General features: G+C 51.3%; 69 protein-coding genes (1 of these 69 only partly in view). 45 read left to right on the forward strand and 24 right to left on the reverse strand.

The genetic code is table 11. The features are described from left to right. The 7 genes from V2P20_RS13450 to V2P20_RS13480 all read left to right on the forward strand — a co-directional run. A protein-coding gene (locus tag V2P20_RS13450; protein WP_331819133.1) for a TolC family outer membrane protein crosses the window boundary here: on the forward strand, positions 1 to 541 show its 3' end. Its footprint begins 773 nt before the window's first position; only the last 541 of its 1,314 coding nucleotides appear in the window; its start codon lies beyond the left edge, outside the window; its stop codon occupies positions 539 to 541. Between the two features lie 166 nt (positions 542 to 707). After that, complete coding sequence (locus V2P20_RS13455) at positions 708 to 974, forward strand: hypothetical protein (RefSeq protein ID WP_331819135.1); 267 nt, start codon at positions 708 to 710, stop codon at positions 972 to 974. Positions 975 to 1,188: 214 nt separating this feature from the next. Next, positions 1,189 to 2,250 carry a L,D-transpeptidase family protein gene (locus tag V2P20_RS13460; protein ID WP_331819137.1) on the forward strand — a complete coding sequence of 354 codons (1,062 nt, stop codon included), beginning with the start codon at positions 1,189 to 1,191 and terminating at the stop codon, positions 2,248 to 2,250. Between the two features lie 791 nt (positions 2,251 to 3,041). Then, entirely contained in the window at positions 3,042 to 4,079 is a 1,038-nt protein-coding gene (gnd, locus tag V2P20_RS13465) for a phosphogluconate dehydrogenase (NAD(+)-dependent, decarboxylating) (RefSeq protein ID WP_331819139.1), read from the forward strand. Between the two features lie 337 nt (positions 4,080 to 4,416). After that, a complete protein-coding gene (locus V2P20_RS13470) occupies positions 4,417 to 4,812 on the forward strand; it encodes a hypothetical protein (RefSeq protein WP_331819141.1) in 396 nt (131 codons plus the stop codon). A 378-nt stretch (positions 4,813 to 5,190) separates the two neighbouring features. Further along, complete coding sequence (locus tag V2P20_RS13475; RefSeq protein ID WP_331819143.1) at positions 5,191 to 5,604, forward strand: hypothetical protein; 414 nt, start codon at positions 5,191 to 5,193, stop codon at positions 5,602 to 5,604. Positions 5,605 to 5,893: 289 nt separating this feature from the next. Further along, a complete protein-coding gene (locus tag V2P20_RS13480; RefSeq protein WP_331819145.1) occupies positions 5,894 to 6,592 on the forward strand; it encodes a M23 family metallopeptidase in 699 nt (232 codons plus the stop codon). 570 nt (positions 6,593 to 7,162) lie between these two features. Here V2P20_RS13480 and V2P20_RS13485 read toward each other — a convergent pair. From V2P20_RS13485 to V2P20_RS13505, 5 genes are all read right to left on the reverse strand, one after another. Then, positions 7,163 to 7,474 carry a hypothetical protein gene (locus V2P20_RS13485; protein ID WP_331819147.1) on the reverse strand — a complete coding sequence of 104 codons (312 nt, stop codon included), beginning with the start codon at positions 7,472 to 7,474 and terminating at the stop codon, positions 7,163 to 7,165. Positions 7,475 to 7,513: 39 nt separating this feature from the next. Then, positions 7,514 to 7,828 carry a hypothetical protein gene (locus V2P20_RS13490; RefSeq protein ID WP_331819149.1) on the reverse strand — a complete coding sequence of 105 codons (315 nt, stop codon included), beginning with the start codon at positions 7,826 to 7,828 and terminating at the stop codon, positions 7,514 to 7,516. Beyond that, a complete protein-coding gene (locus V2P20_RS13495; protein WP_331819151.1) occupies positions 7,819 to 8,493 on the reverse strand; it encodes an NrdJb in 675 nt (224 codons plus the stop codon). The genes V2P20_RS13490 and V2P20_RS13495 overlap by 10 nt, the downstream gene beginning before the upstream one ends. Before the next feature lie 14 nt (positions 8,494 to 8,507). Continuing rightward, the gene (locus V2P20_RS13500; protein ID WP_331819152.1) at positions 8,508 to 10,661 is read right to left on the reverse strand and encodes an adenosylcobalamin-dependent ribonucleoside-diphosphate reductase; all 2,154 of its coding nucleotides are present in this window, start codon (positions 10,659 to 10,661) and stop codon (positions 8,508 to 8,510) included. Between the two features lie 336 nt (positions 10,662 to 10,997). Continuing rightward, positions 10,998 to 12,407 (reverse strand): amino acid permease, encoded by a 1,410-nt coding sequence (locus V2P20_RS13505; protein ID WP_331819154.1) that lies wholly within the window; start codon positions 12,405 to 12,407, stop codon positions 10,998 to 11,000. A 320-nt stretch (positions 12,408 to 12,727) separates the two neighbouring features. Here V2P20_RS13505 and V2P20_RS13510 point away from each other — a divergent pair, with 320 nt between their 5' ends. Both V2P20_RS13510 and V2P20_RS13515 read left to right on the forward strand, forming a co-directional pair. After that, complete coding sequence (locus V2P20_RS13510; protein WP_331819156.1) at positions 12,728 to 13,900, forward strand: zinc-dependent alcohol dehydrogenase; 1,173 nt, start codon at positions 12,728 to 12,730, stop codon at positions 13,898 to 13,900. Between the two features lie 11 nt (positions 13,901 to 13,911). Further along, complete coding sequence (locus V2P20_RS13515) at positions 13,912 to 14,448, forward strand: YetF domain-containing protein (RefSeq protein ID WP_331819158.1); 537 nt, start codon at positions 13,912 to 13,914, stop codon at positions 14,446 to 14,448. Positions 14,449 to 14,607: 159 nt separating this feature from the next. Here V2P20_RS13515 and V2P20_RS13520 read toward each other — a convergent pair whose 3' ends face one another. From V2P20_RS13520 to V2P20_RS13530, 3 genes are all read right to left on the reverse strand, one after another. Further along, on the reverse strand, positions 14,608 to 14,874 hold the full coding sequence (locus tag V2P20_RS13520) for an RNA-binding protein (RefSeq protein WP_331819160.1): 267 nt from the start codon (positions 14,872 to 14,874) through the stop codon (positions 14,608 to 14,610). A gap of 102 nt (positions 14,875 to 14,976) precedes the next feature. After that, a complete protein-coding gene (locus V2P20_RS13525) occupies positions 14,977 to 15,180 on the reverse strand; it encodes a cold-shock protein (RefSeq protein WP_331819255.1) in 204 nt (67 codons plus the stop codon). A 207-nt stretch (positions 15,181 to 15,387) separates the two neighbouring features. Continuing rightward, positions 15,388 to 16,941: a LysM peptidoglycan-binding domain-containing protein gene (locus V2P20_RS13530; protein WP_331819162.1), complete on the reverse strand. Its 1,554-nt coding sequence runs from the start codon at positions 16,939 to 16,941 to the stop codon at positions 15,388 to 15,390. A gap of 197 nt (positions 16,942 to 17,138) precedes the next feature. On the opposite strand from V2P20_RS13530, the gene V2P20_RS13535 reads away from it, so the two are divergent. Both V2P20_RS13535 and rnhA read left to right on the forward strand, forming a co-directional pair. Beyond that, positions 17,139 to 17,855 (forward strand): methyltransferase domain-containing protein, encoded by a 717-nt coding sequence (locus V2P20_RS13535; protein WP_331819164.1) that lies wholly within the window; start codon positions 17,139 to 17,141, stop codon positions 17,853 to 17,855. Beyond that, a complete protein-coding gene (rnhA, locus tag V2P20_RS13540; RefSeq protein WP_331819166.1) occupies positions 17,848 to 18,315 on the forward strand; it encodes a ribonuclease HI in 468 nt (155 codons plus the stop codon). The genes V2P20_RS13535 and rnhA overlap by 8 nt, the downstream gene beginning before the upstream one ends. A 14-nt stretch (positions 18,316 to 18,329) precedes the next feature. Here rnhA and V2P20_RS13545 read toward each other — a convergent pair whose 3' ends face one another. After that, the gene (locus V2P20_RS13545; protein ID WP_331819168.1) at positions 18,330 to 18,710 is read right to left on the reverse strand and encodes a YajD family HNH nuclease; all 381 of its coding nucleotides are present in this window, start codon (positions 18,708 to 18,710) and stop codon (positions 18,330 to 18,332) included. Positions 18,711 to 18,957: 247 nt separating this feature from the next. On the opposite strand from V2P20_RS13545, the gene V2P20_RS13550 reads away from it, so the two are divergent. The 5 genes from V2P20_RS13550 (at position 18,958) to V2P20_RS13570 (ending at position 26,026) form a co-directional block, all read left to right on the forward strand. Continuing rightward, on the forward strand, positions 18,958 to 20,802 hold the full coding sequence (locus V2P20_RS13550) for a hypothetical protein (RefSeq protein WP_331819170.1): 1,845 nt from the start codon (positions 18,958 to 18,960) through the stop codon (positions 20,800 to 20,802). Between the two features lie 413 nt (positions 20,803 to 21,215). Next, positions 21,216 to 22,727, forward strand: coding sequence for a cytochrome c oxidase subunit II (coxB, locus tag V2P20_RS13555; protein WP_331819172.1), 1,512 nt, complete (start codon positions 21,216 to 21,218; stop codon positions 22,725 to 22,727). 54 nt (positions 22,728 to 22,781) lie between these two features. Beyond that, positions 22,782 to 24,395: a cytochrome c oxidase subunit I gene (ctaD, locus tag V2P20_RS13560; RefSeq protein ID WP_331819174.1), complete on the forward strand. Its 1,614-nt coding sequence runs from the start codon at positions 22,782 to 22,784 to the stop codon at positions 24,393 to 24,395. A gap of 209 nt (positions 24,396 to 24,604) precedes the next feature. Beyond that, a complete protein-coding gene (locus tag V2P20_RS13565) occupies positions 24,605 to 25,150 on the forward strand; it encodes a cytochrome c oxidase assembly protein (protein WP_331819176.1) in 546 nt (181 codons plus the stop codon). Positions 25,151 to 25,162: 12 nt separating this feature from the next. Continuing rightward, the gene (locus V2P20_RS13570; protein ID WP_331819178.1) at positions 25,163 to 26,026 is read left to right on the forward strand and encodes a cytochrome c oxidase subunit 3; all 864 of its coding nucleotides are present in this window, start codon (positions 25,163 to 25,165) and stop codon (positions 26,024 to 26,026) included. A 73-nt stretch (positions 26,027 to 26,099) separates the two neighbouring features. Here V2P20_RS13570 and V2P20_RS13575 read toward each other — a convergent pair whose 3' ends face one another. Continuing rightward, entirely contained in the window at positions 26,100 to 26,351 is a 252-nt protein-coding gene (locus V2P20_RS13575) for a twin transmembrane helix small protein (RefSeq protein ID WP_194969562.1), read from the reverse strand. A gap of 80 nt (positions 26,352 to 26,431) precedes the next feature. Here V2P20_RS13575 and V2P20_RS13580 point away from each other — a divergent pair, with 80 nt between their 5' ends. The 6 genes from V2P20_RS13580 (at position 26,432) to rpoH (ending at position 32,463) form a co-directional block, all read left to right on the forward strand. Next, positions 26,432 to 27,172, forward strand: a complete 741-nt coding sequence (locus V2P20_RS13580; protein ID WP_331819180.1) for an SURF1 family protein — start codon at positions 26,432 to 26,434, stop codon at positions 27,170 to 27,172. After that, positions 27,165 to 27,761: a hypothetical protein gene (locus tag V2P20_RS13585; RefSeq protein WP_331819182.1), complete on the forward strand. Its 597-nt coding sequence runs from the start codon at positions 27,165 to 27,167 to the stop codon at positions 27,759 to 27,761. Before V2P20_RS13580 ends, V2P20_RS13585 begins: the two co-directional genes overlap by 8 nt. A gap of 14 nt (positions 27,762 to 27,775) precedes the next feature. Beyond that, positions 27,776 to 29,752, forward strand: a complete 1,977-nt coding sequence (gene ftsY, locus V2P20_RS13590; protein ID WP_331819184.1) for a signal recognition particle-docking protein FtsY — start codon at positions 27,776 to 27,778, stop codon at positions 29,750 to 29,752. Positions 29,753 to 29,760: 8 nt separating this feature from the next. Next, positions 29,761 to 30,417 (forward strand): cell division ATP-binding protein FtsE, encoded by a 657-nt coding sequence (ftsE, locus tag V2P20_RS13595; protein ID WP_027157159.1) that lies wholly within the window; start codon positions 29,761 to 29,763, stop codon positions 30,415 to 30,417. Then, a complete protein-coding gene (ftsX, locus tag V2P20_RS13600) occupies positions 30,395 to 31,522 on the forward strand; it encodes a permease-like cell division protein FtsX (RefSeq protein WP_331819187.1) in 1,128 nt (375 codons plus the stop codon). Before ftsE ends, ftsX begins: the two co-directional genes overlap by 23 nt. An 83-nt stretch (positions 31,523 to 31,605) precedes the next feature. Beyond that, positions 31,606 to 32,463, forward strand: coding sequence for an RNA polymerase sigma factor RpoH (rpoH, locus tag V2P20_RS13605; protein WP_331819189.1), 858 nt, complete (start codon positions 31,606 to 31,608; stop codon positions 32,461 to 32,463). Positions 32,464 to 32,585: 122 nt separating this feature from the next. On the opposite strand, the gene V2P20_RS13610 is transcribed toward rpoH, so the two are convergent. The 3 genes from V2P20_RS13610 to V2P20_RS13620 form a co-directional block, all read right to left on the reverse strand. Next, positions 32,586 to 32,822 (reverse strand): TIGR02647 family protein, encoded by a 237-nt coding sequence (locus V2P20_RS13610; RefSeq protein WP_194969567.1) that lies wholly within the window; start codon positions 32,820 to 32,822, stop codon positions 32,586 to 32,588. A gap of 80 nt (positions 32,823 to 32,902) precedes the next feature. Then, entirely contained in the window at positions 32,903 to 33,520 is a 618-nt protein-coding gene (locus tag V2P20_RS13615) for a DUF3313 domain-containing protein (protein WP_331819191.1), read from the reverse strand. A gap of 168 nt (positions 33,521 to 33,688) precedes the next feature. Next, positions 33,689 to 34,042 (reverse strand): hypothetical protein, encoded by a 354-nt coding sequence (locus V2P20_RS13620; protein WP_331819193.1) that lies wholly within the window; start codon positions 34,040 to 34,042, stop codon positions 33,689 to 33,691. A gap of 381 nt (positions 34,043 to 34,423) precedes the next feature. On the opposite strand from V2P20_RS13620, the gene rapA reads away from it, so the two are divergent. The 5 genes from rapA (at position 34,424) to V2P20_RS13645 (ending at position 43,966) form a co-directional block, all read left to right on the forward strand. Beyond that, positions 34,424 to 37,195 carry an RNA polymerase-associated protein RapA gene (rapA, locus tag V2P20_RS13625; RefSeq protein ID WP_331819195.1) on the forward strand — a complete coding sequence of 924 codons (2,772 nt, stop codon included), beginning with the start codon at positions 34,424 to 34,426 and terminating at the stop codon, positions 37,193 to 37,195. A gap of 114 nt (positions 37,196 to 37,309) precedes the next feature. After that, the gene (locus tag V2P20_RS13630; protein ID WP_331819197.1) at positions 37,310 to 38,137 is read left to right on the forward strand and encodes a S1-like domain-containing RNA-binding protein; all 828 of its coding nucleotides are present in this window, start codon (positions 37,310 to 37,312) and stop codon (positions 38,135 to 38,137) included. Between the two features lie 330 nt (positions 38,138 to 38,467). Further along, the gene (locus V2P20_RS13635) at positions 38,468 to 41,053 is read left to right on the forward strand and encodes a PAS domain S-box protein (protein ID WP_331819199.1); all 2,586 of its coding nucleotides are present in this window, start codon (positions 38,468 to 38,470) and stop codon (positions 41,051 to 41,053) included. Next, positions 41,050 to 41,487, forward strand: coding sequence for a response regulator (locus V2P20_RS13640; protein ID WP_331819201.1), 438 nt, complete (start codon positions 41,050 to 41,052; stop codon positions 41,485 to 41,487). Before V2P20_RS13635 ends, V2P20_RS13640 begins: the two co-directional genes overlap by 4 nt. A 25-nt stretch (positions 41,488 to 41,512) precedes the next feature. Further along, positions 41,513 to 43,966, forward strand: a complete 2,454-nt coding sequence (locus V2P20_RS13645) for an EAL domain-containing protein (RefSeq protein ID WP_331819203.1) — start codon at positions 41,513 to 41,515, stop codon at positions 43,964 to 43,966. 694 nt (positions 43,967 to 44,660) lie between these two features. On the opposite strand, the gene V2P20_RS13650 is transcribed toward V2P20_RS13645, so the two are convergent. From V2P20_RS13650 to V2P20_RS13675, 6 genes are all read right to left on the reverse strand, one after another. Then, the gene (locus V2P20_RS13650; RefSeq protein WP_331819205.1) at positions 44,661 to 45,617 is read right to left on the reverse strand and encodes a GTP-binding protein; all 957 of its coding nucleotides are present in this window, start codon (positions 45,615 to 45,617) and stop codon (positions 44,661 to 44,663) included. Positions 45,618 to 45,939: 322 nt separating this feature from the next. Beyond that, positions 45,940 to 47,976, reverse strand: a complete 2,037-nt coding sequence (locus V2P20_RS13655; protein ID WP_331819256.1) for a TonB-dependent receptor — start codon at positions 47,974 to 47,976, stop codon at positions 45,940 to 45,942. 80 nt (positions 47,977 to 48,056) lie between these two features. Beyond that, the gene (locus V2P20_RS13660) at positions 48,057 to 48,539 is read right to left on the reverse strand and encodes a transcriptional repressor (protein ID WP_331819207.1); all 483 of its coding nucleotides are present in this window, start codon (positions 48,537 to 48,539) and stop codon (positions 48,057 to 48,059) included. 212 nt (positions 48,540 to 48,751) lie between these two features. Beyond that, positions 48,752 to 49,375 carry a response regulator gene (locus V2P20_RS13665; protein WP_331819209.1) on the reverse strand — a complete coding sequence of 208 codons (624 nt, stop codon included), beginning with the start codon at positions 49,373 to 49,375 and terminating at the stop codon, positions 48,752 to 48,754. Beyond that, the gene (locus tag V2P20_RS13670; protein WP_331819211.1) at positions 49,365 to 51,218 is read right to left on the reverse strand and encodes a PAS domain S-box protein; all 1,854 of its coding nucleotides are present in this window, start codon (positions 51,216 to 51,218) and stop codon (positions 49,365 to 49,367) included. The genes V2P20_RS13665 and V2P20_RS13670 overlap by 11 nt, the downstream gene beginning before the upstream one ends. Positions 51,219 to 51,335: 117 nt before the next feature. Next, positions 51,336 to 54,314, reverse strand: a complete 2,979-nt coding sequence (locus V2P20_RS13675; RefSeq protein WP_331819213.1) for a CheR family methyltransferase — start codon at positions 54,312 to 54,314, stop codon at positions 51,336 to 51,338. A 558-nt stretch (positions 54,315 to 54,872) separates the two neighbouring features. Between V2P20_RS13675 and V2P20_RS13680 the strand changes: the two genes are divergently transcribed. The 7 genes from V2P20_RS13680 to V2P20_RS13710 all read left to right on the forward strand — a co-directional run bounded on the left by V2P20_RS13680 (position 54,873) and on the right by V2P20_RS13710 (position 64,307). Next, a complete protein-coding gene (locus V2P20_RS13680; protein WP_194970721.1) occupies positions 54,873 to 55,046 on the forward strand; it encodes a hypothetical protein in 174 nt (57 codons plus the stop codon). A gap of 386 nt (positions 55,047 to 55,432) precedes the next feature. After that, a complete protein-coding gene (locus tag V2P20_RS13685) occupies positions 55,433 to 57,580 on the forward strand; it encodes an EAL domain-containing protein (protein ID WP_331819215.1) in 2,148 nt (715 codons plus the stop codon). 171 nt (positions 57,581 to 57,751) lie between these two features. Continuing rightward, positions 57,752 to 57,952 (forward strand): DUF2934 domain-containing protein, encoded by a 201-nt coding sequence (locus V2P20_RS13690; RefSeq protein ID WP_331819217.1) that lies wholly within the window; start codon positions 57,752 to 57,754, stop codon positions 57,950 to 57,952. 95 nt (positions 57,953 to 58,047) lie between these two features. Beyond that, the gene (locus tag V2P20_RS13695; RefSeq protein ID WP_331819220.1) at positions 58,048 to 58,788 is read left to right on the forward strand and encodes a hypothetical protein; all 741 of its coding nucleotides are present in this window, start codon (positions 58,048 to 58,050) and stop codon (positions 58,786 to 58,788) included. 228 nt (positions 58,789 to 59,016) lie between these two features. Further along, on the forward strand, positions 59,017 to 60,966 hold the full coding sequence (gene ftsH / locus V2P20_RS13700) for an ATP-dependent zinc metalloprotease FtsH (protein ID WP_331819222.1): 1,950 nt from the start codon (positions 59,017 to 59,019) through the stop codon (positions 60,964 to 60,966). Then, the gene (locus tag V2P20_RS13705) at positions 60,963 to 61,943 is read left to right on the forward strand and encodes a zinc metalloprotease HtpX (RefSeq protein WP_331819224.1); all 981 of its coding nucleotides are present in this window, start codon (positions 60,963 to 60,965) and stop codon (positions 61,941 to 61,943) included. Before ftsH ends, V2P20_RS13705 begins: the two co-directional genes overlap by 4 nt. A 618-nt stretch (positions 61,944 to 62,561) precedes the next feature. Next, positions 62,562 to 64,307, forward strand: coding sequence for a multicopper oxidase domain-containing protein (locus V2P20_RS13710; protein WP_331819226.1), 1,746 nt, complete (start codon positions 62,562 to 62,564; stop codon positions 64,305 to 64,307). A gap of 93 nt (positions 64,308 to 64,400) precedes the next feature. Here V2P20_RS13710 and V2P20_RS13715 read toward each other — a convergent pair whose 3' ends face one another. Then, complete coding sequence (locus V2P20_RS13715) at positions 64,401 to 68,672, reverse strand: DEAD/DEAH box helicase (protein ID WP_331819228.1); 4,272 nt, start codon at positions 68,670 to 68,672, stop codon at positions 64,401 to 64,403. Positions 68,673 to 69,129: 457 nt separating this feature from the next. On the opposite strand from V2P20_RS13715, the gene V2P20_RS13720 reads away from it, so the two are divergent. The 3 genes from V2P20_RS13720 (at position 69,130) to egtD (ending at position 72,541) form a co-directional block, all read left to right on the forward strand. Continuing rightward, entirely contained in the window at positions 69,130 to 70,182 is a 1,053-nt protein-coding gene (locus tag V2P20_RS13720; protein WP_331819230.1) for a lysophospholipase, read from the forward strand. An 84-nt stretch (positions 70,183 to 70,266) separates the two neighbouring features. Then, positions 70,267 to 71,574, forward strand: a complete 1,308-nt coding sequence (egtB, locus tag V2P20_RS13725; protein ID WP_331819232.1) for an ergothioneine biosynthesis protein EgtB — start codon at positions 70,267 to 70,269, stop codon at positions 71,572 to 71,574. Next, on the forward strand, positions 71,564 to 72,541 hold the full coding sequence (gene egtD, locus V2P20_RS13730) for an L-histidine N(alpha)-methyltransferase (RefSeq protein ID WP_331819234.1): 978 nt from the start codon (positions 71,564 to 71,566) through the stop codon (positions 72,539 to 72,541). Before egtB ends, egtD begins: the two co-directional genes overlap by 11 nt. A gap of 202 nt (positions 72,542 to 72,743) precedes the next feature. Here egtD and V2P20_RS13735 read toward each other — a convergent pair whose 3' ends face one another. Then, positions 72,744 to 74,498 (reverse strand): ABC transporter ATP-binding protein, encoded by a 1,755-nt coding sequence (locus V2P20_RS13735; protein ID WP_331819236.1) that lies wholly within the window; start codon positions 74,496 to 74,498, stop codon positions 72,744 to 72,746. A gap of 385 nt (positions 74,499 to 74,883) precedes the next feature. Between V2P20_RS13735 and V2P20_RS13740 the strand changes: the two genes are divergently transcribed. The 8 genes from V2P20_RS13740 to V2P20_RS13775 all read left to right on the forward strand — a co-directional run bounded on the left by V2P20_RS13740 (position 74,884) and on the right by V2P20_RS13775 (position 88,737). Then, complete coding sequence (locus tag V2P20_RS13740; RefSeq protein WP_331819238.1) at positions 74,884 to 76,152, forward strand: hypothetical protein; 1,269 nt, start codon at positions 74,884 to 74,886, stop codon at positions 76,150 to 76,152. Next, a complete protein-coding gene (locus V2P20_RS13745; RefSeq protein ID WP_331819240.1) occupies positions 76,145 to 77,518 on the forward strand; it encodes a hypothetical protein in 1,374 nt (457 codons plus the stop codon). Before V2P20_RS13740 ends, V2P20_RS13745 begins: the two co-directional genes overlap by 8 nt. A gap of 566 nt (positions 77,519 to 78,084) precedes the next feature. After that, positions 78,085 to 79,395 (forward strand): hypothetical protein, encoded by a 1,311-nt coding sequence (locus tag V2P20_RS13750; protein ID WP_331819241.1) that lies wholly within the window; start codon positions 78,085 to 78,087, stop codon positions 79,393 to 79,395. Positions 79,396 to 79,460: 65 nt separating this feature from the next. Continuing rightward, on the forward strand, positions 79,461 to 81,881 hold the full coding sequence (locus V2P20_RS13755; RefSeq protein ID WP_331819243.1) for a cadherin-like domain-containing protein: 2,421 nt from the start codon (positions 79,461 to 79,463) through the stop codon (positions 81,879 to 81,881). A gap of 630 nt (positions 81,882 to 82,511) precedes the next feature. After that, the gene (locus V2P20_RS13760) at positions 82,512 to 84,806 is read left to right on the forward strand and encodes a hypothetical protein (RefSeq protein ID WP_331819245.1); all 2,295 of its coding nucleotides are present in this window, start codon (positions 82,512 to 82,514) and stop codon (positions 84,804 to 84,806) included. A gap of 159 nt (positions 84,807 to 84,965) precedes the next feature. Then, positions 84,966 to 86,894 carry a multicopper oxidase domain-containing protein gene (locus tag V2P20_RS13765; protein WP_331819247.1) on the forward strand — a complete coding sequence of 643 codons (1,929 nt, stop codon included), beginning with the start codon at positions 84,966 to 84,968 and terminating at the stop codon, positions 86,892 to 86,894. A 23-nt stretch (positions 86,895 to 86,917) separates the two neighbouring features. Beyond that, the gene (locus V2P20_RS13770; RefSeq protein ID WP_331819248.1) at positions 86,918 to 87,574 is read left to right on the forward strand and encodes an SCO family protein; all 657 of its coding nucleotides are present in this window, start codon (positions 86,918 to 86,920) and stop codon (positions 87,572 to 87,574) included. A 455-nt stretch (positions 87,575 to 88,029) separates the two neighbouring features. After that, on the forward strand, positions 88,030 to 88,737 hold the full coding sequence (locus tag V2P20_RS13775) for a response regulator transcription factor (protein ID WP_331819250.1): 708 nt from the start codon (positions 88,030 to 88,032) through the stop codon (positions 88,735 to 88,737). Here V2P20_RS13775 and V2P20_RS13780 read toward each other — a convergent pair. The 3 genes from V2P20_RS13780 to V2P20_RS13790 form a co-directional block, all read right to left on the reverse strand. Continuing rightward, positions 88,734 to 90,293, reverse strand: a complete 1,560-nt coding sequence (locus V2P20_RS13780) for an ABC transporter substrate-binding protein (RefSeq protein WP_331819251.1) — start codon at positions 90,291 to 90,293, stop codon at positions 88,734 to 88,736. The two genes, V2P20_RS13775 and V2P20_RS13780, sit on opposite strands and share 4 nt — an antisense overlap. Positions 90,294 to 90,628: 335 nt before the next feature. Continuing rightward, the gene (locus tag V2P20_RS13785; protein WP_331819252.1) at positions 90,629 to 92,968 is read right to left on the reverse strand and encodes a multicopper oxidase; all 2,340 of its coding nucleotides are present in this window, start codon (positions 92,966 to 92,968) and stop codon (positions 90,629 to 90,631) included. A gap of 677 nt (positions 92,969 to 93,645) precedes the next feature. After that, positions 93,646 to 94,410, reverse strand: coding sequence for a hypothetical protein (locus tag V2P20_RS13790; RefSeq protein ID WP_331819253.1), 765 nt, complete (start codon positions 94,408 to 94,410; stop codon positions 93,646 to 93,648). Positions 94,411 to 94,601 lie beyond the last annotated feature (191 nt).

A 94,601-nucleotide genomic window follows, 5' to 3' on the forward strand; every position in this document is an offset into this window, starting at 1 on the left:
TCGTAAATCGGTGGACCTGCAGCGCAGCGGCCACTTGCCGCAGCTGGATCTGGTCGCTTCTTACGGCGTTTCGGACGTAAACAGCAGCTTCGGCTTCCGCGGCGATACGCAAAGTGTCGGCGTGCAATTAAATGTGCCGTTGTTTGAAGGCGGCGCGGTCAATTCGCGCACCCGTCAGGCCAGCTATGACTATGAAGCCGCCAAGGAACGGCTGATCGCCACCAAGCGCGCGGTCAAACGGCAGGTCAAGGATGCGTTCCGGGGCGTCATGTCCAGCATCGGCCAGGTCGAGGCGTTGAAAACGACGGTCGTCTCGGCCGAAAGCGCGCTGGAAGCGACGGAAGCCGGCCATGAAGTCGGCACCCGCACCATGGTGGAGGTCTTGAGCGAGCAGCGGAATTTATACCGGGTGAAACGGGATTACGCGCGCAGCCGCTATGACTACCTGATCAACAGCATCCGGTTAAAGCAGGCCGCAAGCACGCTGACCATAGATGATCTCGAGCAGATCAATCTTTTGTTGATGGCGAATGCCAGATAATACATGCGCTGGTTAATCATTCCTTGCCTGAGGCGCGTCCCGGCTTTAGTTCAGGTTGAAGGAATGTATTGCTTAAAGTAGTTGGGAAATTTACCGTTCTTTCATCGCAAAACAATAGACAGAATTGTCATAGGGTCATAGTGTATTGACATAGGTTGAAAATTCCATGAGTACGGGCCCATTAACAGTTCATGTGGAGTGTTATGCCGGTTACAAGGGAGAGGAAACGCCGCGACGTTTTTTTATGGGTGATAAATCCATCGAAATTGAAGAAATAATCGACCGCTGGCTGGCTCCTGAGTACCGTTATTTTAAAGTGCGCGGAGGCCAAAACGATATTTACATCCTGCGGCATGATGAATTAGCGCAACGATGGGAGCTGACGCTCTTTCAAAGCGGGAAGTATGGCGGCAGCCCATTGTCTTCAACTTAAAAATGCAGGCGCTTATATTGTAAAAAACTCTGCATTTGGGCTGGCAGTTTCAAGCATTAGTTTGGATTTAAGAAGATTATATTGGTTATGTTAGTCGATACAAGCCATGAGATTGAACTCTGTTTGACTATTATTCCTACCTGCTTATGCGTTAAGCCTAGAATTGAAAAAGTGATGTTATACTTGGCTTTGTGATTGATAAAATTATTATATTATGAAATTACGTATATTATTTGCCTTGCCGATTGTAATATTAGCCATCAGTGGCAAAGCCAATGCCACGACTTATAACTGGCCGGAAAATCCCAATGACACTGTCATCACCGAATATCCTGATGGTGTGCCTTTAGTCAAGGCAGAGCAAGAAGAGACCTTGCTGGATGTGGCCAGGCAGTTTAATCTGGGGCAAACTGAAATAGTGCGCCTGAATCCGGATGTGGATCGCTGGCATGTCAAAAAGGATGAGATTATCCGTATCGCCAACAGACGCGTTCTGCCGGATACACCGCACAAAGGCATTACGCTGAATATCTCCGAATACCGTATGTATTATTATCCGCCGGAAGTAAAAGGCGTACCCCGACAGGTGATGTCTTATGCGCATGGTGTTGGCAGGCAGGACTGGAAAACGCCGCTGGGCGAAACTAAAGTTTCACAGAAGGTTAAAAATCCATCTTGGTATCCGCCTGAATCAATTCGACGCGAGCATGCGGCCAACGGTGATCCTCTGCCGGCGGTCGTACCGCCAGGTCCGCATAATCCGCTGGGATTATATTCACTGCATCTGGCGCTGCCCGGCGAATATCGCATACATGGCACCGATATCGACAAGATCTACGGCATAGGCATGCAGATTACGCACGGTTGTGTGCGCACCTATCCTGAAGATATAGAGCAGCTCTATAACATGGTGCCGGTAGGGACGCCGGTTTTCATCGTCAAACAGCCCATCAAGGTGGGATGGCTGGATAACAAGCTTTACATAGAGGCGCACCCTGATTTGGAAGGCGAAGAAATGACGCGGGATCAGCGTTTTGATCTGGCTCTGAATCTTATTCAAAAAGCCAGTAACGGCGAAATACCCGATTTTGATCAGCAAACGCTGAACGAAGCCCTGACCAAGCTGGACGGCGATCCGGTGTCGATCTATGAAAGAAAACCACTTTTGCCAGAGGAAGAGGCTGTAGCCGTACGGCAAGAACCGATTCAAACGTCTGTCAAAAGCCCGACTTTGACCAAGTATTATCGCGGTCCTCAAAAAGCGCCTGTCTATTAGCTGTTCTTTACACCGGCTCTAGCTATTCGTTGCATTACGATCGCGCGTCGAATAGCTTTGCCCATCATTACATCGGACTTGTAAGAAAAAGCCGTGTCGACCATTAATTCAGACGCTGCCTCTTCCTTGAGATATCTGAATGGCCGGAATGCGTTGAACTGAGGCTGTTAATGTCTGATGCAGTAAAAACTAATTGTTTAGTCCCATATTTAAGTGGCGTGTCACCCTAATCAGCAAGCGCAAAAATACAAGCATCTAAAGCGCTTAGCAGGTTGGCGGAGCAATAACACATCAATCCTAAACCGGCCCGGAAATGGAAACAAACCCGTCCTACTCAAGATTGACAAGCAACTCAAAAAAATAACAGAGCCTTGCAGTAAAGGCAGTTGGCATCATAAGCCTTCGGCTTTCAAACAGCATTTCCTTATATTTAAAAGTTTGGCAGGGTGTTTTTTTACACTCGGCATTCTTAAATGCGCACCTATCCTGAAGAATAATGTCCAATCAAATCGATAAATCTCAATGGCCATAATGCGTATGTGTCCCATGGATAACGTTAATATTCTGAAAAAATGAGAACAGGTATTTAAAAAATGCAGATATGACCCTTTCTGCACGAGAGCTAGCCATTGAGGCGGAAATAAGACCAGGCAGGAATGGTCGCGGTTCATGTGTTGAGAGCCTTTTATTGCCGTTATCCTGCGGAAAAAGCGGATGAAATGCATAGGAAGCAGATGTAAATAATTTAAGCAACTGGCAGCGGTTTCTACACAAATTTAGGAGAAACGCTAATGAACAAACAAACAACGATGCAACTCGGTATGATCGGATTGGGCCGGATGGGTGCCAATATGGTACGCCGCCTGTTGAGAGATGGTCATCAGTGCGTGGTATATGACCAGTCGCAGCCTGCCGTCATCGCAATGGTTCAGGAGCAGGCAGTAGGTTGCAGTTCGCTGCAGGACCTGATATCAAAGCTGGAAAAGCCTCGGGCAATTTGGGTGATGGTGCCGGCGGCGGTGACCAACCAGGCCATTGCCGATCTTCTGTCGTATCTGGAGGCCGGCGATATTATCATTGACGGCGGCAATTCCTATTACGCGGATGATATCCGCCGGGCACACGAACTCGCCGCCAAAGGCATCCACTATGTAGATGTCGGAACCAGCGGCGGCGTCTGGGGCTTGGAACGCGGCTATTGCATGATGATCGGCGGCGAGCCAGAGGTAGTCGAGCACCTTGATCCTATCTTCAGGACGCTAGCGCCGGGAGCGGGCAGCATTCCGCGTACTCACGGGCGCGAGCAGAGCGAAGGAACCGCGGAGCTGGGCTATCTGCACTGCGGCCCGAGCGGGGCAGGGCACTTCGTAAAGATGGTCCACAATGGCATCGAGTACGGCCTCATGGCGGCCTATGCCGAAGGAATGGGCATCCTGAAAGCCGCCAATATCGGCAAGCTTCAGCATTCCAAAGATGCCGAGACCACGCCATTACGAGATCCCGAGCGCTATCAATATGATTTTAATCTGGACGAGATTGCCGAGGTTTGGCGGCGCGGCAGCGTCATTGCGTCATGGTTGCTGGATCTGACAGCCGCCTCTTTAGTTGAAGATCCCGAACTGTCAAAATTCGAGGGACGGGTTTCGGATTCAGGGGAAGGGCGGTGGACCATCAAGGCCGCCATAGATGAGGCCGTGCCGGTGCCTGTTCTCTCTACTGCGCTTTATCAGCGCTTTAGCTCGCGCGGCGAATCGGATTTTCAGGACAAACTGCTCTCGGCGATGCGATATCAATTCGGCGGGCACATGGAAAAATCGGGCAATAAATAACCATATGACCGTTTAAGAGGTTCTGTTGCAAATATATAGATGCATGGAGCAATACAACGTTATTCTGTTAAAGCCGCTAACTGCTGATAAGCCGGTTTGCTCCTGTCAGGAAGCCGGCCCTTGCGCATCCTGTGCGCTGCGGCCGTGGCCAAAGCGTGGATAACTCTGCACATGCGTATTAACCGAGTACACCAGATTGTGCAGGCAAGTGAACCAAACCTCGAAAGGTATGGGATGCGTATCCTGCAGGGCCAAGGCTTGTAATATTTTTTCGCAACAATCAAACAGACATTGATTAAAATGATTCGTTTTACCTTAAGTTAGCGAATGAGAGAAAATGAGTATTAAATCCAGTCTATTGAAAATATTGATAAAGCTGACGCCCAACGTATTAATTATCTGGGTCTCAAATATAATTCTGAAGGGCATCGCGGAATTGATAAAATTTAATTTCGATGTCGATTCACGGAAAGTTTACGTGCAGACCAGGCTTTATGGTGAAGAGGGCACGATTGATGTTCATCTGGAGGATTTTTCCGTTTTTCACGACGGGGAAGCCTATAGATTTATTATTCACCATGCCCAATCAGACCGTCCCTGGCTGAACAATTTATTGGCCCGATTCGTCGGAAAAGCCTGGAAAATTCCTGCGCTGCCTCAATTCTCGTCTCAAATTGAGCTTTTGGCCGAGCTATTCAAAGCCAATCCTCCTGCACTGGAAAAGATTGATTGAGAGTGTTCGGCGTAATTGGCATGTTAGTAGAGGATGCGCCGCGTAAGCAGGCGCATCAATTGCAATCGATGTGTTAAAGGCGGCATGATGCGTTTCACGCCTATTTATTACTCCTGCATCCATGCAATTGTCAGCATTTTATGGCTTGCCACAAGTTCTTCTCATTTGAAGAAAACGGTGTTCCCATCAAATTGGCAATGACTGGTTTTATAGCGCTTCAGCAGGTTGCATAAGCCATCGTACGAATAGTCATTACCTTTCAGACAATGTAAATATTTTCAATTACAGAACTGTCTTTTATCTGTTTCATTCCACAAGCTTGTTTCTCTCCCGGCATTGTTAAATGCCGATCAGCGGTTTCACTCAGGAGAACAGTCTATGAAAAACATACTTTTTATGGCCGTTGTGTTGTTTATGCTCGGGACCTCACTGATCAGTCGGGCAGGAGGAGCTGGCAGTGAGTTTGTTGGCTTATGGGAGGCGGTTGATCCTGAGGACGGATCCCATCTGATACTTTCGATTACGAACAATAATGGCGGTACAGTCAAGCTGCTCGTTTATGATACAATCTGGAGTCGATGTAATGGCAGCAGCAGAGGAATTGCTCAAGGCACGGGAGAAGTTTCAGCAGAGCAGTCTTTAAAAGTGGATGATTACACTGTCACTTGTTTTGAAACCGGCGATACCGTGAAAGTGCCCATCACTCTTACCAGAAACCCAGACGGCACGTTATCACGAACCGGCGCCGCGCCATTGGTTCCGCTGATAATTTATCATCAGGCCAGCAAATAAAGGCAGCTACAACCGGATTGCCGGCAAGCAGTTGCCGCATGCGGATGGGGCTGTGCTCAGCATTTCCGTGACGGAGAAGCGTAGGGCGGTTTCGCGCAGCAAACCGCCATTTCCAGCGGCCAGTAGCATCGTGGCGCATTACGTTTTTTAAGGCTTCGGTTGTTGGCGGATTGCCAAGGCAAATCCACTCTACAATTCATCCGCCATACGGCCATGCCCAACGGTTGTGCCGTTGGGTGTCCCTCACACTACGCGCTCCGGCGCCCGGTTACCTCCAATGTTAAACGTTATGAGAGCAGAGCCAGAACCAGTCATTGTGGATTTCCCGCTGCGTGGGGAATGGGTGGCTGCGTATACCCCGGCAGAACAGATACCGAGCCATGGTAGCGATCAGCTCGGCCAACGGTTCGCATACGACTTCGTGCGAATCCAAAGAGATGAGAAGGGCTGGAAATTCTTCCGTCCCCCAATCATTGCCTATGCCCTGTTTGGGGTCAGGCTCCAAGATTGCTATGGTTGGGGCGAACCGATCTATGCACCTTTCGATGGCGTGGTGGTCTCCGCCAACGACGGATGGCCCGAAAGGAAACGATTGCATTTCCTGCGGGATACGGCAGTGGTCCTCAAGAATGGGCTGTTTTTCAACCTGGAGAAGCCCGGCGATCTCAGGTCGGTTGTTGGCAACCACGTAGTTCTCAAAATGAAGGGCAGGGAGGTTTACGCTTTCTTCGCCCATGCGCGGCTTGATTCTGTACGGGTTCATGAAGGCGATCACGTGAAATGCGGCCACTATCTCGCAGATGTGGGGCACTCAGGCAACTCCACAGCGCCGCATCTCCACTTCCAGCTCATGGACAGGGCCAACATCCTCGAAGCACAAGGCGTGCCGTGTGGATTCCGAGCATACCAGGCACTGATCGATGGCGTATGGACGGAGGTTAAAGAGGGAATTCCGGGCAAGAGGGAATTCATCAGATATGGCGAATAACATGTCGCTGAACCGGATGCCGCGCCGCGACGCGGCTCCGTGCCGATTGCCTCAGCGTTGAGCGAACAATTTGCGGCCCATAGCAGCTGTCCAAAAATACACAACGCCGACAGAAATTGGCCAGATTCCGCTAGCCAATCGACAACCAAAAATCGACTCTAAGCCGGACGGTCAGGTAGTGCAAAATGTTTTGAACATTAATATTGCTGGTGGCAAATTGCTTGTGCAAGAGAGTATAGAAGCGTAGGGCGGTTTCGCGCAGCAAACCGCCATTTTTCCAACAGGCCTGTAACATTATGGCGTATTGCGGTTTTAAGGCTCCGGTTGCCGGTGGATTGCCAAGGCAAATCCACCTTACGATTCATCCGCCATACGGTCATATTAGATTTCCAAACGCTACTCTGGCGGAACGGGGTTTGCAACCCCGTTCCTGACGGTTCTGTGATGTCTGAGCCAAGCGCCTACATTTAATCAATGTAAAACGTTTCGGACGGGGCAACATGCCCCGTCCGGCTGTAATTTTTTCGGTGAATTAAACCTCAAAAGGTACGCGGTGCGTACCCTACAGGGCTACAGGGCTTTTGGCCGCGCTACCAAATGCAGACTTTTGATTTGGTTGTTGAGATCTTCTAATGATCTCGTTAGCGCTGAAAAAACTTCGCTTTCAGGCTTATCGGATTCTAATGCCACTGTTACACTGTCTGAATTAAGCTCAGTTACTGAGGACGTAACTATAATCCCACAGGGGTTCAGGCGTATGGAAAGAAAGTCTGGCAATGTATCGTACTCCATCACCTTTTGAGCTTCGGATAAAGGATGAATTACCTGATCAAGCCGTAGTTTGCCTTTTTCATCGTGATTGATTTGATATCGATATTGCATAGCAATTCCTATTTCAATTATGAATTGTGGGATTAAAAATTAATTCTTTAATAAGTATCCGATAATGGTAAAACTCCCTCCGATAATAGCGCCAAGTAGTATATTCTTCCGGTTAATTTTTGCTTGATCATCAGCAAGCCTCCTTTTGTACTCACGTTCAACAACAAAGAACTTTGGAGAGCCGTTTATACTCGATGAAAGTAACTCAGCTAATTTAATAGCTGGCATTTTTTTTAATTCTGTACCGGTTGGGATTCCGTATAAACCTTCATAAAAATCTCTTTCAAAAGCATCCTGCAAATCTTCGTTTGGAGCTAATAGGTGTGCGAATGAGCTTTTTATCTTCAGCCACATTTAGACTCCCCACAATTCAAACAAGTCATACACCCATCCATCAACACCATAGCCTTGGTGCTGCATTTGGTGCAGAGCACGGCTTTTTCAGGAAACGCCTGTCCTTCCGACGAACCATGCTGAGCTTCAAACTCGCGGCGTTTTTCTTCCAGGAACTGTTTCTGATGGTCGCTCATCACTTCCGACTTGATCATGCCGATGTGTTTCAGATGCGACTCAATGGCATAGCCGATTTCAGCCACCAGTGACGGCATGAACACGCCGCCTTTTTTGAAGTAGCCGCCGCGCGGGTCGAATACGGCTTTCAACTCTTCGACCAGGAAGCAGGCGTCGCCGCCTTTTCTGAATACGGCCGAGATAACGCGCGTCAACGCCAGCACCCACTGGAAATGCTCCATGTTCTTGGAGTTGATGAAGATTTCGTAGGGACGGCGCTCTTCATGTTCCGTGCCCTGGTTCAGGATGATGTCATTGATCGTGATGTACAGGGCATGTTCCGACTGCGGCGTTTTGATCTTGTAGGTGGAGCCTACCAGCACTTCAGGACGTTCGACGTTTTCATGCATGCGCTCCAGCGCCTGCTGTTCTTCCTGCTTGGCGGCTTCGGCAGTTTCTTTGGTTACGACTTTGTAGCCGACGATTTTTTTGTTTATTTTCAGTATCATGTCTGTCATCTCGATTAAAACTTGCCGTAGTAGCCTTCTTTCAGGGCGTCAAACAGGTTGGCGGCGGTGTGGGTTTCGCCGTCGTATTCCACTTCTTCGTTGCCTTTCAGCTCGATCACATGGCCGTCTTCGAGCGTGAATTGGTAGGTGGTGTTTTCCAGATCCGATTCCTTGACCAGTACGCCCTGGAACACTTCCGGGTTAAAGCGGAACGTCGTGCAGCCTTTCAGTCCCTTCTCATAGGCGTATTCATAAATCGACTTGAAGTCTTCATACGGATAATCGGTCGGCACGTTGGCGGTTTTGGAGATTGACGAATCGATCCATTTCTGCGCGGCGGCCTGGATGTCGACGTGCTGTTTGGGCGTGATATCGTCGGCGGCGATGAAATAGTCCGGCAGTTGCTGGTCCGGTTCCTGGCTGTACGGCATCGCATTCGGGTTGACCAGTGCGCGATAGGCCAGCAGTTCGAAGGAATAGACATCGACTTTTTCTTTGGTTTTCTTGCCGGCGCGGATGACGTTGCGCGAATAGTGGTGCGCAAAGCTCGGCTCGATGCCGTTGCTGGCGTTGTTGGCCAGCGACAACGAGATGGTGCCGGTGGGCGCGATCGAACTGTGGTGTGTAAAGCGCGCGCCGGTCTCGATTAGTTGCGCGACCAGTTCGGGCTCGATCTGCGCCAGTTGCTGCATGTAGCGGCTGTACTTGGAGTGCAGCAGTTTGCCCGGCACCTGATCGCCGACTTTGTAGCCGTCGGTGACCATTTCGGGGCGTTTGTGCAGCATTTCGCCGGTGACGGTAAACATCTGTTCCATGATCGGGGCGGAGCCTTTTTCCTTGGCCAGCGCGAGGCCTTCCTTCCAGCCTTCCACGGCCAGGGTTTTGGTCACTTCTTCGGTAAATTGCAGCGAGCGCTCGTCACCGTATTTCATGCCCAGCATGGTGACGGTGGAGCCTAGGCCCAGATAGCCCATGCCGTGACGGCGCTTGCTGAGGATTTCGTGTTGTTGCTGCGGCAGGGGCAGGCCGTTGATTTCGACGACGTTGTCGAGCATGCGCGTGAAAATGCGGACGGCTTTGCGGTAAGTGTCCCAGTCGAAATGCGCTTCACTGGTAAACGGTTTCTTGACGAAACGGGTCAGGTTGATGGAGCCCAGCAGGCAGCTGCCGTAAGGGGGCAGCGGTTGTTCGCCGCAAGGGTTGGTCGCGCGGATTTTTTCGCAGAACCAGTTGTTGTTCATTTCGTTGACTTTGTCGATCAGAATGAATCCGGGCTCGGCGTAATCATAGGTGGAGCTCATGATGATGTCCCACAGACGGCGCGCCGGGATCGTTTTAGTGATGCGGCAGGCGAGCAGGCCGTCTTCGTTGACGATATAGCCTTCGTCTTTGCCGGGCAGGTCGCGCCAGATGATCTGCTCGGGGTTATTCAGGTCGAGCTTGTCCAGCTGGAGTTCTTTTTCGGTGATAGGGAATGACAGCGGCCATGGTTTGTCGTTTTTAACGGCTTCGATAAACTCCGAGGTGATCAGCAGCGACAGGTTGAACTGGCGCAGGCGGCCGTCTTCGCGTTTGGCGCGGATGAATTCGACGACGTCGGGATGACCGATATCGAACGTGGCCATTTGCGCGCCGCGCCGGCCGCCGGCTGAGGAGACGGTGAAGCACATCTTGTCGTAGATGTCCATGAACGACAGCGGACCGGAGGTGTAGGCGCCAGCGCCGGATACATAGGCGTTTTTTGGCCGGAGGGTCGAGAATTCATAGCCGATCCCGCAGCCGGCTTTCAGGGTCAACCCGGCTTCGTGCACTTTGTGCAGGATATCGTCCATCGAATCGGCGATCGTGCCGGAAACGGTGCAATTGATCGTCGATGTAGCCGGTTTGTGTTCCAGCGCGCCGGCATTGGAGATAATGCGGCCTGCCGGGATGACGCCCTGACGCAGCGCCCATAGGAATTCCTTGTAGTACTGTTCTTGTTTGGCTTTGCCTTTTTCCGCTTCAGATAGCGCTTTGGCCACTCTTTGGTACGTTTCGTCCATTGTGGCGTCAATAGCGACGCCTTCTTTGGTCTTTAAACGATATTTCGTATCCCAGATGTCAATCGAAGCATCTTGGAACGGTATTTCGGTCACGGCATTGGCGACGACATGGAGTTTGGCTGTCATTGATAAGTCCCTGTGATTGTTGTGTAAGGGGATAAAAACAAGCCGTTGCTTTTGCGGGCAATTTATGCTTGTTAATCGATATGTAGTGATTTATAAATAGGATAACACAATATATAGTGGTTATCGAGAAAATAATGAATCCTCGTATGGTTAAAAAATGCTTGCAGGAAGACGATTTTTTAATGTAGGGATTCTGTTTTTCATCAATTTTAGATTCAAAAACGCCTGGCAAAGTTTAGCGGGATTGCGCCAGGGCAGCGTGCGGAATATCGATTGTGGCGGCGGGTGAGATCATCGTCTGCCTTTTGCAAAGCAGACGATGACAAGCAGAGTCGTTTAGGCGGATTTTGCCAGTTTGCTGTGGCGCATCGAATAGGCGAAGTAAATGATCAGGCCAAGAACCAGCCAGATAATGAAGCGCAACCAGGTGAGGGCAGGCAGGAAAGCCATTAGCGCGCTGCAAGACAGCATGCCGAGTACCGGGAACAATGGGTGGAACGGCGCGCGGAACGGACGGGGCATGTCCGGTTTGACGATGCGCAGTATGAGCACGCCCAGGCAGACCAGCACGAATGCGGCCAGAGTGCCGATATTGACCAGTTCCGCCAGATCGCCCAGCGGCATGAAGCCGGCAGTCAGCGATATGATGATGCCGCAAAGCACAATCACGCGCACCGGCGTTTGTGTTTTAGGGTTGAGCTCGGAAAAGAAAGGCGACAGCAGGCCGTCGCGCGACATAGCGAAGATGATGCGCGTCAGGGCATAATAAAGCACCAGCATTACCGTCGTAAGCCCTGCGATGACGCCGGTTGCGATCAGCGCCGATGCCCAGTTAATGCCGATCAGGCTAAGGGCATGCGCCACGGGCGAGGAGACATTCAGGTCGGTATAAGGCACGACGCCGGTCAGCAGGCCGGATACGACAATATAAACGATGGTGCAGAAGATCAGCGAGACGACAATGCCGAAGGGCAGGTCGCGCTGGGGATTTTTGGCTTCTTCCGCGGCGGTCGAAACGGCATCAAAACCGACATAGGCAAAAAACACCAGCGATGCGCCGGCCAGAACGCCGGTCGTCTTGCCGTCGGGCAAGGTTTCAAACCAGCCGTAAGGCATGAATGGACTCCAGTTGTCCGGATTGACGTTGAACATGGCGACGGCGATGAACACGGTTATGGTGATCAGCTTTATGAACACCATGGCATTGTTGGTTTTGGCGCTGTGCTTGACGCCTATGATCAGCAAACCCATCAGGAGCAGAATGATGGCCGAGGCCGGCAGGTTGATCAAGCCTCCCAGTTTGGGCGCTTTGGTCAACATTTCCGGCAGCGGCAGCCCGATGGCCGTCAAGGCGTTGTTGAAATAGCCGGACCAGCCGTTGGCAACAGCCGCCACCGAAATGCCGTATTCGAGCAGCAAATCCCAGCCGATAATCCAGGCGAACAGCTCGCCGAATGCCACATAACTGTAGCCATAAGCGCTGCCGCATCCTCCGATGGCGGCGGACAGTTCTGCATAAGCCAGCGCGGCAAATGCGCAGGCCAGCCCCGCTATGACGAACGATAGTATGACGGCGGGCCCGGACATCGTTGCGGCGGCTATGCCGGTCAGGACGAAAATGCCAGTGCCAATGATGGCGCCAATGCCCAGAAAGGCAAGATCCCATGCCGATAAGCAGCGATGAAGGCCGGTGCCGGAATGGTCGTCCGGCTTAAGTTGTTTGGTGCGAAAAATTTGCAGTGACATATGATCCCTGAGCGTTTATTAAAGTTGTTTATTAAGGAATTGGACATTGGCAGAAGCGTCATCATCATCTGCTGAGTGAGCCTAATTATAGTGTAGGAAGACAGTATAACGATAAATCTAATGCCATTTTTTGCTTACTTTCAGCGATTAAATGCAGGTTTTCAGTGATTAAGGGCAAGATGATGGCAAAGGCATTGCTCAGCCGGCGTGGTTTCAATCTTGTGTACGCCATCGTACCGACAGAAACGCTGAATGGAACTAAGGTTACAGTCATTTCCGAGGCGAATCGCCTCGTAATCCGTTTCTTCAGGAGCAAAGCTATGAGAGCACTTTGTTGGCATGGTAAATCCGATGTACGTGTTGATACTGTTCCCGATCCCGTTATTGTCGATCCTACGGATGCTATCGTAAAAATAACGTCTACCGCGATCTGTGGCTCCGATCTCCATCTTTACGACGGCTATATGCCGACCATGGAGTCAGGCGACATTTTGGGTCATGAGTCTATGGGAGAGGTTGTTGAGATCGGTGCTGAGGTGAGTACTTTGAATATAGGCGACCGCGTCGTTATTCCTTTCACGATTTCGTGCGGGCACTGCTTCTTCTGCGAAAAAACGCTTTACGCCTGTTGCGATACCACTAACCCGAATGCCGAAATGGCGCGCAAGGTGATGGGGCATTCGCCGGCCGGCATTTTCGGTTATTCCCATTTGTTGGGCGGTTTTTCGGGCGGCCAGGCGGAGTATCTGCGCGTGCCCTATGCCGATGTCGGGCCGATCAAGATTAAATCCGGGCTGCCCGATGAAAGAGTGCTCTTTCTGTCCGATATTTTTCCTACCGGCTATATGGCTGCCGAAAATGCCCATATTGAGGCAGGGGATACGGTGGCAGTATGGGGCTGTGGACCGGTAGGGCAGTTCGTTATTCAGAGTTGCTGGATGATGGGCGCCAGCCGCGTCATTGCTATCGACCGTGTGCCGGAACGCCTGAGCATGGCGCAAGAGTACGGCAAAGCCGAAATCGTCGATTTTGAGGAAGAGGATGTCTACGATCGATTGATGGCGATGACGAATGGCCGCGGCCCTGATCGCTGCATTGATGCCGTCGGCTGTGAGGCGCATGGTACCGGCAGTTTCGACGCAGTACTCGATAAGGCGAAAGCGGCGCTTTATTTGGCCACTGACCGCCCGCATGCTCTGCGTGAAGCGATTATGTGCTGTCGTAAGGGAGGAACTGTCTCAATTCCTGGCGTGTATGTCGGTCTTCTCGATCATATGCCGATGGGGGCGGCGATGAACAAAGGCTTGACTTTGAAAATGGGGCAGACGCATGTGCAGCGCTATCTTGAGCCGCTGCTCGAGATGATTGAAGACGGTCAGATCGATCCGTCTTTTGTGATCACGCATCGTCTGGGATTGGAGGATGGCCCTCAGGCTTACCAGACTTTCCGCGACAAGGAAGATGGCTGCATTAAAGTGGTATTGAAGCCGTAAGCCGGCAAGGCATGGATATTTTATTTCAGATTGATTGGCGGTCGGTTTTTGTTCCATCCGTCGGTATTCTGGAGATTATTGTACGCGGCACGATCATCTATCTGATGCTGTTCGTTTTATTGCGGGTGCTAAGGCGTGAGGCTGGATCTTTGGGAATAACCGATGTTTTGGTGATTGTGCTTATTGCTGACGCGGCCCAGAATGGCATGGCCGGCGAGTATAAATCCGTTACCGAAGGGCTCGTTTTAGTCGCGACAATTGCTTTTTGGGATTACCTGCTCGACTGGTTAGGCCACGAGATTCCAGCTATTCAACGACTTATTCATCCCCCTCCCTTGTTGCTGATAAAAGATGGCAGGATGCTGCGCAGAAATATGCGTCAGGAAATGATTACTCAGGACGAGCTGATTAGCCTGATACGTCAACAAGGGGTGGAGCGTGCGAGTGAGGTCAAGGCGTGTTACCTCGAGAGCGACGGCGGCATCAGTGTAATAAAAAAAGACGCTGATGATAGTGGCTCTCAAGGGCCAACGAAAAAGCAGCCATGAATTTCATGGATCTCATTGTTATGCCTGTCCGCTTGAATTCTTATGAGCGGAGTGACTGCAGGGAGAGAATTGACTTTTCTGCCCGTGCAGTCTCTCATAAATTGATGGCAATTTAAAAAAGTGACAAGTCAAATGGAAAATAAATTGCCTGAATGCGCTTTAATGGCGTCTGCCGTTTCTGCCGCCGGTCGACTCTTCAAATTTGACTTTTAAAGGTTTTCCGCAGTACAGGTTGCCGTCTAGCCCGGCGATAGCCGCTCGCGCTTCATGGCCTTCCATTCCGATAAAGCCGAAGCCTCGGCATTTACCGCTAAATATATCCGAAGCCAATTGGATGGAGCGGACTTTTCCATATTGGGAAAATAAAGCTTGTACAGATTCTTCAGTGGCGTCGCTAGGTAAATTTCCTACAAAAATTCGTTTCAACAGATATGTCCTAAGTTCGGAGGATTGGCCAATTTGGCCTATATTAGTCACAACCCCCTCAGTTTATGCCGATGGGGTCGTGGATCAGAAAGTACCGTAAGATTAAGCTATGGATACTTGGGATGCTTGCGGGCCTTTAGGGCCTTTTTCTACTTCATACTTGACTGATTGACCTTCAGTCAGTGTGCGATAGCCATCGCCAGAGATTGCAGAAAAATGCACAAACACATCTGCACCGCCATCGCTAGGTGAAATAAAACCAAATCCTTTGGATTCGTTAAACCACTTAACAGTACCTAATGCCATATAAATTACCTCAATAAATAAAAAATGTTCGATTGCAGATATATCGGGCAATTTAAAGGAAAAAACGAATAGGATTTCTGTAAAATGCTGAATAACATGCAAAATTGGATTAGTGGCCCTATAAGACCTACTAGCTTCTCCATTATAGAGACTAATGTGAGGTATAGCTATCAATATTATTGATGGCTATACCTCGTCTATCCGCATTTAGGTTGTAGGCTGGCTGTTATCAACCAGGATTTTTATTTTTTGTCCGGGACGCAGAGCCTTGCCTATTGTGTCTGAATTCCATTTGCGGAGGTCTGTAAGCGAGACATTGAATTTCCGGGTAATTTTCATCAATGAGTCGCCCGGCTTGACGGTGTAATGGATCAGGCGGAATGGGTTTGGTTCTGCAGAAGATGAGGTAACAAGCTGTTGCTCGCCGCCTTTAATGATGAGTTTTTGGCCGGGTGTCAATGAACTTGCCATCGTGAGTTTGTTCCAGCTTGCGATATCTTTGCCGCTAACCGAAAAATTTTGGCCGATCTTCCAGAATGTATCGCCTTTTTTTACAGTATAGGTTCGGCTATTCTGGAGGTGATTTTTAGATGCTTTGGCGATAATCGGGAAATTGGCTGAATTTCTCGATGAAGGGATTTTTAAAATCATGCCGGAGTGAATAGTATTGCCGGCCAGATGATTGGCCTGGCGGATGGCTTTGGCCGTTGTATGATTTCGGGTAGCAATCGAGGTAAGCGTTTCGCCTGAGCGAACCTTGTGGCGATCGTAAGCAACTTGCGCGACCTGCTCGTCATGGGGAACATGAGGTACTCGTTCTTCATAATACCGATGCTGGGCGACCCGGTCTTCATCGGGCAGCATTGCCAGGTTTTTTTTGAATGACTGGGCCTGGTCAATGGGAACCAATAAGCGATGAGGGCCTTCAGGCGCAGTGGTCCAGCGGTTAAAGCCGGGGTTTAGTTTTAAAAACTCTTTAAGCGGGGTATTGGCCAACTGAGCGGCTTTGTCCAGATCCAGTTGAGATTTGATGTCGACGACCTCAAAGTAAGGCTTATTTGGAATATATTGCAAAGGAATATGGTATTCGTCGGCATGGGCAAATAATTTGGCGATAGCCAGCAACCGAGGAACATAGTTCATGGTTTCTTCCGGAAGGTTCAAAGACCAGTAATCCGCCGGCAGGGATAAATCTTCATTTCTTTCGATGGCTTTTCTTATATTGCCTTTCCCATAGTTATAGGAGGCCAATGCGAGCAGCCAATCTCCATCAAACGTCTCATTCAGCTGTTTAAGAAAAGTAGTGGCGGCTTTGGTTGATGCATAGACGTCGCGCCGGCCGTCATACCACGAGTCCTGCTTGAGACCGAAGAGGCGGCCCGTAGCCGGTATGAACTGCCAGAGGCCCGAAGCATCGCTTTTTGAGTAGGCTTCCGGCAGGAACGCACTTTCAACTATTGGCAGTAATGCCAATTCTCCAGGAAGATTCTTGGCTTCAATTTCATTGAGGATAAGATGCATGTAGGGTTCTGCCCGCTCCTGAACCCTGGCAATATAATCGGGGTGCTGCAGATACCAGTTTAACTCACGGTCTATGCGTTCATTCTCGATTTCGGGCAGTGCGTATAAGGACAGCAACCGATCCCAGACGCTGACGCGGGAGTTTAATGATCCTTTAAATCTTTTTTTAGATAATGGGGTGTGGTGATGGTATACGTAATTGCTGTCTTCCTGGCCCACAATCGGCGGTTTTTGACTCACGCTAAAGGTGGATTTAGGAGTCTCTGAGCAACCTGATGCTATTAAAAGGATCAAAAAAGATAAAAAATTAACCGACCTGTTAAAATTGGTATGCATCATCTAACCCTAAGGTGAAGTCTAATGGTTTAATATCTTATTATTGTACAGCTTGTCTTCCTTGAAAACCATTTAAAGCCATGAATTGTTGAGCTAGATCAATGAAACGCGATTTTTTGTTTGCCTGCTACGAGACTCCCAGGGGCAAGCTGCTAAAGCAGCTTGAAGAATGCTATTTGCGACGGGCTATTACCGTCAGTTGTAAGCAGACTATTTTGCAGATCGGTGGGTTAGGTTGGGAAAATCAGTTCATTGATTGCTCTTTATACAAAAACTATACGGTGCTCGATGCCAAAAATCTGGGCAGTAATGAAGCAAGAAAGATTCAGGCGAAGTCATATAATCTACCGCTGCAAAGCAATAGCGTCGATATGATAATATTGCCCCATTTATTGGAATTCGACGCCAGTCGGTTTCAGACCATGAGAGAGGTGGAGCGTGTCCTGAAGCCGGAAGGCTTGTTGGTCGTGCTGAATTTTAATCCTTGGAGCTTATGGGTCAGGTATCAGTATTTATGGGATAAAAAAATGGCTGACTCCTGGCGTGGACATTTTATTTCCAGGGCAAGAATATTAGACTGGCTGAAGTTGCTGAACTTCGAAGTAACGCTCTCATCAGATTTTAATCTGAATTCGGTGAAATCGACGAATGGCAGATTGAACGCCAACAGACATGCATTTTATGCGGCGGCGTATGCGGTGAAGGCGATAAAACGCCGTTATCATTTAATTCCTTTAGCACCTGTGGAAAGGACAAACCCCCAGTTGGTCTTTGCCAATTCAATGGGTTCACCAACAGAGTCAAGCCAACATGACTGATCGCGTTATTATTTATACCGACGGCGCCTGCCGCGGCAATCCAGGACCTGGCGGATGGGGCGCCATTCTCAAATACAAAGGTAAGGCTAAGGAGCTGTACGGCGGGGAACTGGAGACGACAAATAATCGTATGGAGCTGACGGCTGCCATACAGGCTCTGGAAGCGCTGACAAGGCCCTGTACTGTCGAGCTTCATATCGATTCAAAATACGTACTGCTCGGGATCACCGAATGGATGGTCAACTGGAAAAAGCGCGGCTGGAAAACCGCAGCTAAAACACCGGTTAAAAATGAGGATTTATGGCGCAGGCTGGATGCCGCTATTGAGAAGCACGATATAGAATGGCGGTGGGTAAAAGGGCATGCAGGCGATGAAGGCAATGAGCGGGCTGATGCTTTGGCAAATCTCGGCATTGATTCTTTGATGGCAGAACAGGGTAGCCGTGCAATTGCCCGCTGATAAGCCTTCCTGAATTATTTTTTGCTGTCCAGTAAGGTTTTGAGGTTTGCAAAAGGATTGTGAGTAGGGATTGACTCGGACGTTTTATGAGATTGACCGCTGTCAAAGCGAGCTTCTTCATGCCGCGAATGCTCATTATCGTGGCAGTAAAGGCATAATAATTCCCAGTTGCTGCCGTCGGGAGGGTTATTGTCGTGGTTGTGGTCCCTATGATGAACGGTCAGTTCGCTTAAGTTCTTGTGTGTGAATTCTCGGGCACAACGTCCGCATATCCAGGGGTACATTTTGAGCGCTTGCCCCCGGTAGGATTGTTCCCGCAATTCCTGATTGCGTCGGGCTTCAATAACGATTTGGTTTAATTTATCCTTATCAATATTGGTCTTTTTAGTAGGCATAGGGTTTCTTGTCAGGTAGGCTATGATCTTTTTTACAATTAGAGAAAGGCATCGTCAAATAAGTGCCTTATATATACCTTAAATATGATCTGCTGTAATATTTTTTATCCTTTTATATCTCCATGTGCTTTAGTTTGCTTGGATGCACGGTAAAAAATAAAGCATGACAAAGCCCCCTGGAAAGTCCTATTATTTTCCCCTTTTTTTGGCTTGAGTCGCAGTTCAGCTAGCGATACAAGGTTAAAGCATGTCAATTCGTTATATTTCCATTCTTATTTTCTCTGCTGGCTATATATTGTCAGGATGCACAACTACCCGTCAAATTGCTATCGATCCTCCATCAATTGAGCCGCATTCTTTCCAGCCTTTGCAGGGATTTTCGGTTATTGACGGCGATGATTATTATGTACGGCTGATTTCCGAGTTTGATTCCAAAGCGGACAATGTATTAAAAAACGGCTGCACTGATATTGCGCCATCCTATAGCAAGGGCGATTCATCAGCGGCTCTGATTTACAGCGTTCGTAATAATGCGCTCAAGTTCAACAGTGAAGCCACCGGTTTCCTATATCAGACCGCGACAGGGAAGTGCAATTTCAAGTTCGAGGCTAAAAAACAGTATCTCACACCGTGGATACGCTTGGATTCAGGCAAGGAGACTATGGTCGATTACAACATCTATACAGATGCCAATAATGATCTGAATTTATCAAAACTGGTCGGCGATGTGAATGCGGCCAGTGGTCTGCTGGCGATGACTGGGGTCGGTATGGGCGTTGCCGTTATGGGGCAGTTCGCCAGCGAATGGGTGAAAAGCAGTCAGCAAGCGGCGCCGGCTGCCGTCCAGGAATCAGTCAAGCATAGTTCGGAATCGCACTCGTTGCCGGCCGCGACTTCATTTTCAGGCAAGACAGGTGCGCTCAACCATTCCGTATTCAAGGTTCATGAGGTGTCGGAAGGCGGCCTCAATCCGTTTGGATCGGATATCAAGCTTCTGGGCGAACTAAAGGTTTATCCTGAAATTTTGCCGTCATTATTGCTGAAAATGACTGCGGATGGAATTCCCGATGCGCGAGATTTATCGCTGGAGGAAATGTGGTACTCGCCCATAAAATCAACTACAGGCCAGATTACATTGCAGCAATTGATTGAACAGTCGCAGCATCCGGCAAAGCCGAATTTAAATCCCGACTGGAATAATTATGCTGAAGTCGAGAGTAATTGTCGGAAATTAAAGCTGGTTTTGAAGGATCTCGGTTTTAATAAATTTGACCGTAATGCCGTGCTTTATTATTTTCTGGCTAAAAACGGCGATTGGAAAAGCTATAATATATCTCCACAGATGGCCATGGCCGACGAGATCCGGCCCAAAGTGCTGGAAGATTATCGCCGCAAGGGCTTCGGTAATTGTCTCGCGGTTGACGATTATGCCGTTATGAAATCAATGGGTTTATCCGTCAATGCGCAGTCGGACTGGAATTCGATCGGTGAATCCAGGCAGAAAAAAGAACAGTTTTTTACGCTGATGCAGTCAGTGGAAAGGCAGTTGATTTCAGTGCTTAAAAATCCCAATCCGGCTGAAATGGCGCGCCAGATGTTCCCTTTATTAACTACTGCAAAGAGTGGTGACGGCACGGTATTGCTACAGAATCATTTGGGCGATTTCGGCCTGGAAGCATTGTTGAATCCATCTGCTCCGTTAGCGCCTCCAGTCCCAGGTGCGCCAGAAGCTCAAGCAGCGCAGCCAGCTTCATCCGCTCCCGCGGTTATTCCGGGAGAAGGAATCATTATTAGCGCGCATCAATTGGCGCGAGTCTTTTCCGGGCTTTCCATAAGCGAGCTGAGCTGCGCTCGCCCTGCGCCTGAGCAGCAAGGAAAATCAGCGGAGAATGTGGGGATTTTCTTATTTACTACCAAGGATGGCAGTCCGCGCGCCAAAGGCGGCGCCATAGAGTTTGAATTTTCAGGCGGAAAAATTAACCGCATAGCATTTCAGTTGCCGACTTTCAGGGATTTCGAGCAGGATCTGCTGAATCGTCCCGAAATTGGCGGTTGCCGGATTGATCCGGCTTTTCTGAAGAAGTTGCACTAAAAATTGTCAAGGCTTTATATGAAGTTGACGGGCAATCGAGAATTGAAAATGCCCGGCTATTTCATTTATCAGTGACTAATTCAAGAAAATTGTTCTACATCAAGTTGAATTGTTCCGCATCAGTTAGAATTATTTTGCATCAAGTTAATTCAGATGTCATAAGAAACCAACACAAATCCAAAATTGTCTTTTTCCGAGTAGATTTCAATACATAAAGTAAATAGCGATAGAGTGAAGCTCTTCGGTCTAAATTCTACAGACTTCTAGCTTAGAGAAGCTTCATAGGTTAGAATTGCACAGTTTATTTGTGAGAATTCTTATAGAAAAGACGCAATGGGGGTTTAGTGCGTCTTTGAAATTACGAAACGATAACGCATACAAGAGTTTATAACTACTAACGAGGAGAGCGCTCCGTGAAAACAATAAAGCAACTGCTCGCAGGTCTGATCTTAATGGCTTTTGGCCTAGGGACAGCGCAGGCGGCGTATACGCTCAATTTAATGAAAGGGGTTACAGAAATCAGTAATGATATTTATGACCTGCATATGCTGATTCTATGGATATGTGTATTCATAGGCGTCGTCGTATTCGGCACTATGTTCTATTCGATTTACCATCACCGTAAATCAAAAGGACATAAAGCGGAGCAGTTTCATGAAAATACTACTGTCGAAATTATCTGGACCATTATTCCGACACTGATTCTCATCGGTATGGCCATTCCGGCAACCAAAGCCATGTTGGAGCTGGATGATGTGCAAAATGCAGATATGTCCATTAAAGTCACTGGTTGGCAATGGAAATGGGAATATGAATATCTGGATAATGGTATTCATTTTTTCAGTAATCTGGATGAAGCCAGTAATAAGGCGCGTCAGGTAGGTTCGGACATAGATCCTCGTACAGTTCCCAACTATCTGTTGAATGTGGACAACCCTTTGGTTATTCCTACAAAGAAGAAGATTCGTTTCGTATTTACAGCGGCTGATGTAATTCACTCATGGTGGGTACCTGAGTTGGGCTGGAAAAAAGATACTATCCCTGGCTTTATTAACGAAGCCTGGACCTCTGTTGACAAGCCTGGCATTTATCGCGGCCAATGTACCGAACTCTGCGGTAAAGATCATGGCTTTATGCCTATCGTAGTCGTTGCAATGGAACAGGCCGACTATGACGCTTGGGTAAAAAAGACTCAGGAAGAAGCGGCAAAAGGACCTGATTTAAGTGAGCAAAGCCATGATGAACTGGTCTCTAAAGGTGCTGCCGTTTATGCGAAAAACTGCGCATCCTGTCATATGGCCGGCGGCGAAGGCGTTCCGGGCACATTCCCTGCTATTACCGGCAGCGCTGTTGTGAAAGGCGATATTAAAGACCAGACTAATCTGGTGCTGAATGGTAAAGGCATGATGCCGGCTTTCGGAAAAATGCTGAACGCAGCTGAATTGGCTCAGGTTATTACTTACACCAGAAATGCATTAGGCAACTCAGTGGGTGATGAAATACAGCCTAAAGCTATACAAGAACTGCTGCCTGCAGGATCTGCTCCTGCCGCAAAAGAAAAGCCGCAGGAAAAAGTGGATGCGAGTAAAAAAATGTCGCTTGATGATTTAGTGGCTCGCGGAGAATCTGTGTACGCCCAGAACTGTGCATCATGCCATATGGCTGATGGCGCCGGATTGCCTGGTACGTTCCCGGCCTTAAAGGGAAGCCCTGCGGTAACAGGTGACATCAATGCCCAGGTTGATTTGATGATGAACGGAAAAGGCATGATGCCGGCTTTCGGAAAGACATTAAATGCGGTTGACTTTGCCGCAGTCGCAACATATATCCGTAACAAACTGGGAAATTCGGTAGGGGATTCTATACAGCCTTCAGCGATTCAGTCTCTGCAATCGGCTATGCCTGCTGAAGATGATGATGAGTAAGTCATTGACTTTGTTATCAATAAAATCTTTTCATATATTCATAGAGGTTAAAATATGTCTGCTGTAGTAGCTGAACATGAACATGACGATCATCATGATCACGGCCCTCAGAAGGGGCTTTTAAGATGGGTAATTACAACTAACCATAAAGATATCGGCACCTTGTATTTACTGTTCGCACTGGCGATGTTTTTCGTCGGCGGTGCAATGGCAATGGTTATTCGTGCTGAGTTGTTTGAACCGGGCATGCAGTTTGTCAATCCCCAGTTCTTCAATTCAATGACCACCATGCATGCTTTGGTGATGGTGTTTGGCGCGGTTATGCCCGCGTTCGTAGGCTTGGCCAACTGGATGATTCCAATGATGATTGGAGCGCCTGATATGGCATTGCCGCGTATGAACAACATGAGCTTCTGGATGCTCGTAGCCGGTGTTCTATTGCTCGCCAGCACCTTGTTTATGGAAGGCGGCGCACCTGCAGCCGGTTGGACTTTATATCCGCCGCTGGTGTTGCAGACTGGCAGCGCATTGCCTTTCGCGATTTTCTCAGTGCATTTGCTGGGTATTTCGTCCATCATGGGGGCGATTAACATCATTGCGACTATTTTCAATATGCGCGCTCCAGCTATGACATTGATGAAAATGCCATTGTTCGTCTGGACTTGGCTGATCACCGCATTCCTGTTGATCGCTATCATGCCGGTTTTTGCCGGCGCGGTAACCATGCTGTTGACAGACCGCTTCTTTGATACCAGTTTCTTTGATGCTGCTGGCGGCGGTGACCCGGTTCTTTATCAGCATATCTTCTGGTTCTTCGGACACCCTGAAGTGTATGTCATGATTCTGCCGACTTTCGGTGTGGCTTCCACCATCATTCCGGTATTCGCTCGTAAACCTTTGTTCGGTTACAGTTCAATGGTTTATGCAACTGCATCGATCGCTTTCCTGTCATTTATCGTATGGGCTCACCACATGTTTACAGTCGGCATGCCGGTCGCGGGTGAGTTGTACTTCATGTATGCAACCATGCTGATCGCGATTCCGACTGGCGTTAAGGTTTTCAACTGGACAGCCACTATGTGGAAAGGCTCAATGACGTTCGAAACACCGATGCTGTTCTCGATCGCTTTCGTCGTACTGTTTACCATGGGCGGCTTTACTGGACTGATGATGTCTATAGCGCCTTCCGATTTCCAGTACCACGATACTTATTTCATCGTTGCTCACTTTCACTACACGCTGGTTCCGGCTTCTGTCTTTATTTTGATGGCGGCAGGCTACTATTGGCTGCCTAAATGGACCGGTAACATGTACAACGAGAGAATCGGCAGATTGCATTTCTGGCTGTCTGTTATATCAGTCAATGTTCTGTTCTTTCCTCAGCATTTCTTGGGATTGGCAGGTATGCCGCGCAGAATTCCTGATTACGCGGTTCAATTTGCTGACTGGAACATGATATCAAGTATTGGCGGCTTCATCTTCGGAATCAGCCAGTTGCTGTTCCTGTGGATCGTTATCGATACCATTAAGGGCGGTACAGGTATAAAAGCAACAGATGAAGTCTGGGAAGACGCGCATAAGCATGGCCTGGAGTGGACTTTGCCATCTCCTCCTCCATACCATACTTTTACAACGCCTCCTGCCACTGTACCGACTGAACATATCTAATCTGAATATCACAGATCCATTAGGTTCTAATGGATCTGTGAGCTTAGATCATGTTTATTAAAGGTAACTTTAAAGATACGTTGCCTCTATAAGAGTCAGCCTATCAGGTGCAATATGGATACAAAAAAGAAGAATATTCTGACAGCAGTTGTATTAATCATCGTCGCGGTCATTATTTATGTTTTTGCGGTAATAAGAGCAGTTTCTCAATGAAAGAAAACATTACGCAAAAAAACACTAAGTTAGTTGTTATATTGGTGTTTGTTGTATTGGGTATGTTTGGTTTTGGCTACGCGCTGGTTCCTCTTTATGACGTGCTATGCGATATCACGGGTCTCAATGGCAAGGTTGAGGGCGCGGCAGTCAAGGAAATAAGTTACGAAGTTGATAAGAGCCGAGAAATTACCGTAGAGTTTATGTCCGCGTTGAATGAATCGACGCCTATGGTATTCCGTCCAGAAACAAAGAAATTAAAAATTCATCCGGGCGAATACCATACAGTGAATTTCTATGCGGAAAACAAGACCGATAAAGTGATGGTGGCACGGGCGATTCCAAGTATTTCGCCAGGGCCTGCTGCTGAATATTTACAAAAAATAGAGTGTTTCTGTTTTTCAGAACAGACGTTCAAAGCGCATGAAGGCAAAACCATGCCCGTGCGTTTTGTTGTGAACCCTGAACTGCCAGAAAAATATAAAACGATTACACTCGCATATACATTTTTCGATAATACTGAAACATCAGTAAAAAAATAATAGGGGATGGTTATGTCTACAAATAACTCTTACTACGTTCCGCATAAGGCTACCTGGCCGTTTATCGGTACTGCCGGTTTAATGATAATGCTGGCAGGCTTTGCAAACCATTTAAATGGTTCATCCATGGGATCAGCCTGGATGATATTGGGGCTGGTTGTTTTTATTGTCATGCTGGCCGGATGGTTTACCTTGCAGGCGGGCGAAAGTGAATCCGGCATGTACAATACTCAGGTAGGCATTTCCTATCGTATGGGTATGATGTGGTTCATCTTCTCAGAGATCATGTTTTTCGGCGTTTTTTTCGGCACGCTTTGGTATACCCGTAATTTATCTGTGCCCTGGTTAGGCGGTGAAGGCACAGGTGCGGCAACTAAAGAACTGTTGTGGCCATCATTTGAAGCTACCTGGCCGACTAACGGTCCTGCCCATGTCGGCGGTGAGTTCGAGCCAATGGGAGCTTGGGGTCTGCCTTTTCTGAATACATTGATCCTGTTGACCAGCGGTGTAACCTGCACATGGGCGCATCATGGCTTATTGGCTCAAAAGCGCGATCAACTAATCAAAGGTTTGATGGCGACTGTGGCGTTGGGCTTTTTATTCGTGGCTTTTCAGGCCTATGAGTATCATGAAGCTTATACTGAAATGGGCTTGACTTTAGGTTCCGGTATTTACGGATCTACATTCTTCATGCTGACCGGTTTCCACGGTTTCCATGTCTGTGTAGGTGCTATTATTTTGAGCGTTGTGCTGTTCCGTAGCTGGAAAGGCCATTTTAAACCGGAAAATCACTTTGCTTTTGAAGCTGCCGCTTGGTACTGGCACTTCGTTGACGTTGTGTGGTTAGGCTTGTTTGTATTTGTTTATTTAATGTAATCTAAAAACAAGGCTGACAAAAAAGCGCTGCCTAAACCGGCAGCGCTTTTTTTTTGTCGGAATAACAGCAAGGCTATTTTTGAGTCTGTGCCGGCTTTTGTCCGTGCATTTGAACGCCCAATCCATGAGGTTTAAAGATACCCGTAGCAAAGGCGATAAAAATAAAAATGAATAGAATGATTGAAAGAGTAATGCGAAAAGTCAGTGCCCGGACTGTTTTTTCGGATTGTTCCTGATCTTTATATTTAACCAGATAAAAAAGTGCAGAGCCGAGGCTGATAATGATGAAGACGAAGGCAATAATGACAATGGTTTTTATAATCATGGCGTAGTTATGCTGGCAAGTAAGTTTCTGGTATTCTCGATTATTCAGTTGTCTGTGCCAATAGGTAAAAGCAAAAAAGTATGATTATCAAAGTTGGCTCCAGGTCACTGGAGCTCAAAATAGCCCCGACAATAGTTTACTTGTGTTTATTATCATTGCTGTTGTCATTGGGAGCCTGGCAATTAAGAAGATCGGATGAAAAGCGGACATTTATCAAACTGGAGGAGCAAAGGATGTCTTCCGGTACGCTGCATTTGTCGGCACATGCCGAAGATGATCTGAGTGTGTTGAAATACAGGCATGCTACAGTAACCGGTAGATATGATTCGGCGCATCAGTTTTTGATAGATAATCAAATCAGTGACGGCAAGCCCGGCTATTATGTATTGACACCGTTTATATTGCTGGGGGAGACCAGGGCGGTACTGGTTAACAGGGGATGGGTACCTCTAAATAACAAAGACCGTTCAGTTTTGCCTGATCTGTCTGTTGATGAGCAGCAAACGGCTGTTTCGGGGCGGATTAATAGTTTTCCTAGTGTCGGTATAAAATTGGCCGGCGCCGAGATTCCGACTGACAGCTGGCCCTCGGTGGTTCAATGGGTCGATACTGATGTTCTGGCTAAGAAGTTAGGCTATCCATTATTCTCGTTCCAGATTGAACTGGATAATAATTTATCCGGAGGATTTAAACGGGAATGGCGCACTACAACAATTATGTCCCCAGAGCAGCATGTAGGATATGCGGTTCAGTGGTTCGGGTTAGCCTTGACGCTTACGTTTATATTTATTTGGTACAGTTTTAAAAGAGACAATGAGTAATCAGCAGAAAAGAAATCGTTTATTGATTCTGGCTATTTTTGGTATGTCTATCATTCCTTTTTTAATTGCCTGGGTATTAAAAGAAAATCCTGAGCTTTTGGAAGGCAGAACTAATTACGGCCAGCTTATAACCCCTGTTATCACGACTGAACGGAGCGATTTTGCAGGATTTGATCAGTTTACAGCGCAGAATATGGATCAATTGCCGGGACACTGGCTGATCGTCAATGTGATTCCGCATGATGATTGCAATGAAGTATGCCGAGATGCTATGTACAAAACCAAACAATTACAGCTAATGATGAGCAAGGATTTGATCCGGACTCGTCGTGTCGCCATGGTTTTTAAGGATGTAGCGCCTGAAGCCGCTGCTGAATGGTGGAAAGACGAGACGCGCTTGTTAAGAGTTAAGCCTAATGAAGCTGTCATTAAAAAAATCGCTGCCGTCAGGCAAGACGGCGTACCGGACGGTATGCTGTTGTTAATGGACCCGTTAGGCAATGTAATGATGCAATATGAGCCTGGATTTGATCCATATAAAGTAAAAAATGATCTGATGCATCTTCTGAAAATTTCACAAATCGGCTAATAGAAAAATAAAAAATGTTTAGAAAAATAACCCTCTTTAGCGCCGCCTTAGCGTTAATAGTGATTATATTAGAAGCGTATGTTCGTTTGTCGGGAGCGGAACTAGGCTGTCCTGATTGGCCTGGCTGTTATGGTCAATTGGTAATAAGTGATGATGCGGATTTTAGAGCTCAAGCCATACAAGCATTTTCAGATAAGCCGCTTGATACCGTAAAAGCATGGAAGCAAATGAGCTACCGCTATCTGGCGGCCTTCCTAGGCTTTTTTATCGTATTGCTGGCTTTGATGTCATGGCGTCAGAAACAGGCGCGCATGCAATCTATAACAGTTTCATGGGCGCTGGTGCTCTTGTTCGGATTGCAGGCGGCTCTGGGGGCGTGGATTGTAAAAACGCAAGCCATGCCGATTGCGGTAACCGGTCACGTGCTGCTGGGCATGATGATTTTCTGGGGATTGTCTTGGCTGTACTTGCGGCTGGACCCACTCGTTTCTGTATCAAAATTACGCACAGGCCCTGTAAACTTTGCCCGCTTTGCCATGCTGGTTTTGTTTTTGCAAACTGTTTTAGGCGTGTGGACCAGTACAAATTACGCTGCATTGGCTTGTGCCGGTTTTCCGCAGTGCAATGGCGCCTGGTGGCCTGAAGCCGATTATCAAGGTGCGCTTAATTTATTCAATGGCTTAATCACCGGATACAGCGGCGTAATTCCCTACAATGCCCAAGTGGCGGCGCACTGGCTGCATAGGGTGGGCTCACTGGTCAGCTTTATTCTGCTCAGTTTGCTGATGCTGAGCGCCACTTCGGAAAAATGTCCGAAGCCCGTTAGAAAAGCCGGTCTGCTTTTGAGTGTGTTGCTGTTTGTGCAAGTCGTCATGGGCATTGTCAGTGTCAAGCTGGCCATGCCTTTATGGGCAGTAGTGGCGCACAGTGCGTTTTCTGCGCTGCTGATGCTGCCGCTGGTCGCCATCAGTTTTTACAGCAGATATGCCTATGCAGAAGCGCCGCAGCCCGTTGCGGTGCAAGCGCCTGCCGGCGTTGTCGCTGAAGAGGTCTATGTCGAGCCGCCGGCCGAATCTCTCTATTTACGCCTCAAATCGCAGCTAAAGCGCACCCGCTCCGGACTCAGCGGTGCATTGGCCACCATCTCTCTGGGGCAAAAAGGAATTGACGAGGATTTGCTGGAAGAGATTGAAGCCCGCTTGTTAATGGCCGATGTCGGCATGGATGCCACAACGGAAATCATTCGACGCCTGACTGAGCGCGTCGAGCGACATCAGTTGAACGACAGCGCCGCGCTGACATCGGCCTTGAAGCAGGAATTGCTGGCTATGCTTCAACCTTGCAGCCAGCCTCTGCATATCCCTAAACAGGATAAGCCATTTGTCATTCTGGTGGTGGGCGTCAATGGCGCCGGCAAAACTACGACTATCGGCAAACTGGCCAAGCGCCTGCAGGCTCAAGGCTATAGCGTCATGCTGGCGGCCGGCGATACGTTTAGAGCTGCAGCCGTCGAGCAGCTGCAAACCTGGGGCGAGCGTAATAACATCCATGTGGTGGCTCAGCATACCGGCGCTGATTCCGCATCGGTTATCTATGATGGCGTCCAGTCCGCGCAGGCGAAAGGCATCGATGTGTTGATTGCCGATACAGCGGGTCGACTGCACACAAAATCAAACTTGATGGATGAGCTGAAAAAAGTAAAAAGAATCATGGGCAAGCTGGATGAAACGGCACCTCATGAAGTCTTATTGGTATTGGATGCCGGTACCGGTCAAAACGCATTGTCTCAGGCCAAGCTGTTTAATGAGACAGTTGCCTTAACGGGACTGGTTTTAACTAAACTGGACGGCACGGCGAAAGGCGGTGTTATTTTCGCCCTGGCTAAACAGTTCGGTATTCCCATCCGTTTCATCGGCATAGGGGAGGGAATCGATGATCTGCAGGATTTCAATGCGGAAACTTTTGTAGACGCATTATTCGTCAAAGACTGAAAAATGTTATGTTAAAGTTTGATAAAGTCAGCAAACGTTATCCTGAGACCGGGGATGTGCTGCGCAATGTCAGTTTCCATTTGCAACATGGCGAAATGGCTTTTCTGACCGGCCATTCAGGGGCTGGCAAAAGTACCTTATTGAAATTGATTGCCGTCATCGAGCGTTGCAGCCGCGGGCAAATTTTATTGGACGGCCATAACGTCAATCAGGCAAAGGAAAGCCAGATTCCCTATTTAAGAAGGAAAATCGGGTTGATTTTCCAGGACTATAAATTGTTACAGGACAGGACAGTCTTTGATAACGTGGCGTTACCGTTACTGATTGCTGGTTATGGACACCACGAGGTCCCCCGCAGGGTGCGTGCCGCTCTGGATAAGGTGGGATTGTTAGGCAAGGAAAGAAAATATCCGCTGGCTTTATCCGGCGGCGAACAGCAGCGCGTTGGCATAGCAAGAGCTGTTGTCAATAAGCCGCCGATGATTCTAGCCGATGAACCGACCGGGAATCTGGATCCGGAATTGTCAGCGGAGATCATGCATTTATTCGAGCAGTTTCAACAAGTAGGCGTCACCGTATTGATTGCGTCGCATGATATCTCACTGATCAATCAAATGAACTATCGCGTTTTGAAGCTGGATCATGGGCAACTGGTGGCAGGTTAAAATGAAGCGCAGAAAAAATACAACCAGCTTTCCGAGCGTCTTGATGAAGATTTTCAGAAGTCTATATGATGCTCGAGACAAAAAAGCACCTGCAAGGCCTCAAAGACATCACCCAAAAAGCAAAACTGCAACGCCAACTAGGGCGGATGGTCCGAAAACCAGAGTTTTGAGAGGTGATTTCAGAGATAAATTGCACGCCCATCTTGACCTGCATGCACATGCATTCTTTTCCAGCCTCGGGCGTCTGGTCGATTCACCGTACACGACCATTATGACTATAACTGTGTTGGCCATTGCCATTTCTTTAGCCAGCGTTTTTTATATTGCCGTGGCGAATCTTCAGCAGTTGGCTGGTAATTTGGAGGCAAGCAATCAAATATCGCTGTTTCTGCGCGATGATATTTCTGAGGCAAGCGCCAGAAAGTTTGCAGAAGATATAAGGCGCAATCCTGCCGTCCAAGAAGTCAAATTAATAACCAAAAACCAGGCTTTGGAAGAGTTCCAGACTTTCAGCGGTTTCGGCGAGGCTATCAAAGCGCTGGAAAAAAATCCGCTGCCTATCGTCATCCAAGTCTTGCCTAAAAATACCCTGGAAGATGGACAGGAACTTGAGAAATTGCTTAATACTTTTAAACAGGCTGTTGAAGTTGATTTTGCCCAAATGGATATGCAGTGGGTCAAGCGTTTGCAGTCTATCATGGAATTAGCGCGGCGCGGCAGTATTGTACTAAGCCTGCTGTTGGGCATCGCCGTATTGTTTGTTACCGGCAATACCATACGATTGGAATTGCATAAACGCCGCGAAGAAGTCGTGATTGCCAAGTTGGTAGGCGCCACCAACAGCTTTATTCAACGGCCATTTTTATACAGCGGATTTTGGATCGGTTTTTTTGCAGGCGTGGCAGCATGGTTTATCGTTGCCGCGATGATGCTGATCGTAAAGCAGCCAATAGAGGAGCTCTCCGGTTTATATGAAGGGGATTTTCATATGCTGTTTTTGAGTTATTCGGAAACATTGGCGCTGCTGTTTATCTCTTCTTTGCTGGGTATGCTGAGCTCGTGGGCTGTGCTTAGCTACCAGCTTCATAAGCTAAAACCCGAGTAGAGCAGTGGAACTTAGAAAATTATTAGCACTCTTAAAAAGAGAGTGCTAGAATTCGAACTAAGTTATTTTACCAAGGGGATACCATGAGTAGTGCATTAGCTTTACCCGTTAATCTGTCAGTCGGAACATTTGACGCTTACTTGAATCTTGTCAGGCAGATGCCTAGATTGACTGCCGATCAAGAACGTGAATTAGCCTTGAGATTCAGGGATCACGACGATCTGGAAGCGGCTCGGGAATTGGTGATGTCCAACTTGCGTTTTGTCGTTCATGTTGCCAGAGGCTACAGCGGCTATGGCTTGCCTATGCCTGATATTATCCAGGAAGGCAATATCGGATTGATGAAAGCCGTGAAGCGCTTCGATCCTGATGTCGGCGTGCGGCTGGTCTCTTTTGCGGTGCATTGGATCAAAGCCGAAATACACGAGTATGTCATCAAGAACTGGCGTATCGTAAAAGTTGCGACCACGAAGGCGCAACGGAAGCTGTTCTTTAATTTGCGCAAATCCAAAGCGAATCTGGGCTGGCTGTCCAATGACGAAGCGACCGCTATTGCCAAAGACCTGGATGTCGATGTCGATACCGTGTATGAAATGGAGAAACGCCTGGACAGCAGGGATATAGCTTTCGATATGCCTACCGATGAATCCGAGGAAGAAAACTATATAGCGCCTGTCAACTATCTACAGCAGCATGGCACTGACCCGGCCTTATTGCTTGAAAATGAAGATTGGGGAGGGCATGAGCAGAATTTATTATCCGAAGCTTTGTCCGAGTTGGATGAACGCAGCCTGGATATTCTCTCCAGCCGCTGGCTGGCGGATAAAAAAGCCACTTTGCACGAACTGGCCGAGCGTTACAACGTGTCTGCGGAAAGAATCAGGCAGTTGGAACAAAATGCCATGAAAAAGCTTCGGGCAGCGGTTGTGCTTGAGGCTTGACCGATTCATCATGTTTAACAAAAAAGGCTTAGCGGTTTAACCGCTAAGCCTTTTTTATTTGCTCGCGGCTGAATCTGTTAAACAAGCGCAGGTGCGGAAATATTAAGGAATCCGATAATATTTCAGGCGGGTTTGAGGATATCCAGAATAGCCTGGGCCTGTTCTGCAACCTCGCGGCCCAGGTTGGTCAGATAGCCGCCATCTTTCTGCGAGATAAGGCCTTTTTCGTATAAACGCTGGGTAGCGTTTATGACTTCCGGCGCTGCTGTCTTGTGAACCTTGACGCCTTCTTGAGTGGTAGTGAGGTTGTAACGGACCAGCATGTTCAGTTCCTCTACAATATCTTGCGTATAAGGCATAGTGAATCCCCATGAATAGTTTTATGAATTGATAGCATAATACTTTTCGAGGCAAGGTATGTATTTTTTACGGTAAGGGTTCAGGCAGGTGATTTCGGCTTCTGGCACGCACTGCGGCCCTGTTTTTCACAGAGCTGATAGCTTAACTGTGCAGCCCAATATTGATAGGCCAGTACAATATCTTCCCAGCCATTGAATGCGCCGATCAATGATTTGCCGCCTCCACGGCCGTCGGCCGACGCCATGAGCAATTCACCGGTTTGCGAGTCGGTTATTTTGCCTTCAACGCTGGCTTTGCCGATATGGGATTCCGTGTCAGCATCGGTGATGGCAAACTGGATGCGCAGCGTATCGGGACCGGGTTTGTTGACTAATTTAAAGTCCTGTTTCAAGATTTCGCGGATTCTGTAATCAAGCAGTTCCTTAAGCCGGTAGTTATCGGCGTGGGGCAATACATTGAGTTTGGAATTGGGAAGCTTATGGATAGTAACCGGATCAACAATCACTTTTTTATAAAAAGCCCAGTCCGTTCCACTTTTCCAGTAACTGAGCAAGGCATCATCTTGCCGATCTTCTTTAAGCAAGGAATAGTCATCCAGAAAGTCAGACGTTTCAATATGTTCCGCCTGATAGGCTTTCCCACAGCCCGTACTTGAAAAAATAAAAAAAATTAGACCGATGCGGATAAAAATAGACATAAAATACAGTGACCTGAGCTGATATTGGAATTCAGCTTATAAGTGTAATGTATTTTTGCCGGATGGGTAGGGCAGCCGGAAGCGTTTTTACTCGGCCAAGTTTAAAGGCGAAAAAACCTGCCAGGGCAACCCTTGGCAGGTTTCATGTTCGCTATGAGCAATGGATTGTTAGCGGCCGCTCATGCCGTTGCCGATATAGGCGCCCGCGGCTGCGCCCAGTCCGGAAGCAACGGGGTCACCCTTGCCGATCTCATAGCCTAAAGCACTGCCTACAGCGCCTCCTACCAGTCCTGATGTGGATCGTTGATCGGGACTTGGATACCGGGGCGCGGGCGGCGGAGGCGGTGCCGGATAATATCTGGCTTCAGGCGCATGGTAATAGTGTCTCTCCACGATTACCTCACGGTGTTTTTTATGATGGCCTCGGCCATGTCCTTTACCGTGTCCTCCGGAGGCATAAGAAGGCGAGGAATATGCGGCGACAAGCGCAGCCAATTGAATTATAAAAAGCAACTTTTTCATAGAATCCTTCTCGGTAAATAATTTAGTTCAGAGCAGGTGTGTCAACCAATACAATTGACGGCAGTTATAGGTTTTAAGAAATAGTAGGCGGCTAAACCTTAACGGATGCTTAACAAAAGCTGCCAAACCATGATTTCCTGTCGAAGTGGGTCGAAATCAAATAGTGACACAGGACCGCTATAACAACCGGCATTTTATTTTCGCATCCTCTATCAATAGCTGCTCCTGTCACGTCAAACTACAGCTGAACCATGAAAGTATAGTTCTTCTTGTTCTTTATTCAAAAAACTAAAAAATAATTAATTGCCGCAGCAATTTATGTAACGCTTATAATGATGGCGTTTTTTGATTTAATTATTATTTTTAGTGGCATATCTATAAATGGAAAATTTCATCCCCGGTCAGCGTTGGATCAGTAATACCGAATCAGAGCTCGGTTTAGGTCTTATTCTCGAGGTAACAGGCAATCGAGTCACTGTGCTTTTTCTGGCCAGTGACGAAAGACGCGTTTATGCGCGCGATAATGCGCCCTTAACCCGTGTCCGGTTCTCACCGGGCGATCCGATTGAATCGATGGACGAGGTCAAGCTGAAAGTAATCAGACTGGACGAGCAAAATGGTTTGATCACCTATATCGCTAAAAATGAGGATGGCCAGGAAGTGCGTCTGGAAGAAGTCGAATTGAATCACCACATCCAGTTTAACAAGCCTCAGGATCGGTTGTTCACAGGGCAAATCGACCCCAGCTCCTGGTTTCAGCTGCGTTACGAAACCTGGCGCCGACTCCAGCAACACCAGCAATCGCCCGTCAAGGGCCTGCTCGGCGGAAGGACTTCACTGATTCCTCACCAGTTGTTTATCGCCCAGGAGGCGGCTAATCGCTCTGCGCCCAGAATCATGCTGGCCGATGAAGTGGGTCTAGGCAAAACAATCGAGGCCGGCCTGATCCTCCATCACCGGCTGATCAACGGGCTGAGCAACCGGATTCTGATTATGGTGCCGGAAAGTCTGCTGCATCAATGGCTGGTCGAAATGCTCAGACGCTTCAACCTGCGGTTCAGCATTTTTGATGAGGAGCGCTGCCTCGAAACGCACGGCGATAACCCGTTTTCAACCGAACAGCTGGTGCTGTGCAGCCAGAACTTCTTCGCCGCTTATCCGCGCCGGCAGCAGCAGGCGCTACAGGTGGCCTGGGATATGGTTATCGTCGATGAGGCGCATCATCTCGAATGGAGCGAGGAAGCGCCGAGTCCTGAATATCTGTTTGTCGAGCGTCTGGCTCAGTTGGCGCCCGGTCTGATATTGCTGACCGCCACGCCGGAGCAGTTGGGCAAAGAGAGCCATTTCGCCCGGTTAAGATTGCTTGATCCGGACCGCTTCTACAGCTTTGCAGCGTTCCTGGAAGAAGAGCGGCTTTTTGAGCCGGTCGCCGACGCGGCCAAAGTGTTGCTGGCCGGTGAGCCGCTCGATGAAGCCGCCACAGACTCGTTAAGGACATTGCTTAAAAACGACAACGTTGAAGTCTTGCTGCAAAATCTGAACGATGCCGCCAAAGCACCGGCTGCGCGCAATGAATTGATCAAGATACTGCTGGATCACCATGGCACGGGCCGCATTCTGTTCAGAAACTCCCGGCAAACGGTGCAAGGCTTTCCTGAACGGGAACGTTACGGTTATGCGTTAACCGGCCAGGCCAATGCCGATGATCTGCAACAAGATCCCCGCTATGTCTGGCTGGTCGATAAGATCAAGCAGCTGGCCGGCCAGAAAGCCCTGCTGATCTGCAAACACGCGCAAACGGCGATCGATCTTGAGCAGACGCTGAGAAACCGCGCCGGCATTGCCTCGGCGGTATTCCATGAAGGCATGTCGATCATTGAGCGCGACCGCGCTGCCGCCTATTTTGCTGATCAGGAAAGCGCTGCAAGATTGCTGATCTGCTCCGAAATCGGCAGCGAAGGCCGTAACTTTCAGTTTGTCCATCACCTGATTCTGTTCGATTTGCCGACCAATCCCGACTTGCTGCAGCAACGCATCGGACGGCTTGACCGTATCGGCCAGAAGCATGTGATCCAGATTCATGTGCCTTATCTGGAGAATACCGAGCAGCACCGGCTGTATCGCTGGTACGATGAAGGCCTGAACGCCTTCCGCAGCAACTGCTCGGCGGCCCAGCCAGTCGCCGACCGGCTGCATGATGAGCTGACCGCTTTTCTGCAGACCGGAAGTCAGTCTGAGATAGACGCTTTCATCAATAAAACGAAGGCTTTGACGGCGGAAATCGAGATCGAATTGCACAACGGCCGCGACCAGCTGCTGGAATTGAATTCCTGCCGGAAGGAGCAGGCCCAGGTTATTATCGACCAGCTCAAGTCCTACGAGAACGAAGGCGTGCTTTGGCCCTATATGGAAGATGTGTTTGAGTGCTATGGCGTCGATACCGAGTTTCATTCGCCCGACTGCTTTATACTCAGGCCCAGCGAGCATTTGCGGCTCGCCCATTTTCCGGGGCTGCTTGAAGACGGCGTCACCGTGACCATTGACCGGGCCTGCGCACTGGCGCGCGAAGATATGCTGTTCATGACGTGGGAGCATCCGATGGTAACGGGCGCCATGGATATGGTGCTGTCCAGTGAAACCGGCAATGCCGCAGTCAGCGTGGTCAAACACAGCGATCTGAAAGCCGGGCAATTTCTGCTGGAGTGCCTGTTTATTGTCGAATGCAGCGCACCCGCCGAATTGCAGGTCGGCCGTTTTCTGCCGCATACGCCGATTCGGGTACTGGTTGATCAAAATATCAAAGACTTGAGCGACACCATAGGGCACCGCAGCCTGGTTGAGACAGGAACGACTTTCGATAAGCAGAAAATAGTGGCGTTTATAAACGGTCAGCGGCAGCATCTTGTCAAGATGCTGGACAAAGCCGAGCAAAAAGCCAATGCCGATATGCAGGTGCTGATCGCCGATGCGACCAAAGCCATGCTGGACTCATTGACCAGCGAGATAAAGCGTCTGGCCAGGCTGAAGAAAGTCAATCCGACTATTAAAGAGGAAGAAATCGAGCTGCTGAAAGATAGGGCGATGCTGTTGCATGAAAACATTCAGGTGGCGCAATTGAGGCTCGATGCCGTGCGGTTTGTCATCACCAGCTAGGAATGTGGGGGCGGCTTCAGTCGCCCTAAAAGCATTTCATGTGAAGCAGAAATCAGACAGCTTCATGCTTCGTAGGAACAAGCCACTTTTCAAAAACTTATCGAGTATTTATTCATGATCAACATTGGCAAAATCAACAAGTTGAAAGTCGCCAGACAGCTAGGCTACGAGATATATCTCGATAGCGGGACCGCCAGGAAAATCCTGCTGGCCGATAAAAAACTGCCCACCAATTGCCAGGTTGGCGATACTTTGGATGTGTTCGTCTATGTCGATTCGAAAGGCCATCTGGCCGCGACGACGCAAAAGCCTCTGGCTCAGGTGGATGAAGTGGCCTGGCTGAAAGTGGTCTCTATCAATTATATCGGCGCTTTTCTGGACTGGGGACTGCCCAAGAATCTGCTGGTTCCGTTCAGTGAACAGCACCATGAAATGGAAGTCGGCAAGTCCTATCTGGTCAAATTATTCCTGGATGACAAGGGGCGTATTGCCGCGACGACCAAACTGGACGAATGGCTAGAGGAAGAATCGGTCGATTTCAAGCCAGGCCAGAAAGTGTCGCTGATCATCGCCGATAAAACCGAGCTGGGCTATAAAGCCGCCGTCAACAATACCCATTGGGGCTTGCTGTATAAAAATGAAGTGTTCCAGCCGCTTAGAAAAGGGCAAAAGCTGGACGGTTACATCAAGCAGATCAGAGACGATAAAAAGATCGATCTGGCCCTGCATGAGCCTGGTTACGGCAAAGTCGAATCATTGACCGATAAAATTCTGGCCAGGTTGAAGCAGAATGACGGCTATTTGGGGCTGAGCGACAAAAGCCCGCCGGAAACTATTTATGCGGCATTCGGAGTCAGCAAAAAAGTGTTCAAGCAGGCCATCGGCGCTTTGTACAAGAAGCAACTGATCCGTATTGAAACAGACGGGATCAGGCTGGTTTGATCCATACCCGGCAGTTCAGCATATAAAATCACAAAGGACTCAAGGCTCATGAAGGGCTGAGAGTCTGTATGATCTCATCATTTCCGTATTCCAGATAGCTCGTGAACTCTGTAGATGGTTCACCTGCCGATATCTTCTTGCGTGATCGCAGAGCAGTCTGAATGCGATTGCTTCAGCAAATACAAGTTCAAGTTTTTCGAATTTTCCACGCTGGTATTGGTCACATTTCTAAAAATAAATAAAGGATCGGTTTCAGCGCAGTCATAAAAAATTATTGCACTGGTTCAGCACACTATCAAAAACAGCAAACTCAAATGGTGGTAGCCATTTATGAATGGAAGGTTTTTTATCGCAAACAAGGACCGCCAACGTTGGTTGATAATCCGCCAATGGATTTTAATATGGGTGCTGCTGACGCTGGTGCTGGCTACTGTTCTGTGGATCGTTCATAAAACTCATGAGGCATCGACGCTGGCCTTAATGTATAGCGAAGGTCAACAGACCGTGAGGACCGCAAGCCAAACCGTTGACGAAGAATTGAGGCTACTGCATGGCGATATACTTTACCTGAGAGACCAGCCGGTGCTGCATGAATGGCTCGAAAAGCAATCCCCCATAGTCTGGAAGCGTTTGGGGAACGACCTGCTCGCCTTCGTAAAATACCGCGAACTTTATGACCAGATTCGGTTTCTGGATGAAAAAGGGCAGGAGAGAGTGCGTATCACCTGGAATCAGGGGCAGCCCGTGATCGTGCCGGAGAGAGAATTGCAGGACAGGTCCGAACTCTATTTTGTCGAGCAAGCGCTCGCTCTGGACAAGGACGATATCTACATCTCTTCATTCGATCTCAGCATCGAGCATGGCGCCATCGAGCAGCCGATAAAGCCTGTGATCCGGTTTGGCACGCCGGTATTCGACCGGCGCGGACAAAAACGCGGCATCATTTTGTTGAACTATCGGGGACAGCGATTGATCGATCAGCTTCGAGCGATTTCCAGGCAAAGCATCGGCAGTCTGTGGCTGCTCAACACCCAGGGTTATTGGCTGGTCGGCGCCCGCTCCGAGGACGAATGGGGCTTCATGTATCCCGACCGGAAGAACAAGCGCTTCGCCAACGATTATGGCGAGGCCTGGCGCTCTATTACCGAACACCCCGAACGTTTGCAATTCATGGCTGGCGGCGATTTGTTCACTTACGGCGCGATTACGCCGAGCGCACTGTTTGGAAAAGTCGGTGAGAACGTTGTCGCCGGCGATGGACACTGGCTGCTGGTCGCCCATGTGCCGGCCGAGGTGATTGACGAGAAAACGGTGGTGCAAGCCCGGTGGTTTGCATTTAGCGCCTTAAGCTTGCTATTAGGCGCAGTCAGCTGGTTCATTGCCTTCTACCGCGTGAGGCGGCGGCAGGTCGAAGCGGAAGTGGTGAGCAGCGAAGCCCGCTTTCGAGGGCTGCTTGAATCAGCGCCCGATGCCATCGTCATGACCAATCGCGAAGGAAATATCGTACTGGTCAACGCTCAGACCGAGAAATGGTTCGGCTATGCGCGCAATGAACTGTTGGGGCAGCCAATCGAACTGCTGGTCCCCGAGCGCTTTCGTGAGCACCATGAAGATTATCGGCAAGCTTATATGGATAAGGCATTGATGCGGCCGATGGGAATCGGCCTCTATCTGTCCGGCCGCCGCAAGGATGGCAGCGAGTTTCCGGTGGAGATCAATCTGAGCCCGTCGAAGATAGATCAGGAACTGTTCGTAACCGGCATTATCCGAGACATTACGGAGCGCAAGCGGGCGGAACGGGCACAGCTCGAGGCGCAAGCCAAGTATCGGGAGCTGGTCGACAATCTGCCGGTCGGCGTCTATCGTCAAACGCCAACGGCGGATGGACGGTTTCTGGAAGTCAATCCCGCCATCGTCGATATGTTCGAAGCCGAATCGGCAGAGCAATTACAGGCCCACCCGGTCAGTGATTTGTGCCGTGACCGGGGCTGCTGGCAGGACTTTGTAGACAAAATCATGAAGGAAGGATTTGTCGGCAACGAAGAGATACAGCTGGTTACCCTGCAGGGGCGCGAGTTTTTCGCGGCCGTCAGCGCAGCCATGAAAAAAGACAGCGCCGGCAATCTTTATTTTGACGGCATCATCGAAGATATCAGCAGACGCAAGGAAAACGAACGGCGCATCCAGCAACTGAATATGGCCCTGCGCGATCGGGCCATGATTCTGGAATCAGTCAACCATGAACTCGAAGCCTTCAGTTATTCGGTTTCGCACGATCTGCGCGCTCCATTGCGCGCCGTAGACGGTTTCAGCCGCATTCTGCTTGACGAATATGCGGATTGTCTGGATGAGACAGGCCAGGACCGCTTGAGACGGGTGAGGGCTGCTGCTCAGAAAATGGCGACATTGATCGATGATCTGCTCAAGTTGTCGCGCATCACTCGGTCTGAGCTGAAGCGGGAAGATGTCAATTTAAGCGCGCTTGCCGACGAAGTGATTGAGGAGCTGCGCAAGCAGGAGCCGGAGCGCATTGTACAATGTGCGATAGAACCGGGGGTAATCGTTTGGGGCGATGCCCGGTTATTGCGCGTCGTATTGGATAATTTGATCGGCAATGCCTGGAAATTCACGAGTAAACGGCCCGAAGCGCGGATCGAATTCGGCAGGCAAATGCAGGATGATGAACCGGTCTATTTCGTGCGCGACAATGGCGCCGGCTTCGATATGGCTTATGCCGAAAAACTGTTTGGCGCGTTCCAGCGCCTGCACGACAGCAGCGAATTTCCCGGCACCGGCATCGGGTTGGCGACCGTGCAACGGATTATCCATAAGCATGGCGGGCGTATTTGGGCTGAGGGTGCGGTCGAACAGGGAGCCATCTTTTATTTTACGCTGGAGGCGCGAGAGAATTTATGAACAATAAGGTCATTCTTCTGGTGGAAGATAACCCTGATGATGAGGCGCTGACTCTGCACGCCCTCAAGAAGAGCAATATTACCCATAAGATAATCGTGGCGCACAATGGCGTGGAGGCGCTGGATTATCTGTTTGGCACAGGGTCTTATGCAGGACGCGATCCCTATGATTTGCCGCTGGTCGTGCTGCTGGATCTGAAATTGCCCAAGATCGACGGCCTCGAGGTGCTGCGCCGCATACGGGATGATGAGCGCACCCAGCTGCTGCCGGTTGTTCTATTGACTTCATCCAATGAAGAAGAGGACCGGCTCAAAGGCTATATGCTGGGCGCCAACAGCTATGTCCGCAAGCCGGTCGACTTCGACGAATTTGTGCGGGCGGCAGGCCAGCTCGGTCTTTACTGGATATTGCTTAATGAGCCGCCGCCCGACTGATAGGTCTGTAGAGAAAGGTGATTTCATGCTGAAGCGGGTAGATACTGCGCAACCCTTGCGCATACTGATCGTTGAAGACTCCGAAGATGATACGCTGCTGCTGGTGGATCAATTAGAGATAGAAGGCGGACGGTCTGTCGATTGGCAGCGGGTCGAGACGGAACAGGCTTTAACCGAGGCGCTGAAGCAGCATTGGGATATCGTGTTGTCCGACTATACAATGCCGCATTTCAGCGGCATGCGGGCGCTTGAAGTAGTCAGACAGCACGACCTTGATCTGCCTTTTATCTTCGTATCGGGAACGATCGGCGAAAATACGGCCGTGCTGGCGATGAAGTCCGGCGCTCAGGACTATGTCATGAAAGGCAATCTGACGCGCCTGGTACCGGCCGTGGAGCGCGAACTTGAAGAAGCGCAACTGCGCCGCGAACAGCGCCAGGCCGAAGACATGCTGCGCAAACTGTCCCTGGTTGTGGAGCAGGCGGCCGAAAGCGTCATCATTACCGATCCCGATGGCTGCATCGAATATGTCAATCCGGCGTTCGAGAGACTGACCGGCTATACACGCGCCGAGGCTGTGGGTCGCAAGCCCTCCATATTGAAGTCCGGCCAGCAGGGGCAAGCTTTTTATCAGCATCTCTGGCAAACGGTACTCAAGGGCGACATATTCACGGGCACCTTGGTCAACCGTAAAAAAGACGGCGAGCTGTTCTATGAGGATAAAGTCATCACGCCTTTGAAGGACGAGCAGGGGCATATTAGGCATTTTGTTTCTACAGGACGTAATATCACCGAGCGCGTCAAGGCCGAAGAAGCACGCGCCCAGTTGGCCGCCATTCTGGAGGCCACGACCGACCTGGTCGCAATCCTTGATCTGGGCGGCTGCCTGCGTTACCTCAATAATGCCGGTTATCGCTTGCTCGGCCTCGACCCCAAAACGGATATCAGCAAAGTCTGTCTGACAGAGTTGTTTCCCGAACGCATAGAACATCAATTAAAAAACGAAGCGCTGCCTATCGCTTACCGTACAGGCACTTGGTCCGGAGAGACGGCTTTGCGGCGCATAGACGGCATAGAAATCCCGGTGTCCCAGGTGTTGCTGGTGCATTATGATTCGGCTGGGAAAGTCGAATACCTGTCCACGATTGCCCGCGATATTTCCGAACGCAAGCGGTTCGAAGCCGAATTGCAGCACCAGGCTACACACGATCTTCTGACCGGCTTGCCAAATCGGGTTCTGTTGCTGGATCGGCTTGCCGCGGAATTGGAGCGCGCCCGACATGCCAATAATTTTGTGGCCGTATTGTTCCTGGACATTGATAACTTTAAGCGGATCAACGACAGCATGGGGCATGCGGTCGGCGATACCTTGCTCCAGCAGATCGCCGACCGGCTGCAGGCCGCTTTGCGCCCTAATGATACGATCGCCCGCCAGGGCGGCGACGAGTTTGCGATCATAGTGGGCGATCTGCCGCGCACGGAAAACCTGATGGTCGTGCTGCGCAAGATTTATGCGGCTTTCGATCGCCCGATGTCTCTGGGCCTCCAGGAAACCTACATTACCTTCTGCACCGGCATCGCCATCTACCCGAACGACGGCACCGGTGTCGAAGAATTGTTGCGCAATGCCGGTACGGCCCTGTACCGGGCCATCATGTCAGGTCATAATCAGCACCGCTTCTACGCGCCGGATATGAACGCCCGCAGCCATGAACTGCTGACGCTGGAGACTGATCTGCGCCTGGCTTTGAAGCGCAATGAGTTTATAGTCTATTACCAGCCCCAGGCTGAGTTTAACACCGGCCGCATTGTTGCCATGGAAGCTTTGATTCGCTGGCGGCATCCGCAACGCGGACTGGTGACGCCGGCCGGCTTCGTGTCAATGCTGGAGGAGTCCGGATTGATCATGCAGGCGGGCGAGTGGATCTTGAACCAGGCCTGTGCCGAATACAGAGAAATGGGGCTTCACGATGTGCGTATTTCCGTCAACGTCTCGGCTTCCCAGTTTAACGATCCGGACTTGCTGCACAAGGTATGCCATGTCATGAAACGGGACAACATCCCCCCGAATACGCTGGAACTGGAAATGACCGAAAATACCGTTATGCAGGACCCGGCAGCGGCGGCTGAGATCCTGAAGAAATTACGGGCGTTGGGCGTGCGCATCGCCATTGACGATTTTGGCACCGGCTATTCATCGCTATCCTATCTCAAACGCTTTCCACTGGATGCGCTTAAGATCGACCAAGGCTTTGTGCGCGACCTGGCCTATGATACCAATGATGCGGCCATTGTCGAGGCCAGCATCACGCTCGGCAAAAAGCTCGGTCTCGAGGTCGTCGCCGAAGGCGTCGAGGGCAAGGAGCAATTCGATTTTCTGCGCGTCCACGACTGCGATCTGGCGCAGGGCTATTATGTCAGCCGTCCCCTGCGCAAGAATGAACTGATCGATCTGCTGCGGGAAGGCCGGCGCTGGTGAAAAAGGCATAGGCCAGTCATGCAGGCTGGTTTGGAACTTTAGCGGAAGCCCTGCATAGCGCTTTGAAATGCCGGGTTTATCATCCAGCCTGCAATAAAATAAACGCTCAACCCTCCGGAACCGGCATGCTGCGATAAACTGCCGGGCCGCATCAATTTTTCAAACATTCCTGTCAGAGATGAAATGAGCGGATACTCCACCGGATATCGCTGAGCGGTTTTCATTCGGTTCCCGGTTTGTCCGACCATTGTGATTGTGAATCAGGTTGTATGACTTGAAACCGAGCAATACGTACAACCGTTAACCTGCCTGAATAATTGACCTGCTTTTTTCAGGGCACTGTCGCAATTGCTGATGGCTCCCAAGTATTGAATCGCTTCCTTGGCAGGAAGATGAGTGCAATCCGATCTATGAACCACATGATCGCCATTGCTTTGAGCATTTCTCTCAACGTAAAATTCTGCCATAATCGATACCTCTTCAGTTTGAGTTGTCTGAATATTGGCTCGAAAAAGTCAGTCCCTATGACCAAAACCGGCTTCTGTCGGACTTCGCACATTCAACCTGCACGATGTCGTAAAAATGACAGAATATAATGCTGAATACCGGAAACTATCGAGCTCATTTAACAAAATAGCAGAATTTGTACCAGCTCAAGTCAGGGAGGCAATGATCCTTGAAGATTATCGCTAAATCAGACGGGCGTAACCAGACCTGACTTTACAGTTTCAGTCAGGCCTTGTATCTCGCCGTCGGTGATAAACACCAGCCGGCTGCGGCCATCATCCGATGTTCTGGATGGCAACAGCGTCGGCGGATAAAGCCAACCGGCCGATCCTTGCACGCACACCGGAGCATCATGCTCGGCGGTGTAAACCACGCCTTTCAGGCGCAGCAATTGGGCGGCATGCCGGTCTAGCAGGTCCTCCAGCGCAGCTTTTAAGCGCGGCCAGGAAACAGGATGGTCGAGTTGCAGCGTTGTGCTGCTAAACCTGTGTTCCGGCATCGGCGTATTGGCTTTCAATCGATAGCGGTTTTGTCCCGGAAACGCAAGCAAAGTAGCGGGATTAATGTCGCCGTGCACGGCCTGAATTTTTGATGCTGCCGGCGCCAGCCGATTCAACAGTGCTATCAGGTTGTCAGTTTGCTGGTCTTCCGCCAGATCCGTGTGCGTAATGATCAAGGTATCGGCCCAGGCAATCTGGGCCTGGGCTTCGGGAAAGCGGTCCAGGATATCCGCACCGGAAGCGGCTGAAACCGTCACGATCACGCCATCCAGTCGATAGCGCGATGACAGCCAGCGCTCTCTCAATAAAGTGTCCAGCACCGGCTCGGGGTTGGCGATGCCGCTGGTCTCGATCAGTACGCGGTCGAATGGCTTCTGGGTTTGCGATTGCCAGGCCATGCGCAGGTTTTTCAGCAATGGCGTTAAAGCGCCGTGTACCTGACAGCACAGACAGCCGCCCGACAAGGTGCTTAACGGTACGTTGTGCTGCCTGAGCAATTGCTGATCGACAGGCGTGGCGCCGAATTCATTGATTACGACAGCCGAGCGCGGCGCATGGCTTAGCAGGCGGTTCAGCAAGGTGGTTTTGCCGCTGCCGAGAAAGCCGCTTAAGATGATGACGGGAATTTGTACAGGCGAATTCATTTAATAACTGATGTGGCGCAGTTAGCTGAAGTTAAATCGATTTAATAAGTATCGCTAACGCGACGGTTGTGTTAATCGGGTTCTCGCACCCGAAGGCGAGTTACTTTCTTTTGCGCGGCCAAAAGAAAGTAACCAAAGAAAAGGCCGCCCGATTGCCGCTTGCTTCCTGCGCTCCTCGCTTTTAACAGAGGGGTTGCCAAAAGGGACTCCTGTCCCTTTGGCAACGCGCGGCATCCCTGCCGCGCCCTTGCGGGCCTGATCTGTTAAAAGCTGCGGTGCTCGGCGCGGCAAACGGGATGAAACCGGCTTTGCGTAACATCAGCTAATAACTCAATCTAAAGCCCACTTCCGCTCCACGACCGGCTTCCGGCGCAAAATTGCGCAAGTAAGAGGTCGAGTTGCGAATGTTCTGATCGAGCAAATTGCTGCCTTTGGCGAACAGCATCAACTCGGCGTCCTTATATGCTTTGATTCTGTAATTAGTGCCCACATTGAGCAGGAAATAACCGGCGGTCGAGGTTTCGAAGTCGCTGGCATGCGGCTGGGAATCGGCGCGGGTAAAACGCAGGTAACCGGAAAATTCCTGCTTGCTGTAATCCAGTTGCAGGCCATAGCGCAGCGGCGGCATGCGCGGTACATCGCCGCCATTGACGAATTGCCCCCGGGTGTAGTCGCTGAACAAAGTCAGGTCCAGCTGGCCATGACGGTTTTGCATCACTGGAAAGATAAGCTTGGCCTCATAGCCCTTGAAGATCGCGTCATTCTGGCGGGTGGTCAGCACAGGCACGCAGTCGACGGCACAAGGATTGCCGTCCTCGTCGACGAATTCGCCGCTGCGCTGCTGAGTGATGTAATCGCTGGCCCAGTTGTGGAACAGATCGAATTCGGCGCGCATCCAGTCGGAGCTGAAACGGTAGCCCAGGTCCAGGTTGTATGAAGTTTCTTCTGTCAGATTAATGTTGCCGCGTTCGAAGCTGCGCGTGGCATCATGGAAGCCGTTGGTCAGCAATTCCTGAACATTGGGCGCCCGCGAGGAACGGGTGACGGCCAGATTCAGATTGTTTTGGTCATTGACTTTCCACTCCGCCGAGACCGAAGCGCTGACCGGTGTGTAGCTGAGGTCGTTCATGCCCTCCGGCTTGATGTCGGTTTGTTCGACCCGAGCGCCGAGCTGGTAGGTGACTGCGCCAGCGTCAATCGATTCCACCGCAAACACGCCGTAGCTGTTGATCTGGGAATGCGGAATGATGCTCTCGCCAGTGAGCTTTTCAATGGCATTAAAGTCGCTGGCTTGTGCCTGAAAACCCACCGAGCCATACAATGGCCCCAAATCCTGATGTGCCAGCTCCAGCCGGCCTTCGTAAGTTTTATTGGTGTAAAATGCGCCGGGCTCGCCATTGGCTATCTCCGTGTGCTGGTAATCGGTGTAGCCGAACCGGGTGCGCAGGCTTTTGGCAAAGCGGAACGGGTCTTTTAGCTCGCTTTTAAAATCATATTTATCCTGCCTGAGGGCGATGCGCACGGTTTCTTCGCCGGTGCCATCCGGCGCAATGCCGTAATTATTGTTCAGATTGTTGATCGAAATGCCGGCGAACCCGGGATCGCCGATCCAGGATAAACCTGCTGAGCCGCTGATGGCTTCAGCGCCGGTATTGTTCAGATGGCCGACGGGATTGTCGACCACAACCAGCGACGGATCGGTGATCGATACGGCGGCGGTATCGATGGCACGGCCGCCGATATCGAGATTGCCGCGATGGCGGAAAAAACCGTCGAGATGATAGGCAATGTTGCCTTGCCCGCCTTCCAGTTTCATCGTGGTGCTGGTTTCGTCGGCGGTGGAGTCGAAGCGCTGTTCCAAGGCGCCGCCCAATAACTTATCCGGCATCTGGCCAGGGATGCGGTTGTCAATGACGTTGACCGCTCCGCCTATTGCGCCGCTGCCATAGAGCAAAGTGGCGGGGCCGCGCAGCACTTCGATGCGTTCCGCCAAAAGCGGCTCGACGCTGGTGGCGTGATCCGGGCTGAGCGCCGAGACATCATTGCTGCCAATACCGTTGTTTAATACCCGTACCCGAGGGCCGGCCTGGCCGCGAATCACCGGCGTACCCACGCCGGGGCCGAACGACTGATTGCTGATGCCCAGTTCGTCTTTTAAGGTGTCACCGATGCTGTGACCGGTCTTCATGCGTAGTTCGTCATCTGCCAGTATCGTTACAGGAGCCGCTGTTTTCAATGAGTCGGCTTGCAAAGGCGCGGTGACGACCACTTCCTCCAATTCAATAGTCGATGATTCTTCGGCAAGCACAGGAACAGCGAGGGATCCTGATGCGGCCAGTAAAATCAATTTTTTGTACATCATCGTTGTAAATTTATAAAAAGCTAATGTTATATCGTTACACTTGAGCCCTAAATAGACAGGCGCTTTTTGCGTTCAGATTAGGCTGAATGATCATGGGATGATGCGCATCCAGCGCAGGTGCCATGGATTTCAATCGATTTATAGCTGATGGAAAAACCGGCCTGTTTGATTTCCGACGATAGGGCATGCATGACTTCGAAGGCGGCGCGTTCTTCAATCTCATGGCACTGATCGCAAATCAGCAGTAGTTGTTCATGCTGTCTGCCTGAGCAATTGCAGCCGACATAGGCATTAAGGCTTTCCACTTTATGAATCAGGCCCTGGCTCATCAGGAAATCCAGCGCGCGATAGACGGTTGCCGGCTTGGCGGAATAGTTCAAAGGCTTGATCTGATCGAGCAGGTCATAAGCCTTGACGGCTTTGTGGCTCTCCCAGATCAGCTCCAGCACTTTGCGGCGTATCGGCGTCAATTTCACGCTGCGGTTGATGCAAAGTCGTTCCGCCATGTTGATGGCTTCGGAAATACATTTTTCGTGATCGTGAGACAGGGAGTGGCTCATGGGTACATTAGAAAAAGTTAATCAGAAAGATTCAACAGTCCGTTTGCGATGCAGCCGGAGGCTGAATATCTATTAAAATGTTATGTTATAACATTTTGAATGAAAAAGATAGCTAGCGTGCGAACCGATCGTATTGCTTTAAATTTGTGGGTTATAGCGGGCGATTGCTTGACTTGACGAGCGTGTTTATCGTTCTGATTGCGGGCGGGTTTTTACAGAAGGTCGCACTGCATTGCCATAACCATCAATTCGGCCAGATTTTCGGCCTGCATTTTTTCCATGATATGGGCTCTGTGTACGTCAATGGTGCGGTTGCTGATATCGAGTATTCTAGCGGCTTCTTTGTTGGAATGGCTCCTGACTATCAGGTTCAGCACTTCTCTCTCACGCGTTGTTAAATGGCTGAGACGCTCGAGTATCTTGTTTTTCTCTCTGAGCTGCTCTCTGACTTGGGCATCTTTGCTCAGGGCTTCTTCAATGCGGCTCAGCAATATTTCTTCATTGAACGGTTTTTCCAGAAAATCGACGGCTCCGGCTCTGAATGCCTTGGCCGAATCGGGCACATCCGCATGGCCGCTGATGAAGATAATGGGAATATCTATGCTTCTTTTGATGAGTTCTTCCTGAAGATCCAGCCCGCTCATGGACGGCATTCTAACGTCCAGAAGCAGGCAGCTTGGCTGTTCAGGATCATAGTGATCCAGGAAGGATTCGGCCGATTCGAAACTCATCACAGGCTGTCCAGTTGATTCGATCAATATCGTCAGTGAATCACGCACGGCGAATTCATCGTCAACTATATAGACTATAGGAGTCGTCGGCTTGTTATGCGTCATTAGATTTCCTCCGTACAGGTATGGTGAAATAAAAAGTACTGCCTTTTCCCGCCTTGCTGGCGAAATGCAATGAACCGTCATGGGATTTGACTATAGATTGGCTGATGGACAATCCCATTCCCATGCCGGACGATTTGGTCGTGTAAAAAGGCGTTAATATTTTCTTTTGGCTGGACTCGCCGAGTCCGTGGCCGTTGTCTTTGACCTTTACTTCGATAAAGTTGTCATCATTCAAAAGTGTCTGAATGAAGAGCTTTCGTTGTTTGTTATGCGATACGTCTTTCAACGCATCGATGCTATTTCTGACAAGATTTAGAATGACCTGTTCAATTTGAACGCTATCGACATAAATAGCAGGCAAGTTATCGGCCAGATTAAAACACAGCTGAATATTGTATTGTTTCAAGTCAGTTATTGACAGGCTGACCGCATTTTCGATCAGCGCATTGATGTCGGCGGTCGACCGGTGTATTTTTTTGGACCTGACAAAGTCCCGCATGTGATGGATGATCTGTCCGGCTTTCAGCGCCTGGTCGTGGGTTTTTTCCAGAATTGATCTGAGCTTTGCCAGATCAGGTTGATCAGCCTGAATGAAACGCAGACAGGCCTGCGCGTAATTGACGATCGCTGTCAGCGGCTGGTTGACTTCATGAGCGATGCCCGATGCCAGTTCCCCCATCAGACCGAGGCGCATGACATGGGAAAGCGCTTCCAGATGCTCTCTCTGCTGCAATTCCTGCATCTTGCGCTGGGTGACGTCGCGGACAATGCTGGTGAAATAATCCTGGCCGTCGAGCGTAAATTCGGCGATGGATATATCCAGCGGCACTGCAGAGCCGTCTTTGCGCATGCCCTCAACCTCGCGGATGCGGCCCAGCACTTTGGGCATATCGGCTTCTTGCCGATAGCTCTTTCTCTCGCGATGAGAGCATTTATCCTGCGATAAGGGCATGAGTTTGTTGATGCTGCAGCCGATCAGTTCTGCTTCCGTATAGCCAAAAATGGTTTCTACCGCCGCATTCGCGGAAATGATCTTGCAGGACATATCGCAGGTGATGATGCCTTCTACAGACGCATTGAAGATGGAATTCAGTTTAGCCTCGCGTTCCAGTATCTGCTGCTTGGAATGCTTGAGCTCTTCAACCAGTTGGGTCAGGTTCTGATTGCTCAGCGACAAATCGCAATCTTGCTTGAGCACCTTTTGAGCCAGTTTCTTATTGAGATTGGCTATGGTTTCTTCAGCGCGTTTGCGCTCCGTAATGTTGTTTAAAGTCAGCCAGATTTCGCTGTCATTATTATTGATGTCATTGATTTTACCCTGGCATTCCACATAAGTGATCTCGCTGCCATCACTCTTGAGCCGGACATCCAATGACTGATGAGTGCGTTCCGCTGCCAGCCTGCGCAGGAATAAATAGTACTGGTCCTGGTCGCTGGCATCGATATATTGCGCCAGTTTCCTGTTGATCAGCTCCTCAATGGGATGGTTCAATAGACGCGTCGCAGTCAGATTGGCCTGCAGGATAACGCCGTCTTTATTGAGGGTCAGATAGCCAACCGGAGAAAGGTTGTATAAGTTGGCATACAGGTCGCGTGAGGCGAGCAGCTCCTGATGCGTTCTGTTCAACTCCTCATTCTGGAGCTCAAGCTCTATCTGGTGGACCTGAAATTCGAACAGTAGCTTTTGAATTTCCTGGCTGGACATGCGCGTAATGTCGGTTCCGGATTTGTTAAGCATCGTTTCCGCCCGATTGCGGAGATTCTCCCGATACTGGACAAGCAGGTTCTCCGCATCTGTCTGGAGAATTTCGTAATCGATACTCCCGTCGAATGAATTAAACATGGCGATTTATTCCAGCGGATAAGTGAAAAAGTGAACGCTTACGGTTGGGGCAGGCGCTCGCCGGATTTATAGTGCGCAATTTTTGCCTATGCGCCGGAGAAATTAGGACGATTGTATTCATGGGTTATCCCGTTCGACATCTTCAATGGCTAACAGAATGCGTCTGGCATTGGTCGATGACTGCTGAAGCAAGCGGCCATTGAGGGTTAGGTGTTTTTTTCCTATGACAGGGCATTCACACGTATAGTTAAACGCATCGAAAGGCGTATTGCTGTTTAATGTTTCGTATAAATGGCCGCGTAATTGATCCGAATCCCAGGCCGACCTATTGATAGTGAAGAAAGATTGTCCTGTCAGGTCTTCATGGGACGGATTGAAAGCTTTATGAAACGCAGGATTGGCGGTAATGATGCTGAAATTTTCATCGAGCACCAGCAGCGGGTTGGATACGGTATTGACAATCGCGCTGGCCATACTGGCGTCCAAAGCCGCCTGTTCGGCTTTCTTCAGTCTGTCGATGTCGATAAACGTAATAACCAGCCCGTCAATCATGTTTTCCGCGGTCCGATACGGCAGGATACGCAACAGATACCACGCGCCGTTTGTGGACTGCACTTCTGCATCCTTGTAAATCAATGTCTGCAGCACCGCTTTGGCATCATCTATCAGGTGGTCATATTTAAGGCTTGATGCCAGGTCGCCGAGCGGCCGCCCTATATCGCTGTTGATCAGATGGACAATATTGATGGCCGATTTGGTGAAGCGTCTTATTTTGAGGTTATTGTCGAGGAAGATGGTTGCAATATTCGTGCTGTTCAAAAGATTTTGCATATCGTCATTGATCTTCGATAAGGCATCGACTTTTGTTTGAAGCTCGCTGTTGATGGTATTTAATTCTTCATTCAAAGACTGCATTTCTTCCTTGGAAGTTTCCAGTTCTTCGTTGGAGCTTTGCAGCTCTTCATTGGCCGATTGCAGTTCTTCGTTCGTGGACTTGAGTTCTTCGTTCGATGTTTCCAGTTCCTCGATAGTCGCGCGCAGTGATTTTCTGGTAGAAAGCAGTTCATGAGCGAGCTGCTCCTTATCGTTTTTATTGATCAGGATCGGGAAGACAGCTGGCTCGCCAGTTTGTGAGCCGGCATCTTTATGATGCGGATGAAAACTGACCAGGAACAGATCCTGTAGTGCTTCCGGCTCCAGGAGCCTTACCAGCTTCAGGTCGATCGTTTCAAAACCGTTATTGGTTTTGACCCTGATTCCACTATTGATGATTTCCATATCGCCCTTTTTCTGGACTTTACGCAGCGATGTCGCCAGCGGCACGCGCAAGCCCTCCCGGGACATTTCGATGATATTCCAGTTGGGCTGGCCCTGCGCTGGTTCCAGATAATTTCCTGTATGGCCATGAATGTAAATGATTCTGCCGTGTTCGTCGATGATAATGCAGACCGGCGCATAGCGTTCCAGCAATAATTTCTCAATTTGCCGGGCGATCTGGCCGGGCTGGGAATCGAGTTTGTGTGATTTATGTTCCATTGATGGTGCGTTTTTGGCGCTTGTCGGCAACAGACGGGGTTTGGATGTCGGCAAACCGGCCTGGATATCTTTTCGCTGATAGATCTTGCTCTTTTTGTCAACAACTGAGAACAGATGATCAAAATTGCCGATCGACTCGGATGTGCCAAGAAACAGGAGGCCGCCTGGCTTCAGAGTGTAGTGGAAATGCGGAAAAATCTTTTTTTGCAGTTCGCCGTCCAGATAAATAAGCAGATTACGGCAACTGATCAAGTCGATTCGGGTGAACGGCGGATCCTGAAGCAGATTCTGCGTGGCAAATATCACAGTATCGCGAATTTCCTTGGCGATACGGTACTGGTTGTCTTCCCGTTCAAAGTAGCGTGCCAGGCGATCCGGCAAAACATCGGTTTCAATGCCGCTTGGATAAAGGCCTTCCCGTGCCTGAATGATGGATGACTCGTCCAGGTCGGTGGCAAAGATCTGAAAGCTGTAAGTTTTGCCATGTGTTTCATTATATTCTTTAAACAGAATGGCAAGCGAGTAGGCCTCCTCGCCGGTGGAGCATCCCGGAACCCATACGCGCATTTCGTAATTGTCGGGTTTATTTTCAAATAGTTTCGGCAGGGCAATATCTTTTAATGCCGCGAATGCGGGTTCGTCTCTGAAAAAATTAGTGACGTTGATCAACAGTTCCTTAAACAGTTTATCTATTTCAACAGGGTTCTCCTGCAGAAACTGCACGTAAGCGTTCATGGTCTGGATATGATGGATGTTCATGCGCCGGCTTATGCGCCGGTTGACCGTGGTAGGCTTATAAGCCGACAAGTCATGGCCGGTGCGGTTGCGCAGCAGGATAAAAATTTTTTGTAAAGGTTCGGTGGCAGCTAACATTTCCGCCGGTTCCAGCGTTTGAAAATTGTTGAAGCAAGGTGCATCAAAATATTGAAGCAGTTGTTGTCCCATTTTTTCAACGGGCAATACAAAATCGACATCGCCCCTTGCTATCGCACTCTTGGGCATGCCGTCAAATTTTGCGGTTACAGGATCTTGAACCATGGCCATGCCTGATGCGCTTTTGATGGCTTTTAGCCCCAAAGTGCCATCGGTACCGGTGCCTGAAAGAATAATGCCGACACTCATTTCTTTTACATCTTCCGCCAGGGAATGAAAAAAGAAGTTTATAGGCATACGCATTGTCTCATGATCGGTTCTGTCCATAAGATAAATTCGACGATGGAATACGGCGAGATTTTTCCCGGGAGGACATACGAATATATGATCTTTTTTCAATGGCATGCCGTCTTCGGCAGCAATAACAGGAATTTTGGTAAATCCAGCCAGTAAATCAGGTAGCAGGCTAATGTGTCTGGGCTGTTGGTGAGATACTACGATGAAAGCAAAACCATTGTGCAACGGCAGATTGGAACAGAATGCTTCTAATGCTTGCAATCCGCCGGCTGACGCTCCAATGCCAACTACAGGTAATAGAGAGCTTACTAAATGCTTTTTATGCTGTACATCATGAACACTTGATCTAGATGTGACTTTTGGCTCTACTTTGCTGCTGCCTGACTTCACAGAATAGGTCCTCTAATTTGCTACCTTGCTGAATTATCATTTGGATTCTTGTTTCATTTTTTCATGTTTTTGGTGAAGGATTTCAGCTTAACACCCGATTAACCTTAAAAACAAGCGCTCTATCAAGCGCTTTGATGCCCTGTTTGAGAGAGGGTGCGCATTATCAATAAATTATGAGTAATTAAGGAAGCATCAGAACCAGTGACCTCAGCAAAGCGGCAGTCGAGTTAATCTACGAATTTTCCAGAATGAGCGTTCTTCAACAATTGCGGACCAGTTTTCTCGAAACAGAATCTCAATTTCGTCTACGTGTAAGAAAATTACTACATTTCCCAATGGCTATATATGCGTAAAAACACTTAGGTGAATATACGAATGTTTTAATCAAGCTCTTTCTTTTATAAATACAAGACCATTTAAATAGTTTTAAGTTTAGCTTTGCAGGACTGCCTTCAAATTGAGTATCTCTCTAGGGTGTTTATACCTAAATTTATTCAGATAGATAGATTTTCAGATTTAAATGGTTGTTGAAAATTCAGATGAAATAGCGAGTATAAAATGTCGGCTAATATTAATGCACTTAAGCAACAGAAAAGTTTTGATTGGCATTACGAAATTGACGAGGTTGATATTGAGTTAAAGGAAAAGAGATTTATGGATGATGAGTTCGAGTATTACAAATCCACAAAAACCAAATCCAAGAAAAAAGTTCGCCAAGACAGGCAAAAATAAGTTAAGAGAAATTCTGTAGATGATCGAATGTCAATTGGGCGAATTATCCGGCAAGGCATCAACCGGAATATCCGGAGAATCATGGCAGTCGTAAGAGTAAATCAAGTCATTATCAAATAACAACATTAAAGATTAAGTTAGATTTGACTGTTTTCCCTTCATACGATCTGGCAAAGAATTCCAGCCATCTATGTTGCAAGGCAGGCATGAAGAGGTTTATTCAAAGGCTTGAATAAACCTCTTCAAAATTGAAGATTGGGACCCAAGTGGGAAAATCAATATGTTGATCCAGCATAAATATCGCTATACAAGTTACCAGGAATGTTTGAAACACCCTGATGCAATGACGCCTTTATCGTGCGAAGTGATGAAGGAGTAAATGGGCTATGTTCAATTTATTTAAGGACGAATCGCAGAATGTTAATTCATTTTTTCTGTTTATGCAGAGCTTGGTGAATCGCAATCTGGCCGCTGAGGCCTTAAGGGTGAGCGAAACCAGGTATCGGAATTTACTGGAAAATATGGATACGGGCGTTGTATATCTAAATAATGCGGGGACAATCATCTCTGCCAATCAGGCGGCAGAGCAAATTCTGGGTTTGCAGTCGGATGACATGATGGGGCGCGCATTGACCGAGACCTGCGCCAGGATTGTCAGAGAAGACGGTTCGGTTCTTCCTCATGAGCAGCATCCGGCCATGCTGGCTTTACGCACCGGAAAACCGGTGGAAAATGTCGTTATGGGTTTTTTAAATCACGCACGACAAGATCATACATGGGTGATGACCAGTTCCATGCCGGAATTCCGCCCGGGAGAGCGACAACCCCATCAGGTTTTCATGACTTTGAACGATATCACTCAGCGTAAATTGGCCGAGGAGGAGTTAAATCTGGCATCGGTTATCGTCAATAATACGGGTGAAGGCATCATTGTCGCCGATCAGGACAACAACATCATTTCAATCAACCCTGCTTTTACGATTCTAACCGGTTTTTCCCGGCAGGAGGTTTTCGGCAGGAAAGCCGATTTTCTGCAATCCAAAAAAAATACCATAAAAATCAATGATGAACTCCACAAAAGCAGAAAAAACAGGCACAGCTGGCAGGGCGAAATGTGGCATCGGCGTAAAAACAGCGACGATTTCCCTTGCTGGACAACCATCAACCAGGTCAAGGACGCGCAGGGCAAGACAACGCATTATGTGTATGTGGTGATGGATATTACCCATCTTAAAAAGGCTCAGAATCGTCTAGGATTTCTGGCTTATCATGATCCGCTGACTCAACTGCCCAACCGGATGTTATTAAAGGATCGCATCAATCATTCACTGCAAAATGCGCGGCGGGAAGGCTCGCTGGTGGCTGTGCTGTTTCTTGACCTTGACCGCTTCAAGATCATCAACGATACCTATGGGCATGCCGTCGGCGACGGTTTGTTAAAGGAAGTGGCAAGGCGGATCAAGAATCTGGTCAGAAAGGAAGATACAGTGTCACGTTATGCCGGTGATGAGTTTATCGTGCTTATGGAAGACTTTTTGGACGCGAAAAGCCCCGCCAGATTGGCTAGAAAACTGATTGAAACATTTAACGACCCGGTTGAAGTCAAAGGCCACCGCTTGCAAATAACCACCAGCGTAGGCATCAGCTTGTTTCCACGGGATGGGGACGACACGGACAGTTTAATCAAGAATGCCGATGCCGCTATGTATCGCGCCAAAAAAGAAGGGCGCAATAACTTCCAATACTATAACCCGGAGTTAACGACGCAAGCCTTTGAAAAAATGGCTATGGAAAGCGATTTAAAACAGTCGATAGATAAAAATGAGCTGGTTTTATATTACCAGCCGCAAATCTGTCTTACTGCCGGAAACATTGTCGCTATCGAATCGTTAGTGCACTGGCAGCATCCGACTATGGGCTTGATAAATCCTGCTCGCTTTATTTCCATAGCCGAAGAGAGCGGCTTTATCCTGGCTATGGGCGAATGGATGATAGAAACGGCTTGTAAACAGATGAGGCATTGGCTGGATGAAGGCGCGCCGATGAACAAAATAGTGGTGAATGTGTCGGCGGCTCAATTGCTGCGTTCCGATTTTGTGGCTACCGTTGAACGCATGCTGCGTACGCACGGACTTTCACCTCATTGCCTGGAACTGGAAATTAGCGAGAACAGTTTTATGGACAATGTCGAACCGATCATCAAGGCTTTGAACGGATTGGCCGAGGCGGGGGTAGATTTGACCATCGCTAATTTTGGCAAAGGCTATTTTTCACTCATCAATTTAAAGCGGATACCGGTAAAAAAGCTGAAAATCGACAGTTCATTCATATCTGAAATGTTGCGTAATTCCAACTACGAAGACATCGTACGCTCAATGATAGCCTTAGGGCACAGTTTGGATTTAAAAGTTATTGCTCCGGGTATTGAATCGGAAGCCCAGCAAAAGCTGCTGGCAGAGTTGGATTGCGATATGGGGCAAGGCCATTTCTATTATCCTCCTGCTTTGCCAGACGCAAATTTCTTTGCAAAATGATGTTGTGAAATTGATACATTTTAAAAAATTAAACAACGTTATTTATTTTGCGACTGATTCTAAATGTTTGATTAATTAGGCAATTGCTAGGTAATTGTACGGATTGTTGCCAACTCCGTCTGTTCATAGAATAGACTCCAATGAATATTTCTTCGCATTTTAGGAAGAAAGATGAAAGATGATTGCAAAACCATGCAACACATGCCCAAGACAGCTATCAACCCTGATATGTTTCGGGAAATGGTGGCAGAACGCGCTTATTCCAAAGCCGAAAAAAGAGGTTTTGCAGCAGGACACGAACTCGAAGACTGGCTTGAATCCGAAGAGGAAATTAAAAATCAATGTTTCTACTGGTTTCAGGATGCGGAGTAGCTTTTTGAAACGGAGTTTTTTACTTCCTTAGTCTTTTTACCAAACACATTAAGTGATGCATGAACACACGGAATCTCCTAAACATGGTATTCGATATGAAGCGAAACAAAATAATTGACGTTCCCAGTTTTGACAACAAACTCACAGAACACAAGCAATGCGTCGCTTTCCATGAAGCCGGGCATGCAGCGGCAATTTATCTGAACAACAAGGCCCAGAGTCTGCCTCCGGTTTTCTTTCAGATTTTGTTCAAGGATATAGGAGCGGTTTCGGAAGGCCCTAAAAACGTTTATCACATCGCCCATGATGATTGTATTGCCAGAGTGGAAGGCGGACGGTTAATTCAATCATTGCCTTATTCCATGGATGAGTTTCTGGACAAATTGGCTGGACATGACGACATGGCTCAGGCAGTGAAGGATTATGTCACGGCTTTCGAGGCGGACATCGTTAATCTGCTTATTGGTCCTCTTGCCGAAGCCAAATACATTGCTGATGCCGATAATGAGCTATTCAATCATCGTCTGGTCAATTTAAACGCATTGAAGAATTATGGCGGACGTTCTGATATCGCATCGGTCTATGAATATTTACAAAGTTACTCCCCCAGTAAACAACGGCAGGATGAGAAACTGGACGAGTTGTTTAATGTCGCCTTTGACTTCATAAACGATTATGAAAACTGGAAAGCAATTTCCAAGCTGGCCAATTACATTATCGACTCTGATAAGGATACGATCAGCTGTGAGGAGGTTATTGCCGTGCTTGAATCCACAAATGCGAGCGAGTTTGCGGAGGAGGCAGCGCAGCCAGATCGCTATGTAAAATATGCCTGATAAGGTGTGACTGCTTTTTGATGGGGATAAGCCGTTGTAGAACCAAATTAATAGGGTTCCCTGGACAATTGAAAGTTATTTTTTCTGGGCTTTTCGGATACGGGAGCGGATTTGTTGACATGCTTCAGATTCATGGACAGGCAAGTATCTATCGATTGGCGGCCAAGGCCGCCCCACATTAAAACTGTGCCGCTTCTAATACAACGTTTAGGTTGAAGGAACAGTACAATGGATAAGCCGGTAAACAGCATTAAAAATCTATTGAATAAGTTATACAACTATTTGAAGGATTTGCTAATGGCCGGTTCCGGCTCACTCTCCAAGGAAAAGCCGGATGTTGAGCTTCATAAACCCATCGATGAAAAAACGCCCGAATCCAAACAGCGAAGAATCATTTACCTGGCGCTGTTTTTCATAGTGTTATTGTCTCTGTTTAACAGCATCCAGGAAATTCAGCGGGATGAAATCCCCTATAGCCAGTTTCTGAAGTACGTAAAAGAAAAAAAGGTTGAAAAGGCTGTTGTTACCGACCGCTATATTACCGGTGTGATCAAATCGGACGATCCGCGCGAGCCGTCCAGGCCTTTCATGACCATTCCGCTATTACAGGATGATCTGGCTAATTTGCTGGAGCAAAACAACGTCGAATATGTGGTCAGAAGCGGAGAGAACTGGCTGACCAATATTTTGTTCAACTGGGTCATCCCGATTTTGATATTCGTTTTTATCTGGTCCTGGATTATTCGCCGCACCACCGGCGGACAAAGGGAATTCCTGAATCTGGGCAATAAAATCCGCATTCATCAGGATACGCTGCCCAAAATCACCTTTGACGATGTGGCCGGCGCCGACAATGCCAAGCAGGAACTGAAGGAATCCATCGAGTTTTTGAAATCGCCGGAAAAAATACAAAGACTGGGCGGGCGCATGCCCAAAGGCATATTGCTGGTCGGCCCGCCCGGCACCGGTAAAACGCTGCTGGCACGGGCGGTTTCCGGGGAAGCGGGCGTGCCTTTCTTTAATATCAGCGGTTCGGAATTCATTGAATTGTTCGTCGGAGTGGGCGCAGCCCGGGTTCGCGATCTTTTCGAGCAGGCACGCAACAAAGCGCCCTGCATGATCTTTATCGACGAACTCGACGCCATCGGCCGGTCGCGCAGCGGGCCTGTCATGATAGGCGGCCATGACGAGCGTGAACAAACCTTGAACCAGTTACTGACCGAAATGGACGGTTTTGATACTTCGGTGGGCGTGGTCGTCATGGCGGCAACGAACCGGCCCGAAATTCTGGATAAGGCGCTGCTGCGCGCCGGACGCTTCGATCGCCAGATCATTGTCGATAAGCCGGATTTGCAGGACCGCATCGAGATTCTGAAGCTGCACACCCGAAATATGGTTATGGCGGAAGACATCAATATCGAGATCATCGCCAAACGCACGCCGGGGCTGGTCGGCGCCGACCTTGCCAATATTGCCAATGAAGCGGCGATCATAGCGACCCGGGTCGGCCACAATAAAGTTGAAATGGAAGATTTCGAAGCGGCTATAGACCGCATACTGGCCGGACCTGAAAAGAAAAACCGCGCCCTCAGTCCCGACGAAAAGCGCCGGGTGGCCTACCACGAAGCGGGGCATGCGATGGTCGCCGAGCATGTGCCGACCGGACAGCCGGTGCATAAAATTTCCATTATCCCCCGCGGTGTATCGGCCTTGGGCTTTACGCTGCAATTACCCGTCGAGGAAAAGTTTCTGTCCACCGAAGATGAGCTCAAGGATCAGTTAGCTATTCTGATGGGCGGACACGTTGCAGAAGAATTCATCTTTGGCAACATCTCGACCGGCGCCCAGAATGACCTGGAAAGAGCCAGCGAGATTGCCCGCAACATGGTCTGCAGTCTGGGCATGAGCAAAAAACTGGGACCGTTGACCTACGGCAAACGGCAGCAACTGCAGTTTTTGGAGGCAGAAACACCGGAAGTCCGCAATTTCAGTGATGAGACAGCCCGACTTATTGACACTGAAGTGATGGCGCTGATGGAGGAGGCCGAGACACGTGCCCGCGGGGTAATTACTGCCAACAGAGGAGTATTGGACAAACTGGCGAATCTACTGCAAGAAAAGGAAGTTGTTAACAGAGAAGAAATTACAGACCTACTTAAAAGCGAGATGAAACAGTGAATACGCAAGCAATCTGGGAGCAAAAACAGCTCAATCATCACCGCCTGAGCAATTTTTTTCAGTCGTTGATTTTATACGTCACAATGCAGTTCCTGATCTCCCTTGTCAGTTATTTGTTATGGGGTATGGAAGGATTGAAATGGGCGGCGACTGTTGGCGCAGTCCTGCTGCTCATCGGCATCAAATTTATGCCGGGAATTATCCTTAAATTGTACAGGGCGCGGCCGATCGTTCATGACGAGATTCCCGGTTTACAACAGCTGGTCTCGGAACTGGCGGCGCATGCCAAGCTTGGAGCCGTGCCGCAACTGTATTATGTGCCCAGCCGCACCATGAATGCTTTTAGCGTAGGCAATCACGACAAATCCTGCATCGTCCTGACTGACGGCCTGCTGCGTACATTGAGCCGGCGCGAGCTCATCGGCATCCTGGCTCACGAAATCACTCATATCGGCAACAATGACAATCAGGTGCTGAGCATCGCCGACATGCTCAGCCGAATGACCAGTTTGTTGTCTACTTTTGGCCAATTATTGCTGCTGATCAACCTGCCGATGTTTTTTCTGGGCGGCGTCATAGTGCCCTGGTCAGTGATTGTAATGATGCTTTTTGCGCCGATTATCAACAGTCTTTTGCAACTTGCGCTGCCGAGAACGCGCGAATTCGAGGCGGATACGCATGCGGTATATCTGACAGGCGACCCTGACGGATTGGCAAGCGCATTATTCAAGATGGAATACTACGGTGCAGGCTTATTCGAATGGTTGTTCCTGGCTGGACACGGAACACCCGAACCGTCTCTGCTGAGAGCGCATCCTGCGACTGAGGAACGAATGAGAGAGCTAAAGTCTCATTTCAAAATAAGCAAAAACCCATCCAATGATGCTTCCGATGAATCCAGACTGCTTACCATTCCTCTGCATGTGCAAAGAGTTCAACGCAGGCCGCGCTGGCGGATAGGCGGCATGTGGTATTAAGTCTGGAAACTTAATATCGTATTTTTTCACCTTTCAGTTGATCTTATCGGTTCATAAAAACCAGGGCTCCGATTGAGCTGTACGGCTAAAAACAGAAAAAATTCGCCCTTTTTGAGATAAAAAAGCAGAAAAACAGGGCCGATCAGGATAAAAATAACCGTAAAATTATAGTGGTTAATTTCTTGGCGGGCTGGTAAGCTTCTTTTATTGAATAGGTGTTGGGTGGGAACTGTTTTTAACTGCCAGAGTCGAAATCTCTGTCAATACGATGCGATAGGCACTGACCAGATGTCTTGTGTAAAGTAGCGAATGTTTATTAAGGATGAGAGAGAAGTTGCAACGTCGGTTTGATGCCGGCCAAGCGGGTAATCAATCATTAATAGAGAATAAATAGTCTGTCCTCTAAAAACCCACTATGCAGTTATCAGATTACACCTCAATGGCTTGATCGTCATTCATACACCCACCACAAAATCCTGAAACCATTGCCATTTTTATTTTATTCGGGCGTTAAGAAAGAATTTTGCGCCATATTCGTTTAAAATAGTTGCGTTAGTATTCTTTCCGTTTTATATAGCGGCAAGTTATTTTATAAGTGAAATTTTCCGAGGTCATCCTATGCGTAAAAAACTTCTTACCATTAGTTGGGGCACAGCGATGCTCCTTATGCCTCCCTGGATACAGGCAGCTAATGATTTACCACCTTCGGCCAAAGTTGAAATGGGAGAGGTGGAAGAGGTATGTTCTGACTTCACGCCAAAAGAATGGCGCCAGGAACAGGTTATTGATGGGGTAACGATACAGGAGTCGCGGTTATGCAACCCTGACAACCCTGCCGATATCGCCGCTTTTGTTAAAGGTACGAACGGCGTTTCCATGCAGACATTAATGGAAACCCAACTGGCTGCCGACGCTATCACCATGTCGGACGATATGGACGGCGACGGCGACCCTGACAAGATTGTCATCAAACTCGAAGTTATCGAGTTGAACGGCCATTCGCCTGACAGCACTGAATTGACTACCCAGTTTGACATAGCACCGGGCATAAAGCCGACTTTCTGGGTTTTCGCGCCTAAAACACGCGATATGTCGACTTTGAGTTTGTACGAGCCCCAGGCCAATCCGCTGCTGCGCGTGCCGTCTCCGGCTATCCGCGTCGAACAGGATGACGTCATCTGGCTAGTGCTGGAAAACACCCATTACCTGCCGCATTCCATCCACTTGCACGGCATCGACCATCCGTTCATGGATCATGGCGGCCATGGCAACGACGGTGTAGGTCAGACCAGCAACATGGATACCATGCCGGGAGAAACCAAAACTTATGTGATCAAGCCGCGTCAGCCTGGCACCATGTATTATCACTGCCATGTCCAGCCCCATACGCATATTCCTATGGGCTTGCAGGGGATGTTTATTATTGAGGAAAACCGCCCGAACAACTGGGTGCAAACTTTCAACGTTGGCAACGGCCAGGTTCGTCATCCCTCTGTGGCAGTCCTGGAAAAATATTCCCGGGAATATGACCTGCATTACCAGTCCGCGGACAAGGAACTGCATGAAATTGTTGCCCGGTCAGCCAACGATCCGCGCCTGCTTGCCAAGCACCTGAATGTCGATTATGACGTGACCGACGCGACCGACGACTACTTCATGCTGAACGGCCGTTCATTCCCTTACACACTAAGAGAATCGTTGATCGAAATGGAGCAGGACAAGAAAGTCAAACTGCGCATTTTAAATGGCCATACTGAAGCATTTGCCATGCACATCCACGGGCACAAACCGACCATCACGCACTATGACGGCGTCGATAACGGCCCGAGTTCCTATATCATGCGCGATGTGCACGCCATGGTTCCCGCGCAGCGTATCGACCTGGAGCTGAGCGGCATAGACGATGGCCTGCACAGTTTCGGCCAGGGCATCTGGATGTTCCACGACCACGTCGAGAAGTCCTTTACAACCAATGGCACGGGCGAGGGCGGCGATATCAGCCTGGTGGTCTATAAAGACTTTCTTGATGAGAAAGGCATTCCCAAATCGCATGGCATGAGCCTTGCGCCTTATTTCACCAAAGGTTTCTGGCAGAAGAACTATCCGATCTGGCAGGACTATGATGCATGGCGCAGCTTGGGCTTGCCTGAAGTGAAAGGCGTTACTGATCAAAAAGCCGCTCCTGTACAAACAACAGCAGCGCCTGCTAAACAAGCGACTGCAGCATCCGCGCCGGCTGTTGAAGAAGGTTCAGCTGTTGGCAGACTGTTCAACGGTATCCTGTTGGGCCTGTTGAGCTATGTGCTGATCGCCAAACGGAAGTTCATTCTCGACCACCTGCGCAATCTGACGAAGCAGCAGTAAAGGTGTAACCGGGAAGCGCTGGATTAAAGTCCGGAGCCTTGTTAAACAAAAAGCCATCGCCGGCATGTTCGGTGATGGCTTTTTTTATGCCTTCTAGCGTCGACGCAATAAGGCATTTTTGAGCTGCCATTCATCTTGCGGCTCGATGTTTTCCAGAAAATTGATCTTCCCCTGAGCGCCGATGGCCATCGGGATGCCGTCACGGTACAGAATGCGCCGGCCTGCCTGCGCCGGCAAGCGCACTCCGGGCGTGATGATGCCGGTCAGATTCAACGGATCGGCGGCGCTGATGGCGATCAGATCGCCGCGTTTCGCCTGCTTGCGGATCTCGCGCAGAACGCTGACCGCCTCCGGCAGCGCATACTGCTCGCCGGCAAAGCCCTGTACGAAGCGCCCGCCGCGCAGTTCACCGCGCGCCTCCATGCGCCGGAATACATACAGCAGTTCCCGCCAGCTCGGCAGATTATTCTCCTGTTCCAGCACTTTCCGGAACACGACGCCATAACGGCGCAGCAAAACCTGGGCAATATGCTCGCAATGCGGATGGCGCTCCGTTTCGGCTATTGTATGCCGGCGTATCAGCGACCAGCGGCCGGCAGCCGCGAACGGATCGTAAAATGAATAGCGCTGACTGAGCCGGTGCTGGGTTTTCTGTTCCGTAATCAAGGTGCGCAATCCCTGAAAACTGTCGGCCGTGACCAGGCCCCAGGCGCTCAGTTCGGCCAGTGCTTCTTCCAGTTGCGATTTCAACAGGCCTGTTTCGCTGAGCAGTTCTTCGAAGAAACTGGCGCCCCATTGTTTTAACGCATCATGGACTTTCTGAGCTTTACCCGACAATTCCAGCGTTTCAATATCGGGCAATGGCGAATAGGCGCGCCAGTGCGGCAGGTGTGCGCGGGCAATGAAACTGAAGGCCGCTGTTTTGCCGGCCGGACTCTTGCGTTTCGAGGCTCCGGCGGGCAGGTGCAGGCGCAGCCAGCTGATTTTGCCGGCACTGCAGAGCTTATCGAGATCGGATGCTGCATAAGGCCTGATACGGACCGGCAGAATATCGGCTTCCCAACTGGCTGCCGGCAGACTTAAACCTTCCAGCTGCAATAAGCGCTGTTGCAGCGCGGCCTCGCCGGTGCCTGGATCGTCCAATCCCTGCCAACGGAACAGGAAACGCATGAAGTCGGCCGGTGCGACAGGTTCGATCTCATTGCGCAGCTGCTTCAGCGTGTAACGGTGGATGCGGGCCAGCAAGCCGCGCTCGCACCATTCTGTGGTTTCGGGGCCCGGCGTGAACTTGCCCTGGATGATGCCGCCTTCCTGTTGCAGGGCGAGCAGGGCATATTCAATTTCAGATGCATCGAGCCGCATCGAGGTGGCCAGCTGCGCAGCCGTAACCGGCCCCAGCCCTTCCATCCGGCTGCTCAGGATTTCGACCAGCGCGCTTTCGCGGTCTGCGGCCTCGTTCGAATCCACAGGCCGGATGACCGGATCGATCCTGGCATCGGGGAAAATCCATTGCAGCGCTTTCAGCCGTTCTGCCGCGACCCACAGGCGCGCATCGTCGGCTATGGTCATGACCGTTGCGCGTCTGGCTTTCATCAGCGTTTCCAGCAGCTCGGGCCAATAATCCTGCTGCGCTGCCAGAGGGCCGCGTTTGCCTTCGGCTTCGGTCAGAAAGCCCAGCACGACCAGCGCATCGTGCAGTTCATCGGGCGTTTGCGCCTCAGGCCAGGCTTCCATGCGCACGCGCGCGATCGCTTCGGGATTCAGATGGCCGGTTTCGGCGGCTGTTTGCGGATCCATGAAGCGGCGCTGTTGCACGGCCAGCGTGCGTCGTTCCTCGGCCGGGGCATCGTCCAGAAACGCATAGGGCCGCGCGTTCAGGATTTCCAGCGCCAGCGGCGAAGGGCTGGCCAGTTCGCGCGCAACAATGCTGACCGTACCCTGTTCGATGCCGGCCAGCAGGCGTTCCAGGCCGTCGATGTCCATCAGCTCATGCAGGCAGTCAGATAAGGTCTGGTTGACCAGCGGATGGTCGGGCACTTCGCGGTCGCCGGCGATATTTTCAAAACAGGCGAGCTGATCGGGAAAAATCACCGCGATCAGATCCTCGGCGTTGTTGCGCTGGAAATAGGCCGGAACTTTCTTGCCGGCGCGGTTGCGCGGCACGGCCAGCGCCGTGTTGGCAACCCAGCGCCAGCGCGTCGGAAACATCGGCGCGGCCAGCAGCGCCTGAACCAGTATGTCCCTGACGGTCGCGGCTTTCAGATACTGCGCGGGCTCTTCCAGCGGGAAACTGTGCGTCGGCCCCAGCGACAGCACGATATTGTCTTCGCTGGCCGCAGCCTGCAGCTCGAAGTTGAAGCGCCGGCAAAAGCGCTTGCGCAACGACAGTCCCCAGGCCCGGTTGATACGCGAACCGTACGGCGAGTGGACAACGAAATGCATGTCGCCGGTTTCATCGAAGAAACGCTCGAACACAATGCGCTGCTGCGTCGGCAGCACGGTCAGCGCTGCCTTGGCGGCGGCCAGATACAGCAGCAGCTGCTCGGCCGCGGAGGCAGGCAGCTGCAGTTCGTCGGCCAGATAACGGTAGGCCGCTTCCTGCCCGAGTTCGAGTTTGGCGTCCAGCGTCGCGCGCAGATCCGATACGGCCTGCGACAGTTCATCGCTGCGGCCCGGCGCTTCGCCGAACCAGAACGGAATATTGGGCGGCTGGCCGTGCGCGTCCTCGACATACACGCGGCCCTGCTCGATCTTGAGCATGCGGTAGGAGTTGTTGCCGAGCTGGAAAATATCGCCGGGCAGGCTTTCAAACGCGAAATCCTCGTTCAGCGTGCCGACGAACAGGCCTTCCGGCTGCATGATCACATCGTAGTCGAACTGGTCGGGAATGGCGCCGCCGTTCATCAGCGCGGTCAACTTGGCGCCCTTGCGCGGGCGCAGCAGGCCGTTGACGGCATCGCGGTGCAGGTAGGCGCTGCGCCGGCCGCGCTGCGTGTGGAAGCCGTCGCTGAGCATTTTGACGACGTCGAGAAACTGCTTGCAGCTCAGCTCGCGGTAGTGCCAGGCAGCAGCGAAGGCTTTGAACAGCTCGGTTTCCTGCCATTCGCGGCAGGCGACTTCGGCCACGATCTGCTGCGCCAGCACGTCCAGCGGCGCATCGGGTATCAGGATGCGGTCCAGTTCATCGCGCCCGATCGCAGCCAGCATGGCCGTGCATTCGACCAGATCGTCGCGCGACAACGGAAACAGGCGGCCTTTCGGCACGGCGCCGAGCCGGTGGCCGGAGCGCCCGACCCGTTGCAGGAACGTCGAGATCGCATGCGGCGAGCCGAGCTGGCAGACCAGATCGACATCGCCGATATCGATGCCAAGCTCCAGCGAGGCGGTTGCGACCAATGCTTTCAGCGAGCCCTGTTTCAGGCGCTGTTCGGCCGACAGCCGGTGCTCCTTGGCGAGGCTGCCGTGGTGCGCCGTGACGTACTGTTCGCCCAACCGTTCGGCCAGGGCCGCGGCCGCGCGCTCGGCCAGGCGCCGCGTGTTGACGAAGATCAGCGTCGTGCGGTGCTCCCCGATCAGCGCCTCCAGCCGGTCATAGATCTCGCCCCAGACTTCGGCCGCCATGACCGCTTCCAGCGGCGAGCCGGTGACTTCGATCTGTAGATCCCTTTGACGCACATGGCCCGTATCGATGATCGTGCAGTCGGCTGCTGTCGCGCCGGTCAGATAGCGCGCGATCGTCTCGATGGGTTTCTGCGTGGCCGACAGGCCGATGCGCACGGGCGGTGTTTTGGTCAGCTGCGCCAGGCGCTCCAGCGACAGTGCCAGATGCGCGCCGCGCTTGCTGCCGGCCAGTGCGTGAATCTCATCGACAATGACGCTGCGCACGGTGCTGAGCATGGTACGCCCCGAATCCGACGTGAGCAGGATATACAGCGATTCCGGCGTCGTGACCAGGATGTGCGGCGGCCAGCGCTTCATGGCGTGGCGTTCGGCCGGCGAGGTATCGCCGGTGCGCGTCTGCGCGCGGATCAGTACGTCGGGCAGGCCAAAGGCGGCCAGGCCTTCGCGGATGCCGCTCAGCGGCTCTTCCAGATTCTTGTGGATATCGTTCGACAGCGCCTTCAGCGGGGAAATGTAGAGAATGCGCGTTTCATCGGGCAGCGGCGACTCCAGCCCCTGCTGCACCAGCTGGTCGATGACGGCCAGGAATGCCGCCAGCGTTTTGCCCGATCCGGTAGGCGCCGCGATAAGCGTGGAATTGCCGGCGCGTATGGCCGGCCATGCCTGACGTTGCACGTCCGAGGGCGCAGTGAAATGCGCTTTGAACCATTGGGCGATGACGGGATGAAACGATGTTAAGGGCATGGCGCTGAGTGATTGCAGGCGATAAAATAATTTGATAAAGAGTTCAGTGACATACAGAGCTCAGTTTCAACAGCTGCATAGTCTAGCATTGAAAGAGCATGGTGGGTGTCCGGAGTGAATGGAAGCATTTTGTATTTGTCGGTATAAAAGACTCAGACGATGCCTGTACAGGAAGCGCCCCTTCATTAACCGGCTTATTCCATTTTTATGGCTGAGCAGGGGCAGGGCAGCGAAGCGAAGCGCTCTTACAGCCGTTGAATCGGCAATCGTTGCGGCACCGGAAAAAATATTCAACATTTAATTTATGTTGCAAGTTTATGTATTGAAAAGTGTTCCTAATATTGCCGTCATCTTGTCTGAGTCTCTATTGCAACTTGTGTCCCGGTTGGCCCTCTATAGAACGATCCCATTGATTTTTAAAAACGCAGTAACAAAAACAACGTAGTAAACCTTCCGCATGCTAAAACGCCTTATTTTCCCTTCAACGCTCAGCTTGTCCATGCTGATGCTGACGCTACTTTCAACCTGCCCCTTTCTTTCGGGCTGTACTCCCAGGATTTACAAACCCGGCCCCTATGTCCTCAATGGCGGGCAAATACTGGAAAACCGCTATGTAACGTCCGATGGCATTGAATTACCGCTCAGGCAATGGCTGCCCGAGCATAGCAAGGCGTCGGCGGTGCTGATAGCGCTGCATGGCTTCAATGACTACAGTCATTTTTTGCAGCAGCCCGGCGATTTTTTCCGGCAACAGGGCATTATCAGTTACGCCTATGACCAGCGCGGCTTCGGCGGCAGCCCGCATCGGGGCTTATGGAGCGGCGTCGATGCCTATGTGCAGGATCTGGACTTGTTCGTGCGGCTGATCCGGAACAAGCATCCGGGCCTGCCGGTTTATTTATTGGGCGAAAGCATGGGCGGGGCCGTAATCATCGCGACCATGGCGCGCTCCCTGAAAACGCCCGTGGATGGCTTGATTCTGGCCGCGCCGGCTGTCTGGGGACGGGAAACGATGCCCTGGTATCAGCAGACGCTATTATGGGCGCTGTCGCATACCATGCCCTGGCTGACATTGACCGGCAAAGGCGTCGTCAAAGTCACGCCGTCCGACAATATCGAGATGCTCAGAGCGTTGAGCCGCGATCCGATGGTCATTAAGGCCACGCGTGTGGAAGCGATGTCCGGCCTGGCCGACCTGATGGACATAGCATTGCACAGCGCCAAGCAGATAGAAGCCGATACGCTGGTTCTGTATGGCGATAAAGACGAGATTGTGCCAAAACAGCCTACTTACCGCTTTCTGCAGGATTTTCTGCAAACCCGTCAGCAGCGAAAAAAAGTCGCCTTTTATGAAAACGGTTATCACATGCTGCTGCGTGACCGGCAGGCCCCGATTCTATGGAACGACATTGTCGCCTGGATCAAATCATCGTCAGCGCCGCTGCCTTCCGGCGCCGATAAATACGCCGAACAGGTACTGGCGGCCGCCAATGGGGATGACAATTCCTGACGCAATATAGGGAATTCCCGGATTGACTTGAAAAGCATCCGGATTTAGGATGCCAGTCAGTTCAACTCTGATGAGGAGTTCAGCATGCGCCGTACCGATTTTGCAGTTCCCCGTAGTTCGGCAGTACCGGATCAGGCCCTTTCGGGCGAAGTGCTGGCGCAATATCAGACCGTCAGGCATGAGACGGAACAGCTGTGCGAACCGCTCGCCATCGAGGATTACGGCATCCAGGCCATGCCCGACGTCAGCCCGCCGAAATGGCATTTGGCCCATACTTCCTGGTTTTTCGAGACCTTTCTGCTGACGCCTTATCTGCCTGGCTATCAGGTTTTTCATCCCCGCTTCGGCTACCTGTTCAATTCCTATTACCAGACCGTCGGCAGTTTTTTCCCGCGCCCGCAGCGCGGCTTGCTGTCTCGGCCGACCGTCGAGGAAGTCTACCGCTACCGCGCCCATGTCGACGGATCAATGGCGGAACTACTAGCCAATGCGAATGATTCCCGGCGCGACCGGATCATGTCCCGTACCGTGCTGGGGCTGCACCATGAACAGCAGCATCAGGAACTGCTGCTGACCGATATCAAATACAACTTCGCACTCAATCCGCTGCGCCCGGCTTATCGGCCAGCGCCCGAGCCTGTCGGAAAAGCGCCGGTTCTGATGCAATGGCTGGGCTATGACGGCGGCCTTCGAGAGATCGGTTTCTCGGGCACAGGTTTCGCCTATGACAACGAAACGCCCCGGCACAAGGTTTTTCTGGAAGATTTTCAGCTGGCCTCGCGCCTGGTGACGAACGGCGATTTTCTGGCCTTTATCGAGGATGACGGCTATCGGCGCGCCGACTTGTGGCTCTCCGACGGTTGGGCGGCCTTGCAGCAAAGACAATGGCAGGCGCCGCTGTATTGGGAGAAGCCTGACGGCGAATGGTGGACCCTATCGCTGGCCGGGCTCAGGCGCCTGGATCTGAGCGAGCCCGTCTGTCATGTCAGTTTTTATGAGGCCGACGCCTATGCGCGCTGGTGCGGCAAGCGCTTGCCGAGCGAAGCGGAATGGGAGGTTGCAGCCCAGGACTGCGAGCCGCGCGGCAATCTGCGCGAAGCCGGCTTCCTGCAGCCTGTAGCCGCCGAAGCCGGCGCACAGGACGGACCGGTCCAGTTATTCGGCGATGTCTGGGAATGGACGCAAAGCCCTTACCGGCCTTATCCCGGATTTCAGCCGCTTAGCGGTTCGCTGGGCGAGTACAACGGCAAATTCATGTGCAATCAGATGGTGCTGCGCGGCGGTTCCTGCGTAACACCTCAGTCGCACATCGCGGCCACATACCGCAATTTCTTTTACCCTGCCGACCGCTGGCAGTTCATGGGCATACGGTTGGCCAGCAATGCAGACTGAGCTGATCGGACCGCACCTTCGGTTTTCGGACCTTAAGCCGCCGCCGGCTGATTTCCGGCGCGAGGTCGTCGAAGGGCTGCGTCTGTCGCAGAAGACGCTGTCGCCGAAGTTTTTCTATGATGCCAAAGGCTGCCGGCTGTTCGAGGCGATCTGCGATTTACCCGAGTATTACCTGACCCGCACCGAAATCGGCATTCTGACCGAACACGCAGAGGACATCGCCCGAATCCTGGGGCGGGGCGGCACGCTTATTGAGCTGGGCAGCGGCAACAGCCGCAAGATCCGGTTGTTGCTGGAGGCGCTAAGGCCGACTGTTTACATACCGGTCGACATTGCCAGAGAGCACTTGCTCGCCGCCAGCCGCACACTGGCGGCCGATTATCCGTGGCTGGATATTCATGCGGCCTGCCTTGATTACTCGGAGCGTTTCGAGATGCCGTTTTTGCCGGATGCGCAAAGAAAAGTCATTTTTTTTCCGGGTTCCAGCATCGGCAATTTCGAGCCGGCGGAAGCGGAAAACCTGCTGTGCGGCATAGCGCAATGCGTGCAGCCTGATGGGGGCCTGCTGATCGGCTTCGATCTGAAAAAAGATGTGAACATATTAAATGCGGCTTACAACGACAGCGCCGGCGTAACGGCGTTGTTCAACCTGAACCTGCTGCGCTGCATCAATGCCAAAGCGGCGGCGAATTTTGCCCTCGACCGTTTTCACCATCATGCTTTCTACAATGAGCCGCAGGGGCGCATCGAGATGCATTTGTGCAGCGAATCCTGTCAGCAGGTTGTCGTGGCTGGCGAAACGTTTGATTTTCTGGATGGGGAATCCATTCATACGGAAAATTCCTACAAGTACGGGATCGAGGAATTCCGCTCTCTGGCCCGCAACGCCGGATTCGAGCCGGGGCATTGCTGGCGCGACCGGGACGGATTGTTTTGCGTACATTACTTTGCCATTGGCAGTGCTTAAATATCAGGGCTAGGATCAGATGTGGGGGCGACTGAAGCGGAACGGGGTTTGTAACCCCGTTCCTAACGTTTCTGTAATATCTGAACTAAGGAATTGCACTTAACCAGCGTCAAATGTTTCGGACGGGGCAACATGCCCCGTCCGGCTGTGCTGCTAATGCTGTGTCCTGTTTGCCCTGGATTGTTTGGTGAAAACTTGCAGCTCACTCTCCCAGAAAATCTCCGCTCTGATGCTGCCACATGGCGTAATACTTGCCTTTCAAGGCGAGCAGCTGCTCGTGCGTGCCCTGTTCGATGATGTTGCCTTTGTCCAGGACGACGATACGGTCCATGTTCAATATCGTGGACAGCCGGTGCGCGATCACGATGGCGGTCTTGTTCTCGATCAGCTCAAAAATGGCCACCTGGATCTGTTTTTCGGTCAGCGAATCGAGCGCGCTGGTGGCCTCGTCCAGCACGACGACGGGCGCATCTTCGAGAAACGCCCGGGCAATGGCGATGCGCTGCTTTTCGCCGCCGGACAGCTTGACGCCGCGCTCGCCCACCAGCGTATCGAATCCATTGGGCAGTTTCTCGATGAATTCCAGGCTGCGCGATTTCCGGGCCGCGTCGATCAAGCGTTCTTTCGGGATATCTTCACCCAGCGTGATATTGTCCCGCACCGAGCGGTGGAAGAGCTCCGGCTGCTGCGGCACCATGGAAATCTGCTGGCGCAGGGCAGGCAGCGTAAAGGCTTTGGCGGGCATGCCGTCGAAAGACAGCGTGCCTTGCTGCGGGTCGAGAAAGCGGAACAGCAGTTTGGTCAACGATGATTTGCCGGAACCGGACGGCCCGACCAGGGCGACTTTCTCGCCGGCCTTGATGGACAGCGAGAAGTTCTCGAACAGCTTCGGCTGGTCAGGGTTCGCCGGGTTATAGCTAAAGCCGATGTCATCAAAGCGGATTGCGCCTTTAGTGATCTTCAGCGGCTTGGCGTCGGAGGCATCGATTTCCAGGTCATTTTGCCTGAACACATCGGCCATCTCGGAGGCATCGGCCAGCGCAGTGAAAAAATTGCGGAAATTGCGCCCGAATTCCCACAGGCGCTGGATCAGCATGAGCATGATCGATTGGAACAGCACGAATTCGCCGACTTGGAAGTTTCCGGCCTGCCATTTCCGGATCATCAGATAAACCAGCAGCAGCTCGATGCCGAAGGTCATCAGGCCTTGTACGGCAAAGGAGACGAACATCAATATCCAGGCGATTTTCTTCTTGCGGTAGACGAAATCCGAAGCCTGGTTGATCTGAGCCTGCTCCCTGGCTTCCAGGGCAAAGCTTTTGACGATGAAGATATTGCTGATGGCGTCCGAAAAAGCGCCGCCGACTTTCGAATCGCCCTTGGCCACGGCTTTGTCGAAGCGCAGTTTCCAGACCGAATAGCCGATGTTCCAGGCCACGAACAGCACCACCCAGGCCAGGAAATAAATCGCGAACTGCGGCTGCTGCCGGTAGAAGATCACGAACGAGATCGCGATCGCGACAATGTTCATGAAGAACTGGAACAGGAACCAGTCCATGATGATTTCAAAAGACCTTGAAAAGCGGTTGGCCTGCTTGATCAGGCCGCCTGAAAAGCTGTTCTCGAAAAAGGCGTATTTCTGCTTTTTCAGCACCTCGAAACAGCGTTTTTCCAGCAAATTGACGCCGCCGCCGTCGAGCGGCACGATCGCGACTTCGAGCAGGCGCCATGACAGCCAGATGCAGGCGTAGATCAACGCGATCGTCTTCAGGTTATCCAGCAAAAAAACCAGGGTCGCGTCGGAGTAGGGCGTCGCCAACCCGTTGGCGATGTTTTTGTAATAGAGGGGAGCCGAAAGCTCCAGCACAACGGCGCAGGCTAAAGCAGACAGCGATAACAGGAAATACCACTTTTTCTGCCAGACAACCCGGCCGTATTCTTTAAATATAATGTCCATATGTAATGTTGAGTGTTTTTCCAGTGGCTAATTTAACATTGTACCAAGCCGACCCTATGAAGTTTTACATGAGAAGGCGAATTTCAGCCGTAAGGTACGCATCGCGTACCATTTTCAAAGTTTTTCGATGAACCAAACTTCAAAAGGTACGCGATGCGTATCTGCAAAGCATTCTTTCCCCAAGAAGCAAGCGCCTTAAATATTATCTTGACCGCACGGCTCAAAGCCGGCTATAAGTATTCGTACTTAACATATTGAAATACAGGCATAAAGGCTTTTATCTGAAGCCGACTAACAATAACCTGCCATATAAATACCGATATGAAAACAGCTGAAAAATATCCTGCAAATTCTCGCATCGGTAAGATTAATCAAGGTGTGAGGAATGAACCTGAATAATTTTCGCGTCATGGGCTCCGGCGGCACCGGCGGCATCATCAACCGTATCCAGACACTGTTCGTCGGCCTGTTGAGGATATGGACAATCCCGATTGTTCTATTGCTGAGTCTGGCCTCTGGATTTACGACTTACTACGGCATGTCGCATTTCATCACGCCGTGGATCGCCTTGATCATCACCGTGGCGATTCAGTCCATCATCGTCATCTGTTCGCTGGAAATTGCCGGCATCCACTGGAAAGCCAACCGGATTCGCTATATCAGCGTATTAGCTTCCCTGCTGACGGCGATTGCCGCCTCGGTTTCATTTTCTTATTTTCAATTTTACGAAATATCGGAAAAGGACAACCTGCATATCGAGCGGCTGAATCAGGTGAGGGATGACGTTAATCATTACCTGAACAAAATCCTGGCCGTAAAAACCGGGATTCTCGAGCAGCAGCGCGCACAACTGGAACTGGCGTCCAGGGAAGTTTCGCAAGCCTATTTCGGCACGCATCCGCAGATTGCTGCCGAGTATAGAAATCAGGTAGGCGAGGGGCCGTTCTGGAAGCATTACAATGAGCTTTATCAGGCTAAAGCGCAGCAGTCAGCCCAGCTGGAGCAGGGATTCCGGCAGCTTGACGACGATATGCGCAAGCTGCAGGCCGGCCTCAGGCAGGTGAGTCTCGGGCAGGATGAAAGCGGCGCCTATCAGACCGTGCTGTCCAGCCTTAACGACGTGCAGCTTAAATTCAACCAGCTTGCGACCGGTCTGGGCCATGCCGTGCCCGAAGCGCCTGCGGTGATGTCTTACGCGCAGTTTGTGCAGGGCGTACAGCCGTCTTTCCTGATGTGGAAGGATTTTTCCCCGTTTGCGTTCGTCTGCGCCTCCATGATCGAGTTTTTTACGGTATTGCTGTCGTACCGGCTGGAGATGACGGCGCCCGGGCCGTTGACCGATCAGGAGGAGGAACTGGTGTTCGAATGCCTCCGGCAATTCACCGAATTCAGAATCAATGAAAACGACGAGCTTGAAATGGTGATCGAGAAAAGCGAGCTGGAGCGGGCCAGGCGCTATTCCGACTGGTCTAGGATGTTTGCCGTCGGCTTGTTGCTAAGCCGCGGCTTTCTGCGCAAGGTCGATGCCCGAACCGTCGAGTTCGCGCCCAACCTGTATCCGCTGATCGCCCAGCGCATGGGCGAAAAAATCCGCGCCATCAAGGCTGAATCCAACGTTAAACTTGAAGCAGTGCAGCAGGCCGCCAATGAATAATGAAAACACCGATCTGGAAAAATGGCTGGGCGGTTTCGATTCCGGCCAGGACATTGCCGGGCAGGAGAGCTGGGACCCCGGTTTTGATGCCGAGCGGCGCATCGTTCACTCCCGGCTCGGCTTTTACAGCAAGCTGTTCAGCCGGCCCGAGAAATTCGTCAAGCGCTTTTACCATACCGTCTATCCGCTCACGATAGCCGACTGGTCCTTAACGGCCGATAACAAACTCTATGACGGCTTCTGCACCATAGCGTCGCGGCTCGATATTCGCTTTCAGGCCTCAATCAAGTACGCGGCCGCTAACTGGGAGCTGTTGCCTGACATCAACCAGCATATCCAAGCGGCTTATGAAGGCCTGGTCAGGGATGTCGTCGACAGGGAATTGCTGAATCTGGACGACGGCGCCTGGATACAGACAGGCTTGAGGAGCACAGAGCAAAAGATAGCCCAGGCCGTTAATGAGCTATTGATGATCCGCGATATTCAATGCCGGACTTTCTGCACGTTGAAGCCCTCTTTCGAAGAGTTCCCTGACGATGCGGCGCTGACGCTGGACGGCCGGTTTGCGCAGGAGTCCGTCTATCTGAACGTGGTTAAAAAGAATTTCGAGTTCCGGGAAAAACAGGCGCAGGAAAAGCAGCGCCAGGCGCAGGAACTGGACAATCAGAAACTGCTGCATGAACAACAGCAACTGCAGCAGCTGAACAGGGAAGAGGAACTGCGAAGGCTGAAAGCCATTCAGGACGCTGAAAACCAGCAGTTGCGCCTGAAGGACCAGGAAAAGCTGCAGACCGAGCAATTCGACATTGAAAAGCGCCTGCATGCGGAAAAAATCAGGCACGAAAATGCCCTGAAAGAGATGGCATGGCGGGCCGAAATCGAGGAGCAGGAAAAGCGCCAGGCGCTGCTGCACGAGGTCGAACAGCAAAACCAGCTCAATCAACTGTCGCATAACGCGCGCTTGAAGGAAAAGGCGCTGGACGCCGAAATCAGGGAATCCGAAAAGCAGCAGGCGCGCTGGAACGAAGCCAAGGAAAAAATGCATATCGAGAACCTTAAACAGCAGCAGCGCCTGCAGCAGATGGATCTCGAAGCCGAGCTCAAGGCGCAGGAACACCAGCAGCAGCAAAGGAACAATGCGCAGCAGAAGCTGCAGGCGGACAAGATTGAGTACGAAGCGCGCCTGAAAGATATGCAGCTGAGGGCCGAAGTCAAGGAGCAGCAGAAACGTTTCGAAGCCACTGAAAAATCGGACGAGTATCTGCGCCGCGAAATTGAATTGCTGATTCTGGAAAAGCAGCGCACCGAGCTGGTGCTGGCTGTCAATAAGCCGGCCGATAACCTTTTGGAAGCCCCAAATAGCTGAAATTCAATTCCGTTTGTGTATGCCGGTCCGCTGCCAAAAACTGTGAAACAGCGCTGAACCAGCTGATAATCAGTTCCAACAGTGAACTTATATAAAGCCTGATTTTATATCTTAAACGATGAGTGCAGGATCGGTTTCATCCGACTTTACGCCTGCAGAACCCGTCATGTAATGAGTGCCGGACATTGCATGAAGACCGGTTTGACACCCTATCGGCCAGCCCGGCCGACAAAAATAAAAAAGGCCTCTGCCAAATCAGTTATATCAAGGTATGGCTGCCCGCCTGGCTCAATAAATCTCCACACGATTTCCATTCCGCTGCAATGTACCTTAATTTTTAGTCAGGTATTTTTCAGCGCCAAATACAGTTTTCACCTGATAGCGTATTTTCTTCGCCTTTAATATGCTTGAGCAAGCGTTAAAGGACGCAACAATTCCAGTTTCATGATTACGATTATGAAACCGCCGCCTAACCACTTTAAACCTCTACGTCCTTATCTTTAGGTAAAGGAATTCGGGTGCCTTTTTCGTCATTCGCATCTTTCGAAAAGCTTGGAGAAAAAATTATGAAATCAAGGCGTACTATTTTTCTTCCTCTCGTACTGTTGCCGTTCAGTTTTTTTCAGACAGCGCAGGCGATAACCGGCGGCTGTCCGATTGAAGGGGCGACGCCCATGAATATCGGTCCTCTCAACAATTCCCCGGACAGCGGTTTTCCGCTCTATGTTCAGGACTCCACCGGACTGACTGTGGAAATATGCCTGCATCCGACGCTGTGCATCTCCGATCCGGTGATTCCAGGGAATGCATTTTCGGAATTGATCGGCTTTGGCGCCGAGGGCTTCTGGGCGGCAGCCGATGCGATTATTACCACGACCGCCGGCATTGATGCGCATTTGATATCCGGCGTCGAGGCCGCCTTCGTGGCCGAAACCCCGGCTGCCGGCCAGCAGTTTCCGTTTACGCGCCTGCGCATCCGCATCGATGTTCCGCAGGCCGGCATTTATACCGTGACGCATCCCTGGGGGCAGGAGGTATACACAATCGACACGCCGGGCGTGCGCGCCGTCAACGACAGCTTTGATATCGAGTTCGCCGCCAACTCCGTGCATCAGGGCCGCATCGCGCCGATTCTGCGCTGGGACGCCGGACTGCCGATCACCGACGCGCAGGGCGGGCAATATATCGGCGATCCGGCCATACCCCATGCTGTGACGGGCAGCCCTTGCGGCACCAATTTCTTCCGCATCGAGGCTGTTGATCTGGACGGCGTGACGCCGCTCGCTATCGACCCGGGCGACAGCGACGGCATAGGCGGCACCAGCAGCGTGCAGACCAACTTATTTAACGTTTCCGGCAAGCTTTTCAGCGGCAACGCGCCGGCGCCGTTAGTGGTCGACCGCACCAGCTATACCCGCGAGATCGGCGATGAAGGGCAAGTGAACGCGTTTGTCACCTCGGCGCCATTAGCCGAAGTCACGGTGAGAGGGGAGCCCAATCTGCCCCCGGATGACGTACCGCTGGATGGCAACGGACAAGGCCTGTTTTTCAAGAGCATTCCAGTGGACGCCAGCGTGTTGCCGGATTCAGTGGAAGTCAGCGCCAAGAACAGCGGCAATGCCAACGCCTCGCATATCAACCTGCTCACCGATGCCGTGAATATTACCAAGGCCGAATATAACGTGACATCACAGACCCTGACCATCCAGGCGAACTCCAGCGACAAGGCAACGAGTCCTGTCCTCACGGTCTTCGGGTTCGGCGACCTGACCAACGGCAGCGGCACATTCAGCAATGTGACAGCGCCGCCTGCGAAAGTCACCGTGACCTCGGCAAAAGGGGGAACAGACAGCGAAGACATAACCATCGTCCGGTGAAGGTGCGGCAATAACCGAGTTATGCCGACACTTGCAACGACTGATAAAAAACACGGAGAAACCTCATGAATTCAAGGCTTAATACGAGTATTGTCGCCGCCTTCGCGCTGTTTGCCTGCGCTCAGAGCGCCCACGCAATTCCCGGCGGCTGTCCGATCGAAGGGGCGACGCCCATGAACATCGGCCCCATTAACCCGCAAAACGGTTTTCCTTTATCGGTTCAGGATTCCAGCGGGCTGACCGTGGAAATGTGCCTGGACCCGAACCTATGCATCTCCGATCCGGTGATTCCAGGCAATGTCTTCTCTGAGCAGATCGGTTTCGGCGCCGAGGGCTTCTGGGCGTCAGCCGATGCCAGATTGACTACGTCCGCCGGCATTGATGCGCGCCTGATCACCGGCGTCGAGGCCGCTTTTTTGACCGAAACCCCCAGGGACGGCGACCAGTTTCCGTTTACGCGCCTGCGAATCCGCATCGATATTCCGCAGGCCGGCATCTACACGGTAACCCATCCCTGGGGCCGCGAAGTCTATACGATCGAAACGCCGGCCAGACGGGCCGTCAACGAGAGCTTCGATTTCTCGTTTGCCGCCAATTCCGTGCATCAGGGCCGCATCGGGCCGATTCTGCAATGGGATTCCGGACTGCCGATCACCGACGCGCAGGGCGGGCAATACATCGGCGATCCGGCCATACCCCATACTGTGACGGGGAGCCCTTGCGACACCAATTTCTTCCGCATCGAAGCCGTGGCGCTGAACGGTGTGACGCCGCTCGCTATCGACCCGGGCGATAGCGACAATGATGGCAGCACCAGCAGCGTGCAGACCAATTTATTTAACGTTTCCGGCAAGGTTTTCACGCAAGTTGAACCGGCCGCGCTGGTGACCACCCGAACCACCTACGCCCGTCAGGCCAACAGCGCCGGTCAGGTGGATATCTTTGCCACCTCGGATGCAGCGGCCAATGTAACCGTCAGCGGCGGCGCGAATCTGCCGGCCGGAGAAAATCCGCTGACCGGCGATGGCAACGGCCTGTTTTATTCCAGTCTGCTGCTGGAAGATGCCGCCATATTGCCCCGAGTGGTCAGTGTGACGGCCAACAGCTCAGGCAAGACACCTACCCGGTTGCTGAGCCTGTTGACCGACAAGGTCGACATTACGCGTGCGGAATATAATCTGCAATTGAAAACCATGACCATAGAAGCCGTTTCCAGCGATCTGCTCAATCCGCCGACACTCACGGCATTCGGATTCGGCAATCTGAGCAATGGCAGCCTGACGGTTCCCGATATAACGGCTGCGCCTTCCAAAGTCAGGGTGATCTCGACGGCCGGCGGATCGGACATCGAGAATGTCACCATTGTGGGAGCGGCACAGCCGGTAGCCGTCAACGATGCTTACAGCACATCGCAGAATACCCTGCTCGAGATTCCCGCGCCCGGTGTGCTGGGGAATGATAGTAATCCTGATGGGACAGCGCTGACCGCTGTTTTGGCTGCCAATGTCAGTAACGGCACGCTTGCCCTGAATCCGGACGGCTCATTCGCCTATACGCCCAATACCGGCTTTATCGGACAGGACAGCTTTACTTATACAGCGCAGGACGGTAACGGCAACTCGTCTGGCCCGGCAACCGTGACGATCGATGTCATCGGCTCGAATGCCGCTCCGGTGGCCGTGGACGATGAGGCGGCAACGGCCGAGGATACGCCGGCGAATATTGCGGTGCTCGCCAACGACAGCGATGCGGACGGCAACGCGCTGACTCTGACATCAGTCAATCCGCCTGTGAATGGGACAGCGGCCATCAATCCGGATAATACGGTCAGCTATACGCCCAATGCCAACTTCAATGGCACAGACGCTTTCACTTATAGCATTTCCGACGGCAACCTCACGGCCACTGCCACGATCACAGTTACCGTGACAGCGGTCAACGATAACCCGGTCGCGGTCAATGACGCGGCGACGACCACTGCCGGCACCCCGGTCACTGTTTCTGTGCTGGGCAATGACAGCGATATAGACGGCGACAATCTGACCGTAGCGGCCATCGCATCATCCCCTGCCAATGGTACGGTAAACTTTAACGCCAACAGTGTCACTTATACGCCAAATGCCGGCTTTACCGGCACCGACGCGTTCCAGTACACCGTTTCCGACGGCAGCCTGACAGCCACGGCCACCGTGACGATCACGGTCAATCCCGTCGCCGTAACCGATCAGGTGACAGTGATCACAGCCGATTTCAGGACGAGGGCCGTCCGCTGGTCGATCAGAGGCACTTCGGGGGCCAATACCACCGTCACCATCCATGTCGGTTCATCCGAGACGGGAACCGTTATCGGCACTGCGGCGGCGGACCAGCGCGGCAGATGGAAATTCGACAGCCGCGGCAACGCCCCGTTAGGAAACAATACGACTATCACTGTCGTTTCGTCAGGCGGCGGCAAAATAACCGTCCCTGTCACCGTAAGGAGATAGTAAAGCCGCTTTAGAGCGACGGTAGGAAAATAAGCCGCCGTGCCGGATGGTCGAATCTGACAATCCGGCACGGCGGTTTTTTTATCCCTGCTGTCACGCATGGGCGTCTCATCCCGTCTGATGCAAAGCCTGCCGCTGCCGGGAGCGAGGCTGTGAAAACTTGCGGGATTGAAGAGGGTTCGGCTTTTTTCGTCATCTCCCTTTATTGCCGCGCGAGGTTGTCGATGGCTTGGTATCGATGCGTTTGTCCGGTGCTTCGCCATGATTGAGGCATTTGTCATTCCTTATGGAAAATTCAATCATTTCAATTTGTTGAGTATCCTGCCTGCGAGCGCTTTCCCTCGAATTAAAAGTTAAATCCCGCTTTTTATAATCAGGTATTTGCCTGACTCAATTTCAGGTGTTCACCCGAGTTTGTTTGATTTGCTTTTGTTATACGCTGTGATCGAGAGCAGCTCAGTCTGGCTGCCATTGCGGCCCTTGACGAGCCTGCCTGATGCCCATGCCGGACATTAACTAGGCGGCTTCAGTTGAGGAATGGATGAGGATTATCGATACAAGAAATAATTTTCATACAGCAGTTCATGGATTACCGCCTAATGAAAGTAAATCCTACAATGAGGTTTAAACATGAAAATGAGACACACAGCTATTGCAGTCGCGCTCGCTGCGGCGGGCTTCTCCGCACAGGCCGACCTGGCCAGGGTCGGGCCTAGTAACGTGCCATCGCCGCCGGGATATGGCTTTCCCCTTTGGTATCAGGATCTGAACGGCACAGTTCTGGATTTGTGTTTGCCGGACGCCAATGACCCCGGCGCTGCGCAGCAGAATGCCTGTTTACTGGTCGGGCCCGGCTTGCCCGATCCGCCTTACAGCTTCCCGAACAACTTCCCCGATGAAGCGTTTTACTTCAATGCCACATCCGTGATGGACATGCCGGCAGGCAAGCGCGCCACGCTGGTTACGGCGCTGGAAGCGGCATTTTCTGTAGGCCCCGTAGTCGTAGGCGATCAAATAACATTTACACGTATCCGCGTATTTGCCGGCGTTCCCGAACCTGGCACTTATACCGTGACGCACCCTTACGGCGTTGAAACCTTTCCGGTTGATTCCGTTTCCGCCGGCAATCGCGACATCGTCTTCAGCGAAGACGTCGGCGTGGCGCGCGGCATATTTGATGGCGCGCTCAAAAGCCGTGTCGGGCCTTTCCTGCAGCGAGCCGACAGCCTGGGCGCCCCGCTCGGACCGGTCACGGTTAACGGCGCTCAATTCCTGTCGGATGGGGCTGCCACGGAATTTGTCACCGGCAGTCCTTTCGGCACCAATTATTTCGAGATCTGCGGCGTCCGTGCAGACGGCACGTCCATCATATTGGGCGACCAGGGCGCTAACGGTACGTGTATTCGTTCCGACCAGTTCAGCCTGATGGGCCGCCTGCACGATTTTGTGGCAAATCCGATTCCCAGCCCGCTGGAAATCTACAACAGCTTTTATAAGCGCGATGCGGACGGTACGCAGGTCGATGTCTACGCCCGCAATATCAAGGCATTGCCCAGCCAGCCCAATCCCTCGCTGACAGCGGCGGCGGCAAATATAAAGCCTGTCAAGATGATTCAATTCGCCCCGGCTGGCCTCGGCCAATTCTATACTCAGGGCCTGGTGGATCCCAGCGGCGCCTTGCCTGGTCCCGTATCGGTCATCAACAGTGCCGACACGCCACCCAGCAAGGTCACAAAGGATGCCGTCGACATCGTGACAGCGGCTTCGGCAAATTACGATTACAACACGGATACGCTGACCGTAACGGCAACCAGCAGCGATAAAGGCTTCGGAACCGATTTGCCGCCAAAACTAAGCCTCGACGAGAATAAATACCCTGGCCATACGGCAGTGGCCGCCAACAACGCCAACGATCCCGCCGAAATGATACTGACGGCTACGGGAATAGGCACGCCGCCGGATACTGTCACCGTTCTGTCGTCTGCCAACGGCAGCGGGACATTCCCCGTAACGCGCAATCAGGCGACAGGCGCCAATATACCCGGGCCTGGCGTGCCGCTGGCGCTGGATGACAGTGCAACGGCGGAAGCGAATGGCGCGGCAGTCGAAATTCAGGTTGCCGAGAATGACATCGTCAATACGGCAGCGCCCATCACGTCCTTGCAACTGGTCGGGCCTGCGATACCGGCCGGTTCTGGAACTGCGTCCGTTAATGGCGCGAAAATCATCTACACGCCGGGTTCCGTCAATGGCATCGTGACTTTCCAATATACGGCATCGAACAGCGTCGGCCAGTCCAATGCGGCGACGGTGACGGTCACGGTTATTCCGTCCGCAGCAGGTCCTGCGCCGATCGTTAATCCCGATGGCCCAGTCAATGTGGCTGTCAGCCAGCCGGTAGTGATCGACGTGCTGGCCAACGATTCGGGCAATGGCGGCACGCTGAATCCGGCCTCGGTAACGTTATCCAACGTCACCGGCGGCACGGCGGCTGCCGATGCCACCGGCAAGGTGACTTTCACGGCCGGCGCCGCGACAGGCAACTTCGGCTTCGATTACACGGTAGCCAACGACAACGGCCAGATTTCGCCGACAGCGCATGTCGCGGTGACGGTCGTCAATCCTGAGAATATCCAGATAACCACATCACAGTGCAAGGTCATCAGCACCACGGCGGGCGAATGGCGCGTGGCCGGCACCAGCTCGGTGCAGACCAATAACAGCATCCAGTTGTATCTGACGGCATCTGTGCCGGCCGATCTGAGCGCCAACAAACTGGGGGCGGCCGCCCCTGTTGTTGCCGGCGTGCCTAACGGTACCTGGGAAGTCCGGTTAAGACCGGGACCAGCCTGCAGGACGCCGATTAGCCTGATTTCCTCGGCGACAAGCGCCAAGCGGGAAAACATCGCTGTTGCGCCCAAATAAGCGCAGGGAATCGGAAACCGGCCCCTGGCGGGGCCGGTTTTTAAGACTGAACGGCAAAACAGCATCTGGACTTACTGTTGAGTGTTGGGCAAAAAGAAAAGCACTGAAACACAATTTCTTTGCGCGGTTTTTCAAAAATAAAGATGGGGAAGGCGTGTCATGTTTAAGAAAACAGTCAAAGTAACGAATTACAGCCAGCGCGAAAAGGCCATAGCCCGGTATATGCAGGAGGTTAACGATATTCAGAAAGCCGGCATCAGCCGGCGGGAATTGTTCAAGATGGGATTGACGGCCGGCGTGGGCGGCCTGACAGCGATCGGAGGTCGCCATTTTCTGCCTAATCTGGCTATGGCGGCGGATAATGGATTGATCAGTCCCCCCTGTAGGAAGCCCTGGACGGAGCCGCTGCCGATCCCGAAAGCCTGCCAATCGGTCGGCTCTTTTACCGGCCCTTCGCCGGAAGAAGGCAAATGCGGCGAAAAGCACACGCTTTGGAATCCGGGAAAAAATGATTTCGACGATTTCGAGGAAGCGCGCGACGAGGCGCACCAGCGCTGGAACGAGTTGGGCGGCCTGGACGCCTGCACGAAATATGAACTGATGGTCAGGGAAATCGACTGGAATTTTTATTCGGCGCAAGAATACCCGGCATTCAATTCCAAAGTCTGGACTTATATCGACCTGAATTCGGACGCGGTCGGCGTGCTGCGCATCAATGCCCATTACGGCGAGCCTATACTCATGCGCATGTACAACGGCTTGCCCAAGGATGACAAGGAAAACCAGGGATTCGGCATCAATCAGTGCTCGCCGCATCTGCATAACGCCCACAATCCCCCTGAATCCGACGGCGGGCCGACCCGGTTCTTCGATTCCGGCGAATGGTGGGATTACTGGTATCCAAACATTCGGGCGGGCTTCGCCAGCACGCACAAGAACGGCACCTGGTACAATGACGCCTGGTGTCCGGGCGACTGGCGGGAAACGCAAAGCACGCTGTGGTTTCACGACCACCGCTTCGACTTTACAGCCGCCAACGTCTATAAAGGCATGGCCTCGTTCTACACGCTGTTCAGCAATGACATCAACCTCGATACCGGCGATGAAACGACCGGCCTGAGGCTGCCCAGCGGCGAATACGATGTCCCTCTGCTGTTTACCGACAAGGTCTTCGACCAGACCGGACAGATGTTCTTCGATACCTTCAATCTGGAAGGCATCGTCGGCGACATGCAGACGGTCAACTTCAAGATCAAGCCCTATATGTATGTCAAACGCTGCAAATACCGTTTCCGTTGCCTGGATGCCGGGCCGTCGCGGTTCATCGAACTGTTTCTGAGCAATGGCGCCAAGTTCACGCGCATCGCCAATGACGGCAATCTGCTGCCCAAGGCGCAAGTCGTCTCCAGCGTACGGCTGGGCGTAGCCGAAAGGGGGGACGTGATCGTCGATTTCAGCCAATATGCGCCCGGTACCGTGATTTATCTGGAAAACCGGCTGGAACAGCTCAACGGCAAGGGCACTTCCGGCAAGCTTCTGCCTTCCGGCAGCAAGACGCAGCTCCTTAAGTTCATCGTGTCCGGCGATCCGGTCATCGATGAAAGCGCGCCGTTGAGTACGCTCCAGTCTCAGGTCATGGTGCCGCTGCCGGCCAGAACCAATCCCATCAAGGTCAACCGGACCTTCAAATTCGATTCAAGCAATGGCGCCTGGACAGTCAACAGCAGGTTATTCGATCCCTCCAGAATCAGCGCCTATCCGGCAGAGGGTTCGGCGGAGCGATGGACGCTGAATTCGAGCGGCGGCTGGTCTCATCCGGTGCATACGCATCATGAGGAATTTCAACTGCTCAGCCGCAACGGCAAGGCCGAGAACCTGGCGATCGATGACAAGTCCCGCAAGGACGTAGTAAGAATCGGCGATGGCGCCGTGGGCTCGTCGGGGTCGGGCGAGGTCAGCTACTACATACAATTCCGCGACTGGTACGGCGACTATCCCTTGCACTGCCACAACGTCGTGCATGAAGACCATGCCATGATGATTCGTTTCCGCATCGTGCCGCCCGATGATTCCAAGGCCGGCAAGTAACGCGACTGAGCGAGGATAAAACCATGAACAAAAGAGATTTTATCAAAAAGCTGACCGGTGCTTCTCTCGGCATAGCCGCATTGAACACCTTGCCTTCCGCCGCTATCGCCCAAGGCGATTTTCACCCGGCCAGAATGGACCGGGCCGAGCGCCGCAAAAAATCCTTTCCGAATGTGCCGCTGATTACGCATGAGGGCGAGGCCGTGCGGTTCTACGACGACCTGATCAAGGACAAAACCGTACTCATCAATTTCATGTACGCGCGTTGCGACGATATCTGTCCGGGCATGACCGCGAATCTGAGAAAGGTGCAGAGAGAATTCGGCGATAGGGTAGGGCGCGATATCTTCATGTATTCGATCACGCTGGAGCCGGAACATGACACGCCGTCAGCGCTGAAAGCCTATGCCGAGCTCTTCAGGGTCGGGCCGGGATGGAAGTTCCTGACAGGCAAAAAAAATGACATCGAACTGCTGCGCAGACAACTGGGTTTTGCTTTCTCGGACCCGATACTGGACCAGGACAAAACCCAGCACATAGGCGTCGTCAAATACGGCATCGAGCCGCTGGAGCGCTGGGGAACATGCCCGGCCCTGGGTAATCCCAAATACATCGCCGAATATCTTTATTGGATGGAGCCTGACGGACGGCGGCCGAAACAGTCGGAAATGCTGGGTTAAGCCCGCATTTGGCAGGGACAATGGCGCCACGGACGGCACGCCTCATTCATGGCATAAATCAATGACAGCTCAAAAATACCTTAAAATTTTCCGCGGACCATTAAGTTAATATCAATAATTTCATATATTTATTTAATTTTTAATTAAATATCCATTAGAAAAAATCTATATTTAGGTAGTAGTGCTTATTTATCCCGTCTGGCACAAGCGCTAGCATAATGACGCAATGTGTCAAGTTAGAAAAGAATAAAAAAACAAACATTTTTTAAATTTGTGAAACGTGTCACGTTTTTTATCCGCTGATACACCAGGTTGCGGGGGGCCATGTTGATCATGTGTCTGCCTGATGAGACATATTTTATTCGAGCATCAATAGAATTTATTGGTTGTAAATTTTTAAAAGTATCTTCTCTTCAATGCTTTTAAAAAGTCCCGTCAGAAGTGGAGAATTATAAATGTATAAGATTGCAATAGTTGAGGATCAAACGATTATAAGAGCAGGTCTGTATGCGGTACTGACTCAGGAACCGCAGTTTAATGTTGTTTCTCAATCCGGGGATCCCATTGAATTGTTTCGGCAAACCTGGCTCGTCCCGCCTGATCTGGTGCTGCTGGACCTGATCATGCCCAAGATGAACGGCGTGGAAGCCATAGAAGAAGTCAAGAAGCGCTGGCATGGCACAAAAGTACTGGTCTACACGTTCAAGGATGCGGGCGCGAGCATTTCCGACGCATTCCAGGCAGGCGCTGATGGCTATCTGCTGAAGAACGCCTCGACGGAAGAATTGGTTTCCGCCGTAAAAAACGTATTGGCGGGTCATTACTATATTTCGGATGCGATTTTACCGACGATCATGAACCGGTATCTTCGGGCGGAAAGAATGCTGTCGGTCAACCATTTGCAAAACCTCCTGACCACACGGGAGCGTGAATTGCTTAAATTGATAACCGAGGGTTATAAAAATAAAGAAATGGCGGACAGCCTTTGCATCAGTTTAAAAACAGTGGAGACGCACCGGACTAATCTGATGAAAAAACTCAATGTGCATAACGTAGCGGAATTGATATCAGTGGCAGGAGAGGCAGGCATTACCCGCTCTGACAACCGGCCTTTTAATCCTGTTAATCCTGATTTGTTTCGCCAAGTCCAATTGGCGGACTAACGCTCATTTTGGGATGCTGAAACATGGGATGCTGAAACAATAGTAACCACCGCTGAACCTATGTGTCGGTTAGACCCGTAAGAAAGAGGGGGTATCACCCCCGCATCGAACTGATAAATGGTTTCCAGCGTATTGATCAGTTTTTTCCTGCTTAAGTCCCTGCCCGTTCTCTGCAGGCCTTCCATCAACAGCTTGGCTGCACTGTAAGATACGGCTTGCGCGGTTAAATGATGCATTGAAAGATTATTGCGTTTGATCAACCGGAAAAACTCATCCGCGCTCGCTTGAGCGGGCGGCGCGAGAGACAGGGATATGAAAATCCGGCTGCCGGGCGCTCCATTAAACATGCCAGGGCTTGTCAGTGAGCTGGAGACAAACAGGTACGGTTTCAGCTTCAATTGCTCGATGCTCTTCAATAACATGCGCAATTCATCATCGGCGCCAAAAAAGAAAATCACGCCCGGCGCCCGCCTTTTAAGTTCAGCAGCAAACATCTGGGATTGACGCTGCGGATAAATGAATTTGCCGGCCGGACCCAAGCCGCGGGCCCGGCTTTGCTTGTCGATAGCTTCGAGCGCGCCTTGGACCATGGCGTTTTCAGGGCCGATGACCATCGGCGCGGCATTCTTCAGGCGCAATGTATCAGCCGCGTAATCCACCATGGCGCGGGCCTCGTTTTTAAGGCCCGGCAGCAGATAGAAAGCGGACCGGCTGCGGGCCGGATTCTCTTCAGGAAACAGAGTGTAAGGGCCGATCTGCGGAACGCTGCGGCTCTCGCTCAGCAATAAAATGTCCTGCTCCAGGTTACCGGCGAACGGCGCTATCAAAGCAAATACCGGTTCGGCTTCGAGCAGACGGCGCGCATTCTCTATGGTCGAATCGGCGCTGCCGGTGAACTCGGCGACTTCCAGACGAATCTCGCGATTGTAAATGCCGCCTCGCGCATTAACTTCGTCAAAATAAGCCGACAGCATGTCTTTCATGGCCTGGCCCATGCCCGCCAAGGGGCCGCGCATCGGCAGCACTGTGCCCAGCCGGATGACAGACTCGCTCAGTCCCGGATCGGCATCGGTCGAGAGGCGTTTCAGGTACGCGATCAGGTCGGCGCTGTCGTTGGCGGACAACACGTATCTCGGCATGGCGGAATCCAGCCGGTTGCCGGCCGGATCGAGGCCGCCGGCAATGGCCGCGGCGATAGTGCCGGCCGTGAAAGCGGCATGTTTTCTGCCATTGTCATGGTTGTGTCCATAGGCCAGGGTCAGGTGCTCAAAGGTGATGTCGGTTGGAACGATGCCGCCTTCCGGCCGCCCATGCCCGTCCTCGCCATGGCAGCCGGCACAGGGCACATCCGTCCCCGACAGTTCCGCCGATTCGGACCCTACCAGCGCTTTGACCGGCTTGCCGGAAGGGCCGACACCGGTCAGGTAAAGCTGCTTACCCCGCGTTTCCGAAGCCGTCAGCGGCGCGGCCGATAGGGCAGGGCTGAACAACACGGCCGATAACAGCATAAAGCCGGCCGCGTTCAATCCGTTTATTGTTTTATCAGGGTTTTTCATGGCGGGCAGTCGGCAGGTCATAGATTCTGAAGGTAGCGCTTACGCAAGCTTGTGGGGGCGGCTGTAGCCGCCTTTTATATTGAAACGGGCGGCTAAAGTCAGTCGCCCCCACATTTTTAAAATAGCTTTTTTCATTTTTAGATCACCTAATCCTGTTTTCTACCGTTTATGAGAGTCTTTCTATCATTGCCGTTATCGAAGGAGCGAAATACTGCCGGCTTTACTGTGGGCGTGAGAAAGAGTGCAGCCCATCCGGGGCGGCACTCCGATACGCTTCAGGTAATATCCGACACGTAATTTGTTCCACAAATTGCTACACTTATCCCTGCCCTGGCCTAGTTGTCCGCCAGCGGAACCGGGCAGTCGGCCTGATTGCCCACGCAGAGGGGGCGCATCATGTCGTGGTCTTCATGAGACAGAATATGGCAATGCCAGACATACAGGCCGGGGCGGTCGAATCGGGCTTTTACGCGCGTCACTTCGCCGGGATAGGCGATCACTGTGTCTTTGGAACCGAATTCCCAGGCTTCCGGTCCCCTGGCAGCGCCTCCTATTGGTGTTGCCGGGAGCAAAGGCATACCGTTCAGGTCGGTTTGCAGCGGCTCACGGCTTTCAATCTGGAACTCTACCAGGTGCATATGGACAGGGTGGGCGTCTGCGGTGAAGTTGTAGACTTCCCATATCTCCGTGGTGCCGTTGCCGGGATTTTCGGTAACCGGGTCCATCCAGGGGAAGGGCGCAGGAGCGCCATAGCTATCCAGCGTGCCAAGCATGGAAATGGTCGGGCCGAACGGAATACCGGCAGGGTCCTCGATAATATTCACCAGGTTGCCATTGGCATCGGTGTTGTAATTGGCAAACACGGTTCCGGATTCCATTTCGTTGAGGGAAACCTTGCGTATCGTTGAAGGGTTGCCTAAATTTTCAGCCGGCAACAGCTCCGTTATCTGTTGCGGAGGAACCGAGTTGTCTTTCGAAGTTGCCTTCACGACGTTAAACTTCATGACCTGGCCTGTGGTGTCCGGATCGGAGAAGGCGTAATCCACCCCGCCTTGGCCGCCGCCATAAGGCTCATCAGGGCCTTCATTGATCAGGTAAAGCTGAGTACCGTTAGCCACGTTGGTGAAATCCACGATCACATCGGCTCTCTCGGCGGGCCCGATCAGCAGCGAACCTGATTGTGCCGGCTGGGTCTGAAATCCGCCATCGCCTCCAACCACCCAAAACGGCACGGCCTCTGTTGCTGGCCGGGCTGTCGGGTCGCCGGCAATTTTCAGAATCATGAAGCGCGAGTCTGATGCATTCAGAATGCGAAAACGATAACGGCGCTGCTCGACGTTAAGTTTCGGCCAGCTGTGGCCATTGACCAGCATTACGTTAGAAAAATATTCCGGATTCCAGATGGGCGAGACATCGCTGTCGCCGCCCGTTGCGGTTTTGCCCGGAATGAAGGGTACCTGAAGATCGTTCTTGGCCAGTCCTTCGAAGAACGCCCGATCGCCCGGATAAAAAAGGCTGCCGTCACTGTTGAAAGCGCGGTCCTGGATGATCAGGGGAATTTCGTAGGCGCCTTTCGGCAATGACGCGCTAGGGAGGTCCGATGCGCCGCCGCGTAAAAAGTAATTTCCTGCCAAACCGGCATAGACGTTGTTTCTGGTCATGCCTAAGGCATGGTCATGGAACCACATATGGGTGGCGCGTTGATCATTGGTATATTGATAAGTTGCGGCTCCGGCCTCATCGGCGGCCCCGTCTATTTGTGTCCAATGGGAGCCTCGTGGCGCATAACCGGTCGGAATATTCGATGCCGCAGGCAGCGTCCACGATTCGGGATAGCCGTCGCTTCCCGAAACGACATGCGCGCCGTGTAAATGTGTAACCAAAGGCACTGGTCCGGTATACGGATTCGGATTTGTGCCCATGCTGTCCTGTCCTCCCGGGCCTCCGGCAGGATTGGCCCAGTGCACGGTTTGATCGACCGGCAGAAGGTGGGGAAGGAAATTTCCTTTTTTATCCTTGAGGTCGTTGATCCATTTTACCTGTACCGGCCGGTTGACTTTCGCTTCGATGGCATAGGAAGGAGAATGGAAGGTTTTCGAATCACAGGTGGCACCATATGCCCATAGTTTCGTTTTAGGCAGCGGAGCCGGAAGAACCTGTTGTGAAATCTGGCGCGTAGCGATTTCGTAATAATCGGTTTTAGAATTACTTTTATACGGCACTTTAGGCATTGCGGGTGGAACATACAAAGGACTGGCGTATTTGGGTATTGTCGCCGGATCCAAGGTGCCGCCTGGCAGTGCTGCCCAGGCGGCGCTTCCCATCCATGGCAGCATAAGCATCAGGCCGACTCCGGCCAGAGTCCGCCGCTTAAGCGGGCATATGGCTTTTTGCCTGACTTTTCCCCGGTACTTTATGGTTTTGCCGGGCAGCTTTTTCGGGTCATGCGATTGAGTTGCTAGCGAGGGAAAAAGATCATTATCAGGACTTACGCAAGCCTGTGGGGCGACTTCGCCTAGAGCGCCTACTGTTGGCAGTCGCCCTTTATCTGAATGGGCGACTGAAGTCGCCCCCACAGGTTTTAGAGCCGCTTGTCTCAGCAGTTGAACAGGCAGACTGCGTAAGTCCTGATTGTGGATCACATTATTATTGTCGTTATGCACTCTCTGAGACATATATAAACCCTCAATAATGCTAAGTTATAAAATTTATGTTTTAAAAACAAACATAATTATTTGATAAATAATTAAATTTTTTTAAAACATTCTTGTTCAATATCCGTGAGCCTCGCTCGGATCACCCGTGTGCACGACCTGAGCATGATTTCTCTTGCATTCATCCCTGTTCCTTTAACAGCGCATTTTTCATCTCGACGGCAGGCATTTGTCTAACCTGCAAGACGGGACTATCCTGCTTTCTATTGCGTGGCTCGGCGCATCCTCCGCCATCCGCAGGCAAACCGGAATAGCGCCTGATCCTGGTAGCGCCAATGGATCACGGCATTGGCCGATTCCCACTTGGCGATACCTTAAAAAATCATTAAGGCAGATAGACTTTATCTGTAGAGCTAGAGAGTGCATATCAGGTGAAACCCTGATTTTTAACTCAGGAAGTACCTGATTTGGCGCGTTACAATTTGTGAAAATTAAGTAGTCGGGTAGTGATGTTTACGCCATTTGAAATGACGTTGCGCGGAGAGGTTAGGCCACTCGTAAACTTAATATCCCAGGAGTTTTCACGGCGGGCATCAAGCAATTTATCGGTTAAAGCCCTTGTTTTGTCTGCAGTCCTGCAGAAATGGAAAAGGGTGCAGCCGACCATCGGCCGCACCCTTGATGCGTGTTACGAGATGCTATTGCACTCGTAATTTGCCCCATAATCCGCCGTCAAACTGGAACGATGCCTGATCCCGGTAGAGGTAATCGCCGGGCGTCGCAAAGACACCGCCGGCGCCATTGGCCAACAGGAAGTTGAAATGGCTGCCCGGCCCGATGCCGGCCTGGGAGCCGTGCCATTCCGAGAAGCTGTTGGTGCCGATCACCGTCGAGCCGTCGGTGAACGGTTCTTCCTGCCAGATGTGCCCATGCTGCTGGAAGACATGGTTGCGGGCATGACCGCCGGCCTGCAGCACGCGCAGCCGGACCGGCTCGCCGGCCTTGGCCAGGAAAGTCGGTGTTTCCGCTGCGCCCACCAGCACATTGGTGAAGTCAAAGGTGCGCGTTACTTCCAGCGGGGTATCCGCCGCAAAGCCCATGCGTGTCCATAGCGGTTCGGTTTTGTAGTTGAAGGCTCTCTGGCCGGTGTCTTCGGGATCTTCCGATTCGGCAAGATTGGGCACGGGCAGGCCGTTTTGCTGCAGGTTCAGGTCATCCTGGAACAGCAGCACGTGTTCCCGGAAGAACTTGCCGTTGGCCAGCGTGACCGTGGCCGAGGCGCGCATGTTGGCGTCTTCCTGCCACTTCGCCCCCTGCGGTTCGATGATCAACGCCCCGATGGCGCCCTTGCTGGCTTGCTTGATGCGATCCGACGGCATCAGGTTGACGGCGCCGTATTCCACCGGTTCGGCATAAAGCTTCTTCAGTTTCGAATTGGCGTCAGGGTAGGGCCTGCTCGTCATTCGACCGGCGTACCATCTATAGTTGACCGTTTTGCCGGGGGCGGCGGTGACCAGATTGCCCCCCGTCAGGACCCAGTTCTGGCCTATGCTCAGGCCGGCACTGCGCAGGGCGTCAAATTCCACCAGCTGCGGCGTCAGGCCGACATGGCTGGACGGCCGGATGTCGTTGTTGTTGAAGCCTTCGACGATCA

The sequence above is a fragment of the Methylobacter sp. Wu1 genome, assembly GCF_036553575.1.
Lineage (GTDB): Bacteria > Pseudomonadota > Gammaproteobacteria > Methylococcales > Methylomonadaceae > Methylobacter.

Coding starts and splice junctions, on each gene's coding strand:
- V2P20_RS13490 (WP_331819149.1), bottom strand. CDS start 7,828: ATGTGGCTGAAGATAAAAAGCTCATTCGCACACCTATTAGCTCCAAAC.
- V2P20_RS13515 (WP_331819158.1), top strand. CDS start 13,912: ATGGATATTTTATTTCAGATTGATTGGCGGTCGGTTTTTGTTCCATCC.
- V2P20_RS13570 (WP_331819178.1), top strand. CDS start 25,163: ATGTCTACAAATAACTCTTACTACGTTCCGCATAAGGCTACCTGGCCG.
- V2P20_RS13750 (WP_331819241.1), top strand. CDS start 78,085: ATGAAATCAAGGCGTACTATTTTTCTTCCTCTCGTACTGTTGCCGTTC.
- V2P20_RS13585 (WP_331819182.1), top strand. CDS start 27,165: ATGAGTAATCAGCAGAAAAGAAATCGTTTATTGATTCTGGCTATTTTT.
- rapA (WP_331819195.1), top strand. CDS start 34,424: ATGGAAAATTTCATCCCCGGTCAGCGTTGGATCAGTAATACCGAATCA.
- V2P20_RS13765 (WP_331819247.1), top strand. CDS start 84,966: ATGTTTAAGAAAACAGTCAAAGTAACGAATTACAGCCAGCGCGAAAAG.
- V2P20_RS13735 (WP_331819236.1), bottom strand. CDS start 74,498: ATGGACATTATATTTAAAGAATACGGCCGGGTTGTCTGGCAGAAAAAG.
- ctaD (WP_331819174.1), top strand. CDS start 22,782: ATGTCTGCTGTAGTAGCTGAACATGAACATGACGATCATCATGATCAC.
- egtB (WP_331819232.1), top strand. CDS start 70,267: ATGCGCCGTACCGATTTTGCAGTTCCCCGTAGTTCGGCAGTACCGGAT.
- V2P20_RS13615 (WP_331819191.1), bottom strand. CDS start 33,520: ATGTCTATTTTTATCCGCATCGGTCTAATTTTTTTTATTTTTTCAAGT.
- V2P20_RS13480 (WP_331819145.1), top strand. CDS start 5,894: ATGAGAGCAGAGCCAGAACCAGTCATTGTGGATTTCCCGCTGCGTGGG.
- V2P20_RS13525 (WP_331819255.1), bottom strand. CDS start 15,180: ATGGCATTAGGTACTGTTAAGTGGTTTAACGAATCCAAAGGATTTGGT.
- V2P20_RS13635 (WP_331819199.1), top strand. CDS start 38,468: ATGAATGGAAGGTTTTTTATCGCAAACAAGGACCGCCAACGTTGGTTG.
- V2P20_RS13470 (WP_331819141.1), top strand. CDS start 4,417: ATGAGTATTAAATCCAGTCTATTGAAAATATTGATAAAGCTGACGCCC.
- ftsX (WP_331819187.1), top strand. CDS start 30,395: ATGGGCAACTGGTGGCAGGTTAAAATGAAGCGCAGAAAAAATACAACC.
- V2P20_RS13510 (WP_331819156.1), top strand. CDS start 12,728: ATGAGAGCACTTTGTTGGCATGGTAAATCCGATGTACGTGTTGATACT.
- V2P20_RS13740 (WP_331819238.1), top strand. CDS start 74,884: ATGAACCTGAATAATTTTCGCGTCATGGGCTCCGGCGGCACCGGCGGC.
- V2P20_RS13645 (WP_331819203.1), top strand. CDS start 41,513: ATGCTGAAGCGGGTAGATACTGCGCAACCCTTGCGCATACTGATCGTT.
- V2P20_RS13475 (WP_331819143.1), top strand. CDS start 5,191: ATGAAAAACATACTTTTTATGGCCGTTGTGTTGTTTATGCTCGGGACC.
- V2P20_RS13650 (WP_331819205.1), bottom strand. CDS start 45,617: ATGAATTCGCCTGTACAAATTCCCGTCATCATCTTAAGCGGCTTTCTC.
- V2P20_RS13575 (WP_194969562.1), bottom strand. CDS start 26,351: ATGATTATAAAAACCATTGTCATTATTGCCTTCGTCTTCATCATTATC.
- V2P20_RS13550 (WP_331819170.1), top strand. CDS start 18,958: ATGTCAATTCGTTATATTTCCATTCTTATTTTCTCTGCTGGCTATATA.
- V2P20_RS13565 (WP_331819176.1), top strand. CDS start 24,605: ATGAAAGAAAACATTACGCAAAAAAACACTAAGTTAGTTGTTATATTG.
- V2P20_RS13680 (WP_194970721.1), top strand. CDS start 54,873: ATGTCGGCTAATATTAATGCACTTAAGCAACAGAAAAGTTTTGATTGG.
- V2P20_RS13715 (WP_331819228.1), bottom strand. CDS start 68,672: ATGCCCTTAACATCGTTTCATCCCGTCATCGCCCAATGGTTCAAAGCG.
- V2P20_RS13655 (WP_331819256.1), bottom strand. CDS start 47,976: ATGTACAAAAAATTGATTTTACTGGCCGCATCAGGATCCCTCGCTGTT.
- V2P20_RS13660 (WP_331819207.1), bottom strand. CDS start 48,539: ATGAGCCACTCCCTGTCTCACGATCACGAAAAATGTATTTCCGAAGCC.
- V2P20_RS13640 (WP_331819201.1), top strand. CDS start 41,050: ATGAACAATAAGGTCATTCTTCTGGTGGAAGATAACCCTGATGATGAG.
- V2P20_RS13745 (WP_331819240.1), top strand. CDS start 76,145: ATGAATAATGAAAACACCGATCTGGAAAAATGGCTGGGCGGTTTCGAT.
- V2P20_RS13620 (WP_331819193.1), bottom strand. CDS start 34,042: ATGAAAAAGTTGCTTTTTATAATTCAATTGGCTGCGCTTGTCGCCGCA.
- V2P20_RS13685 (WP_331819215.1), top strand. CDS start 55,433: ATGTTCAATTTATTTAAGGACGAATCGCAGAATGTTAATTCATTTTTT.
- V2P20_RS13610 (WP_194969567.1), bottom strand. CDS start 32,822: ATGCCTTATACGCAAGATATTGTAGAGGAACTGAACATGCTGGTCCGT.
- V2P20_RS13535 (WP_331819164.1), top strand. CDS start 17,139: ATGAAACGCGATTTTTTGTTTGCCTGCTACGAGACTCCCAGGGGCAAG.
- V2P20_RS13500 (WP_331819152.1), bottom strand. CDS start 10,661: ATGACAGCCAAACTCCATGTCGTCGCCAATGCCGTGACCGAAATACCG.
- ftsE (WP_027157159.1), top strand. CDS start 29,761: ATGTTAAAGTTTGATAAAGTCAGCAAACGTTATCCTGAGACCGGGGAT.
- V2P20_RS13695 (WP_331819220.1), top strand. CDS start 58,048: ATGAAGCGAAACAAAATAATTGACGTTCCCAGTTTTGACAACAAACTC.
- gnd (WP_331819139.1), top strand. CDS start 3,042: ATGAACAAACAAACAACGATGCAACTCGGTATGATCGGATTGGGCCGG.
- V2P20_RS13780 (WP_331819251.1), bottom strand. CDS start 90,293: ATGAAAAACCCTGATAAAACAATAAACGGATTGAACGCGGCCGGCTTT.
- V2P20_RS13785 (WP_331819252.1), bottom strand. CDS start 92,968: ATGTCTCAGAGAGTGCATAACGACAATAATAATGTGATCCACAATCAG.
- ftsY (WP_331819184.1), top strand. CDS start 27,776: ATGTTTAGAAAAATAACCCTCTTTAGCGCCGCCTTAGCGTTAATAGTG.
- egtD (WP_331819234.1), top strand. CDS start 71,564: ATGCAGACTGAGCTGATCGGACCGCACCTTCGGTTTTCGGACCTTAAG.
- V2P20_RS13770 (WP_331819248.1), top strand. CDS start 86,918: ATGAACAAAAGAGATTTTATCAAAAAGCTGACCGGTGCTTCTCTCGGC.
- V2P20_RS13760 (WP_331819245.1), top strand. CDS start 82,512: ATGAAAATGAGACACACAGCTATTGCAGTCGCGCTCGCTGCGGCGGGC.
- V2P20_RS13505 (WP_331819154.1), bottom strand. CDS start 12,407: ATGTCACTGCAAATTTTTCGCACCAAACAACTTAAGCCGGACGACCAT.
- V2P20_RS13580 (WP_331819180.1), top strand. CDS start 26,432: ATGATTATCAAAGTTGGCTCCAGGTCACTGGAGCTCAAAATAGCCCCG.
- ftsH (WP_331819222.1), top strand. CDS start 59,017: ATGGATAAGCCGGTAAACAGCATTAAAAATCTATTGAATAAGTTATAC.
- V2P20_RS13455 (WP_331819135.1), top strand. CDS start 708: ATGAGTACGGGCCCATTAACAGTTCATGTGGAGTGTTATGCCGGTTAC.
- V2P20_RS13755 (WP_331819243.1), top strand. CDS start 79,461: ATGAATTCAAGGCTTAATACGAGTATTGTCGCCGCCTTCGCGCTGTTT.
- V2P20_RS13670 (WP_331819211.1), bottom strand. CDS start 51,218: ATGTTTAATTCATTCGACGGGAGTATCGATTACGAAATTCTCCAGACA.
- V2P20_RS13545 (WP_331819168.1), bottom strand. CDS start 18,710: ATGCCTACTAAAAAGACCAATATTGATAAGGATAAATTAAACCAAATC.
- rpoH (WP_331819189.1), top strand. CDS start 31,606: ATGAGTAGTGCATTAGCTTTACCCGTTAATCTGTCAGTCGGAACATTT.
- V2P20_RS13790 (WP_331819253.1), bottom strand. CDS start 94,410: ATGACGAGCAGGCCCTACCCTGACGCCAATTCGAAACTGAAGAAGCTT.
- V2P20_RS13495 (WP_331819151.1), bottom strand. CDS start 8,493: ATGATACTGAAAATAAACAAAAAAATCGTCGGCTACAAAGTCGTAACC.
- V2P20_RS13720 (WP_331819230.1), top strand. CDS start 69,130: ATGCTAAAACGCCTTATTTTCCCTTCAACGCTCAGCTTGTCCATGCTG.
- V2P20_RS13460 (WP_331819137.1), top strand. CDS start 1,189: ATGAAATTACGTATATTATTTGCCTTGCCGATTGTAATATTAGCCATC.
- V2P20_RS13690 (WP_331819217.1), top strand. CDS start 57,752: ATGAAAGATGATTGCAAAACCATGCAACACATGCCCAAGACAGCTATC.
- V2P20_RS13485 (WP_331819147.1), bottom strand. CDS start 7,474: ATGCAATATCGATATCAAATCAATCACGATGAAAAAGGCAAACTACGG.
- V2P20_RS13630 (WP_331819197.1), top strand. CDS start 37,310: ATGATCAACATTGGCAAAATCAACAAGTTGAAAGTCGCCAGACAGCTA.
- rnhA (WP_331819166.1), top strand. CDS start 17,848: ATGACTGATCGCGTTATTATTTATACCGACGGCGCCTGCCGCGGCAAT.
- V2P20_RS13710 (WP_331819226.1), top strand. CDS start 62,562: ATGCGTAAAAAACTTCTTACCATTAGTTGGGGCACAGCGATGCTCCTT.
- V2P20_RS13665 (WP_331819209.1), bottom strand. CDS start 49,375: ATGACGCATAACAAGCCGACGACTCCTATAGTCTATATAGTTGACGAT.
- V2P20_RS13775 (WP_331819250.1), top strand. CDS start 88,030: ATGTATAAGATTGCAATAGTTGAGGATCAAACGATTATAAGAGCAGGT.